The sequence below is a fragment of the Pseudomonas sp. 22082 genome (assembly GCF_052046055.1).
GTDB lineage: Bacteria > Pseudomonadota > Gammaproteobacteria > Pseudomonadales > Pseudomonadaceae > Aquipseudomonas > Aquipseudomonas pharyngis.
Genome location: NZ_JBQEQB010000022.1, coordinates 1 through 114,707, shown reverse-complemented (window position 1 = coordinate 114,707; position 114,707 = coordinate 1). Strand labels below are relative to the sequence as shown.

Sequence of the window (114,707 nt, the reverse complement as noted above, 5' to 3'; positions counted from 1 at the left end):
ACGATCAACGCCGGAGAAACCCTCGCGCTTGTAGGACCGTCCGGCGCGGGCAAGTCCACGGTGTATGACTTGCTGCTGCGTTTCTACGATCCCCGGGAAGGGCGGATCCTGATCGATGGCGTGCCGCTGACGAGCCTTGATCCGCTGGACTTGCGTCGCTGCTTCGCGCTGGTCTCGCAAACCCCGGCGCTGTTCTTCGGCAGCGTCGAAGAGAACATTCGCTACGGCTGCCCCACCGCCACGCTGGAGCAGGTGCGGGAAGCCGCGAAAATCGCCCACGCCCACGACTTCATCGAACAGATGCCCGACGGCTACCAGACCCATCTGGGCGACGGTGGCCTCGGTCTGTCAGGCGGACAACGCCAGCGCCTGGCCATTGCCCGGGCGTTGCTGGTCGACGCGCCGATCCTGCTGCTCGACGAAGCCACCAGCGCCCTTGACGCCCAAAGCGAACACCTGATCCAGCAAGCGCTGCCGAGCCTGATGCAAAACCGCACCACGCTGGTCATCGCCCACCGGTTGGCCACGGTGAAAAACGCCGACCGGATCGCGGTGATGGATCAGGGCAAACTGGTGGCGATCGGCACACATCAGGAGTTGATTGCCAGTAATCCGCTGTATGCGCGGTTGGCGGCGTTGCAGTTCAGTGATGGTCATCAAGCTTCGACCGACCCTGTAACCGACTAAGTAACCGACCCAGTAGAACGCCATAAAAAATGCCCGCATCTCTCGATGCGGGCATTTTTGTTTACGTCGATCTATCGGCGATACGCGCCCCGATCACTGATCGTCGAAATACCGCTCATGCCAGTCCACCAGCGGCTGTGGCGAGTTGAGTTTCTGGCCGTAGATCACCGAGTAGGACAGCACGTTCTGCACATACTGGCGGGTTTCGTCGAACGGGATACTTTCCACCCACACGTCGAAGCTCAGGTGGTCGGCGCCGCGCAGCCATTGGCGCACGCGGCCGGGGCCGGCGTTGTAGGCGGCGGAGGCGAGCACGCGGTTGCCGTTGAACTGGCTGTGCACCTGGCTCAGGTAAGCGGCGCCGAGCTGGATGTTTTTATCCGGATCGAGCACCTGCTGTGGCGAGGCCAATGGAATGCTGAACTTGCGCGCGGTTTCCTTGGCGGTGCCCGGCATCAGCTGCATCAGGCCGCTGGCGCCGACGCTGGAGCGGGCGTCGTCCATGAACGCACTTTCCTGGCGGGTGATGGCGAACACCCAGCTCGAATGCAGGCCGCGCACCTTGGCTTCGCGTACCAGAGTGTCGCGGTGAGCCATCGGGAACCGGATGTCCAGATCATCCCAGTACTGCGCCTGACTGATGGTGCGGATGGCCGGGAAATACCATTTCAGGTCGTAGGCCAGTTTCGCCTGAGCGACCATTTCGTCGCGGCTGAAATGCCGGCTGACGTGATACCACTCGCGGCGACCGTCGACGATCTGCCCACGGGCGTGGAACTCCAGTGCACGACGTACGCCAGGGGTGTTGCGCACTTTGTTGATCAGCGCCTGACTGAGCACCAGCGGCTTGTTGTTCAGCGAGTACGGCGATTGCGAGCGGTCAGCGGCGAGGAAACCGTAGAAATCACGTTCCCGCGACAGGTTCTTGTACAGCGTCTGCGCTTCCGGGTTCTGCGGTTGCGCCAGTTCCAGGCTGCGGGCCTGCCAGTAACGCCAGCGGTTGGTGGTGGCCAGATCCTGCGGCAGACGGCGGGTCAGTTGGTAGGCGTCATCCCAGCGCGCCAGACGCAACAACAGACGCAGGCGCCATTCGGACACAGTGTTGTCGCGCAGTTCCGGATCGTATTTGGTCATCACGTCCAGCGCGCGGCTGTCGAAGCGGCGGGCCAGCGTCAGGCCGATTTCCCGGGCGATCGCGACTTTTTCATCCCGGGAGAAATGCATGCTGCTGGCATAACCGTCGAGCAGGGCCATGGCCTTGTCCGGGTCCTGACGCGCGAGGCGGCGCAGGCCGAGGCTGACCACGTCCGACATCGGTTCATCGGCCGGCGTGAAGCGCGACGGCTGGTTGAGCAATTCCGGTTTCTGCGCCACGTCCACCAGCAGGCGGCCGCGCGGGGCGAGGGTGGTCAGGCCGTTGACCAGGCTGTTGGCCAGCGGATAGTTGCGGTGCTGGGCGGCGAGTTTGGCGCGTTCCCAGCGTTTCTGTTCGGTCAACTGACCTTCGGCGGCCCACATGCCGAACAGCGCATCGCAGGCGGCGGGCTGGGATTTACCGGTCAGCCACAGTTTCTCGGCGTTGGCGTAGCCCTCGGCCTTCTTGTTGTGGCTGATCTGGTACTGCGCGTTGAGGCAGTCCAGTTCGGTGAAATTCAGTTTGGGGTCGTAATACTTGACGAACGTCGCCCAGTCGCCGCGATCGGCCAGCCAGCGCAGCCAGCGCAGTTTCATCCAGTTGGCCTGGGGCAGGTCACCGTGTTCGGCGAGGAATTTTTCGATCTCCGCGTTGCTGGCGGTTTTCAGGCGGGCGGTCAGCTCGTCGTAAGCCAGGTATGGCTCCAGCGGATAATCAGCCAGAGCCTGGCTGTAACGGAAATACGGGCCGGTATCGCCCTTGGCCAGGGCGCGCTTGGCTTCATCGTAATACTGGCGTTGGGTGGACAGGTCCACCGCCTGGGCGGATTGAACGGCAGCGGCGGAAAGCAGCAAACATGAAAAAACACTGAAGAGGCGACTGCGCATGAGACATCCGGGCAGAGAAATCATGACAAGTGCCGGCCCAAAACCCGCACTGAATTGTCTGTAGCTTAGCCTTTTGCCAGCAGGCGGCGAAAGCTTTGCCGGCCTTGCAGCACAAGTTCGCAACAATTGTTGTGCAGAGTGCGTCAGCGTCGAAATTGCCGGCCTGCTCGGGCCCCGATTCAGGTAGAATGCGCGCCCGGTTTTTGGAGAAGCTCATGACCCTGCTCAAATTCAGCGATGTGTCCCTTGCATTCGGCGCGATGCCGTTGTTGGACAAGGTGTCCTGGCAGATCGCCCGTGGTGAGCGGGTGTGCATCATCGGCCGCAACGGCACTGGCAAATCCAGCATGATGAAACTGGTCAAGGGCGACCAGAAGCCTGATGACGGCTCGGTGTGGCGTGCCCCCGGTCTGAAAATCGGTGAATTGCCGCAGGAATTGCCGGTGGCCGACGAGCGGACTGTGTTCGACGTGGTCGCCGAAGGTCTCGACGGCGTTGGCGCCTTGCTCGCCGAATACCATCACCTGAGCCAGAACATCGTCACCGATGCCGATCTGGACAAGCTGATGCACGTCCAGCACGACCTCGAAGCCCGCGATGGCTGGCGCTTGCAGACCCTGGTCGACAGCACCCTGAGCCGCCTGCAACTGCCGGCCGACAAGACCCTCGCCGAACTGTCCGGCGGCTGGCGTCGTCGTGTGTTGCTGGCGCAGGCGCTGGTGTCCGAACCGGATCTGCTGCTGCTCGACGAACCGACCAACCACCTGGACATCGGTGCGATTGCCTGGCTTGAAGAAGCGCTGAAGGATTTCCAGGGCGCCGTGCTGTTCATCACGCACGACCGTTCTTTCCTGCAAAACCTTGCCACCCGCATCCTCGAACTGGATCGCGGTGGCCTGATCGACTGGAACGGCGACTACGCCAGTTTCCTCGTCCATAAAGAAGCCGCGCTGGCCGCCGAAGAAACCGCCAACGCGCTGTTCGACAAGCGTCTGGCCCAGGAAGAAGTGTGGATTCGCCAGGGCATCAAGGCTCGTCGTACCCGTAACGAAGGCCGCGTACGTGCGCTGAAAGCCCTGCGCGTGGAGCGCAGCGAGCGTCGCGAGCGCACCGGCAAGGCCAACATCCAGCTGGAAACAGCGGAGAAGTCCGGCAAGCAGGTAATGGTGCTGGATAACGTGAGCTTCGCGCATCCGGGCGGTCCGTTCCTGATCCGCGATTTTTCCATGGTGCTGCAACGCGGCGACCGGATCGGCCTGCTCGGCGCCAACGGTACCGGCAAGACTACCCTGCTGAAACTGATGCTCAGCGGTCTGCAACCGACCAGCGGCAAAGTGGAAGAGGGCACCAGGATCGACGTGGCCTACTTCGACCAGTTGCGCCATCAGCTGGATCTGGAAAAAACCGTGATCGACAACGTCGCCGAAGGTCGGGACTTCATCGATATCGACGGCCAGAGCCGCCACGTGCTCAGCTACCTCGGCGACTTCCTGTTCAGCCCGCAGCGTGCCCGCACGCCGGTGAAGGCGTTGTCCGGTGGCGAGCGTGCGCGTCTGCTGCTGGCCAAACTGTTCAGCAAGCCGGCGAACCTGCTGGTACTCGACGAACCGACCAACGACCTCGACGTGGAAACCCTCGAGCTGCTCGAAGAAGTGCTGCTGACCTTCAACGGCACCGTGCTGATGGTCAGCCACGACCGGGCATTCCTCGACAACGTGGTCACCAGCACCCTGGTCTTCGAAGGTGAAGGCAAGGTTCGCGAATACGTCGGCGGCTATCAGGACTGGATCCGTCAGGGCGGTTCGCCGCGTCTGCTGGGCGTGACGGAAAGCAAATCCGGCAAGGCTGACCTGAACTCGGCGGTGGTCACTGCTGAGCCGGCTCCGGTTGCCGCACCTGTTGCTGCGGCCCCGGCTGCGAAGAAGAAGCTGAGCTACAAGCTTCAACGCGAGCTGGAAGCCTTGCCGGGCGATATCGACGCCAAAGAGCAGCAGATTGCTGCTGTCGAGGCTGAAATGGCTGAGGCCGGTTTCTATCAGCGTCCGCCGGCCGAGACGGCCAAGGTCATTGCTTCTCTGGAGCAATTGCAGGCGGAGCTGGATGCCTTGGTCGAGCGCTGGGCCGAGCTCGACGCCTGATTGATTCCAGGCATGAAAAAGCCCGGCGTCCAGTGATGGGCGCCGGGCTTTTCAGCTTTTCATAAGTGACTGGTATCAGCGTTTGATCAGGTGCACCGCCAACACATCGCATGGTGCGCCGTGCAGCACGTCATTGGCGGTCGAGCCCAGCAACAATGCAAGACCATGCCGGCCGTGGCTGCCGACCACGATCAGGTCGCACTGCTGTTCCTTGGCAAAATGGTGGATTTCCTGACGTGGCTGGCCATAGGTCAGGTGGCAGTTGGCGCCTTCGAGCTCGGTGTACTTGTGCTTCAGGCGTTCGAGTCGTTCCTTGGCCTGGTCGAACTGCTGTTGTTGCAGTTGTGACAGATCCATCGGCACGTCACCGCCGAAGGCCATGGCCATCGGTTCAACGATATGCACCAGCGACAGCTTGGCGCCATTGCTTACCGACAGCTCTCGGGCGCGGTGGATCACAGGGTCGCACTCTTCGGTCAGATCTACGGCGACCAGGATATGGTGGTAGGGCATGAGGTGCTCCTCGTGAGGGATCAATATTGGTAAGTATGGCTGGTTTCAAGCGCATTGGTTCCAAAGTGACGCAATGGGCTCATCAGGATTCGGGAGTAGAGATATGACGGTCTGGCTGGTGGTGTCAATCCTGCTGGTGGTGTTGAGTCCGTTGGCATGGTTGCGTCCGTCCCGTGCTCAGAGTGGCCGGATAGCCCTGCGCACGGAGGCCCGGCGCATCGGGCTGGCCATGCAGCTGGCGCCTCAGGAATGGCCGCACTGGATGTCTCAGGAGCCGCCTAGCCCGTGTGCGCAATACCATCGGCCACGCCGTGGCAAACAGCCGGCGTGCTGGACGTATTGGCAGAAATCCCCGGGTGTTTGGGTGAATCAGTGGCAGGAAGTCTGTGACGATCCGCTGTTGCTGAATCATTTCGAAAAATTGCCGGGCAACGTTTTCAAGGTCGAGGCCGACAAGCAGATGATCGCCCTTTATTGGGGCGAGAAGGGGGATGCGTCGGTTTTGCTGGATATTGATGCCACGCTGAAAGCGCTGGCATGACTTGCGGATTTTTCGCGCTGCAACGGTGCGAAACGTCTGGCAGACGCGCAATAAAAAGCCCGACATGATTCATCGGGCGGGGTTGGCCAGGCAGGCCGGAAAGTCTTTTTGGCGTTGAATCGGGTGATCCGGTCAACAAACGTGCGCCTGTTTTCCTTCGTAGTCCAGCCAGCGTAGCCTGTTAAACAAGGCGTGCCGTGAATTAGGGCGACTTTTCTAACTATTAATCTTATGAATGCCCCCACATGCAAGCGTGTGTGGCCGGGCTGCGTCCTACAGAAATGACCGCAAAGTCGCATTTCAACCCGTATTTTGGGCGATTGACAATTGTCGGAAATTCCGTGAAGGTGGCGTACCCAAATCAAACGGGCGTATGAATTGAGCGTTTGTATTGCAGACTGCTCCTACAGAATCCCGACTATCGCGTTGGCGGGTGTGCCGGGTGGATGGGTGTCAGCATCGACGAAAAAGCGTCCTGCCGAGCCATTCGCCTGCGTCCGACGTGTACTGTTCAGCTTCCATATCGTGGAGATCAGTTGATGATTTACGAAGGTAAAGCCATCACGGTTAAAGCTCTTGAAAGTGGCATCGTCGAATTGAAATTCGACCTCAAGGGTGAGTCCGTCAACAAGTTCAACCGTCTTACCCTGAACGAACTGCGTCAGGCCGTAGACACCATCAAGGCAGATGCTTCGATCAAGGGCGTGATCGTCAGCAGTGGCAAGGACGTGTTCATCGTCGGCGCCGACATCACCGAATTTGTCGACAACTTCAAGCTGCCGGATGCCGAGCTGGTTGCTGGCAATCTCGAAGCCAACAAGATCTTCAGCGATTTCGAAGACCTCAACGTTCCGACCGTCGCCGCGATCAATGGCATCGCTTTGGGTGGGGGGCTGGAAATGTGCCTGGCAGCGGACTACCGCGTCATGTCGACCAAGGCCAAGATCGGTCTGCCGGAAGTCAAACTGGGCATCTACCCTGGCTTCGGCGGCACCGTGCGTCTGCCGCGCCTGATCGGTGCCGACAACGCCATCGAGTGGATTGCCGCCGGCAAGGAAAACCGTCCTGAAGACGCGCTGAAAGTCGGCGCCGTCGATGCCGTGGTTGCCCCTGAAAAACTGCAGGATGCTGCCCTTGAACTGATCAAGCGCGCCATTTCCGGCGAGTTCGACTACAAGGCCAAGCGTCAGCCTAAGCTGGAAAAGCTCAAGCTGAACGCCATTGAACAAATGATGGCTTTCGAAACCGCCAAAGGTTTTGTGGCTGGCCAGGCTGGCCCGAACTATCCGGCCCCGGTCGAAGCGATCAAGACCATCCAGAAAGCCGCGAATTTCGGTCGTGACAAGGCGCTGGAAGTCGAAGCGGCAGGTTTCGTGAAACTGGCCAAGACCTCTGCCGCGCAGAGCTTGATCGGTCTGTTCCTGAACGATCAGGAACTGAAGAAAAAGGCCAAGGCCTACGACGAAATCGCCAAGGACGTGAAGCAGGCCGCCGTACTGGGCGCTGGCATCATGGGTGGCGGTATCGCCTATCAGTCGGCTTCCAAAGGTACGCCGATCCTGATGAAGGACATCAACGAGCACGGCATCGAGCAAGGTCTGGCTGAAGCCGCCAAGCTGCTGGTCGGTCGCGTTGACAAGGGCCGCATGACCGCCGCGAAAATGGCTGAAGTGCTCAACGGCATTCGTCCTACGCTGTCTTACGGCGATTTCGGTCACGTTGACCTGGTCGTTGAAGCCGTGGTCGAGAACCCGAAGGTCAAGCAAGCCGTTCTGGCGGAAGTCGAAGACAAGGTCAAAGAGGACACCATCCTCGCGTCCAACACCTCGACCATTTCCATCAGCCTGCTGGCCAAGGCCCTCAAGCGTCCGGAAAACTTCGTCGGCATGCACTTCTTCAACCCGGTGCACATGATGCCGCTGGTGGAAGTAATCCGCGGCGAGAAATCCAGCGAGCAGGCCATCGCCACCACCGTTGCCTACGCCAAGAAAATGGGCAAGAACCCGATCGTCGTCAACGACTGCCCGGGCTTCCTGGTCAACCGCGTACTGTTCCCGTACTTCGGCGGTTTCGCCAAGCTGGTCAGCGCCGGTGTGGACTTCGTCCGTATCGACAAGATCATGGAAAAATTCGGCTGGCCGATGGGCCCAGCGTACCTGATGGACGTGGTCGGTATCGACACCGGTCACCACGGTCGTGACGTGATGGCCGAAGGCTTCCCGGATCGCATGAAGGACGACCGTCGTTCGGCCATCGACGTGCTTTACGAAGCCAAGCGTCTGGGCCAGAAGAACGGCAAGGGCTTCTATGCCTACGAGGCCGACAAGAAAGGCAAGCAGAAGAAAGTCGCCGATCCGTCGGTACTGGAAGTACTCAAGCCGATCGTTTACGAGCAGCGCGAAGTCACTGACGAAGACATCATCAACTGGATGATGATCCCGCTGTGCCTGGAAACCGTGCGTTGCCTGGAAGACGGCATCGTCGAAACCGCCGCCGAAGCCGACATGGGGCTGGTCTACGGTATTGGTTTCCCTCCATTCCGTGGCGGTGCGCTGCGCTACATCGACTCGATCGGTGTTGCCGAGTTCGTTGCCCTGGCCGACCAGTACGCTGATTTGGGCGCGCTGTACCACCCGACCGCGAAGCTGCGCGAAATGGCCAAGAACGGCCAGAGCTTCTTCGGTTAAGCGCCCCCAACTAGAGTGAGAGTGAACTTATGAGCTTGAATCCTAGAGACGTCGTGATTGTCGACTTCGGTCGTACTCCGATGGGCCGCTCCAAGGGCGGCATGCACCGCAACACCCGCGCCGAAGACATGTCGGCGCACCTGATCAGCAAATTGCTGGAACGCAACACCAAGGTCGATCCTGCCGAAGTCGAGGACGTGATCTGGGGCTGCGTCAACCAGACCCTGGAGCAGGGCTGGAACATCGCGCGCATGGCGTCGCTGATGACCCAGATCCCGCACACTTCGGCCGGCCAGACCGTCAGCCGTCTGTGCGGCTCGTCGATGAGCGCGCTGCACACCGCGGCGCAAGCGATCATGACCGGCAACGGTGACGTGTTCGTGGTTGGCGGCGTCGAGCATATGGGTCACGTGAGCATGATGCACGGTGTCGATCCGAACCCGCACATGTCCCTGTACGCGGCGAAAGCCTCGGGCATGATGGGCCTGACCGCTGAAATGCTGGGCAAAATGCACGGCATCACTCGCGAACAGCAGGACGCCTTTGGCGTGCGTTCCCACCAGTTGGCCCACAAGGCGACTGTGGAAGGCAAGTTCAAGGACGAAATCATCCCGATGCAGGGTTACGACGAGAACGGTTTCCTGAAAACCTTCGACTACGACGAAACCATTCGTCCGGAAACCACCCTGGAAAGTCTGGCGGCTCTGAAGCCGGCGTTCAATCCAAAGGGCGGCACCGTGACGGCCGGTACTTCGTCGCAGATCACCGATGGTGCTTCGTGCATGATCGTGATGTCGGCACAGCGCGCACAGGACCTGGGCATCCAGCCTATGGCGGTGATTCGCTCGATGGCGGTAGCGGGTGTGGACCCGGCCATCATGGGCTATGGTCCGGTACCGGCTACTCAGAAAGCACTGAAACGTGCTGGCCTGGGTATCAACGATATCGACTTCTTCGAGCTCAACGAAGCGTTCGCCGCACAGGCCCTGCCAGTGCTGAAAGACCTGAAAGTGCTCGACAAGATGAATGAGAAGGTTAACCTGCACGGCGGCGCGATCGCCCTGGGTCACCCGTTCGGTTGCTCCGGTGCCCGTATTTCCGGCACGTTGCTGAACGTGATGAAGCAGAATGGCGGCACCTTCGGGGTGGCCACCATGTGCATTGGCCTCGGCCAAGGCATCTCCACCGTCTTCGAACGCGTTTAAGCGTCTCGTCGATGGAAGCCGGGGCCAAGTGCCCCGGTTTTTGTTTTTGCGGATTTATTTTGTTTTTATTTTGAAAATATTTGAGTGAGGGCCAAAGCATGCCGATACAACCTGGGCTCTACCAACATTACAAAGGTCCGCAGTACCGCGTATTCAGTGTCGCGCGGCATTCCGAGACCGAAGAAGAAGTGGTCTTTTACCAAGCCCTGTATGGCGATTACGGCTTTTGGGTACGTCCCTTGAGCATGTTCCTGGAGTCCGTCGAGGTTGACGGCGAGCAGGTCCCACGCTTTGCTTTGGTGCAAGCCGAACCGAGCCTTTTTTCGAAGCCGTAAGGCGAGTGCGCGCAAAACCCTGCGCTTGACCTCACCTTGTAGCCACTATATATAGCGGTGCCGCGTCAGGCGCCAACCGCCTTTCACTTCTAGAATTCAGGAATTTTCTGATCCATGGGCAAATCGCTGGTCATTGTGGAATCCCCGGCTAAGGCCAAGACCATCAACAAGTATCTGGGCAACCAATACGTGGTGAAGTCGAGTATCGGCCATATCCGAGACCTGCCCACCAGCGGTTCGGCTAGCGCCAGCAAGGAGCCAGCCGCCAAGCGCGGCAAGGCTGCTGCGGGCGAAGCGCCAGCGCTGTCGCCGAAAGAGAAGGCGCGCAAGCAGCTGGTCTCGCGTATGGGAGTCGATCCTGAACACGGCTGGAAAGCCAAGTACGAGATCCTCCCGGGCAAGGAAAAGGTCATCGAAGAGCTGCGCCGGCTCGCCAAGGATGCTGACACCATCTATCTCGCAACCGACTTGGACCGCGAGGGGGAAGCCATTGCCTGGCACCTGCGCGAAGCCATCGGTGGTGACGACAGCCGCTACAAGCGCGTGGTGTTCAACGAAATCACCAAGAAGGCGATTCAGGAAGCCTTCTCGGAGCCGGGCGAACTCGACATCGATCGAGTGAACGCGCAGCAGGCCCGTCGTTTCCTCGACCGCGTCGTCGGCTACATGGTCTCGCCGCTGCTGTGGGCGAAGATCGCCCGTGGTCTGTCCGCCGGTCGCGTGCAATCGGTTGCCGTGAAACTGGTGGTCGAGCGTGAACGTGAAATCCGCGCGTTCAACCCGGAAGAGTACTGGGAAGTGCATGCCGATCTCGGCACCGCCAAAGGCTCGACCGTGCGTTTCGAAGTGGCTCGCGAGAAAGGCGAAGCCTTCAAGCCGCTGAACGAAGCCCAAGCGACGGCAGCGCTGGAGAAGCTCAAGTCCTCCAGCTACAGCATCGTCAAGCGTGAAGACAAGCCGACCAGCAGCAAGCCGTCGGCACCGTTCATCACCTCCACACTGCAACAGGCCGCGAGCAACCGCCTGGGCTTCGGTGTGAAGAAAACCATGATGATGGCCCAGCGTCTGTACGAAGCCGGCTACATCACTTATATGCGTACCGACTCGACCAACCTCTCGGCTGATGCCGTGGCGATGGCGCGCGATTACATCGAAACCGAGTTCGGCAAGAAATACCTGCCGGAGTCGCCGAATGTCTACAGCAGCAAGGAAGGCGCACAAGAGGCTCACGAAGCGATTCGTCCTTCCGACGCCAACACCACGCCAAGCAAGCTGGCCGGCATGGAGCGCGACGCTGAGCGCCTCTATGAGCTGATCTGGCGCCAGTTCCTGGCTTGCCAGATGCTGCCGGCGCAATACCTGTCGACCACCGTCAGCGTCGCTGCCGGCGACTTCGAGCTGCGCGCCAAGGGCCGCATCCTGAAGTTCGACGGTTACACCCGTGTGCTGCCGCAAATCACCAAGCCTGGCGACGATGACGTTCTGCCTGATATGGCGCAGGGCGACGTGATGAAGCTGATCAAGCTCGATCCGTCCCAGCACTTCACCAAGCCGCCGGCCCGTTATTCGGAAGCCAGCCTGGTGAAGGAAATGGAAAAGCGCGGCATCGGTCGTCCTTCGACCTACGCAGCGATCATCTCGACCATTCAGGATCGCGGCTACGTGACCCTGCACAACCGTCGTTTCTATTCGGAAAAGATGGGCGACATCGTTACCGAGCGTCTGTCGGAAAGCTTCTCGAATCTCATGGACTACGGCTTCACCGCCGGCATGGAAGAGAATCTCGATGACGTGGCCCAGGGTGAACGCGACTGGAAAAACGTGCTGGACGAGTTCTACGGCGACTTCAAGAAAAAACTCGAAGTGGCGGAGAATCCGGAAGCCGGCATGCGTGCCAACCAGCCGGTGATGACCGATATCCCGTGCACCACCTGCGGCCGTCCGATGCAGATTCGTACTGCCTCGACTGGTGTGTTCCTTGGTTGCTCGGGCTACAGCCTGCCGCCGAAAGAGCGCTGCAAGGCCACCGTCAACCTGGTGCCGGGCGACGAAATCGCGGCTGATGACGAAGGTGAGTCGGAATCCCTGGTATTGCGCGGCAAGCACCGCTGCCCGATCTGCAGCACGGCGATGGATGCCTACCTGCTCGACGAAAAGCGCAAGCTGCACATCTGCGGTAACAACCCGGATTGCGCCGGCTACGAAATCGAAGAAGGTAGCTACCGCATCAAGGGCTACGAGGGGCCGAGCCTGGAATGCGACAAGTGCGGCAGCGAGATGCAGCTCAAGACCGGCCGTTTCGGCAAGTTCTTCGGTTGCACCAACCCGACGTGCAAGAACACCCGCAAGCTGCTGAAAAGCGGTGATGCGGCGCCGCCGAAGATGGATCCGGTGAAGATGCCTGAGCTGAAATGCGAGAAGGTCAACGACACCTACATCCTGCGTGACGGAGCGTCCGGCCTGTTCCTGGCGGCCAGTCAGTTCCCGAAAAACCGCGAGACCCGTGCTCCGCTGGTGATCGAGATTCTGCCGCACAAGGACGAGATCGATCCGAAGTACCACTTCCTGTGCGAAGCGCCGCAGAAGGATCCGGATGGTCTGCCAGCCGTGATCCGCTACAGCCGCAAGACCAAAGAACAGTATGTTCAGACCGAAGTCGACGGCAAGCCGACTGGCTGGAAAGCGTTCTTTGACGGTGGCAAGTGGACGGTTGAGGACAAGCGTCCGGCGAAAGCCAAGGCGTGAGCTGACTCCGACCTTGCGATGGGCTGATGTTATCGGCCCAATACGACAAAAGGCCGCATGACAACCTTCGGGTTTTCATGCGGCCTTTTTGTTTAATGCTTGCGGTTGGATCGGCTGATCCATGACACTGTCCGGCCTGTGTGAAGCAATTATTTCGATGTGGAGAGTGCCGACATGGCCCACGAACTCTATACCCGTACCAATCAGAAGATCTATTTCGCGGGTTTGTCGCTGGAAGCGCTGGCCAGGGCCGAAGAGGGGCGGGCGATGAACTCGCTGGCGCTGATTCAGGCCGGGCGCGAATCCGCACTGTTTCATCTCTACGGTGCGTTGTTGGGGTTGTGTCATGAAATCGCCGGCTTCTACCGTCTGCCGCAAGCCAATACGTCGCGGGCGGAAACTCTGCTGACCCGCGAAGTGCTGGAGTCGATTGCCATTCCTGAGCTGGCAGAGATGATTGAGCTGGCGGGCAATCCGGAGACCTGGCTGTCTAAGTTACTGGCTGCGCATTCGGCGTTGTTTCAGCCGCCACGCGTGCCACACAAGCCGAAGGGCGATGTGACGCAGCCATTGATTCAGGCAGTGAATCTGGATGAAGAAGAGGTGGTTGAAGAGTTGAGCCGTGAAGAGCTCGAGAGCTGGCGGCAGAACCTCAAGGGGCTGGCGCTCCGTTTCCGTGAAGGCTTGAGCGAGTGCTGAGGGGCGTGGGTTGGCGGCGACGAGAGGCGTGCTGCTGGTCAAGATCCCGAGCGAAGCCTGAATGATGTCTATATAATCCCTGCCTTTCGTGGAGATCAGACCTATATGCCAACGTCCTTTCTAGAAATTGTCGAGCTACCAGACGGCCGAATCGAACTGCGCAGGGCCGAGGACGAGGGTTCTCTGGTGACTCTGGATTTCTCCGAGGATGCCAAGGCGTTTTTGCAGGGCCAGCACGTTGAAATTGCCAAAGCGATGTTGAGCGTTGGCGTGCAAATGGCGGGGCGTATGGTTGAAGGCGAATTCGATAAAGATGAGGGGCCGCGGGTTCTTCATTGATCCGCTGTCTGTCAGTCACTGCTCCAGACCGGCTTCTCTATCCTTGGAGAAGCCCTGCGCTTAACTTGGCGCACATTGTTGCTGAATCAACCCAAACGAATGTTCAGGCTTTGAGCGTCCCCGGTGCGGGCGGCGCTGATCAGCTGTTGCCGTGACCCTGCGCTTAGTGGGTTCAGCCACGTGACGACCGTGTGGCTGCGGCCCAGGCGTAGGGCTTCGCAGGCCAGTTGCTGAGCGCTTTGGGCGCCGCGTGGTTGCAGGAGCAGGATGCGTTCGCGATTCAATCCAGCGTCCCGCAGCCAGGTCTGAGTCAGGCTGGCAGGCGGTGCAATCAGGGTCAGCCAGCGTGCGTCCTGATCCTCGCTCAGTTCGCGAAGAATCGGTGCCAGCAGGCTCAGGCAGTTCCCGGTCGCGCCGCGTAGTGACAGCTCGCTGAACGCTTCAGGTTCGGTATTCCACGGACGCTCGACAACATCCTTGAGGATGGGGGCGAGTGGTTGCGCCAGAAATGCCTCGAACAACGGCAGTTGTGTTTGCTGAGGTGCGTGTGGGAACTGCATAAAGCCTCCTTTAGCGGCGGATGACGCCGACACTCAAGCCTTCGATAACCAGTTCCTGGTCTTTCAGGTTGACTTCGATAGGGGCGAACTCGGGGTTTTCGGCAATCAGCCAGACTTTGCTGCCGTCACGCTTGAAGCGTTTGACGGTGACTTCGTCGCCGATCCGGGCAACCACGATCTGACCGTTGCGTGCCTCGCGGGTGGTGTGAACCGCCAGCAAGTCGCCGTCGAAAATACCGATGTCCTTCATGCTCATGCCGTGGACGCGCAACAGGTAGTCGGCGCGCGGATGAAAGAAGGCCGGATTGATGTTGCAGGACTCCTCGATGTGTTGCTGAGCGAGAATCGGCGCGCCGGCAGCTACTCGACCGATGATCGGCAGCGTGGACTCGTCGACCTTGGCTTCAAAACCGGGAATGCGAATGCCGCGAGAAGCGCCGGGTGTCATCTCGATCGCGCCTTTGCGGGCAAGCGCCTTGAGATGTTCTTCGGCCGCGTTGGGCGATTTGAAACCCAGTTCCTGAGCGATTTCCGCACGGGTCGGCGGGTAACCGTTGTCTTCGAGGCAGCGTTTGATAAAGGCCAGAATCTCGGCTTGGCGTGGCGTCAGCTTAAGCATATTGATCGCTCTGTCTTTTTATACAGTGACTGGGATTATATACAGTGAAGCGGTCTTGGCAATCATCGTTTTTTGCCATGCCGCCGGACGGTCAGTGACGGCGCTGATTAATGTGGCGTCCTTGTTGTGGTTAAATAACTGACCGACCATTCCCAAAACGAACTGGCAGGCTTGACAAGGCATAGACTGAAACGTATGTTTCAAACAAGTGTTTGTCAGGCGGAGTAGCCATGGCCCAGTCGGAAACCGTTGAACGCATTCTTGATGCTGCAGAACAGCTGTTCGCGGAAAAAGGTTTCGCTGAAACCTCATTGCGTCTGATCACCAGCAAGGCAGGGGTCAACCTCGCTGCGGTGAACTATCACTTCGGCTCGAAGAAGGCGCTGATCCAGGCGGTTTTCTCGCGCTTCCTTGGTCCGTTCTGCATCAGCCTCGACAAAGAGCTGGAGCGCCGCCAGGCCAAACCAGAGAACAAGCCTTCGCTCGAAGAGTTGCTGGAAATCCTCGTCGAGCAAGCGTTGGTAGTACAGCCACGCAGCGGCAACGATCTGTCGATCTTCATGCGTTTGCTCGGTTTGGCCTTCAGTCAGAGCCAGGGCCACTTGCGCCGTTATCTGGAAGACATGTACGGCAAGGTATTCCGCCGCTACATGTTGCTGGTGAATGAAGCTGCGCCGCGTATTCCACCAATCGAACTGTTCTGGCGCGTGCACTTCATGCTCGGCGCTGCGGCGTTCAGCATGTCCGGGATCAAGGCCTTGCGTGCGATTGCCGAGACCGATTTCGGCGTCAACACCTCCATCGAGCAGGTGATGCGTCTGATGGTGCCGTTCCTGGCGGCCGGCATGCGTGCCGAAACCGGCGTCACGGACACGGCCATGGCCACAGCGCAGTTGCGTCCACGCAGCAAATCCGCGCCGGTACCTGCCAAGGTTTGACCGTTCATGGGTGGGCGCGACAGCTGACATCCGCTAAGCTAGCCGCCCATGTCGACTCTCGTTCTGAACCCGTTTCTCATCGAAATCACCGACCCGCCGGGCAATGTCCCTGGTGGTGATTTCGTGGGCGACGGGTTTTTCGTTTTCAAGGAATCTCTATGACTGCTGGCCTGCAAGGCTCGTTGATGGTGGACGTCGCCGGTACCTGGCTGACGGCCGAAGATCGCCAATTGTTGCGCCAGCCCGAAGTGGGCGGCCTGATCATCTTTGCCCGCAACATCGAGCATCCGCGCCAGGTGCGCGAACTGAGCGCGGCGATCCGTGCCATTCGTCCGGACTTGTTGCTGGCGGTGGATCAGGAAGGCGGTCGCGTCCAGCGTCTGCGTCAGGGCTTCGTCCGTTTGCCAGCCATGCGCGCCATCGCTGATAACCCGAACGCCGAGTATCTGGCCGAGCAATGCGGCTGGATCATGGCCACCGAAGTGCTGGCAGTCGGACTCGACCTGAGCTTCGCGCCGGTGCTGGATCTGGATTACCAGCGCAGCGCCGTGGTCGGCACCCGCTCGTTTGAAGGTGACCCGGAGCGCGCCGCACTGCTCGCAGGCGCTTTCATCAAAGGCATGAACAGCGCGGGCATGGCCGCCACCGGCAAGCATTTCCCTGGCCACGGCTGGGCGGAAGCCGACTCCCATGTCGCAATCCCCAACGACGAGCGCAGCCTCGAAGAGATCCGCGCCAACGACCTGGTGCCGTTCGCCAGACTCAGCAAGCAATTGGCCGCCGTCATGCCGGCCCACGTGATTTATCCGCAAGTCGACACACAACCTGCCGGTTTCTCCCGGCGCTGGTTGCAGGACATCCTGCGCGGCGAGTTGCAGTTCGACGGCGTGATCTTCAGCGACGACCTGTCGATGGCCGGCGCCCACGTGGTTGGCGACGCCGCCAGCCGTATCGAAGCGGCACTGAGTGCCGGTTGCGACATGGGCCTGGTGTGCAACGACCGCGCAGCTGCCGAGCTGGCCCTGAGTGCCGCGCAGCGCATGAAGGTCAAGCCGTCGCCGCGCATCGCACGCATGCGCGGTCAGGCATTCGCCAATACCGAATACCGTCAGGATCCGCGCTGGCTGACCGCCGTCGGCGCGCTCAAAGACGCTCAACTGATCGATTAAGGATTTTTTCGCTATGACGGTTTACGCAATCATTGGCGGCACTGGCCTGACCCAGCTGGAAGGCCTGAGCATTCGTCAGTCGCTGGCGGTGGATACGCCTTATGGCGCGCCATCGGCCGAGGTCCAGATTGGCGAGTACGCCGGTAAGGAAGTGCTGTTCCTCGCTCGTCACGGCCACCCGCATCGCTTCCCGCCGCACAAGGTCAACTACCGCGCCAACCTTTGGGCATTGAAGCAGGCAGGGGCTGAAGCAATCATTGCGGTCAACGCCGTGGGCGGGATTCATCCTGCAATGGGCACCGGACATTTCTGCGTGCCGCATCAGATCGTGGACTACACCAGCGGTCGCGAGCACACCTATTTCGCCGATGATCTGGAACATGTCACACACATCGACTTCAGCTTTCCCTACAGCGAACCGCTGCGTCAGCGACTGATTGCTGCATTGGCCGCGGAAGGGTGTGAATACAGCGATCAAGGCGTTTATGCCTGTACCCAGGGCCCGCGTCTGGAAACCGTGGCCGAGATCGTGCGACTGGAGCGTGACGGCTGCGACATCGTCGGCATGACCGGCATGCCGGAAGCGGCGCTGGCTCGCGAGCTGGATCTGGATTACGCGTGTCTGTCGCTGGTGGTAAACCCGGCGGCGGGCAAGACCACTGAAGTGATCACCATGGCCGAGATCGAGCAGGCGCTGCATGACGGGATGGGCAAGGTGAAATCGACGTTGGCGCGGGTGCTGAAGGGCTGAGTCTGGCTCAAAACCGAGTCGAGCCATTCGCGGGCAAGTCCGCTCCCACAGGTTAAGCGCTATCTCTGTGGGAGCGGGCTTGCCCGCGAATCGATCTGGTAGACGACAAAGACTTCAGCGCTTGTCGAATTTGTCCGGCAGCGGCGCAAACAGCGCCTCGATATCATCACTCTGCAATTTCCAGTCCCCGGCCTTGCGCCCATCCAGCACGCCGGCCGCCAGGTCGGATTTTTCCCGCTGCAAGTGTTGAATCTTCTCCTCGACCGTGCCCCGGGCAATCATCTTGTAGACGAACACCGGCTTCTCCTGGCCAATGCGATACGCGCGGTCGGTTGCCTGATTTTCGGTCGCCGGGTTCCACCACGGATCGTAGTGAATCACCGTGTCCGCTTCTGTCAGGTTTAGACCCACGCCGCCAGCCTTCAGGCTGATGAGAAAGATCTGACGCTTGCCGCTCTGGAATTCCTTCACCGGTGTACGCCGATCACGGGTCTGTCCCGTCAACAGCGCATAGGCGACATTGCGTTTTTTCAGCTCGTCCTCGATCAGTGACAGCATCGAAGTGAACTGCGAGAACAGCAGAATCCGCCGTCCTTCCTCAAACAACTCCTCGAGCATTTCCATCAGGCTGTCGAGCTTGCCTGATGTGCTGCCGCGAGCGGGCAGGGTGGCGTCGTTGACCAGGCGCAAATCGCAACAGACCTGACGCAGCTTGAGCAGCGCCTCGAGAATGATGATCTGACTGCGCGCCACGCCTTTACGGGTGATTTCGTCGCGAACCTTTTTATCCATGGCCAGGCGCATGGTTTCGTACACGTCGCGCTGCGCTTCGTTGAGCTCGACCCAATGAATGATTTCGGTTTTCGGCGGCAGCTCGGTCGCAACCTGCTCCTTGGTGCGGCGCAGCAGAAACGGTTTGATCCGACCGTTGAGGTGCTGAAGTCTGACTTCGCTCGCGCGTTTTTCAATCGGCACGCGGTAATCGGCGTTGAAGCTTTTGACGTCGCCGAGCCAGCCGGGCAGCAGGAAGTGAAACAGTGACCACAGTTCGCCCAGGTGGTTTTCCAGTGGTGTACCGCTCAGGCACAGGCGCTGACGCGCATTGAGTTCACGGGCAGCCTGTGCAGCTTTGCTGTTCGGGTTCTTGATGTACTGCGCTTCGTCCAGCACCAGTACGTGCAGCGGCTGCTTGGCCAGACGTTCGACATCCTTGGGCAGCAGCGCATAAGTGGTGAGGATCAGGTCGTAATCGGCCAGATGCTCGAAATGCTTTTTACGGCTGGCACCGTACAGCGCGACAACCTTGAGCTGTGGCGTGAAGTGCGCCGCTTCGTCGAGCCAGTTGGGAATCAGGCTGGTAGGCATTACCACCATGCTCGGGCGATCCAGGCGTCCGGCGTTCTTCTCGCTGAGAATGTGCGCCAATGTCTGTAGGGTTTTGCCCAAGCCCATGTCGTCCGCGAGAATCCCGCCGACCTCAAGTTGCCGCAGCGACTGCATCCAGCTCAAGCCTTCGAGCTGATAAGGACGCAGCGTCGCATTCAGCCCCTTCGGTGCTTTGGCGCTGTAATCGCGGATGTCGCGCAAGCGCTGGGCGAAGCTGCGAATCTGCTCGCCACCCTCCCAGAGCAGGGGAATGCCTTCCAGCGAATTCAGGCGCGTGGCGTCGGCCTTGCTCAGGCGCAGGGTGGTTTCGCCCGGCTCCTGAAGATAGAACTCGCCAAGGGTCGCCAGCACCGGTTTCAGGCGACCGAGGGGCAGGGCAACTTGCAACGGCCCGTGCTCGCTGTTGCGTTGCGGGATGTTCACCAGAATCAGTTCATCATCGCGACGGCGGGCGAGACGTTCCGGGTTGAGGATTTCCGTGTGCGAACGCATCAGGTTGAGCAGGATCGGCAGCAGGCTCAGGCGCTCACCGTTGACGATGATCCCGAGCTCCAGATCGAACCAGTCGCGTTCCGGCGTCTGCTCGACGGTGGCGTACCAGTCGTCCACGGCAGTCAGGTCGAAACCGAACTCATCATCGACCAGCAGCTCCCAGCCCTGGGTGCGCAGCTTCGGCAGATCGTTGAGGGTGAACGTCAGCCAGGCGCTGTCGTTGACCATCTCGTAGAGTTCTCCGGCGCTTTCCGGCAGGGCTTTGCTCTGCCGGGTGGCGATGCGGAAACCGAGAATTCGCAACTGCTCGCGGTAGCTTTGCTCGACGTCCGGATGGCGCTTGACCCGCAGGGTCTGCGCTTCCTGGCGAATCAGAATGTCGCTGTTCTTCTGGCCGCTGACGTATTCGTCGAGGTAACTGAAGGACAGCGCCGCGCGATGTTGGATATAACGCTGCATTTTGCCGTTACGCGGTTCGAATGCGCTGAACTCGACGCTGGCCAGCCACAAGCGCGGCACCGGTTGCACGTTGTCCACCAGCACTTGCGGCGGCGCTTTCGGGCTGCGGTTTTCCAGTACGGCCTGGAGTTTTTCCAGCAGTTCGGCGTCTTTGGCGGCGGCGGGGTATTCGAGGGTTTCCTGCACTTGCAGCAACACCGCCGCGCAATGTTTGCAGTTGCTGTGCACCGGGCAGGTGCAGGTGGCGTCGACCATCAGCAGCGTGCCTTTGGCCGACTCGCGCAGATGAATCGTCTGACGGTACACATTACCGCCAGAACCTTCGCAGCTGGCGGTAATGGTCGCGTCGCCGACCTGCACGAATCGCACCCGGTTTTCCAGGGCATAGCGGCGGCCACGCTCCAGGCTTTGTTCCTTGAACCGACTGACCCAGGAGGAGGCCAGCGGTTTACTCAGAGGCGGGGACATAAGGACTTCAGTCAGTCCGGAATGGCTTCAGGCGCTTCCCGAGGCGCGGGCGCCGTCAGTGAAGTGATCTTGATCAGCAGGGCCAGGTGGCCGTTATCGAGGTAGTTGAGTTGGCCATTTTTGGTATGGCTGTCCTGTTTCAGGCGCTCGCTGGCGGTGACCATGCCGTTGGCGTCGATCTGGTTGACCCAGAAGTCGGCGTTCACGTCGGTGAAGCGCCCGAGCTTCATTTCAATCGTGCCTTCGATCGGGAACTGGCCGAACTGCTCCTGACCTTCGCTGACCGCCACTTTGGCAGGCGTCTCGCCCAGCGTCTGCTGCCAGGCTTTGTGCATCAGCACGCTGTATTCGCCGCTTGCGGTGAGTTTGGTCACAACGTCGTTCAGCGCCGGCGTGCGTTTACTGTCATCGCTCAGCCGCTGGGCGCCCGCCGCCCAGTCTTCCGGTGCCGCGCGGCTGACAATCGCCGGGACGGCGTTCTGGCGTACCAGAATCATTTCGACCTGATACAGGTCATCGGCAAACGCCGTCGGTGCTACCAGAGTCAGTAGCAAGGTCAATGAGCGAAACAGGCGCATGCGGCGTCCTTCAAGCAGTTTTCGGGATGAGGCGCTCGAACAGCGCCTCCACAGTATTAAAGCGCTCTTCCGGGCGCTCCATCGGCACCTGGAACTTGAACATCGTGGCGCCTTCGAATTTGTAGCGTTTTGGCTGACTCTGGATCAGTTTGATCAGGGTCATCGGGTCGACCGGCGTCTGCGCCGCGAACTCGATGCGTCCGCCTTGCGGACCGCCATCGACTTTCTTGATGCCCAACTGTTCGGCCTGCAATTTCAGCGCCGTGATGCGTACCAGATTCTTGGTTGGCTCCGGCAGCAGACCAAAGCGGTCAATCATCTCGACCTGCAGATCCTTCAGACCTTCCTCGTCGGTGGCCGAAGCGATGCGTTTGTAAAGGATCAGGCGTGCGTGAACGTCCGGCAGGTAATCTTCCGGAATCAGCGCCGGCACCCGCAGGTTGACCTCCGGGCCACCGCCGAGCGGTTGATCGAGGTTCGGCTGTTCGCCCTTGCGGATCGACTTCACCGCGCGCTCGAGCATTTCCATGTACAGCGTGAATCCAACGGCCTGAATCTGCCCGCTCTGGCCGTCGCCCAGCAGTTCGCCGGCGCCACGGATTTCCAGGTCGTTGGTGGCCAGCACGAAGCCAGCGCCAAGATCCTGAGTATTGGCAATCGCCTCCAGACGTTTTTCCGCATCGCCGGTGATCTGCTGGCGCGGTGGGGTCAGCAGGTAGGCGTAAGCCTGGTGGTGGCTACGCCCAACGCGGCCGCGCAACTGGTGCAACTGCGCCAGACCGAACTTGTCGGCACGCTCGATGATGATGGTGTTGGCGCTCGGCACGTCGATGCCGGTCTCGATGATGGTCGAGGCGATCAGCACGTTGAAGCGCTTGTGGTAGAAGTCGCTCATCACCTGTTCGAGTTCGCGTTCGCGCATCTGCCCGTGGCCGATGCCGATTCGCGCTTCCGGCACCAGTTCGGCCAGTTCGGCGGCGCATTTCTCGATGGTTTTCACGTCGTTGTGCAGGTAATAGACCTGACCGCCACGCAGCAACTCACGCAGCAGGGCTTCTTTGACCGTGCTCTTGTTCTGCTCCATGACGAAGGTGCGCACCGACAGGCGTCGCGCCGGTGGTGTGGCGATGATCGACAGGTCGCGCATGCCCGACACCGCCATGTTCAGCGTGCGCGGAATCGGCGTGGCGGTCAGCGTAAGAATGTCGACTTCGCTGCGCAGGGCCTTGAGCTGCTCCTTCTGACGGACACCGAAACGGTGCTCTTCGTCGATGATCACCAGCCCGAGGTTTTTGATTTTGACGTCATCCTGCAGCAACTTGTGAGTGCCGATGACGATGTCGATATTGCCTTCGGCCAGTTGGGCCACCGCTGCGTTGACTTCCTTGGCCGACTTGAAGCGGCTCATCACTTCCACGGTCACCGGCCAGTCGGCGAAGCGGTCGCGGAAGCTGTTGTAGTGCTGCTGGGCGAGCAGGGTGGTCGGCACGAGGATCGCCACTTGCTTGCCGCCGTGCACGGCGATGAACGCGGCGCGCATGGCGACTTCGGTCTTGCCGAAACCCACATCGCCGCAGACCAGGCGATCCATCGGCTTCGGCGCGAGCATGTCTTCGCGCACGGCTTCGATGGTGGATTGCTGGTCCGGGGTTTCTTCGAACGGGAAACCGGCGCTGAACGTCGCGTAATCGGCCTTCGGATCGGCAAACGCATAACCTTCGCGGGCGGCGCGACGGGCGTAGATGTCGAGCAGTTCGGCAGCCACGTCGCGGACCTGTTCAGCGGCCTTGCGCTTGGCTTTCTGCCAGGTCTCGGAGCCGAGGCGGTGCAGCGGGGCCAGTGCGTCGTCGCTGCCGGTGTAACGGGCGATCAAATGCAGGTTGGCCACCGGCACGTAGAGCTTGGCGTTCTCGGCGTATTCGAGGGTCAGGAATTCGGCAGCCTGATTGTCGATTTCCAGAATCGTCAGGCCGAGATAACGACCGACACCATGGTCGATGTGCACCACCGGCGCGCCTTCGCGCAGCTCGGTGAGGTTCTTGATCACCGCATCGTTGTTGGCATCGGCGCGCTTTTCGCGACGGCGACGCTGCATCACGCGCTGGCCGAACAGCGGACTTTCCGCGACCAGTGCCAGCGCCGGGTCGTCCAGCATCAGGCCTTCGTCGAGCGGGGCAATGGTGATCGCCAGGCGATCCTTGCTTGCGACAAAGTCCGGCCAGCTGTCGACGGTTTTCGGCCGCAGCTTCAGGCGATCCAGCAACTCCAGCAGCACCTCGCGACGACCGGCGGATTCGGCGGTGAACAGCACGCGTCCGGGGAATTCATCGAGGAATGCCGAGAGTGCAGCAAGCGGCTGGGTAGCTTTGGCTTCGATCGCCAGATTCGGCAAGGCCTGCGCCGGGAAGCGCTCGCGGCCGGCACCGGTTTCCACGTCCTGCTGGCTGGCGACCACGCGCGGCCAGTTCTTCAGGCGAGCGAAGCAGTCTTCCACCGGCAGGAACAGTTCGGCCGGCGGCAATAAAGGACGCGAGGGATCGACGCGGCGTTCTTCATAACGATTGCGCACATCGTTCCAGAAGTTTTCCGCCGCCTGCTCGATGCCCGGCAGCGAGAACACTTGGGTATCTTGCGGCAGGTAATCGAACAGGGTCGAGGTTTCTTCGAAGAACAGTGGCAGGTAGTACTCGATACCGGCCGGCGTGATGCCGCTGCTCAGGTCCTGGAAGATCGGGCAGCGGCGGAAATCGACGTCGAAGCGCTCGCGAAAGCGCGCCTTGAAGCGGGTGACCGCCTCTTTTTGCAGCGGGAATTCCTTGGCCGGCAGCAGCTTGACCGAATCGACTTTGTCGATGGAGCGCTGATTTTCCGGATCGAAGGTGCGCAGGGTTTCGATTTCGTCGTCGAACAAGTCGATGCGATAGGGCAGTTTGCTGCCCATCGGGAACAGGTCGATCAGTGCACCGCGGACCGTGAACTCACCGTGCTCGTAGACGGTGTCGACGTAGCGATAGCCGCTGGCTTCGAGCCGCGAGCGCATCTGCTCGACATCGAGTTTCTGCCCGACATCCAGCACCAGGCTGCTGCCGAGCAGGAATTTAGTCGGCGCCAGACGATGCAGGGCGGTGGTGATCGGCACCACCAGCACGCCATGTTCCAGCTCCGGCAGCCTATAAAGGCTGGCGATGCGCTGAGAAATGATGTCCTGGTGCGGCGAAAACAGATCGTAGGGCAGGGTTTCCCAGTCCGGGAAATGCAGCACCGGCAAATCCGGGGCGAAGAAACTCAGCTCCTGTTCCAGCCGTTCGGCACTCTGGCTGTCGGCGGTCAAAAGCAGCGTGAAGCGCTTGGCAGCGCTGGCAGCCTCGGCAATCGCCAGGCTCAGGGCGGCACCGGGGAGGTTGCCCCAGTGCTGTTTACCTGCCGCAGCAGGGAGAAGCGGTAGACGCAGAACAGGCACGGAAGGTTGAGCTCCAGGCGTTGCGACAAAGTCGGTAATTGTAGCGGCGTCCGGTGCCGCCTGTCAGTTGCAGGATGCGTCTATCTGCACCGTTTGGGAAAAATGTAGTGGTAACCATAAAAACCAGCGCTTTTTTTACGGTTATGTAGTGCCAAAAGTCGGTGGTGTTACGGAGGGTTACAGACATCGTCTAACAGTCGTCGAAAAACTGACTGCGCTGGAAGCCCCGGTTTTACTGGGCTGGCGGAGAGCGTTATTTTTTTGGACGGGTTTTTGTTACCGATTGCGCGACAGGCGCGCATTGCTACAAGAGGTTCTCGGCGGCATAATGTAGCCCCTTTTTTCTGCCCCTACATGTGGAAGGTTACCGTGACTCAGAAGCCCGACCAGTGTCTTGGTGAATGGATCGACCGTGAAGCACTCGCAGAAGCGATGATTCCGCTTATCGGTCAGCTCTACCGCAACAACAACGTGGTGAGCTCGATCTATGGCCGCAGCCTGATCAACCAGTCTGTCATCGCGATTCTCAAAGCTCACCGCTTTGCTCGCCACCGCTCTGCCGACGACAGCGAACTCTCCGTCCACGAAACATTCCCACTGCTCAAGGCCATGAGCGAGCTCAAGCTCGGCGCGGCCTCGGTAGATCTGGGCAAGCTGGCGTACAAATTCCGTAACGAAGGCAACGGCCGCACCGCCGAGCAGTTCGTGCGTGAAGAAATGGCTGACGTGGTTGGCCAGCAAAACGCTTCGGCCCGCAAAGGCACCGACGTTGTGCTGTACGGCTTCGGTCGTATCGGCCGTCTGCTGGCGCGTATCCTGATCGAGAAAACCGGTGGCGGCGACGGCCTGCGTCTGCGTGCCATCGTGGTGCGCAAGGGCGCCGAAAACGACCTGACCAAACGCGCCAGCCTGCTGCGTCGCGATTCGGTACACGGTTCGTTCAACGGCACCATCACCATCGACGAAGAAAACAACACCATCACCGCCAACGGCAACCTGATCCAGGTTATCTACGCGAAGAACCCTACCGAAGTGGACTACACCCAGTACGGCATCAAAGATGCGCTGCTGGTGGACAACACCGGTGTATGGCGTGATGCCGATGGCCTGGGCCAGCACCTGGCGTGCCCGGGTATCGACCGCGTTGTTCTGACCGCACCTGGCAAGGGCAAGCTGAAGAACATCGTTCACGGTATCAACCACAACGAAATCACGGCTGACGACAAGATCGTGTCCGCCGCTTCCTGCACCACCAACGCCATTGTGCCGGTGCTGAAAGCCGTGAATGACAAGTTCGGCATCATCAACGGTCACGTCGAAACCGTTCACTCGTACACCAACGACCAGAACCTGATCGACAACTTCCACAAAGGCGATCGCCGTGGCCGTAGCGCCGCGCTGAACATGGTGATCACCGAGACCGGTGCTGCCACCGCTGCTGCCAAGGCCCTGCCTGAGCTGGCCGGCAAGCTGACCGGTAACGCGATCCGCGTTCCGACGCCGAACGTGTCCATGGCCATTCTCAACCTGAACCTTGAGAAAGCCGCCTCCCGTGAAGAGATGAACGAGTACCTGCGCTACATGGCGCTGCACTCCGATCTGCACAAGCAAATCGACTTCGTCAATTCGCAGGAAGTGGTTTCGACCGACTTCGTTGGCTCGCGCCACGCCGGTGTGGTCGACGCTGAAGCGACCATCGTTCAGGACAACCGCGTTGTTCTGTACGTCTGGTACGACAACGAGTTCGGCTACAGCTGCCAGGTGGTTCGCGTGATGGAGGACATGGCCGGTGTAAACCCGCCAGCGTTCCCGCGCTAAGCCTTAGCTGCAATTGAAAACGCCCCGACTCTGGTCGGGGCGTTTTTGTTTGCGCGCGATTTGCCTTAGCGGGGGATGGCGGCTTGGGCCGTGCGCAGTTCGTGCCTGTTGCCACGGAATAGCACCAGCGTGGCGATCAGGCCCAATACGGCTGCGCCACTGAGCCAGATCCCCGGCGCCGCCTTGTTGTCCAGCACATGAATCAGATAAGTGCAGGCCGCCGGGGTAAAGCCACCGAAGGTCGCGGTCGCCAGGCTGTAGGCCAGCGAGAAACCGGTCGTACGAACTTCTACCGGCATGATTTCGGTGAGTGCCACCACCATTGCCCCGTTGTACGAGCCGTACAGGAAGGACAGCCACAGCTCGACGATCAGCAAATGGCTGAAGCTCGGGTTCGCCACCAGCCACGACAGCGCCGGATAAGCGGTCAGGATCGCCAGAATCGTCGCCGCCAGCAGTAGGGGTTTACGCCCAACCTTGTCAGACACCGCGCCCATCACCGGCAGCCAGAAGAAGTTCGACAGACCGATGCACACGGTCACCAGCAACGCATCGAAGTCCGACAGGTGCAGTTCCGCCTTGCCGAACGTCGGTGTGTAGGCCGTGATCAGGTAGAACGACACCGTGGTCATGACCACCAACGCCATGCCGGCGATGACGATGCCAAAGTTCTGACCGATCGAACGGATGATTTCCTGCAGGGTAGGGCGATGTTTGCGCGCCTGGAACTCCGGAGTTTCCTCCAGCGAGCGGCGGATGACGAAAATCACCGGGACGATCATGCAGCCGATCAGGAACGGCACGCGCCAGCCCCAGTCGCCCATCTGTTCCGGGCTCAGCCAGTGGTTGAGGCCGACCCCGAGCAGGCCGGCGAATACCACCGCCGCCTGCTGGCTGGCGGACTGCCAACTGACGAAAAAGCCCTTGCGGCCCGGTGTGGCGATTTCCGCCAGATACACCGACACACCGCCCAATTCGACGCCGGCCGAGAAACCTTGCAGCAATCGCCCGAACAGCACGATCAGCGGTGCAGCGACGCCCAGGGTGGCGTAGCCCGGCACGCAGGCAATCAGCACGGTGCCGGCCGCCATCATGGCCAGCGTGATGATCAGGCCTTGGCGCCGGCCGTGTCGGTCGATGTAGGCACCGAGAAAAATCGCCCCCAACGGACGCATCAGGAAGCCGGCGCCGAAAGTGGCCAAGGAAAGCATGAGGGACGCGAAGGCGCTGTCGGTAGGGAAGAAGGTCTTGGCAATGGCCGTGGCATAGAAGCCGTAGACCATAAAGTCGAACATCTCGAGAAAGTTGCCGCTGACAACGCGAAAAATCGCCTTGCCTTTGCCGGTCGTGGAAGACATGGGTAGGTACTCGCTCTAAATCTTGTAAGAAAGCGTTGCGCTCGTAGCCCATAATGGCCGGCGCGGTTTTGCGGGGAGATGAAGAATTGTTAACTGGACGCTGGGTGATTCTCGTGCTGCTGACCGGGTTTTTGTCCGGCTGCGGCAACGGTGATTCCCTGGAGACTTTCGGCGGCCCGACGATGGGCAGCACCTATTCGATCAAGTACGTGCGCCACGCCAATCTGCCTGCGCCGCAGGAGGTGCGTGTCGAAGTGGAAAAAATCCTCGCGGACGTCGACCGGCAGATGTCGACTTACCGTGCGGACTCCGACATCTCGCGCTTCAATGCATTGCCGGCTGATCGCTGTCAGGTCATGCCCGCGCCGGTCCTTGAATTGATCCGCGTGGGCGAGCAGCTGTCGCAACAAAGCGAAGGCTCCTACGACCTCACCGTAGAACCGCTGATGAATTTGTGGGGTTTCGGCCCGCAAGGCCGTGAAGAAAAAGTCCCGGATGTGGCGGCGCTGGCCGAAGTGCGGCAGCGCGTCGGTCATCAGCACCTGCGCATCGACGGTGACCGGTTGTGCAAGGACGCGGCGGTCGAGGTGGATTTCAACAGCATCGCCGCCGGTTACGCGGTCGACACCATTGCCGCGCGGCTCCAGGCTCTGGGCATACATGATTACCTTGCCGAAGCCACCGGCGAGCTCAAGGCATCCGGCAAGAAGCCCGACGGTTCGCCATGGCGCATCGCACTGGAAGAACCGCGCGACGATCAGCAGCTTGCAGAGCGCGTCATCAATGTCGATGGCTACGGCCTCTCCACGTCCGGCGACTACCGCAACTTTTTTCAGCAGGATGGCCGGCGTTATTCCCACACCTTCGATGCCCGGACCGGTGCGCCGGTCCTGCATGACTTGGCGTCGGTCACGGTAATTCATCCTTCAGCGCTGATGGCCGATGGACTATCGACGCTGTTGCTGATTCTCGGCCCTGAAAGGGCCTGGGACTATGCCGAAAAACACGACATTGGTGCATTCTTTGTGATTCGTGCCGATAAAGGTTTCGTCACACGCACCAGTCACGCGTTCGAACGGCTCAGTGGCGCAAAAGTTGACTGAGAACAGTACGAAAGCTGGCGTTGTAGTGCATGCAAAAGTAGCCTACGACGCGACCAAGGGTTAATGTGCGCGGCGTTGACGCTTCTATAGACTGTGTCCGGGTTTTCTACTGGCCCCCAATTGTTCCTTCGCGCCGTCGTTCGGCGTGATTTAGCCGCCGGTGCTGCTGGCATCGCGGCCTGTTCTGAGGAGTACGCATGGCTGTCTACAACTACGACGTGGTGGTGCTGGGTTCCGGCCCGGCGGGAGAAGGCGCGGCAATGAACGCCGCCAAAGCAGGGCGCAAGGTGGCGATGGTCGACAGCCGTCGCCAGGTCGGCGGCAACTGCACCCACCTGGGCACCATCCCGTCCAAGGCCCTGCGTCACTCGGTGCGGCAGATCATGCAGTTCAACACCAACCCGATGTTCCGTGCGATCGGCGAGCCGCGCTGGTTCTCCTTCCCGGACGTGTTGAAAAGCGCCGAGAAAGTCATTTCCAAACAAGTCGCTTCGCGTACCGGCTACTACGCCCGTAACCGCGTCGACGTGTTCTTCGGTACCGGCAGCTTCGCCGACGAGCAAACCATCGAAGTGGTCTGCGCCAACGGCGTGGTCGAGAAACTGGTGGCCAAGCACATCATCATCGCCACCGGTTCGCGTCCTTATCGCCCGGCGGACATCGATTTCCACCACCCGCGTATCTACGATAGCGACACCATCCTCAGCCTCGGCCACACCCCGCGCAAACTGATCGTTTACGGCGCCGGCGTGATCGGTTGCGAATACGCCTCGATCTTCAGCGGTCTGGGCGTGCTGGTCGAGCTGGTGGACAACCGTGGTCAGTTGTTGAGCTTCCTCGACTCGGAAATCTCCCAGGCGTTGAGCTACCACTTCAGCAACAACAACATCACCGTGCGTCACAACGAAGAGTATGACCGCGTCGAAGGCGTGGACAACGGCGTGATCCTGCACCTGAAGTCCGGCAAGAAGATCAAGGCCGACGCCTTGCTCTGGTGCAACGGCCGTACCGGTAACACCGACCAGTTGGGTCTGGAAAACATCGGGGTCAAGGTCAACAGCCGTGGCCAGATCGAAGTCGACGAGAACTACCGCACCTGCGTGCAGAATATCTATGGCGCCGGTGACGTGATCGGCTGGCCGAGCCTGGCCAGTGCCGCCCACGACCAGGGCCGTTCCGCCGCTGGCAGCATCGTCGACAATGGCAGCTGGCGTTTCGTGAATGACGTGCCGACCGGCATCTACACCATTCCGGAGATCAGCTCGATCGGCAAGAACGAGCAGGAGCTGACCCAGGCCAAAGTGCCGTACGAAGTGGGCAAGGCGTTCTTCAAGAGCATGGCGCGGGCACAGATCGCCGGCGAGCCGCAAGGCATGCTGAAGATCCTGTTCCACCGTGAAACCCTCGAAGTGCTGGGCGTTCACTGCTTCGGTTATCAGGCGTCGGAGATCGTGCACATCGGTCAGGCGATCATGAACCAGCCGGGCGAGCTGAATACCCTGAAGTACTTCGTCAACACGACGTTCAACTACCCGACCATGGCCGAAGCCTATCGGGTAGCGGCGTACGACGGCCTCAACCGGCTTTTTTGACGGGCTCCGGCCGGTGGCCTGAGCCGGCCGGGGAGACCGATTTCAGCCATTCCCGAGGGTGGCAGTGGCCAAACCGGGAAAGTCTGTAATCAGGCTGTCAACGCCGAAGTCGGCGAGTCTGCGCATCAGCGCAGGCTCGTTGACGGTCCACACCGACACATGCAGCCCCTGACGCTGCGCCTTTTGCAGGCGTTCCGGCGTACACAGCGTCCAGTTCAACGCCAGAATCTCGCAACCGTAACTCTGTGCGACCTTCAACGGGTCGAGCCAGGCGTATTCGGCCACCAGGCCGCGCGATACGTCGGGCACCAGATCCAGTGCAGCCTTCAACACTTCCCGCGAACTCGAGGTGATTGTCACCTTGTCGAGCAGCCCGTGTCTGACTGCCATTTCGCGGATCGCCAGCACGGTGGTCGCGGCGCGGGTGCGAGAAGCGCTTTTGACTTCCAGCTGCCAGTGCTCGAAATCACACTTTTCGAACAGTTCTTCCAGCGTTGGAATCGGGCATGGCTTGATCCAGCCCGGACCGCCCTTGCGCGCGTCGTAGGTCACCAGCTCGGCGGCGGTGTGCTCGACCACCTTGCCGCGCCGGTCGGTGGTGCGCTTGAGGGTCGGGTCGTGGATGACCATCAGCTCGCCGTCCTTGGACAGGTGCAGGTCCAGCTCGCAACGGCGAACGCCGTGCTTGAGACATTCCTGAAAACTGCTCAGGGTGTTTTCCGGTGCTTCGCCCTTGGCGCCGCGGTGGCCGTAGATAAGGGTCACGGTTCTTCCTTAATTTAGATGCCTGATTCGTTCTGTTCGCGGGCCAGACGTCGTTCCTGGGCCTGCTTCTGCAAGATATAGCGGGCGAGCAACTGGCGCTGGGCATCGGTCAAGTGTTCGAACTCGGTGCCGACGTCGTAGCCGTCGCCCTTGCGGTCGCAATGGGTCACGCGGGCGCGCAGCAGCAGGCCAAGCGCCTGGGGCATCAGAACCAGTTTCACCGACAGGTGCGCGCCGGTGGCGATCGGGGTAGGGTGCTGAAAGTCGATGCCGCCCTCGGAGATGATCACCGGTTGCGGCTCGCCGATATGGCCGAGCACGGTCAGGGCGACCACCTGGCTGAGCAGGTCGATGCGTTTGTTCTGGGATTTCAGGAACGCCGCGATGGCGCGGTCGCGTTCGCTGATCTGGCGCAGCAGGTGCTGCGACTCGAATTCGCTCAGGTGCAATTCGCTGAGCAGGTTGAACAGTGGAGAAGCATCCTGCAACACTTCCTGGCCTGCGGCTTCGGGAGCGGACAGGGGCCGAATTTCCAGTGCGATCGTGTCCTCGATACGGTAGTATTCGCGGCGATCTTCTTCATCTAATGTCGACATGGCGAACCCATGGTAGCGGCGGTGGTCTGAGTGTAAAGCTGGTTATCGACCCCCGCCACAAGGACGTTCCTTTTCCCTCCGAACAAGCCCCGACATGTTCAGACCTCTCTTCGTATTTATCGGCACGCGTTATACCCGTGCAAAGCGTCGCAATCATTTTGTGTCATTCATTTCCCTGACTTCGATGATCGGGCTCGCCCTTGGCGTGGTCGTGATGATCGTGGTGCTGTCGGTAATGAACGGCTTCGATCATGAGATGCGCACCCGCGTGCTGGGCATGGTGCCCCACGCGACCATCGAGTCCGGTGAAGCCATCAACGACTGGCCGAGCCTGGCTGCCAAGGTCAAGCAGAACCCGCAGGTGGCGGCCGTTGCGCCGTTCACCCAGATGCAGGGGTTGCTGACCAACAACGGCCAGGTGTCCAAAGTGTTGCTCAATGCCATTGATCCGGCGCTGGAGCGCAACGTTTCGATCATCGACAACTTCATGAAGCAGGGCAAACTCGACGATTTGACGCCGGGCAGCTTCGGCATCGTGATTGGCGACAAGGCCGCGACCAAGCTCGGCGTGGGCATCGGTGACAAGATCACCTTCGTCGCGCCGGAGGTCAGTGTGACCCCGGCCGGGATGTTCCCGCGCATGAAGCGCTTCACCGTGGTCGGCATCTTCCATGTCGGCGCCGGTGAACTGGACGGCTATCTGGGCGTGACCAACCTGCAGGATCTGGCGAAGATGCATCGCTGGAAGCCTGATCAGGTGCAGGGCCTGCGCCTGAAGTTCGACGATCTGTTCCAGGCCCCGCGTGAGGCGTGGAACATCGCCCAGCGCCTCGGCGAAGACCGTTACTACGCCCGCGACTGGACCCGTACCCACGGCAACCTGTATCAGGCGATCCGCATGGAAAAAGCCATGATCGGCCTGCTGTTGCTGCTGATCGTCGCGGTGGCGGCTTTCAACATCATTTCCACGCTGGTGATGGTGGTGAATGACAAGAAGGGCGATATCGCCATTCTGCGCACACTGGGCGCCACGCCGGGCACGATCATGCGCACGTTCATGGTGCAGGGCACGGTGATCGGCGTGGTCGGCACGGCCATCGGCGCCGTGGTCGGGATCTTCGCCGCGCTCAACGTCAGCGCCGCGATTTCCGCCCTCGAAGGCGTGATCGGACACAAATTCCTCAACGCCGACGTGTATTTCATCGATTACCTGCCGTCGCAGGTGCAGAGCCAGGACGTGGTCATGGTCTGCGCCGCTGCGTTGGTCCTGAGTTTCCTCGCCACCCTGTATCCAGCCTGGCGTGCCGCGCGCACCCAGCCGGCGGAGGCGCTACGTTATGAGTGAGTCGGGCATGAGTGAAAAAGCAATCTTGAGCTGCCGCAACCTGGGCAAATCCTACGAGGAAGGCCCGGAGTCGGTGGAAGTGCTGGCCAACCTGCAACTGGAACTGCATCCGGGCGAGCGGGTGGCGATCGTCGGCAAATCCGGTTCGGGCAAAAGTACCTTGCTCAACCTGCTGGGCGGTCTCGACACGCCAACCAAGGGCGGTGTCTGGCTCGACGGTGAAGAGCTGTCGGCGCTGAGCGAAAAGAAGCGTGGCCTGCTGCGTAACCGCGCCCTCGGGTTCGTGTACCAGTTCCACCACCTGCTGCCGGAATTCACCGCGCTGGAAAACGTCTGCATGCCGCTGCTGATCGGCAAGACCGCGATCCCGGAAGCACGTCAGCGTGCCACGGCGTTGCTGGAACGGGTCGGCCTGGGTCATCGCCTGGAGCACAAACCGGCAGAGCTGTCCGGTGGCGAACGCCAGCGCGTGGCCATCGCCCGGGCGCTGGTGAACAATCCAGGGCTGGTGATGCTCGACGAGCCGACCGGCAACCTCGACTCCCACACCGCTGAAGGCATTCAGGATCTGATGCTGGAACTCAGCACTTCGATGCGCACGGCGTTTCTGGTGGTGACTCACGACATGAACCTGGCTCGCCAGATGGACCGCGTCCTGCAACTGCAGGAAGGTTGCCTGACCCCCATCTGACGGCTTGAAACCCGATGTCTGAAAAAGCGTCGGGTCTTTTATTTTTATACGGTGCCCCAGCGAATGTTCAGACCGTTATCGATCTTTATCGGCACGCGCTATACCCGCGCCAAGCGCCGCAATCGCTTTGTTTCGTTCATTTCGATGACCTCGATGATCGGCCTCGCCCTCGGCGTGCTGGCAATGATCGTGGTGTTGTCGGTGATGAACGGCTTCCAGCGCGAAATGAGCTCGCGCATTCTTGGCATGGTGCCCCACGCGACCATCGTCGGCGTCAAGCCGATCGACGACTGGCAGCCAGTGGCCGCCGCCGCGATGAAGAACCCGCAAGTGACGGCCGCCGTGCCGTTCACCGAGATGGAAGGCATGCTGTCCTACAAGGGCATGATGCAGCCGATCCAGATCAGCGGCGTCGACCCGGCTCAGGAAGGCAAGGTGTCGATCGTTGCCCAGCACATTGTTCAGGGTCGTCTCGATGCCTTGAAACCGGGTGAGTTCGGCGTAGTGCTGGGCGAAATCACCGCTCGGCGTTTTCGCCTCAACGTCGGCGACAAGATCACCCTGATCGTGCCGGAAGTCAGCACTGCACCGGGCGGCATCACCCCGCGCATGCAGCGCCTGAACGTGGTCGGCGTGTTCAAGGTTGGCGCCGAACTCGACGGTTCCATGGGCCTGATCCACGTCTCCGACGCCGCGACCATGCAGCACTGGGAGCCGAATCAGGTGCAGAGCGTGCGTCTGGCGGTGAAGGATCTGTACGCTGCGCCGAAGGTTTCATCGGACATTGCCAGCGGCCTCGGCACCGACTTCAAGGCTGACGACTGGACCCACACCCAGGGCAGTCTGTTCAGCGCGATGAAGATGGAAAAAACCATGATCGGCCTGTTGCTGCTGATGATCGTCGCGGTGGCGGCGTTCAACATCATCGCGACCCTGATCATGGTGGTGAACGACAAAGGCGCGGACATCGCGATCCTGCGCACCATCGGCGCCACGCCACGGCAGATCATGGCGATCTTCATGGTGCAGGGCACGGTGATCGGCATCGTCGGCACCATCATTGGTGGCGTGCTGGGTGTGATTGCGGCGCTGAACGTCAGTGAGATGGTGGGCTGGGTCGAGCGGGTGACCGGGCAGCACATCTTCAGTTCGGACGTGTATTTCGTCAGCAACCTGCCATCGGAATTGCAGGGCGGCGACGTGCTGCTGATCTGCTCGGCGGGCTTCATCCTCAGCTTCCTGGCCACGGTTTACCCGGCCTGGCGAGCGGCAAAGATCGAACCGGCGCACGCGTTGCGCTATTCGTAAGTTCCCCCATTGAGGCCGGCATTGCCGGCCTCAGTCGCTTTTCGGCAACTCAATCACAAACCGCGTCCAGCCCTGAGCCGATTCGCAATGAATCTGCCCGCCATGAGCCCGGATGATCGACTGAGTAATCGCCAGCCCCAATCCCGCATGCTCGCTGCTGCCTTCCTGGCGCGCCGGATCCGCCCGGTAGAACCGGTCAAACAAACGCGGCAACAAGTCCGCAGAAATCCCTTCGCCACTGTTCTCCACGGTCACCCTCAAGGATTTCGCCTGCTCGGTGACCCGAATGCGCACCTCGCCGTTTGCAGGGGTAAAGCGCAACGCGTTATCCAGCAGATTCGATAGCGCCCGGCGCAACATCGCGCGATCCCCCTCGAGCTGCCCCGCACCGTCACGGCTCAGGATGACCTGAGCGTCTTCGGCCAGCGGCGCAAAAAACTCCAGCAACGCATCGGCTTCTTCAGCCAGCTCCAGCGGTTCACGCTTGGGCACCAGCAAACCGTGGTCAGCCTTGGCCAGATAAAGCATGTCGTTGACCAACTGCGCCATCCACTGCAGCTCTTCGAGGTTGCTGTGCAGTGCCTCGCGATAGTCTTCGAGAGGGCGAGGGCGGGTCAGGGTGACCTGGGTGTGGGTCAGCAGATTGGAAAGTGGTGTGCGTAGCTCATGGGCGATGTCGGCGGAGAACGCTGAAAGCCGCTGAAAAGAATCGTCGAGGCGTCCGAGCATGGCGTTGAAGCTGTGGGCCAATTCCGCGAGCTCTGCAGGCATCCGCGCTTCCGGCAGTCGGGCATTCAGCGATTGCGCCGAAATCCCACGGGCCACGGCACTCATGCGCCGTAACGGGCGAAGACCGCTGCGGGCAGCCCAGGCGCCGAGCAGCGCGGTGGCCAGCGCGGAGAGGCCGACAGTTAGCCAGATCAGATGCTGCATGCGTTGCAGGAAGTGCTGGTGGTGGGTGATGTCCAGCAGCAAGGTCAATTGCGGGGAATCGGATTTTCCCGGTTCAAGCGCGGCGTTGAGCAGGCGATAGTCGGTGCCGTTGTCGCTGATGGTGGCCAGGCCGGGCTGTTGCGGCAGGTTTGCGGGGGTATGCAACGAGCGCCCAAACCAGCGCTGGCCCTCAGGGCCGCTGACGCGCAACGTGATATCGCCCTGCTGGCTCAACTCGTCGGTGATGTGCGCTGCGTCGCTACCACTCAGCAGTGTCTGACGCACGCTGAGCAGTTTTCCTTCGAGCAGTTGCTGGTCGAGCTCGATGAAGTGGCCCTCGCTGGCCCGATTGAAAACGACCCCGGCGACCAGCGAAACCACGGCGGTACAGCCTGCAAACAACAGTGCCAGCCGGCCGCTCAAGGACAGTCTGCGCATCAGTCGGCACGCTCTTCAAGGACGTAACCCATGCCGCGAACGGTGTGAATCAGCTTGTTGGGGAAGTCGTCGTCGATCTTCAGGCGCAGTCGGCGAATCGCTACTTCGATGACGTTGGTGTCGCTGTCGAAGTTCATGTCCCAGACCTGTGAAGCGATCAGCGATTTGGGCAGCACTTCGCCCTGGCGGCGCAGGAGCATTTCCAGCAGGGCGAACTCCTTGGCGGTGAGGTCGATGCGTTGACCGCTGCGTTCGACCCGGCGGCGAATCAGGTCCAGGCTCAGATCGGCCAGGCGCAGGCTGGTTTCCTGGGGCGTGGAACTGCCGCGACGCAACAGGCTGCGCACCCGCGCGAGCAGTTCGGAGAAGGCGAACGGTTTGACCAGATAATCGTCGGCGCCCAGTTCGAGACCATGCACACGGTCTTCAACGGTGTCCTTTGCGGTCAAAAACAGGATCGGCGTTTCCAGACCGGCGCTGCGCACCGCTTGCAGGATTTGCCAGCCATTGCGTCCGGGCAGCATCACGTCGAGGATCAGCAGCGCATAGTCGCCACTCAACGCCAATTGCTGGCCGGTGGTGCCGTCGGCCACCAGTTCGGTGTTGAAACCGGCCTCGGTCAGGCCCTGGCGCAGGTACTGGCCGGTTTTGGGTTGGTCTTCGACGATCAGCAGTTTCATGGGCGACTCGGGTAGCGGGAACGAGGACGTTATACCGTGGGCAAACGCGGTGAGCGCCAACCTGACAAAGTTGTAATCTGCCTGTCAGGTCGCTGCCAGCGCAGGCGGGCTAGAGTTTCCCACAGGCTGAACCTTGATTTGTTGGAGTACGACTATGTTTTTGCGCAACCGTCTGGCCCTTGCCGCGTGTCTGCTGGCGCTCAATTCGCCGCTGTGGGCAGCGCCGGCGCACACCTATGACTTCGGCCAGCCGGCCCCGGCGGCCAAGGCCAGCCGCAGCATTGAAGTGGTGATGGGCGACATGAGCTTCGATCCGAAAGCGATCGAGATCAAGGCCGGTGAGACCGTTCGTTTTGTGCTGGTGAATAAAGGCCGGTTGCTGCATGAATTCAACCTTGGCGACGCGGCGATGCATGCAAAACATCAGCAGGAAATGTTGCAGATGCAGCAAAGCGGCATGCTGACGCCGACCGGCATGAAGGAAATGTCCCACGACATGGCGGGCATGGATCACGGCTCGATGGGGCATGGCATGAAGCATGACGACCCCAACAGCGTGCTGGTGGAGCCGGGCAAGACCGCCGAGTTGACCTGGACCTTCAGCAAAGCCGTGAATCTGGAGTTTGCCTGTAACATTCCCGGGCATTACCAGGCCGGAATGGTCGGCAAACTGACTGTCAGTCAGTAAGCACTCAAAGGCGGGAGCAAAGGCTGGTAGAATCCGCTGATTCTTCAGTCAGGTTTCCGCCATGCATCCCGCAGCCGAACATTCGCCGCTGGGCAAATCCAGCGAATACATCGCCACGTACACGCCATCCCTGCTGTTCCCGATTCCGCGCACTGCGAAATGGGCCGAGCTGGGCCTGACCGCCGAAACCCTGCCGTACAAAGGCGTGGATTTCTGGAACTGCTTCGAACTGTCGTGGCTGCTGCCGTCGGGCAAACCGGTGGTGGCGATCGGTGAATTCAGCATTCCGGCGGATTCGCCGAACATCATCGAATCCAAGTCGTTCAAGCTGTACCTGAACTCGCTGAACCAGACGCCGTTCGCCGATATCGCGAGCCTGGAAGCGACGCTGGTCAAGGACTTGTCTGCCGCTGCCGGCAAACCGGTGGGCGTGCGGGTCCGCAGCCTGAAAGACGTCGAAGCCGAAGGCGTTGTCGCGCTGCCGGGCGTGTGCATCGACGATCTGGACATCAGCGTCAGCAACTACGAACACCCGCGTCCTGAACTGCTGCGCTGCGACGATTCGCGCGTAGTGGAGGAGAGCGTGCACAGTCATCTGCTCAAATCGAACTGCCCGGTGACCAGTCAGCCGGACTGGGGCAGCGTGGTGGTGGAATACCGTGGCGCGGCGCTGGATCACGCCAGCCTGCTGGAATACATCGTCAGCTTCCGTCAGCACTCGGACTTCCACGAGCAGTGCGTGGAGCGGATCTTCCTCGACCTGCAGCGCCTGCTGAAACCGGAAAAACTCACGGTGTTTGCGCGTTATGTGCGCCGGGGCGGGCTGGACATCAACCCGTACCGCAGCACTGAAAGCGTGCAACTGCCGAACCACCGTCTGGTTCGTCAGTAACCCGTATCGCAGACATGAAAAAGCCCTGCCAGTGATGGCAGGGCTTTTTTGCATTCGCGGGGTCTCAGATGCCCATGCTGACCAGGGAATTCATGATGTTGCGCAGTGTGCCGGCGATGGTGGGGTGATCAACTTCAAAGCGCTCAACGGCCAGGTTCACGCCATCGGCAATGTTGGAGTCCTTGGTTTTGGTTTCCAGTTCAAGTTCCAGTTCGATCTGTTCCATCAGGGCATGTAGATCAGCGCGCTCGGCTTCGGTCAGCGGAGGATTTTGATCCAGTTGCTCGCGCAGGGCAGTGAGCTGTTTTTGCAGTTCTTGAGCGGGCATGGTTGTTTCCTTTTATCGAGAGGCACTGGCATAGACCGCAGCCGCGCGCCAAAGGTCTATGGCTCTCCTTAAGACTAATCCACTCTTGTCCAACCTGCATGATCCCGGTCAGGGCTTTTCGCCTTTGAGACGACGCAGGCTGATGTCCGCGAGGCAAGTGTCGAGCTCGCCCAGATGATCGATCACCGAGTGCACGCCCAGGCTGAACAGTTGCACGGTCGCCTTGCCGCGCAGTTGTTCGCGCTCCTTCTGGCTCAGGGCCTGCCATTCACTCGGCGCCAGGCCGCACAGTGAACCGCAGGACGCCAGGCCAATGGTCCACAACCCGGCATTGAGGCCCGATTGCAGCAGGCGCGGTTCGCCGCTGACCAGTACGCAACCGTCGAGGCGATCGACGTTCAATCCCATCAACGCTTGCCAGCAGGCGTTGGGCGCCGGCCAAGGATTGATTGTTGCCGAATATTGCGATGGTTTGATCCAGTCTGGCAGCGCCGATGCCAGTACCTGAGTGCTCGCGATGGACAACTCATCCAGCCAGGCGCAGGGAATTTGCTGGCGCTGCAGGCTGCGCAGGCTGTCGAGGGCGCCGGGTGTGACGTCGGCGTGTTCCGGGCCGACGCTGGTTTGATGACGGGCGCGGGCGCCGAAGTCCACCAGACAGCCGCTGAGTCCGAACAGCACGGCGGTCAGCGTCGGTGCCGCGAGGGGCAAGGCTTCGGCTCGAGGCATGGAAAACGTCCCTGAAATAGCGATCAGGCTAGGCAATGTCGGTGACAATTGCATGACAGGCCAATGACGAAGCGTCCTACAGTGGGTTTCACCGGGGGAACTGCCTAAAGCGCCGTTTCCGTCTTATACTGACGCACTAATCGCCGCGGCCCAGGTGCTGCGTCCGTACTATCCAAGGAGTTTTCTATGCGCTGGAGCCATCCTCTTGCTCAGCTTTGTGTATGTGCCAGCGTAATGCTGGTGCCGTTCGCCGCTCAGGCCGCAACGGAAGAAGATCCTTGGGAAAGCGTCAACCGTCCGATTTTCCAGTTCAACGATTTCGTTGATACCTATGCGCTGAAGCCTCTGGCGCAGGGCTATGAATTTGTTACTCCGCAATTCCTGGAAGACGGCATCCACAACATGTTCCGCAACGTCGGTGATGTCACCAACCTGGCGAACAACATTCTTCAGGCCAAACCGGCTGCGGCTGGCGTCGACACCGCGCGCCTGATCTTCAACACCACGTTCGGCCTGCTCGGTTTCTTCGACGTCGGCACCAAAATGGGCCTGAACCGCAGTGACGAAGACTTCGGCCAGACCCTCGGCTACTGGGGCGTGGGTAGCGGTCCTTACGTGATGCTGCCGCTGATGGGCCCGAGCACCCTGCGCGATGCACCGTCCAAATACGTCGACAGCTTCACCGGCCCGTACCGCTACATCAACGATGTGCCGGTGCGTAACTCGATTTTCGGCCTGAACATCGTCGACACCCGTGCCAGCCTGTTGTCCAGCGAGAAGCTGATCAGCGGCGACAAGTACACTTTCATCCGCAACGCCTACCTGCAGAACCGCGAGTTCAAGGTCAAGGACGGGCAGGTTGAAGACGATTTCTGATCTCGATTGATCGGTATGAAAGGGCGACCGCGAGGTCGCCTTTTTTGTGGGCGCGTCCAATGATCGGGTTACGGTACAAGCCGTTCTTATAACTGCGAGTGATTTGACAAACAAAGTCTCCAAGCGACCATCGGCGCATGCTTGAAACGCTCGAAGGATGGGAGTACCGTCTGCGCCTTAGAAGGGCACCTCTGGTGCAACCGTGTGCGGCGCGAATGCTCCGAAGCGGTGCAGCAGAGAGGCTAGAAAGCGAATCCAGTAGTCTGCGCCGGGCCGTTGCCCCGCCTGCTACGCCAACCTAATTCTGGCGCCGTTTGCCCACATGCCAAAAACCAGTGCCACGCTGCTGATAATCGATGATGACGAAGTAGTGCGCGCGAGCCTCGCGGCCTATTTGGAAGACAGTGGTTTCAGCGTCTTGCAGGCCAGTAACGGCCAGCAGGGTCTTCAGGTATTCGAGCAAGACACGCCCGACTTGGTCATCTGCGATCTGCGCATGCCGCAGATGGGCGGTCTCGAACTCATCCGTCAGGTCACTGAGCGGTCGCCGCAGACACCGGTGATCGTGGTCTCGGGCGCCGGCGTGATGAACGACGCGGTCGAGGCCCTGCGCCTGGGCGCGGCGGATTACCTGATCAAGCCTCTCGAAGATCTGGCCGTGCTCGAGCACTCCGTGCGCCGGGCCCTGGATCGTGCGCGTCTGCTGCTGGAAAACCAGCGCTACCGCGAGAAACTGGAAAAGGCCAACCGCGAACTCGAAGCCAGCCTGAACCTGCTCCAGGAAGACCAGAACGCCGGTCGCCAGGTGCAGATGAACATGCTGCCGGAAAGTCCGTGGGCCATCGACGAATTCAGGTTTGCGCACCAGATCATCCCGTCGCTGTACTTGTCGGGTGATTTTGTCGACTACTTCCGGGTCGACGAGCGCCGGGTGGCGTTCTACCTGGCGGACGTGTCCGGTCATGGCGCCTCTTCGGCGTTCGTCACCGTGCTGTTGAAGTTCATGACCACGCGCCTGCTGTTCGAATCCAAGCGCAACGGCACGCTGCCGGAATTCAAGCCTTCGGAAGTCCTCGGTCATATCAACCGGGGGCTGATCAGTTGTAAGCTGGGTAAACACGTCACAATGGTCGGTGGAGTCATCGACGAGGAGACCGGTTTGTTGACCTATAGCATCGGCGGCCATCTGCCGTTGCCTGTGTTGTACACGCCTGACAGTGTTCGCTACCTCGAGGGGCGCGGTCTGCCGGTGGGGCTTTTCAACGAAGCTACCTACGAAGACCACGTGCTCGAGCTGCCACCGACGTTCAGCCTGACGCTGATGTCTGATGGCATTCTGGATCTTTTGCCAGAGCCCACACTCAAAGAGAAAGAAGCCGCTTTACCGCAAAAGGTGAAGTCGGCGGGCGGCAGCCTGGATGGTCTGCGGCAGGTTTTTGGATTGGCCACGCTAGGGGAGATGCCGGATGATATCGCCCTGTTGGTGTTGAGCAGGAATCTTTGATGAGTACCGGTAGAATCCAGTTCGCCGAGCAGGACGGCACCTTCGTCCTGAAGTTCGTCGGTGAAGTTCGCCTGACCCTGTGTTCGGCGTTGGATGCGACTATTGAAAAAATCTTCACCGCGCTGAATTTCAACGCGATCGTGATCGATTTGACCGAAACCCGCAGCATCGACAGCACCACCCTGGGCCTGCTGGCCAAGCTGTCGATCCTGTCGCGGCAGAAGGTCGGCCTGCTGCCGACCGTGGTCACCACCCACGAGGACATCACCCGTCTGCTGCAGTCGATGGGTTTCGAGCAGGTGTTCAATATCGTCAATCATCCCGTGCCGTGCCCGGAATGCCTTGATGACCTGCCGGATCAGGACCAGTCGGAAGAGGTGGTGCGGATCAAGGTGCTCGAAGCGCACAAGATCCTCATGGGCCTGAACGACTCCAACCGCGAAGCCTTCCATGACCTGGTGAATGCCCTCGAACGGCACTGATCAGCCAGACCGCAAGGCACAAAAAAGGGCGAACCTGTGAGGGTTCGCCCTTTTTGCGTTTGCGCTCGGCCGATTACAGCTTGGCTTGCAGCAGCGCCTCGAGTTTTTCCTGGTCACGGGCAAACTGACGGATGCCTTCGGCCAGTTTCTCGGTGGCCATCGCGTCTTCGTTGGACAACCAGCGGAATTGCGCTTCGTTGAGGCTTAGACGCGCCTCGCCAGCGTGGCCCGGAGCGAGTTTGCGTTCCAGCTTGCCGGTGTCGGCTGCCAGTTTCTCGATCAGGTCCGGGCTGATGGTCAGGCGGTCGCAGCCGGCCAGTTGCTCGATCTGACTCAGATTGCGGAAGCTCGCGCCCATGACCACGGTCTTGTAGTCATTGGCCTTGTAGTAGTTGTAGATGCGCGTCACGGACTGCACGCCCGGATCGTCGGCACCGGTGTAGTCGTTGCCGTTGGCCTTCTTGTACCAGTCGTAGATGCGGCCCACGAACGGCGAGATCAGAAAGACGCCGGCATCGGCGCAGGCAGCGGCCTGAGCGAAGGAGAACAGCAGGGTCAGGTTGGTCTGGATGCCTTCCTTTTCCAGGATCTCGGCGGCGCGGATGCCTTCCCAGGTCGAGGCGATCTTGATCAGCACGCGGTCACGGCCGATGCCGGCCTTGTCGTACAGCTCGATCAGGCGGTGGGCACGTTTGAGCACTGCGTCCTTGTCGAACGACAGGCGCGCATCCACTTCAGTGGAAATGCGGCCCGGGATCACTTTGAGGATTTCCTGACCGACCGCGACGCCGAAACGGTCGCTGGCCAGGCCGACATCGCCCTTGCAGTCGCCGACGCTGGCGTTCAGCAGTTCGGCGTAAGCCGGGATGGCCGCTGCCTTGAGCAGCAGGGAAGGGTTGGTGGTGGCGTCGACCGGTTTGACCCGGGCAATCGCTTCGAAGTCGCCGGTGTCGGCCACGACGGTGGTGAACTGTTTGAGTTGTTCCAGCTTGGAAGTCATGAGCGTGCTCTGTCCTATGGGTCTGGTGACATTACCCGAGCACCGACAGCCACTCAAGGGCATGTCGGCGTATCGAGCGCCCCGGCGGCAACAACCTGAAAACGGCTGTTTGAAAGGCGGGGCGCGTATCGATCAATACGATGCCAAAAAGAACCACAGGTTCAAAGCAACTGACCCGCTGTACGGCTTAATCGGCATTCAAATGCGTCGAGACCGCCGTCTGTGCCGGTTTCGGCTGGCCGTCGGAGGTCAGCAGGCCGAAATTCTTCTCCCGGTCGTTGCTGCCCGACTCGCTGTTCTTCCATTCGTAAATCGACGTCAGTGGAATGTTGAGTTTTTTAACATCGGCGATGAACGCAGAGATTTTAGTGGCTTGCCCTTCCGGCCCGCCGTTGGAGGCGAGCGCCGAGACGCCCCATTCACTGATAACGCCCGGCAGACGGAAGTTTTGCTGGATGAAGGTCTGCGCGTTACTGATCTGCGTCGCGGTCATGCCGTAGGGGTGATAGGAAATGGCGTCCAGGCACTCAGGATAAGTGCCGAGGATGCTGTTGAGGGCCACGGTCGAGGCGGAGCCGGCCGTTGGCGGACGGGCAAAACCGAAGCCCACCAGAGGCGTCGATTGCGGTTTGCCCTGCAGCGTCTTGCACATGGCCGTCATGAACGGCACGAAGGTGTTCTTGAAGTCTCCAGTGGGCCAGTAGGTGTCGAGGTCCGGCTCATTCCAGATTTCGATCCCCACCAGTTGCGCGCTCCAGGCTTGCTCAAGCCCGCTCACCGCGTTGGCAAAGGCTTCACCGGCGGTGGTCAGGTCACCGGTCAAGGGTTTGGTGGCGCGAACGGTCATCAAGACCGGCAACCCGGCGGACCGCGCCGTCGCAAACGCATCGCTGATCTGTTTCTGGTAGGCCTTGCCGCCGAGGCTGTCGCTCCAGACGCCGAAGCGCACAAAGCTGAATCCGGCCGCTTTGATCTGCTCGGCGTCCGCCGGGGTGAAGTTCTGGATCTTGACCTGAACGCCAATGGTTCGGGTGGGCAATGACGGGAACAGCGTACTGGCGTGAACCTGCGCGGTGGCACTGAGCGTCAACAGGGCGGCGGCACCCAGATGTTTGAGATGTGCTGATTTCATGTCGGCTCTCCTGATGAGAATGACATCTAGCGAAGGGTTATCTCGTTACACAGGTTTCGAGGGCAATAAGGATGCTAAGTGCACGAATGTTATTTTTTGTCGGAAAACTTTCGCCTGAAAATCACAGTTATTTTTAGTCCGGTAATTCTGGTTGGGGGACTTTTAGAGACCGTGTTACTTAATGCATCGGTATTAAGGGTGAATCTATTTCCGAGTGAAGGAAGGTCTTGCGGGTTCATTCGAATTTGCAAGGCATGTTGGCCGATTGACATTACACGGGAAAGTAAACCTTGTTCAAAAAGATTCTTGTCGTTTGCGTAGGCAATATCTGCCGAAGTCCGACAGCGGAACTTCTGTTGCGCAATGCACTGACACCCTCGGCGATCAGCGTGACCTCCGCAGGCCTGTCTGCACGGGTCGGCGAAGGCATGGAGTCGACCGCGCGCCAAGTGCTGGAAGACCGCGGACACAGTGCCGAAGGGTTCAAGGCGCGGCAACTGACAGCGGACATCGTCAATGAATCAGACCTGATTCTGGTGATGGAAAAACAACATGTTAATCAAGTACTGAAGATTGCCTCTCACGCCAGGGGCAAAGTGTTTCTGCTGGGCAAGTGGCAGAGCGAACGAGAAATACAGGACCCGTATCGTCAGGGGCAAGCCGCTTTTATTCATGCCCATGCATTGATTGAAGATGCTGTTAGCTCATGGGCGCAACGCCTGGCGCGTTGATGAATATTCTTCAGTTCAGTGAATGGTAAGAAAGACTTATGCAGTTACCGTCAGTAATAGGCACCCGCGACAATGATCAAGACAGTATTGATCTTCTCGGCATCTTCGGCAGCCTGATCGATCAGAAATGGTTGATCGGTGCGTTCACCGGCGCGTTCATGATGACCGGTGTGGCCTATGCGATTTTGGCCACGCCGGTGTATCTGGCCAACGCGCTGGTGCAGGTCGAACCGAAAAAGAACGACATGCTCGGTTTTTCCGACCTCAACAGCATGCTCGGCGGGCAATCGCCGTCGGTGACCGAAATCGGCATCATCAAATCCCGCGCGGTAATCGGCAAAACGGTCGACGATCTGCGCCTGGACATCGACGTCACCCCCAACACCTTCCCGCTGATCGGCGGCTTTCTTTCCCGGCGCTATCGCGGTGAGACCGAACTCAGCGTCGCGCCGCCGCGTTTCGGCCTGAGCAGCTACGCCTGGGGCGGTGAACGCCTGGAGTTTGCGAAGCTCAATCTGCCCAAGGAACTGCTGGGCAAGAAACTCACCCTGATTGCCGGCGAACAACATCGCTTTCAGCTGTTGGACGACAACGACAACCTGCTGGTCGAAGGCGTGGCGGGCGAAGCCTTCGCGCAGGACGGCGTAGAAGGGCAGGTCGCGCAACTGTTGGCCAATCCCGGGACCCGTTTCGAAGTGGTGCGCAACCCACGAATCGTGACCATCCAGGGTTATCAGGACGCGCTGGACATCTCCGAGCAAGGCAAGGAGTCCGGCATCATCCGTCTGGCCCTGGCCAGCAGCGACGCCGCCGAAGCGGTGAAGATCCTCAACAAGATCGCCGCGCTGTACGTCGATCAGAACGTGCGCCGCACCTCCGCCGAAGCGGCGCAAAGCCTGGCCTTCCTGCAAAGCCAGTTGCCGCAGGTCAAGCGTGATCTGGCCAAGGCCAGCGATGCGCTCAACGCCTACCAGACCCACGGCAAGACCGTGAACATCTCCATGGAAACCCAATCGGTGCTCGGCCAGTCCGTGGCCCTCGAAACGCGGATTTCCGAGCTGAAACTGCAACAGGCGGAGATGGATCGCAAGTTCACCAAACAGCACCCGGCCTACCGCGCGCTGATGACCCAGATTGGCGAATTGACCCAGCAACAGCGCTCGCTGGAAGGCAAGGTTCAGGACCTGCCAGCCACGCAGCAGGAACTGCTCAACCTGACCCGCGATGTCGAAGTCGCCTCGCAGATCTACACCCAGTTGCTGAACAAATCCCAGGAGCTGGACATCGTTCGCGCGGGCGCTGTGGGTAACGTGCGTCTGGTGGATACGGCGGATGTCGACCTGACCAGCCCGGTCAAACCGAAAAAAGCCCTGATCGTGTTGATCGCCACCTTCCTCGGCGCCTTCGTCGGCGTGGCGCTGGTGCTGTTGCGCAAATCCCTGAGCAAGGGCCTGGAAGGGCCGGAAGGCATCGAGCAGCTCGGCTTGCCGGTCTACGCGTCGATTCCCTACAGCGCTCTGCAACAGGAAGAGGACAGCAAAAAAGTCCGGGCCAAAGTCGCGGCGGACACGCCGGCGTATCTGCTGGCCCTGCGCAACCCGACGGACCTGTCTATCGAATCGATCCGCAGCCTGCGCACCTGCCTGCACTTCGCCGCACTGGATTCGACCAACAACCGCATCATGATTTCCGGCCCGAGCCCGCAGGTCGGCAAGACCTTCGTCTCTTCCAACCTCGCAGCGGTCATGGCGCAAAGCGGACAGCGCGTGGTGCTGATCGACGCCGACATGCGCAAGGGGCATCTGCACAAGACGCTGAACACGCCGATCACCAACGGCTTGTCCGATCTGCTGGTCAAGCGCTGCACCCTCGAACAGGCGATCAACAAGGTTGAAGTCGACAACCTGCACTTCATCAGCCGTGGCCAAGTCCCGCCCAACCCTTCCGAACTGTTGATGCACGCCAATTTCCGCGACCTGCTGGCGCAACTCAGCGAGCGCTATGACGTGGTGATCATCGACACGCCACCGCTGCTGGCGGTGACCGATGCGGCGATTGTCGGTCGCGAAGCCGGCATCAGCCTGATCGTCGCCCGGTTCGGGGTGAACCCGGCCAAGGAAATCGAGATGACGATCCGGCGTTTCGCCCAGAACGGTATCGAGTTGAAAGGCGCGGTGTTCAACGGCGTCGAGAAGCGCGCGGCCAGCTATTACGGCAACGGCAGCTATTACAACTACGAATACGCGTCCGACCAGTCCTGAAATTCAGCGACGGTTCTTACAGGCATGAAAGTGGGTGAGTTGTGAAAAAAATACTGCACGTGGCGGAAACGATCAAAGGTGGGGTGGCGACGGTCATCCGCACAATTTCGGCGGCTCCCGAAGACGGGCGCTATGAGCTGGTGTATCTGGTCCCGCTCGACCAGAAGAAAGAGCTGCACGGCATCGATCCACAGCAGATCCGCACCTTCGCCCGAAGCGGGCGGAACGTGCCGTCGCTGCTGCGTTTTGCCTGGCAACTGGCGCGGGTCCTGCTCAAGGAAAAACCCGACGTGGTGCATTTGCACAGCACCTTTTCCGGGGTGATCGGCCGTTGCGTGTGCGTGCTCCTACGGCCGTGGCGCAAGCCGAAAATCGTCTACTGCCCGCATGCGTTTTCGTTCCTGATGGAAAGCTCGCCGATCAAGCAGAAAGTCTATGCGGGGATCGAACGGGTGCTGCAGAAGGTCACGGACACGATCATCTGCGTCAGCCAGTTCGAGCTGGACAAGGCCGCGAAGTTTGGCATCGAGCGCAAGCGCATGACGCTGATCTACAACGGCATCGATCACAAGCATGAAGAACGCAAGGCCAACGATCCGGCACCGATTCATCTGCTGTTCGTCGGTCGCCTCGACTACCAGAAAGGCTTCGACGTATTGCTCAAGGCTTACAGCGAAGCAAAGCGCAGCGACCTGAAACTGACGGTGGTGGGCAGTGCAGTGAACGAGGACGTGGTCGAATGTCCGCCGCTGGACGGGGTGGAATACCTGCCCTGGGTGACCCCAACCGAAGTGCACGCGCTGTATCAGAAAGCCGATGCGCTGATCGTGCCGAGCCGCTGGGAAGGCTTTGCCATGGTGCCGCTGGAAGGCATGGCGCTGGGCCTGCCGGTGATTGCCAGCGACTGCACGTCGTTGCCCGAACTGGTCACCCATGGTGTGTCCGGTTACGTGTTCCCTGCCGGTGATCACCAGGCGCTGGCCGATCGCCTGAAGAAAATCCAGAAGCCTGCGTTGTCGGCCCTCGGCATCGAAGGTCGGCGCATCGTCCGCGAGCGTTTCAGCGCCGCGTTGATGATCCGCCAGACCTACGACGTGTATTCCGCTCCCTCTTATTAAGTAGAACTCCGCTCATGAACGTAACGATTTTGCATGGCTACAGTGCCTCCAACTCCGGTGATGGTCTGCTGGTCGATCTGGCCATTGCGCTGGTGCAGCGCAACTTTGGCGAAGACACCGCGATCAGTGTGGTGGCTTCCGACCCGGACTCTTTCAAGTACCTGCCGCACCCGCGCTTCGATGCGCCAGTCATGGCGGCCAAGGGCCTGGGCCGGGTCAAGCAGGCGGTGTTCCTCAATCAGTCCTACGCGGGGCTGGCGGATCTGTTGAAGAAAACCGATCTGATCGTCGGCGTCGGCGGCGGCTACATGCGTTCGAAGAGCGCCTTCGAGCACATCAAGCTGAAACTCGGCCACGCCAAGCAGCTGGAAACCGCGATCCTCAGCAAAGTGCCGTCGGTGTACCTGCCGCAAAGCATCGGGCCGTTCCACGGCGACAGCGACAAGATCGTCGGCCACTACGCCAGCGCCGACGCGGTGTTCGTACGCGATAACCGCTCCTCGGCATTGTTCGATGCCTGTGAAAATGTCTACCGCGCACCGGACCTCGCAGTGCAGGCCCTGGCCGGCAAGATCCTTCAGCAACCCAAGTTCACCCGCTGCGCTTCGACGCCGGCCACGGTGTGCGTGGTGCTGCGCAAACCGCCGGCGTGGAGCAAGGAAAAGAAGCTGGACTACGTGGCCAACCTGAAAGTGCTGCTGCAGCGCTTGAAGAACAAAAGCAAAGTGGTCTGTGCGGTGCAAAGCGCCGTGCGTGGTAACGATGACGGCGCGTTCTATCGCGAACTGGGCATCACCGAGGACCTGTTGCCGTTGAAGGCGACACTGGCCAAATACCAACCGGACCTGGTGATTTCCGTACGCCTGCACGGCGCGATCGAATCGCTGCTCTCGGGTGTCCCGGCGTATCACATCAGCTACGAGCGCAAAGGCTTTGGCGCCTATCAGGACATGGGCGTCGAGGACTGGGTCATCAACGGCGGCGACATCAATGTCGACACCATCATCGACACGGTTTACGCACCGGACGCCCTGTCGAATTTCGGCAAACGCCTGACCGACACCTGCCGCGAGATCGAGGCGAAAACCGTGGCCATGGACGACATCATCAAGGGCGTCATTCGATGATATTCCGGCTGTTGCTGCGCGGCGGAGCACTGGGCGCGAAGTTCTTGCTGGTGCTCGCCATCACCCATTACCTCGGTTACGAGGCGCTGGGTTTTTACGGCGTGGTGGTCGCGGCGTCGTTGATCGCATCGAAGTTCTACAGCGTCGGTTTCAGTTCCGAGATCAACCGGCTGATCAGTGTGGGCGGCAGTTCGCGCCGGGTCGTGGACAAGGTGCTGCTGCTGTACCTGGCCGTGGGCCTGGCGTTGTCGGTGCTGACGGTGGTGATTTATTCACTGTTCCAGTCGGTGGAAGCGACCACCGCGCTGATCGCCTGCGTGACGCTGGTGCTGCTCACCGAACACCTGTCGTTCGAGGTCAACTCGTTCGTGTTTTCCGCGCAGAAAGCTACACCGGGTGCCTTGCTGTTTTTCATCAAAAGCGGCCTCTGGGCACTGTTGGCCGTAGGTGGAATGATGCTCGGCTGGGTCTCTGGCATTGCCAGCGTACTGTGGCTGTGGGTCATCGCCAACGTGTCGGTGATCGTAGCCGGTTACCTCATAGTGGTGAGCGCTCACCGCGGGCGTGAGGAAGGGGAACTGGCGACGTCGACCGTGTGGAAGGCAGGTTTGCCGTTTTACCTGGGCACGGGTCTGGTTGCGCTCAGTCAATGTGTCGAGCGCTTTCTGATCGTCGACCTCGAACCTTACGCCAGTCTCGGTAAGTATGTGTACGCCTGGTCGGCGGCCAATACGTTGCAGGCGTTGTCCTACGCGGTGGTGGCAGTGGTCGGTATCCCGGTGCTCGCCAAGCGTTTTCAGGGTGATCAGCAAGCGTTCACGGTCAGGCACTTGTTTATCAACAAATGGGTCATGCGTTCGCTGCTCGTGTCAGCCTCAGTGGCGGCAGGGATTTATCTGTTCTTCAACATCGTTCTCGATTACGTCGCGACATCGGTGCCACGCCCGGACAATGGAGTCCTCGGTGTGCTGATCTTTTCCTTCGCTCTGCGCGCCATTGGCGACATCGTCTGGGGCGGCTTGATCGCGTCGAAAAACAGTCGGGTGTCCCTTGCCAGTGCGGCCATTTGCCTGCTGGTGTCGGTGCCGGTCAGTTACGTGTTGATCAAGCATTATTCGATTTACGGAGCGGCTTGGGGCAGTGTCTTCGGGATCACCGTGCAGCTCGCCGTGATCGCGCTGCTGACCCGTGCCACGCGGGCGAAAAAGGCTGTCGTGTCATGGGCCTGAAACTGCCGTGCATCGAGTTTCGTGGTCGCCGTCTCGATTCCTCGCTGTCGTTCCTGATCCTGTTCACCGGGCTGTTTCTGTCGGTGGCGATGCCGCTGCTGGTGCCGCGCGATCCGGGCCCGGACGCGATGACCCTGTGGTCGTCCTATGCCCGGGCCGACAATTGTAATTTCTGGAACCCGTTCTCGCCGGATCGCTCGTCCTACGAGTGTTCGGCATTCCTGCTGCGGCCCACCGGGATCAACCTGACCAACGCCTGGGCCTACGGGATGTTCTGCAACTTTTTCCTCACGGCCATTCCTGTGGTGGTGTTCCGGCGCATGCCGCTGACCATCTTCGGCACCCTGTGCCTGTGGGGCATCGTGCGTTCGTTTTTCCTGGAAAACCTGACCAAGGAAATCATCGTGTCGGTGGCGGTGCTGAGCATTCTGTTCAGCTCGCTGACGCGCAAATATCGCGGCGGTTTTTTCCTCTCGGCGGTGATCTACGGCGTGCTGATCCGGCCCTACTGGATTTTGTTTTCGCTGTCCTGGGTCGGCGTCTGCGTGATGAAGAAATACGTCTCGCGCACCACCTTCTTCCTGATGCTGTTCCTGTTCTATCTCGCAGTTGCAATGGCGATCCAATTGGCGCTGGGCTTTCCGGTGTCGTCGATTCGTGCCAGCAACAACGAACTGCGCACGGCGGGCGAGGAGGGGTCCAAATCGCTGATCGTCTCGTGGCTCAGCGGCAGCGACTTCGTCTCGCAGGCCCTGGACTCGATGATCATTTTCTTCCGCTTGTCGTTCCCCGTAGAGCTGATTCTGCTGTCCGGGCCGGGTCAGGTGATCTTCGTCGCGTTGATGATCATGACCGCGCTGCTGCTGTTCAAAGTCATCACCTCGACCGATTACAAGGGCGCACCGATCCAGACCAAACCCAAGGAACTGATCGCGATTCCGCTGGCGTTTCTGCTGGTTCAAGGCTTGTTCGAGCCGGACTTCGGTTCGTTCGCCCGGCACTTTTCGATGGTGGTACCGGTGCTGTTCGTGGGCCTGGGGTTGATGTTGCGGGCGAACAAACCGATGAAGGTTGAATCAAGAATTCTGAATTGAGGCGGGTGCTTTATGTCGAGCAAGAAAAAGTCCCTGGAGATCGAAACCCTGCGTGGCCTGGCGTGCCTGTTGCTGGTGCTCTATCACGTGATCGGGCCGTTGGGCGGTGGTTTGAAAATCGACATCGGCTCGCCGTTCCGGGTGATCGCCGATTCGATGGTGTACGTGCGCATGCCGCTGTTCACCTTCATCTCCGGCTACATCTATTCCCTCTACAAGATTCGCGGCAATGACTTTTCCGCGTTCTTCAGCGGCAAGGTGCGGCGCCTGATCGTGCCGCTGTTTTGCGTGGGGGTGCCGTTCTCGGTATTGCAGGCGGTGGGGCCGGGCGTGAACAAGGACGTCAGCGTGATGGATGCGCTGTTGTCGTTCTACGTGCCGATCAACCACTTCTGGTTTCTGCAGGCGGTGTTCATCATTTTCATGTTCGTCGGCCTGTTGGAGTGGCGCGGTTTGTTGCGTACACCGACGCGCCTGTACCTGTTGTTCGCCTTCGCGGCGGCGGTTTTCCTGTTGCCGCCGTTTCCCGTGGACGCGTTCGGCATCAACGGGGCGATTTATCTGCTGCCGTTCTTCGTGGCGGGCATGATCGGCCAGGAGAAGGTCAGCGAGCTGAAGCAGACGTTCAAGGTGATCGGCCCGCTGGTGTTTGTGCTGATCTCGCTGACGCTGCTGTACGTGGCGGCGGTGGATCGCGAGCTGATTGTCGACCGCCGCAGCCTGATCGGCCTGACCGTGGGCTGCGTATCCTGCATCGCGTTACTGTCGAGTGACATGCGCTCGAAGACGCTGACCTGGCTTGGCGGTTACTCCTACGCGATTTTCCTCTTTCACGTATTGTTCGCCGCTACGTCGCGTTCGATCCTCGGCCGCCTGGGTGTGAAAGACGAAAGCGTGCTGGTGTTCTGCGGTTTGACGTGTGGCTTGCTCGGGCCTGTGGTGTTGTCGATGATTTTCAGCCGGTTCAACTTCACCTCCGTGCTGTTTCTCGGCGAACGTGCCGCGACGAAAAAGAAACCGGCGGCGACCATTGCCCCGGTGGCGCAGACCCGATGAAGGAAGCGATTCATGCTGGCTGTTGATGATGTGCCGCCGGTGGCGGCGTCGGTGGTGCAGGTCGGCGACGCTCGCGAGCGGTTTGGCCAGTGGCGTGAAGGCAAGGCCGGCAAGGTGTTGTCGATCTCGGTGATCGGTGACAGCTACAGCGCGGGGCAGGATTTCTACCTGAACAAACTGGTGCAGCGCGTGGCCGGAGAGGTCGGGTTTGCCGGGCCGGGGTATGTCGGGTTCAACCACGGCGCAGCGCTGGGCGGCACGCATTTCAAGTACACCCGCAGCAGCGAAAAATACTTCGGCGGCGACTGGCAGGTCTCCGGCCTCGGCCAGGCCAGCCCCGACAGCCGCACGGTGACCGGCCACCCCGGCGCCTGGCTGCAAGTCGAGGCCAGCCCGACGCCTGCCATCAACACCGCAGTCACTCAGGCGAAACTGCTCTACCTCGGCAACGGCGAGTCCAGTGAGTTGCGTTATCGCTGGTCACCCTCCGCCGACTGGCAGCCGTTGAAACTCGCGGGCGAGGGCGTACAGGAAGTCCCGCTGCCCGGTACGTCGGCCGCGACCGATTGGGCCTTCAGGCTGGAAGTGGTGAAAGGCGCACCGACCCTGTTCGGTCTGTGGCTGAGCAACGATCAGAACGGGGTTCGGGTCTCGAAACTGGCGGCGTCCGGTGCGGCGTCCGCTGATTTCTACCACGACGATGCCCGCTGGCAGGCGCAGTGGAAAGCCGTGGTTTCGAAGATCCCCGCAGACATTTACCTGATCATGCTCGGTGGCAACGATCAGGGTTTTGGCGTGAAGCCCGAGCAGTATCTGCATAACGTTCAGGGGCTGGTCGGCATGCTCCGCGAGATTCAACCGGCGGCGAGCATCAACCTGATCCTGCGTCAGGACACCACTCGCTCCAGCGCCTATCCGATGTCGGCTTATGCGCAGGTCATCGAGCCCTGGGCCCGTGAGCAGCGTCTGGGTTATGCCAATCTGCAATGTGCGTTCGGCACCGACGTCAAACGCTACGCAGCGGCCATGATCGGGCCGGACAAGATTCATCCGGTGCCGGCCACGGGCGGGTGGGTGATTGCCGATTACTTCTATCGTTGGGTCGTGGGCGGACAGCAAAAAGTCTCGCCACAGGATAGCTGTGACGAGACTTCGAAGTAGCCGTCAGTTGTCGAACAGATCCAGATGGCTCAGCAGCTCTGCGGTTTTCTGCGGCATCAACTGCGTCACGCAGCGGGTTTCCACATTGACGATGATCGCCGGGTCGTTGCAGCAGATCCGCACCCGAAAACGCCAGTCGCTGAAGATCATCTTCAGGCCGTCGCGGTCATCGACCTCCAGCGCCTGTTCGCCGTAGATCCGTTTCAGGTGGGCGAGCAGGGGATAGGGATCGCGCATCGCTCGACGTATGTCCCCGGACGAGGGAAACACGCCGAGGCGGTCGACCAGCAGCAGGGTGCCCAGCCACGGGCCATTGGCGCTGGGCAATGGCTGATGGCGGGATAACCAGCTCATCACCCCGAGGTTGTCCACCTCACGTTCAATCTCTGCGGAATGTTGTGCAATGTTCATGGTTGCCTCGTTGGATGTGCGTGCTGCGATGAATCAGTGGGGGCCGCTCAGCGGCCCTTCAGGTAGACGTTGTCGTAGCAGAAGTTGGTCGCCTGCAGGTAACCCTCGGCGTCGCCGCAGTCAAAGCGCAGGCCCTTGAATTTGTAGGCCAGCACGCAGCCGTTCTGCGCCTGTTTCATCAGGGCGTCGGTGATCTGGATTTCGCCGCCCTTGCCCGGCTCGGTGTCGGCGATCAGGTCGAAGATGTCGGGCGTGAGGATGTAGCGGCCGATGATCGCCAGGTTCGACGGTGCGTCCTGCGGGGCCGGTTTTTCCACCATGTGGTTGACCCGGTAGATGCCGTCGGAAATCGCCTCGCCGGCGATCACGCCGTACTTGTGGGTCTGGTCGCGCGGGACTTCCTGGATGGCGACGATCGAGCAGCGGAATTTCTTGTACAGCTCGATCATCTGCGTGAGCACGCCGTCGCCTTCGAGGTTCAGGCACAGGTCGTCCGCGAGAACCACAGCGAAGGGTTCGTCACCGATCAACGGGCGGCCGCTGAGAATCGCGTGGCCGAGGCCTTTCATTTCCACCTGACGGGTGTAGGAGAACGTGCAGGTGTCGATCAGCTCGCGAGTACCGGCCAGGAACTTCTCTTTCTCGGTGCCACGAATCTGGTGTTCGAGTTCGTAGCTGATGTCGAAGTGGTCTTCCAGTGCGCGCTTGCCCCGTCCGGTGACGATGGCCATGTGTTGCAGGCCGGCGTCCCGTGCTTCTTCTACGGCGTATTCGATCAACGGCTTGTTGACGATCGGCAGCATTTCCTTGGGCATGGCTTTGGTGGCCGGCAAGAAACGCGTGCCATAACCGGCAGCGGGGAACAAACATTTACGGATCATAAAAGTTTCCTGGTCATTCATGGCGCACTGCCATCGTTTATTGCAATAACGAAGGTTGCAAGTTATTGAAGCTGTACTTTAATACCTGACTCGGGAGATGAGTGGCAAATAGCAATGAGTGTAAAACACGACAATGTTATGAGATGTCGGTTTGACAGTTATTGGTTATTTTTAGTCGGCATCCGTTGATAGTGATGAATGCGCGGGAGTGCTAATAAGTACCAGGCAATACAGTTTGGCTTGTAAAAATATTTATAGCCAGTGATTGAACTGTTTTTGTTTCTGGTTGTTGTCGCGCTGTTTGTGTGAATCAAGACACACATTAAACAAACAGCGCTTGACACGCGAGTTGGCACTTTTCCCACTTATGGACCGCGCTATGAAGATTCTGGTAACGGGGGGCGCCGGCTATATCGGCTCGCACACCACACTTGCACTACTTGAAGCAGGTTATGAAGTTGTAGTTCTGGATAATCTTTGCAACAGCAGCGACGCCGCCTTGCACGCGGTGGAAGCCATTTGCGGCAAAAGTGCGCTGATGATTCGCGGGGATGTTTGTGACCGGGCCTTGCTGGACCGGATTTTCCAGCAGCACGCTATCGACGCCGTACTGCATTTCGCCGGGCTCAAGGCTGTCGGCGAGAGCGTGCGCAAGCCGCTCCAATACTACGAAACCAATGTCAGCGGCAGCATCACGCTGTGCCAGGCAATGGCAGCGGCGGGGGTGTTCCGGCTGGTGTTCAGCTCGTCCGCCACGGTCTACGGCGAGCCGGCGCAGATGCCGATCCGCGAGGATTTCCCGACCGGCACTCCGACCAATCCCTACGGCCAGTCCAAGCTGATCGTCGAGAACGTGCTGCGCGACCTGTGCCAGTCCGAACCGCGCTGGAGCATCGCGCTGCTGCGCTACTTCAACCCGATCGGCGCGCATCACAGCGGGCAGATGGGCGAAGACCCCAACGGCATTCCGAACAATCTGGTGCCTTACATCAGCCAGGTGGCGGTCGGCAGCCTCAAGGAATTGTCGATCTTCGGCGACGATTACCCGACGGTCGACGGCACCGGCGTGCGTGATTACATCCACGTCGTCGATCTGGCGGACGGGCACCTGAAAGCCCTGCAAACCATCGCCGACCGCACTGGCATTCATACCTGGAACCTCGGCACCGGCGACGGCTACAGCGTGTTGCAGGTGCTGCGCGCCTTCGAGCAGGCCTGCGGGCAGCCGGTGCCTTACCGGGTGATGCCACGGCGTTCCGGGGACATTGCCGAGAGCTGGGCCGACGCCTCCAAGGCCGCCAAGGAACTCGGCTGGAAAGCCACACGCAACTTGCAGGACATGGTCACCGACACCTGGCGCTGGCAATCGAATCATCCCCGGGGTTATCAGGGATGATGGCGTTTTAGTGCAATGTTAGTTTCAGTCAGGTTGTTAGATATCGTCGGGAAATTAGACTGGCAATGCCTTTTGCAAGTCCGTAGATATAAACCTGCCGTTCGACTTTTATCAGTTGCGTAAGACTGTGAAAGAACAACGGATCTTGTTCGCGCTTTTTGCGACTTGAACTCTACCACCTCTAACCAACACCCGATGTTCAGGTGCGATGTTAGAAAGGAGTTGATATGAAGAAAGTGATGGCGATCGCCCTGTTGACGATGTTGAGCAACTGGGCCTCCGCAGCTGAAGCGCCGCTTACAGCAGTGACCAATGTATCTGGCAGTGTCGCGGCTTCTACAGCGCCTGCTGCCAGTACTGCCATGGTCGCCAGTGCTGTAGCGGCGTCCAACAGTGGTGGAAGTGCCAACGGCGGTACAACGGGTACCACCGGTACCACGGGTACAACCGGCACGCACAACTAACTGAAGTATCTGTTGGTGCAGTACAGGGTCGCCCGACGAAAGTCGGGTGACTTTGTTTTTGGATTCGCCCTTGAATAGCGTAGTGCCATTATGACCCGTCGTTTTTCTCTTTTATTGTTGGCAAGTATCGCTTTGCAAGGTTGCATGTTCTCCCCCGGCCAGTACCTGAGCACCAGTAGCATCACGCGCCAGGGCGCCAGCGAAAGCAGCCGGGTCGAGCTCATTCCGATCACCCCCAAGCTCATCGCCATGAACCGCGCCACGTACAAGCGTGAGTCGGTGCCGGCGGAGTTGTTGGCGACCCCGGCCGAATACCGCATCGGCAGCAACGATGTGCTGTACATCACGGTCTGGGATCACCCCGAGCTGACCGCCCCTTCGGGTGCGCAACAGCAGATCGACGCCAACGGCCGTCTGGTGCGCTCCGACGGCACCTTGTATTACCCGTACATCAAGGAAGTCCAGGCCGCCGGCAAAACCATCCAGCAACTGCGTTCGGACATCGAGCAACGTCTCTCGGCGTTCATTGCCGAGCCGCAAGTGGATGTCGCGGTGCTGCGTTTCGCCAGCCAGAAAGTCGTGGTCTCGGGCGCCGTCACCAAGGCCGGCCCCCAGGCGATTTCGACCAACCCGCTGAGCGTGGTCGAGGCCCTCGGTTCGGCCGGTGTCGATACCAACAATGCCGACTTGTCGGGGCTGATGCTGACGCGCAACGGGCGGGTCTATCCGCTCAATCTCGATGCGCTGAATCAGCAGGATTCCGAATTGCAGAACGTCTACCTCAAGGGAGGCGATCAGCTGTATTTGCCGTACAACGACAACAAGCGCATCTACGTGATGGGCGAGGTCAACCAGCCCCGTGCGCTGAGCTTCAAGACCGCCACCATGAACCTGTCCGACGTGCTCGGCTCGGTCGGCGGTTTGAGCCAGACCACCTCCAACGGCAACGCCGTGTATGTGATTCGCGGGGTGGAAAACCTCGACGTGGAGCCGGCGAAAATCTATCAGCTGGAAGCCGAATCGCCGACCGCCATGGCGCTCGCCTCGCACTTCGAAGTGCGGCCTCAGGACGTGGTCTACGTCGGGCCTGCCAACGTGACTCGCTGGAATCGCCTGATCAGCCAGTTGGTGCCGTCGGCATCGATTGTCGGGACCGGGGCTTCCGCTGCGAAGAACTGGAGCGAATACAGTAACAACAGCAAATAAGGCCGCCGACTGTGAAAACGTTGAAAGTGGGCGTGTGCCTGATGGCGGCCGTTTTGCTCAGTGGCTGCAATCCGCTGATGAGCGCTTCGTTGAACAACCTCAAGTCCACCGTCATCGGGCCGGATGAACTGGACGTGTCGGCGGAGCAGGTCGCGGGGGTCAAGTATCCCCAGCTCAAACTGACCACGCCGTCCGGGTCCGGGGTGCTGGCGCTGGTGCGCGAGCGCGAGGACCTGCAGTTCTGGGTCGCCTCCGGCAAGCAGGTGCTGCTGATGCGCGACGGCCTGGCCATGCGCACTGTGGGCCTGGGCGTGGAGGGTGATCTGGACGGCACGCGCCTGTCCGATGACTCGCCGTTCAAACAGGGCCTGCATCGCATCACCGACGGCTACACCAGCCGCCGCTGGATCGACCTCTACAAGGGCCAGGAAGTCGGGATCATCGTCAACAGCCGCTTCTCCCGAAAATCCCTGGAAACCCTCGACATTCTCGACAAGGAATACTCCGTGCTGCGCGTCGATGAGCAGATTGACGCGCCGGCCATCGGCCTGCGCGCGACCAACCGTTACTGGGTCGATCCGGTGGACGGTTTCATTGTGCAAAGTGAACAGCAACTGACCTCGCAGTTGCGGGTCAGGATCGTGCAGCTGACCCCTGACCGCAGGCATGTCCCGTGAAGCGGCTAAGAGCGCTCTCGGCGTGCCTGATGTTGCTTGCCGGTGCCAGCGAGGCCGCGGTCATCGTCAGCGGTGATGTCGCCAACCCGGGCCCGATCGAATTGCCGGCGGGCGGACGTTTGCGCGATGTGATCGGCGAGGCCGTGCCGAATGCCGAAGGCTACTGGCTGGCGGGTGTGCTGTTGCGTCAATCGTTGCTGGAGGAACAGACGCGGCTGAAGGTCGGCGTGCTGTTCGATCTGGATGTGCTGCAGCGCATGGCCATGTTGTTCGACAAGCCGAGTCGTGCGGCGCTGGCACAACGACTGGCCGAGCAGGTCCGGCAGATGCCGGTGACCGGGCGGCAGATCGCCGATCTCGATCCGGTGGCGGTGGAAGTCGGTTTCGCCCGCAACATCCGTCTCGACGATGGCGATCAACTGATCTACCCGAAACGGGTCGACGAAGTCGAAGTGTTGGGCGCGGTCGCCGAGCCGTGCCGTTTGCCTTACCAGCCGTTGCAGGAGGCCCGCGAATACCTGCAGGGCTGCACGTTGCTGGAGGCCGACGCCGATGCCGATTACCTGTGGCTGATCCAGCCCAACGGCGAATCGCGGCGGGTCGGCATCGCCCACTGGAACCGCGAGAGCGGACAGATGCCGGTGGCCGGCAGCAAGATTCTGGTGCCGGTGAAAAACGATGATCTGGATCCGCCTGTCCCTGAACTGAATCAGCAGTTGGCCGAATTGATTGCCACGCAGTTGGCTGAGGTGGTTCGTTGAATTTGCGTTTTGCAGCTGTGTTGTTATTGCCGTGTGGTCTGGTGCATGCCGAGCCTCGGATTACCCAGAATGACTTCGGCGGCGTCGGTCTGTTGCAGACCCCGACCGCGCGCATGTCGCCCGCTGGTGAGTTGAGCGTCAACGCCAACCGCACCGAACCGTACAGCCGATACAGCGTTTCGTTGCAGCCGCTCGACTGGCTGGAAGGTTCGTTTCGCTACACCGCCATCACCAACCGTCCGTACGGTTCCGAAGCGCTGAGCGGCAGCCAGAGCTATAAGGACAAGGCGGTCGACGCCAAGGTCCGGCTGTGGCAGGAAAGCCACTGGGCGCCGGAAGTGGCGCTGGGCTTTCGAGACATCGGCGGTACCGGTTTGTTTGCCAGTGAATTCTTCGTGGCCAACAAGCGCTATGACAACTTTGATTTCAGTGCCGGCATCGCCTGGGGTTACATCGGTAATCGCGGCGATGTCGACAACCCGTTGGGTTCGATCAGTGACCGCTTCAACACCCGCCCTGACCTGGAAGGCACCGGTGACGTCAACGCCGGCTCGTACTTTCGCGGCAAGCCGTCGTTTTTCGGCGGCGTGAGTTACCAGACGCCCTGGGACCGCCTCAGCCTGAAACTCGAATACGAAGGCAACGACTACAAGCACGAGCCCAAGGACAACATCATCAAGCAGGACTCGCCGATCAACCTTGGCGCGGTGTTCAAGGTGACCGATTCCGTCGATGTGAGTGCGGCCTGGGAGCGCGGCAACACGGCGATGTTCGGCATCACGTTCCACACCAATTTCGTCAGCCGCAAGGCCCCGGCCAAGACCTTCGACCCACCGGCCGAACCGCTGCCGGCGAAGGCGCCGACCGCGACCATGGAAGAGGTCAACTGGGCCGACGTATCCCGGCGCTTGCAGCAGAACGCCGGCTACAAGGTCGAGCGCATCACCCAGCGCGATTCCGAACTGATCGTGTACGGCGAGCAGCAGCGCTATTTCCATTCGCCCAAGGCCGTCGGCCGCGCGAGCCGGATTCTCGACAACAGCGTCAACGACGACATCGACTGGTTTACCGTGGTCAACAAGCGCTACGACCTGCCGCTGGAAGAAACCAGCGTGCCCCGGCAGACCTTCCGCGAAGTGATCAACAACGAAGAGCCGCTGGAATCGCTGCACCGCACCACCGAGATCAACCCGGCAATGCCGCGCAACGAGAAAACCCTCTACACCGAAGCGCCGCAGCACTTCAATTACGGCGTCGGCCTGGGCTTCAAACAGAACGTCGGCGGCCCCGATGGTTTGCTCTATCAGTTCACGGCGGATCTGGATGCCGAGTACCGCTTCAACCGCAACACCTGGTGGAACGGTCTGCTGAGTCAGAACCTGATCAACAACTTCGACAAGTTCACCTACGACGCCCCCAGCGGCTTGCCGCGCGTGCGCACCGACTTGCGTCAGTACCTGACCACGTCGGACACCACCATGCCGCTGTTCCAGGTCAGCCACGCCGAGCAACTGGACAAGGATTTGTACGGCATGGTCTACGGCGGTTATCTGGAATCGATGTTCGCCGGGGTCGGGGGCGAGGTGCTGTTTCGTCCGACCGGCAAGCGCTGGTCGATCGGTGCGGACCTGAACTACGTGCGTCAGCGTGAGTTCGACCAGGGTTTCGGCCTGCAGGATTACTCGGTCTGGACTGGCCACATCACCGGCTACACCGACCTGCCATTCGACACGCTGGCCGCAGTCAGCGTCGGGCGTTACCTGGCGGGCGACTTTGGCGGCACGGTGGACATCTCCCGCGAGTTCTTCAACGGCGTGCGCTTTGGCGCCTGGGCGACCATCACCACCGCCGGCAGCGCCGAGTATGGCGAGGGTAGTTTCGACAAGGGGCTGTACCTGTCGATCCCGTTCGACGAAATGATGAGCATGTCGACCATGCGCCGCGCCAACCTGGTGTGGGCACCGCTGACCCGTGACGGCGGCGCGCGGCTCAACCGCAGCTTCCAACTGCACTCCATGACCGACAGCCGTGAAGGGGACATGTTCTACCGCAACTTCGGGAAGATTACCGAGTAGGTTCGGGAGAGCGGGGGAGTTAAAGCGGGAGCCTGATGGCTCCCGTTTTTGTTTGTGGTGAAGGGGGATCTTGATGCAGCCGTGATTGCTGTGGGAGTCGGTGTGTTCCAGGTTCATACCTGATGGTGAATGATCCGGCGCCTTCGNTTCGAGGAGTGGCGAAGATTACGGCATCACCTAAAAACCTGTGGGAGCGGGCTTGCCCGCGAAGGCGTCCGCTCAGCCGACATCAAAACATCAGACTCTCCTCGGCCGCAGAGCCCTCCGCCAACCCCCAAATCCCGCCCACAAAAAAGGGGACTTTCGTCCCCTTGCGGTGTTGCCTTCTCAAGCGCTGCGTCTCAGTAAATATCCTTCGACAACAGGGTGAACGGCGTCTTCACCAGAATTTTCAGATCCAGCCACAGCGACCAGTTATTGATGTACTTCAGGTCGATCTCAACACGTTTTTCCATCTTGTCGAGGGTGTCTGTCTCACCCCGGCAACCGCTGATCTGCGCCAGGCCAGTGATACCCGGTTTGATTCGGTGGCGGGCCATGTAGGCGAGGATCTTGCCCGAGTAGTAGTTGTTGTGCGCCACGGCGTGCGGACGTGGGCCGACCAGTGCCATGTGCCCTTGCAGCACGTTGAACAGTTGCGGCAGCTCATCCAGCGAAGTGCGACGGATGAAGCGACCGACCGCGGTAATGCGCGAATCGTTGCGGCTGGCCTGCTTGACGTCACGGTCATCGTGAACGCGCATCGAGCGGAATTTCCAGACCTTGATCACCTTGCCGTTCCAGCCATGGCGATCCTGCTTGAAAAACACCGGGCCCGGCGAGTTGAGTTTCACCGCCAGGGCCACGGCCAGCAGCACCGGGCTCAACAGGATGATCGCCAGCAGGGCGACGGCTTTCTCCACCAGACTCTTGCTCAGCGCAGCGGTCGGGCGGCTGGTCAGCGGGCTTTCGTTGAGGTAGATCGCCGGCAGACCGTCCACGACTTTCACCGAGTGGTTGAGCAGCGTCAGGCTGTTCAGGTCCGGCACCCAGACCACGTCAACGTTGGCATCCAGCAAGTCCACATACATGGCTTCGATCTTGGCGGCTTCCGACAGCGGCAGCGTGATGTACAGGCGGCGGATATCGTGGTTCTGGATCAGCTCTAGCAGTTCGTCCTGAGCGCCGACAACGCGCGGGGCGTCCGCTTCCAGCGACGGGGTATCGCCGTTGCTGACGAGGCCGACCAGCGGCAGGTTTTCATGCTGGCTCAACTTCTTCGCCAGACCCAACGCCAGGTCGCCGGTGCCGACGATCAGGGTCTTGTGTTCGCTTTTGCGCGACCGCTGGTAGAACTTCGAGAACGCATGCAGCGGTGCGTACAACAGCGCCTGACCGAGGAAACCGTACACCGCCCACTCAAGGATGACCTGGCGGGAGAACAGCGCATCGGCCTTGCAGATGAACGCGATGAACGCCAGCCCGGCCATGGTCATGAACCAGCCCATGAACAGTCGACCCAGCCCGGTCAGGTAATTGTCTCGCTTTCGATACGCGCCGCTGAAGGTATAAGCCGGCACCGAGGCCAGTACCGCCAGGATCGTGCACATCCGATAGTAGAACTCGACGGTGCCCGTGTGCTGTTCGGCCAGTATGAACAACAGGGAAACAATGAAACTCTGTGCCAGCGCCCATTGGCCCCAAAAGGTCAGTCCCTTGAGGCCGGTGTTTCGATTGATACGAAGAGAAAGATCCATACGATATCCCCAAAAGACGTCCGTTCAGGTTTCGACAGTAGAAAACCGAGTTGTTAAGCAGACTTGTTATTGTTGTTTGAGTCAGTGTCCTGAGGTAACAACGCCGGAATGCGGAACTGTCGTCAGTCAATAGACTAAGTTATTGCCGGGGATGCTGTCTGACGAGTTCTAACAAGATGGCACAGTGCCAACTTATTTAAATTTCCAATATGCAAACGTTAGAAAAGGTCAAAAGGCAGGGGATGAATAATCAATATTGTGTTTGCTATCGTAGGTGGGGTCAGGAGGCGGGTATAACCAGGGAGGGGTGAAACCAAACAGAGTGCTTTTTTATTTTTGTAATCGCACTTGTATCTGTTTGTCTTGTAGTGGGGGATGTTGTTTAGGCAACAACTTCCTGGATCAGGCAATAACCGCGATTGCGCACGGCACGAAACAATCGTTCACCGTTGCTGGCGTTCTTGAATTTGTCTTGAAGACGGCTCAGGCACATTTCCAGTCCCCGGTATTGCTCCGGCTCGCGGCCGATGCTGAGGATCAGATCGTCGCGACTGACAACGCGATCTTCATGGTGCAGCATCTTGCGGACCAGTGCGGTTTCAAGCCCGGTGAGACTGATTTCGACGCCTTCTTTCGTCAATGCACCCTGATCATTGTCCAGATGCCAGGCTTGGGTGCAGGGCGCGTCGGGTTCGATCGTTCGGGAAGTATCAGCGGGGTTTTCGGACATGGCCGTGGAATTGTGGAATGAATGCGCCGATTGTGCTGCCAGCCATTCCGATTCGAGGGTGGCCAATATGCGCTGGGTATCATGTTCGATGCTACGTGCGACATGCTTCCTTGTGCCGCGTGGGTAAGTGAACTCCATCAGCATCGGAGTGGAAGAGGGCGAAGCAACACCTTCAATAAACATTTGTGCCTGAGACGTGCCAAACGAATTGAAACGCTCACTGGAGAGAATGCTCTCGAGTTCGCGTTGCGACGCTGAGCTGTTAGTCACGACAACAAAGTATTTTCTTGGGAGGGTCGTGCTGGTTTCCATGTCTCTCTCCTAAAGTACACACCAAATTTGGCGAAAAAATAATGGCAGGCGAGCAATGTTTTCCTCGGAATTAATCGATCAGGCAGGGTCTGGGCCCAAAGATGGCCTCGATAAGTTCCACTCGGTCTGCGTTAGAGTAATGGTTTATTGTTATGTTTAAGTGTTGCAGCGCTCATGCAATTGACAGCTTTTTATTAGATATGTGACGCGGTTAAAACTATGAGAAAGCGGATGTTTGAAGCGTTGCATCAGACGTTCCCTCGTATGCTGCAAAAGAGTGTTTCCCTGAATCAAGGGGTTGAGATCAACCCCCTCATCAGACGATAGCCATACCCGCGAATGCTCTGTATGGCGTTCGTACCGTACACGTCCTTGATTTTCCCACGCAAGCGGCTGATGGATTTTTCCAGCGCCCGAGGGTCGTAGAATTGGGTGTTCAGCCCCATGATGCTGGCGATTTCATCATGGCTGAGAATGTGATTGCCGGTCTGCGCAAAGGCTTGCAGGATCTTCATTTCGGCAAAGGAGATATCCAGTTTCTTGCTGGTGTCCGAGAGGCAGATGCGGGTGGGGTCCAGCACCAGGCTGATATCCCGCTGCCATTCTTCGCTGTCGAAGAACTCACCCAGCAGTTCCGCGCTTTCATCGGACAAGGTATTGAGTTTGATACAGAAGTCGGCACCGGCCAGAAAGTACTTGATCTTGTTGTGGGCGCCGCGACCTGTGATCACTGCACAAATAATCGGCTTCAAGTTGTCGTTGCGCAGGTTTTCCACCAGCGCAAGGTTATCTTCGAGTGCCTGAGGGCTGTCGATGATAATGAAGATCGCCCGATACAGGCCGTGATATTCGTTGTGCTGATATGAACTAATGTAGGCGTCGGCTTCAACAGCCATACCGCTCTGCACATGCTTCGCGATTAGCGCGCTAAAGTGTTCAGCCACGCCACGGGTACGACCCAGGGTGAGAACACCTGGTTCGTCGCTTGTGCGGCGCGGGCTTCTAGTCGCTAAGTTACCTGTGAGCATCATGCATTGACTCGAAAAGGTGCTGACATCGGGATGTTAAAGCACCGGTTCTCATCTGTGACTGACAATTGGTAACATTTGGACGAATTTTAGACGTGGCTCCCGAGTTTTCTAACAATAATTAAGCGATTCAAGCTTTTAGTTGATTTTTTCGGGGCTGTGAACTAACGAAATTGAGGTCGTTAGATGGTGGCAATATGGAATGGTGCCACTATTTTGTAATTATCGCGACCTGTTTTTATGTCCCTTGGCCATCACTCAACTGCATACGTATCAGAGCAGTGTGAGGTGGGTCACATTTTATGGGGAGGCCTGTGTTTTGGCTATAACGTCGACAAGTTCACACACGGACGTTTATTAACATGCCTTGAGTGTGGCTTTTGATAAGACATATTCTCCGTCCCCGAGTCGGGCAATGGGTGTACATCTGCCAATTGTTTTACTTCAGATACTCAATGCCTGAATGCATTTAACAGGGCGCCCGCAAAGAGCGCTCTGACGGAGGATTAATGGATTTACTGACCTTGTTCAAGGTGCTGATTCTTGGGGCGGTAGAAGGCCTGACCGAGTTCCTGCCCATTTCCAGTACGGGCCACCAGATTATCGTTGCCGACTTGCTGGAATTCGGCGGTGAACGCGCCATGGCGTTCAACATCATCATTCAACTGGGCGCCATTCTGGCCGTGGTCTGGGAGTTTCGCCCGAAGATCTTCGAGATCGTCAAAGGCCTGCCGACCCAAAGCAATGCCCAGCGTTTTACCCGCAATCTGCTGATCGCCTTTTTCCCGGCGGTCATTCTCGGCGTGTTATTCGCCGACACGATTCATGAATACCTGTTCAACCCGATCACCGTTGCCGTCGCATTGGTCGTGGGCGGCATCGTGATGTTGTGGGCCGAGCAGCGGGATCATGTAGTGAGTGTCGACCATGTGGACGACATGAAGTGGGCCGACGCGCTGAAGATCGGTTGCGTACAGTGCCTCGCGATGATTCCGGGCACGTCGCGCTCCGGTTCCACCATCATCGGCGGTCTGCTGTTCGGCCTGTCACGCAAAGCCGCCACGGAGTTCTCGTTCTTCCTGGCGATGCCGACCATGGTCGGTGCCGCGGTGTATTCCGGCTACAAATACCGCGAACTGTTCCAGAGCAGCGACCTGCCGGTCTTCGCCCTGGGCTTCGTCGTAGCGTTCATCTTCGCGATGATCGCTGTCCGCGGCCTGCTGAAGTTCATTGCAAACCACAGCTACGCCACCTTCGCCTGGTACCGCATTGCCTTCGGCTTGCTGATCCTTGCCACCTGGCAGTTCGGCTGGGTTAACTGGACGGCTGCGGCGGCAAGCTGATTACTGGCTGCTGATCAGTGCAGCGATGGCGAGGTCGCTTAACTCGGTATCGGGCGATTCATGACGAAACCGCTGCAAGGCTGACGTGAAATACGCAGCCTTCAGCATTCCGTCACTGGCTAGATAAAGCCGCGCGTCTTCCAGCTCCTCGGCGGAGTAAACGCGTTTATGGCTGTCGGTGGTTTCTTGCGAGGCTGTAAAAGGCGTGAGCAGCAGGGAAGCAAGCGAGAAACCAGACAACTTGGTCACCTCCCATGGCGTATCGGTGTTACCCAGACACAGCCCGTCGCAGTGGGCCTGGGCATTAGACGTGGCGCAACACAAGGCAAGGAGGGTGCAACGCTTGAAACCAGAGAAATTCAATGCGGGCATAAACAAAAGACATCCTGTCAGTACATCAAAAGAATTACATCAGCGGGCAACAGTCATTCGTTGCCCGCATATTCAAAGCATCGATCAACGACCCGCCAGCAACTCCGCCGCCTGATCCAGCAACGCCAGCGGATCCTTGGCCTTGTGGATATCCACCGACAACAACTGACGAAACTTGCGCGCCCCCGGGAACCCGGTGCCCAGGCCCAGCACATGCCGGGTGATGTGATGCATCGCACCGCCGGCCAGCAAATGCTCGGCTATATAAGGCCGCAACTGCGCCAGCGCCTCGGCCCGGCTGATCACCGGCGAGCTGCTGCCGAACAGCTGCTGATCCACCTCGGCCAGCAGATAAGGATTGTGATACGCCTCGCGCCCCAGCATCACGCCGTCAAAGGTCTGCAAATGCTCATGGCAGGCCTCCATCGTCTTGATCCCGCCGTTCAGAATGAACTCCAGCTCCGGAAAATCCGCCTTCAACCGCGCCGCCACGTCATAACGCAACGGCGGAATGTCCCGGTTCTCCTTCGGCGACAACCCCTCCAGAATCGCAATCCGCGCATGCACCGTAAAACTCGTGCACCCGGCATCCCGCACCGTCCCGACGAAATCGCACAGCTCCTCATAACTGTCCCGCCCATTGATCCCGATCCGATGCTTCACCGTCACCGGAATCGACACCGCATCACGCATCGCCTTCACACAATCCGCCACCAACTGCGGATGCCCCATCAGGCACGCCCCGATCATATTGTTCTGCACCCGATCACTCGGGCAGCCAACGTTCAGATTCACCTCGTCGTAACCGTGCTCCTGCGCCATACGAGCGCAAGCGGCCAGGTCCAGCGGAACGCTGCCGCCCAACTGCAACGCCAGCGGATGCTCGGCTTCGTTGTGGCGGAGGAAACGTTCGTGATCGCCGTTGAGCAGAGCGCCGGTGGTGACCATCTCGGTGTAGAGCAGGGCGTTTTTCGACAGGATGCGTAGGAAGTACCGGCAATGACGGTCAGTCCAATCCATCATCGGCGCGACGGAGAAACGGCGGGAGAGTGGGGCGGGTGTGGCGGTGATTGGGGGCATTGGGGGTACGGAATCGGTGTGGCTGGGAGGTGGAGGAGTTTATCAGGAATGGGGAGGAGGGGCTTGCCGGGACATTCGAGGGGGGGCCGACCGGCGCCGCGCTTGGGAGTGGACGGCTATTAGAAATCAACCCCCATTTCGTAAAGCCTAAACACTTAGGTGCAATGCCAATTTGGATGTCGTAAAAAAAGGGACGGACGTTTAAGCTTTAGGGTGATAAATGAGTCCGTCCCAAATATTTATTGGGCATTAAAGGTTTAGGTAGTAGTAGACATAATTTCCAAATACACCTGCGGCAATGGCAAGTGCGTAAGATGCAATGTTTTTTATGGTAGACGATTTTTTGGTTTTTTCACATTCGGCTTTTTTGTCCTTGTCTCTTTTTGTGATTAATATGAAAGATGGCGTCTCTTTCATGAAGATGAAAAGTGTAAGTGCTGCTAGGCCTATGCCCGTAAGGAATGATATGGCCCGGTACCACGCTTTAACTGCATGTAGCTGGTTGTTTGGGTCTAGTAGTTTTATTGTTAGATTGAGCTTCTGGTCAATGGAAAGAGCTTCGATGGAACTGTTTTCAGGTACGATGCTCAAAAATATTTGAGCGGTCTCTTTTTCTCTTATTAGTTGTTCGACATAGTCTGGAGTGAATATTCCTGCCGCAAGCATTCCTAAAGCAAAAAAAATAACAGAATAACCGATGGCTTTCGAAAGCCAATTACCTTCTTCAAAGATTGTATCAATTTCCCGTGTGAGTAGGGAGGCGATATCGTCACCCCAGGTTCTTTCTGTATGTGCAACGGTGAATCTCGCGATTCCCGTTGAATCTGTTGCTGTTCTGGTAATAACTGAGGTGCCAGTAGTCAGAACTACGGCGTTGTCCGTAATGAGCTGTAACGAGATTTCTTGCTTTTCAGGTGCAGGCTTGTTTGGGAAGTTAACTAGGTATGTCCAGGTAAGCTCTATACTTTTAGTTAGAACAATTGTTGCCTCATTAAAATTCAAGAATCCATTGATTGTAGTGATCTTGCGCTCCGGGCCGGTGTCATATCGTAACGTCGCTGAGAAGTCTACTAGAGCGCAGGATGCTTGTTGTTTTATACGTTGGTCTAATAGGTGGTGAAGGTGAATTAACCACTCGTGAGATGCTTCAAATGTTCCGCTTTTTGTTCCAGTGATTTTTTCAGGTTGGCCTAGTAAATTTGTTATAAAGTCGCCGAAATCTTTTTTCTTTATAGGTACTTGTACATACTGTTCGTCAGAGTTGCTGTCGGAAATTTTTACATTGAAGTTGTTGTCTGGCATTAAGCTTTCTCCCCTTGCTTAAAAGTGCTCTATTGCCATAGTCAGCCGACGGCTATAGCGGTGTCGAATGCAATTTGGATTGCTTAGTTTTAAGATTAATGTTAAGTGGGTGGTGTTTTTTTGTTTTGGTTTTTTAGTCAAGTCATTTGGCTCCATTTTTTAAGGTTAGTTTGGCATTGTTTGCTTTTTGCCATTGGTGAAAATATAAGTGTCAGGCACCCATTCAAATTTCATTTTTTCTGTATCGGAAGCAGCCAACTTCTTGTCGGCGGCCTGAAACTGGTTGTAATCCATTGTCCCGCTATAGATGTACGTTTGACCTGGGTCAATTTGGATGTCGTTGGTGAGGCCAATTCTTTTTATAGGGTCGCCGAACATGTCGCTGAGTACTACTGTTCCCTTTACGCCAGATAGGGCCTCAGTTGTATTGTTGTGTAGAGCAATTTCAATTGAAAAATATTCACTGTATTGCTTGTTTTTATAGTCGGCGGGATTCAGTTTAAGTTTGAGAAGGGACGCTGTAAGCGTTCCGTTCATTTCTTTCAGTGCCACAAGCTGTTGCTGTTTTACTTGCTCGGCCAGGGCTTTTTGTTTTTCCGCTTCGGCAGCTTTGGCTTCGATCCAGGCCTGTTGTGTTTTCAGAGCATCACCCAGTGTTGAGTCTGCAACAACTTTGCTACCGCCAAATGTGCTGGCCACCACTTGCCGGGCAGCATAGCCACCAAACAGTTTTCTATCGTTTTCATCGAGTTTGCCGACAGCTTCCATTAGCCCTTTGTCCTCTGACCATTTACTGATATCGGCAGGCAGTTTGGTTTGCTTTGGGTCAGAACAACCGGCGAGCAGCAAGCATGCAAGAAAAGTTGCGATGGTTTTTCCCTTCATGTATCAGTCCTTAAGATAATTATGTTTTTACTTGGTTGTGTGTTTGTTTACGAGTATAGCTCAAGAAAAAAAGGGTGATGCAATCGTTCCAGTTGCGACGCTTTGTTATTAGCTTATGTTTTGATACTGCTTTTCTATTTCTGTCCAGATGTATTCGTATCTGCTCTTCAGCCATGTCACCAATAAGGCGTTGGCTTTTCTTTTGAACCAGCTGTTCTCTTTTGCTCCCAGCATTTTTTCAATGTCATCTTCCAATTCCTTCCTGTTGAAACAAAGCCATATAGTCGGAAGCGTGCTTTCAAGATTGGAATGGCAAATCGGAGCAACCTCCTCAAAGAGTATGCGCTTCACTTCATCTCGATCGAATTCTCTTGTCCTTCGTGCAATCGCAGCATAGTCGACTTCGATATCAACAAAGGCATCCGACAACGCCCAGCGCACATCCGCTCTTTGTTGCTTTGTCATAGAACTTCCCATTTGGAAAATTCCTCCAGTTCTTCATCAAAGGTGTCGGCTACTGCGCTGCCAGCAATTCCTCCCACAATACTTCCCGCCAGAACGATTGCCACAGCGCAAGCTAGGGCGCCAGGGCCGCAAAATGCAGAGACGCCCAAGCCAGCCAACCCCCCGCCCGCAGCACCCCCGCCGATAATAATGCCTTGCCGGGCCGTTTCCTTGACTTTGTTGTCTGCGTTCATGATTTCATATACGGCGAAAGTCGCAGTGACCAATAGGCCGACCTTTCCCATTATTCTTAATTTTTGAGTTCCTTTGCTTACCGGTGCGTTGTCACGGCCCGCTGATTCCAGAATCTCGTAATAGACTTTGCTCTTTTGTTCTGGGGTCAGTTTGTTGTATTCGACGTTTGCCGTTTTCAGTGCGTACTTGTCCAGTGTGTCCTGTAACGTCGGAGGTAATCGTTTCTTCCGTTCGGCGAAGGCCACACCTTGTGCCGAGGTAAATTTTCGATGCTCGACCAAGATTCTATTTCGCATTTCCTGGCAAAATGCTGCTCCTTCTTGGGCACTTAGCCTTCCTGCGGCGACTTCGGCTTTGGTTTCCACTGACATGCGCTTAATGTTGCTCATGTAGTTGGTGCGTACTTTTGCATCTGATATGGCATCTAAAGAGAATCTTGTGGCAGCCCCCTCCATACCCGCAATCGCCATGTCCAATGGAGAATTTTCAAGCTCGTGTGCTTTTTGAACAACGTAGCTTCCCGTTACGAGCAATGGCTCAGTCATGAAACAATCCTTATTTCAATGATGCATTGAATAACGTGTCGAAAATTGAGTCGGTCGGTGGTTCTTCTTGAGTGCCGAACTCTAGCTTTTGGCAGACTTTTCCACGGATGTTGAGAAATTTCACAGTGTTGGTGATATCGAAATTTCCGAATTGGGTAGAACCATCTTCGAAGTGAGCAACGCAGCTCATGCCTAGGTAAGACTCAGAACCGGGGATGGTGAAGCTGATCCATCCAGGATGAATGATCATCGGCGTCGGCGGCGTAAACGGCGCAGGCGTATGTGAGTCGCCGATGATCACCGTTCCCGATCCTCCGATCACAACGTCTCCATGTGAACCCACTGTGCCGACCAGCGCGGCATTTTTGCCGTTGATGAATACGGTGCTGGATACGGCGGAGGCCAGTGCGCTGCCGCAGGTGCAGGTGTCGTCTTTTCGGGCGGCGGCAAGTCCGTCGAAGAATACGTCGGGGGATCCGGAGGCAATGGCTTTGGGGCCGTGTCCGGGGATGGGGCAACTGGTGGGATCGGTGATGCGTGCAGCGGGCTTTGCCATGTTTGACTCCCTGTCAACGGATTAGCTGGCACCGACTGTATCAGAGTTGCTTTGGTAGTTGCCTGACGGCGACGTGCGCGGTGTTGGTTATCCATCTAAACAGCAAAATTTGAGTGTGTTTAAACGAAGCTCTCTGACACTACTTCGGCCCTACGCATCCTTGCGTCACCCCCTACACCTAAGACAGAATCCGCCGGCTTGTGCCTCTAGCACGGGGGTTCTATCGTTCCTGGGTCACTGAAAATCAGTGATCGGGTTTGGTAGCCCGGATTCCGTCAGAAGCACAAGACTACTGTCTTGCGGAGGCTTTCAGTGCCTTCGTTTTATGGTGGTCATGCGCAGGGCATCTTCGGATGCGCCGGGGTTCCTGACGGCCGGTCTACCAACCTGCGTATGGCCTCCACCCTAGTTTGGTAGCGAAGGTGGCGGCTCCTAACCTCTATCCGTCGGGAGTTACTCCATGTTCAAACCAACACCCAACCCACCAGAAACCGATCCAGTCTCCCCCTACAAATTCCCCGATTCACGAACCCTGAACGAAGCCGCCGAACGCGCCCTCGATCACTATCTCACCCCACAGCAACGGATCATGGGCAGCCACACCCAACATGACCCGATGTACTTCGCCAACCCGGCCTACGACACCGAATCCCTGCTCGCCAACGCCAGCGAATCCTTGGGATCCGCCTCCGAAATGCTCAACAACTTCGCGGCCACCCTGGAACCCGCCCACCGCAAAACCGCCATCGGCATTGCGCAGTTGGTGATGTTGGGGTCTTTGGCGGTGAATCAGGCGCTGGATAACGTCGAGCCGAAGTAGGTTCGGGCAACCCTCTGCGGTAGAGGGTTGATCGTTAGACGTGGGTTCAACCTGAACCCACGCTGAAACCCCCACAAGTTTCATCTTCCCGCCATCCACGCAGGCCTACGATCCATCCACAAGATCCCGATCCCACCCGAGCGCCACACACCATGAACAATCCACTCAAAGCGCTGTTGATCGTCGCCACTGTCTCGGTTTTAAGCGCCTGTTCCGGCTCCGGTGGCCTGACCACCACCAGTTGTTTCTCCAGCGACTGTCAGTCGCCGGAGGCGCGTAACGTGAATACGTTGAAGTTCGGCGGGAGCAATATCGGTAACAGTTTCAACCAGTACAGCTCCGGCCTGATGCATGACGACTGAGGGTCACTGAGCCGCGGGCACGGCGATCCATTCGCTCAGGACTTTCTGGTATTTGCCGGTGACTTTGCTCAGGTGCAGCCACTGGTCGACGTAGAGTTTCCAGCTGATGTTGTCGCGCGGCAGCAGGTAGGCTTTTTCGCCGTATTGCATGAACTGGCTCGGGTTGACGGCGCACAGGCCGGGTTTGAGTTTCTGCTGGTAGAGGGCTTCGGAGGCGTCGGTGATCATCACGTCGGCCTTGTTGTCGAGCAGTTGCTCGAAGATGGTCACGTTGTCGTGCAACGCCAGTTGCGCCTTGGGCAGGAAGGCGTGGACGAAGGCTTCGTTGGTGCCGCCGGCGGGTTCGACCAGGCGCACGTTCGGCTGGTTGATCTGGTCGATGGTCTGGTATTTGGACTGGTCGGCGCAGCGCACCAGCGGGATCTTGCCGTCGACGTCGAGGGTGTTGCTGAAGAAGGCTTTTTTCTGGCGTTCGAGGGTCACCGAGATGCCGCCGACGCCGATGTCGCATTTGCCGGCCTGCATGTCCGGCATCAGGGTTTTCCAGGTGGTCTGCACCCATTCGACCTTTACCCCGAGGCTGTCGGCCAGGGATTGCGCCATGGCGATGTCGATGCCTTCGAATCCGCCGTCCGGGCGTTTGAAGGTGTAGGGCTTGTAGTCGCCGGTGGTGCAGACGCGCAACTGGCCTTGTTGCTGAATGGTGTCGAGGTGCGAGGCCGGTTCTTGTGCCTGGGCGCCGCCGGCCATGGCCAGCAGGCCGCAGAAGATCATCGTGCTTTTTGGAATTGTCATTGTGATCGGGCTTGTGCAGTGGAGGTGCGGGCCAGTGTAGTGAATGGGTTTGCCGGGTGTCACCCCGGTTCCGGGCTCAACGTGCCCAGCCACGCCACCAGTCCCACGATCAGAAGCGCAATCATCAGCTCCAGTGCCACGCTGCGGCGCAAGGCGTTGGCCGCCATTTGATGCTGGCCGGCGCGCAACGATTGCTCAAGCAAAGGCCCGAGGTGGAAGCGGTTCAACGCGGCCAACACCAACATTCCCCCGAACAACACAACCTTTATCGCCAGCAGAATACCGTAGGTGCCGAGCAGGACTTCGCCCAGTGTCGGGCCGACGATGAACAGGTAATTCGCCACGCCGGTGATCGAGAGGATGAGCACAATTGCCGCGCCGACGCCTTCGAAGCGTTTGACGGAATCCGCCAGCGAACGAATGCGCGCTTCGCTGCACAGTGCGTCGAGCCGCGACATCAAGATCAACGCGAGCATCGCGCCCAGCCACGCACCCGCCGCGAGCAGGTGCAGGATGTCGCTGAGCAGATGCCACGCGTTATCCATCGCCCCGTGTCCGCTCCAGGCCAGGGAGGCGAGGGCGACGGCGCCGGCCATCGATGCCAGCCGCAATCCCGGCCAGAGCATCACGACGATCAGCGCAATCATCCGCAGCGCCCACGCCAGCCCGACGTCGGTTTCCAGCACCATCATTTGCAGGTGCGGCCACAGCGCCGCGAATTGCGTTTCGCCACTCATGGCGCGGGTCATCAGCACCAGTCCCGCCACTGACAGCAGCGCCCCAATCAACGCCATCCCGCGCAGCAGCGGCCGAAACCGCAGCACCGCGTCAACGCTGTACAGCCCGAACAACGCGAGCCCGAACAACAGCAGCAAATCCACATACAGCGCCAGACGCAGGAGGATGTTGATCAGTTCAGCCATCGCTCATTGCACTTTGAATGTGACGTTGCCGGTGATCGGGTGCGTGTCCGATGACACCGCGCGCCATTCGACCTTGTACGTGCCGGCCGGCAAGGGCGTGAGCGGGGTGACGAGCATGGTTTTCGGGTCGCTGCCGGCGCTGACTTTGGCCTTCATCGGCATCGGCGAGTGGGCCATGCCGGGCATTTCGGTCATCACCAGTTTGGCGCCGGAGAATTGGGTCAACAGATCCTCCGAAAAGCGCAGTTCGATCTTGCCGGGCGCCGCGCCGTCGGCACCTTCGGCCGGGGTCGACGACAGCAGTTTCGGATGGGCCTGGGCCAGGGTACTCAGGAGCAAACCGCTGGCGAGGACGAGGGAGATTTTCAGTGTGCGCATGCAAGACCTCGGTGTTGTTTTTTGATGGAATTCAGAACCACAGCCGCACGCCGAGGACGAGTCGGGCTTCGCTGCGATCCTCGCTTTCTTCCCGTGCGTAATCGGCGGTTTGGCCGTAGGTGCGGTTCCAGGTCACGCCGATGTAGGGCGCAAATTCGCGGCGGATCTCATAGCGCAGACGCAGCCCGGCTTCGGTGTTCGAAAGGCCCGAGCCGATCCCGCGTTGCGGGTCGTTTTTGCCGTAGACGTTGAGTTCGGCGGTGGGCTGCAGGATCAGGCGATTGGTCAGCAGGATGTCGTAGTCGCCCTCCAGCCGCACCGCGCTCTGGCCGTTTTCGCCGAGGAACGCCGTGGCTTCGGCTTCGAAGTTGTACAGCGCCATGCCTTGCAGACCGAACGCGGCCCAGGTTTGTGGGGCGCCGGGTTTGAAGTCCTGGCGCACGCCGCTGACCACGTCCCACCACGGCGAAATCGCGTGGCCCCACAGCGCCTGGATTTCCGCGTCTTCGGTCTTGCCGTTGCTGCGTTCGCCTTCGGAGCGCAGCCACAGTCGATCGATGTCGCCGCCGATCCAGCCGGACAAATCCCAGGCCAGGGTGCTGGCGTCGTCGGCGTCCTGCCATTCGAGTTTGTCGGCGAGGAAGTACGTGTTGATGGCGCTGTCGTGCACTTGATGTCCGGCGTGGCTGGTGAACACGGCGGCGCGGTCGGCGTCGGTCAGTGCCGGGATCGGCGTGCGGCTTTCGGTCGGCGCGGCGGGCTGCATCATGCCGTCGTCCATGCTTTGCAGATCGCCCATCCGGCTGTGATCCATGCCCTGCATGTCGCTGGCGGCGAAGGCCGGAGCCATCGACAGGAGCGACAACGAAAACGCGGCAAATCGAGTCATGGTCGGCGTCCTCATTCTTCCACCCGCACTTCGCGGAACATGCCCATTTCCATGTGGTACAGGAGATGGCAGTGATAGGCCCAACGGCCGAGCGCATCGGCGGTGACGCGGTAAGTGCGACGGGTGCCGGGCGGCATGTCGATGGTGTGTTTGCGCACCTGGAAATTGCCGTTTTCGTCTTCCAGATCGCTCCACATGCCGTGCAGGTGAATGGGGTGAGTCATCATCGTGTCGTTGACCAGTACCAGGCGGATTCGCTCGCCGTACTTCAACAGCAGCGGCTCGGCGTCGGAGAACTTGATGCCGTTGAACGACCAGGCGAATTTCTCCATGTGGCCGGTGAGGTGCAGCTCGAGGGTGCGGCTCGGGTCGCGGCCGTCCGGGTCTTCGAAAGGGCTGCGCAGGTCGGCGTAGGTCAGCACGCGGCGACCGTTGTTGCGCAGGCCGAGTCCGGGGTCGTCGAGTTTCGCGGCGGTGGTCATGGCTTGCATGTCCACCAGCGGGTTGTCCTTTTCGCTGTCGGGGTGCGACTGCATCGGGCCCATGTTCATGCTCGAGTGATCCATGCCGCTCATGTCCATCGAACCATGATCCATGCCGCCCATACCCATGTCGTCCATGGTCACCAGCGGTCGCGGATCCAGCGCCGGCACCGGGGCCGACAATCCGGCGCGCGCTGCAAGGGTGCCTCGGGCATAACCGGTGCGGTCCATGGCCTGGGCGAACAGGGTGTAGGCGTCGGCGGCGGGTTCGACGATCACGTCATAGGTTTCCGCCACGGCGATGCGCAATTCGTCGACGCTGACCGGTTTGACGTGCAAGCCATCGGCGGCGACCACGGTCATTTTCAAGCCGGGGATACGCACGTCGAAGTAGGTCATGGCCGAGCCGTTGATCAGCCGCAGACGCAGCTTCTCACCGGGGTGAAACAGGCCGGTCCAGTTGTTATCCGGGGCGTGGCCGTTCATCAGGAAGGTGTACGTGGCGCCGCTGACGTCGGCGATATCGGTGGGGTTCATCTTCATCTGCGCCCACATCGTGCGATCGGCGACGGTGGCGTCCCAGCCTTTTTCGCCGACGTCATGGATGAAGTCGCCGACGGTGCGCTTGTGGAAGTTGTAGTAGTCGGACTGTTTTTTCAGGGTCTTCATCAGGCTGGCCGGGTCTTCGTCGGTCCAGTCACTGAGCATCACCACGTAGTCGCGGTCGTACTGGAATGGTTCCGGTTCCCGCGCATCGATCACCAGCGGCCCGTAGACCCCGGCCTGTTCCTGCAGGCCGGAATGGCTGTGATACCAGTAGGTGCCGTGCTGGCGAACCTTGAACTGATAGACGTACACGCCACCCGGCTCGATGCCCTTGAAACTCAGGCCGGGCACGCCGTCCATGTTGGCCGGCAGCAGAATGCCGTGCCAGTGGATCGACGTGCTGTCCTTGAGCCGGTTGCGCACCCGCAGCGTCACCGTATCGCCCTCGCGCCAGCGCAGCAGCGGGCCGGGCAGGCTGCCATTGATGGTCATCGCGGTGCGGGGCTGGCCGGTGAAGTTGACCGGTGTTTCGCCGATGAACAGCTCGAAGTCGGTGCCGCTTAACTCGTTGACCTGGCCGGGGCTGTTCAAGGCCCAGACCGGCGTGCGCCACAGGCCGAGGCCGCCGAGCAGGCCGCTGGCAGCGAGGCCTTTGACGAAGGTGCGTCTTGAGGTGGTGGAAGGCATGCGCTGGAAGTCCCCGTTTGACCAATGACGGGGAGGCTAACCAGCGGCAGCTTTCAGTTGGCTGAGGCGCGGATTACAGTTGCGTCAGGTTCAACCTACAGACCGAGCCCTTCCTGGACTACCAGCAGCAGGTTGTTTTCCGTCAACGCAATCGCATCCAGCTGTTGCCCGGTTTCGAGCGTCTGCAACCACCAATGGCTTTCACCGTGCTCATCGACCGTGCGCAGCAGCGATGCTTCGCGCCCCGGCAGGACGATTTGCACGCGCCCTGCGCCGTCTTCGGTGAAGCGGGCGATGGGGTCGAACGTCAGGCTGTGGTGGTTGGCTTCGATGATCAACTGGTCGATGGCGTAGTCGTGGGTCTCGCCATCCGATGAAGATTCGCAAACATGCGTAGGATTGCGCCGAATCTTCAGTCCTACTTCGGTGACCGGTTGCAACCAGCCCTCGATACGGTGATACAAGGCGTAGACCTGAGCCGGCCAGCAATCGATTTCCAATTCGGCGCAGGTGATTTCGTCAGCATGGGTGTGCCGGGTTTGTTTGAGTTTCGCGGCGAGTTCGTCTGCTTTACTCATGTCGGTTCCCTGTGGTGATTTCAACATCATCGTAGTCCTTTCAAAGTAATGCAGGTTTTGCCCTGCGTCATGCGTCTGCAACACAAGCGTGACTCAATCAGCCCCTGACCACGTGACGGTCAGACCAAAGAAACCACGGACGCACGCGTCCCAAGGAACGGGAACATGAAAAAGCTTTTTACAATTATGGCGCTGATTGCGCTGACGGTCGGTAGCATCGGCCTGAGTTCGGCACGCCAGTCGTCCGCCAGCAAGGCGGAATCGGTGGCGGGGGTATTCGATTACTACCTGCTGACGTTGTCCTGGTCGCCGACCTTTTGCCTGACCCACAAGGATGACCCGCAATGCACCGGCAAGGGTTACGGTTTTGTCCTGCATGGCCTGTGGCCGCAATACGCCAAGGGCGGCTGGCCGCAATCCTGCCCACCGCTGACCAACCTGTCGGCCGCTGAAACGGCCAAAGGCCTGACGCTGTTCCCGACCAAAAAACTGCTCGATCACGAATGGAGCAAACACGGCACCTGCAGCGGCCTCGGCGCGATGGGCTATCTGGACGAAGCGGACAAGGCCGTGGCGGCGGTGAACATCCCGCAAGAGTTGCAACCGTTCAGTAGCTCTTATTACTTCGAAGCGCAGGAAATTGCCGACCTGTTCCGCAGGAGCAATCCGGGCATCCCGTCAGACGGTATCGCCGTCATCTGCAACGGCCCGGAACTCTCGGAAGTGCGCGTGTGCATGGGCAAGGACCTGCAATTCGGCGCCTGCGGCAAGGGCGTGAAAACCCAGTGCCGGGCGGGGGATATTCGAGTACCGCCATCGCGTTGACCGGAGCGGTTACCGGTCATAAAAAACAGGCGCCTTTTTAGGCGCCTGTTTTTTTTGCAATCGGGTTTGATCAATGGAAGGACTTTGTTCATGCTGCGCGCCCCACGGATGATGACGCGATACTGCAAGGAGCTTTTTCATGAGCGGAAAACCCGCTGCCCGAGTGACCGACCCGACGGCTTGCCCATTGCCGGGGCATGGCACCAACCCGATTGTCAGCGGTTCGCCGAATGTGAATTTCGACGGGCTGCCCGCTGCACGAATGACCGACAAGTCGGCGTGCGGCAGTCCGATTACCGGTGGCGTTGCCTCGACGGTTTTTATCAATGGCCTGAACGCCGCAACCCTGGACAGCACCGGTGGTCACGGGAATGTGGTGGTGGGCGGCTCCGGGACCGTCATCATCGGCGATACCGTGGTGAACGCTCCCTTCAGCGGCCTGCTGCCAATGCCGGTGCACTTCACCGACAAGTTGCAGTTGGTGAACGACACGACCGGCGAACCGATGCCGAATCATCCGTACATGATTCAGCGCGCGGACGGTCGGATGGAGCACGGCATGTCTGACGCCGCCGGTTTTACCCACACGATCAGTTCGCATCTTCCGGAAACCATCAAACTGTTTCTGGAGGAATGAGGCATGGGTGCGGAAACGGTTACGTGCGAGAAAGGCAACAATTACAAGCTGCACAAGGAACATACGCTGACGGACAAGAAGGATGTCAGTGTGAAGGCTGTTCCGGTGGAGAGTACCAAGGCGATTGTTTTTTTTATCGGCGGGGCGGGTGACAAGGAGAGCTATTACTTTTCCGGCCCCTTTGAAAACGTTAACCAAGCTAAATCTGGCTTTGATGATCGAAACGGTAAGCTGGAAAAAGAGGGCAAGTATAAATCCGAGTGGCTTGGGTACAACGAGGTTCGGGGGAAGAAGGATATTCAGAAATATGTTCTGAACCTGATTCCTTATAAATCCTGCCCTATCTATATAGTGGGCCATAGTTTGGGTGGATGGAACGGAGCCCACTTGACCCGTGTCATGTCTGAGTGGGGATACAGGATCAATATGTTGGTAACGCTGGATCCTGTGGGGGAGGGCACTCTGGTGTGGCTGGGATCTGATATATACGGAGAGAAACCGACGCCGGTGGCCGATTATTGGATCAATATCAAAGCCACACCCTCGAGGCCCGATCAGTCCGATTCGGTAGCCGACTTTGGAGAGAAGTGGCAAGTGGTCAGTGGACCCAATGTCAATGTGAATATGGATACGAACCACGCCAATGCCCCAGCGATGTTCACCAGGCCCATCGCTCAGGGAAAGTCAGCCAGTGACCTTATGTTTGAAGCTATCAACAAGGACGTTTGCTGATATGAAAAACGCTCTTTTACTTCTACTGATTACCTTGTGTTCAGCCTGCGCTAAAAACCATACGGTCCAGCCTGCAAATCTCAATTTTCTGGCGATAGAGAGAAAGCCCAACGGCCTGTATTACGAAATTTACTACGGCTCTGATGTAAATCTTTTGGATCTGTTTGGGAGAGGAATGAGGGAAGGCGCCGCTTCGACAACTCTGAAATGTGCGCTGGGTGACGATCAGGACTTCTCTATCACTAACCGCTTCAGGTATTCGGCGTACGGACTGATTGATGTAGATGAGGCCAACAAGGCAGGTGGGAAATACAACTACGTGACGAGTGCAACTTTAAGGCAGACCGTAAATAACGGTTCAACTCAGGAATTTCTTTCAACTCAGGAGTTGAATGGCCTGTTGTCCGGAAAGCTCCAGGTCCCCTGCAAAGTCGTCATTACCGCTTGGGGCTACAAACCCTACTACTCAAACACCATGAACCTCCCGGTCGCAGACCTGCTGCGCGAAGTCAACAAGCCCTGAGCTCAGCGCCCATCGGGGGGATCAAGCAAATCCCCCCGCATCCACCCCCAATTCCCCCCGCAAAAACTCCACCAGCCCCCGCTGCAATCCACTCAACACCCCCTCGCGACTGACCAGCGCCAGTTCCGTCGGTGGCAACAGCGGCAAGTCCGTACACACCCGATGTTCCGGCAACACCGCCGAAGCCGGCAGCACCGAAACCCCGAGCCCGGAGGCGACCGCCGCTTGAATGCCGGTCAAGCTGTGGCTGCCGAAGGCCACCCGCCAGGGGCGTTGCGCCACGTCGAGCAGGCGGATCGCCCGTTGTCGGTACAGGCAGCCCTGGGGAAACAGCGCCAGCGGTAACACGCCACTGGATGAGTCGAACTCAGCACCCTTGACCCAAACCAGTCGTTCCGGCCAAGTCGCCCAGGCCGGGCCGCTGTCGGGTTCGCGTTTGATCAGGGCGATGTCGATTTCGCCGCTGTCGAGGCGTTGGCGCAGGTCGAGGCTCATGCCGCTGACGGTCTCCAGCCGTGCTTGCGGGTGGCTGCGGGTGAAGCCGGCGAGGATCAGCGCCATGCGTCGGGCGTCGAAGTCTTCCGGCATGCCGATGCGCAGGATTTCCAGATCCAGATCGCTGGCCAGGGCTTCGCTGGCCTCGGCCGACAAGGCCAGCAGGCGGCGGGCGTAGTGGATCAGCAGTTCGCCGTGCTCGGTGACGCTGACGTTCAACCCGGTGCGGTCGCGCAACAACAGGGCGTGGCCGACCAGGTCTTCGAGTTTGCGCACCTGTTGGCTGACCGTGGATTGGGTGCGGTGGACGCGTTCGGCGGCGCGCGTGAAGCTGCCTTCATCGACCACGCAGACGAAGGTTTTCAGCAGTTCCAGATCCAGCATGGCGGCGGTCTCGATATTTGTTTGGCAACTGACGGTCGGCAATTTATTTAATTTCACACTATCACCCCGGGTTCATAAGCTGAAGCCCTCACTTTCAGAGGAATGCCCCCATGACGTTGATCAACACACCGCGCCCGCAATGGCTGACCTTCGATTGCTACGGCACCTTGATTCAATGGGACGAAGGCCTGCGCGCCGTGGCCGAGCGGATCCTCAGCGAGAAGGGCGAGCACCGGGTCGACGCCGGGCGCCTGATCGAGGTCTACGACCGCCACGAACATCGCCTGGAACAGACACCGCCGCATCGCTCGTTCCGCGAGCTGAGCACTCTCGGCCTGCAACTGGCCCTGGAAGAACTGGGCCTGGCGAGTGCCAGCGAAGACAGTCAGCGCCTGGCCGCTGCGATCCCGCAGATGCCGCCGTTTCCCGAAGTCGTCGAGACCCTCGCGCAGCTCAAGGCCAAGGGTTTCAAGCTGTGCATCGTCTCCAACACCGATGACGACATCATCGCGGGCAACGTCGCTCAACTCGGTGGCCACATCGACCGGGTGATCACCGCGCAACAGGCCGGTGCCTACAAACCGGCGCCGCGGCTGTTCGACTACGCTCATGAGCAATTGGGCGTCAGCCGCGATCAGGTGGTGCATATCTGCGCCAGCCCGATGCTTGATCACACGGCGGCCCGCGATATGCATTTTCATTGCGTCTGGATCGATCGCGGCACCGGTCGTCAGTTGCTGCCGGACTATCGGCCCGACGCGATCCTCAACACGCTGGACGAAGTGCTGCCGCTGTTCGCGTCCCTTGGCTGGTAAGAAACCACGCCCGTCATCAAGGAGTTTCGCCATGGCCCATACCCTGTCCGGCAGCGCCCGAGCTGCGCGTTGCGGTTCGTTGAACCTCGACAGTGAAGCCATCCTCACCGCCCGCCACGAGCTGGCGGCGTGCTTTCAACTGGCGGCGCTGCACGGGCTGGAGGAGGGGATCTGCAATCATTTTTCGGCGATGTTGCCGGGGCACGATGACCTGTTTCTGGTCAATCCGTACGGCTATGCGTTTTCCGAAGTGACGGCGCATAACCTGCTGGTCTGCGACTTCGCCGGCAACGTGGTGGACGGCGAGGGTCAGCCGGAAGCGACTGCTTTCTATATTCACGCGCGCCTGCACCAGTGGCTGCCTCGGGTGAAGGTCGCGTTCCATACGCACATGCCGAACGCGACAGCGTTGTGCCTGCTGGAGGGGCCGCCGCTGTTGTGGCTGAGTCAGACCGCGCTGAAGTTCTACGGGCGCACGGCGGTGGACGAGCATTACAACGGGCTGGCGCTGGATGAGCGTGAAGGCGACCGGATTGCCGAGGTGATGGGCGAGGCCGACATTCTGTTCCTGAAGAACCACGGAGTGATTGTCGCGGCGCCGACCATCGCCGAAGCCTGGGACGATCTGTATTACCTGGAGCGTGCCGCGCAGGTGCAACTGCTGGCGATGGCCACGCAACGGGAGTTGAAACCGGTGCCGCACGCGGTTGCGCAACGGGCTTACGAGCAGATGCGCGAGGGCGATCCGGAAAGTGCGCGGGCGCATCTGCACAGTGCAATGCGGCGGTTGGCGAGTCGGGGGTAAAAGCGAGGAAAACGGGCAGGCAAAAATAATTCGCGTCGCAGGTCATCCAATTGCCCTGCGCGCCGATAGCAAAAGGGTCGGGATTGTCTCGGTGGCACTTGGTTGCCCCACACAACCCGTTGGGCTACGCTCACAAAAACAAGGGTTTCGGGCTTTTGCCCCTGTCGTACCTGCCCAGGACACGCTTTTGCCTATCCCCATTCACGATCCGCACCAGGCCCCCGGCGGCACCCTCAAGCGTTTGCCCCTGCGCAAGGCGGCGGTGTTGTTCATCGTGGCTGTGTGTCTGAGCCTGTCCGGCCTGTTGTATTTGCAGATCGAACAGTCGCGGCGCCAGGATCTGGCCAACGCGCAGGTGTCGTCGGCCAACCTGACCCGGGCCATGGCGCAGCAGGCTGAAGACACTTTTCTGGCAGCGGATCTGGTGCTGACCAGCCTGGTCGACTGGGTTCAGGACGATGGCTATGGCGCGGAGCAGAAGCCGCGTTTGCAGAAAACCCTCGCGCGGCGGGTGCAGCAACTGGAGCAGTTGCACGGCATGTTCCTGTTCGACCGCGAAGGGCAGTGGGTGATTACCTCGTTCGCGGATCTGCCGCGCGGCCATGGCGTGGCCGATCGCGAGTACTTCAAGTTTCACCAGCAGAACGTCTCGGCCGTGGCGCACATCGGCCCGGCGATCCGCAGCCGTGAGAACGGCGAGTGGATCATCCCGATCTCGAAACGGGTCAACGACCACGCCGGCAATTTTCAGGGCGTATTGCTGGCCGGGATCAAGATGTCCTACTTCGACCGGTTCTTCAAAAGCTTCAGCCTGGACGACAACGGCACCATGTTCCTCGGCCTGACCGACGGCACCTTGCTCGCCCGGCGGCCTTTCGACGAGAGCCTGATCGGCACCTCGCTGGCCAAGGGCGAGATCTACCAGAAGTTGCTGCCCAATGCAGCCGCCGGCACCGCGATGATCGATTCGGTGGTCGACGGTGTCACCCGTCTTTATGGTTACCGGCAGCTGGAAAGCTACCCGTTGGTGGTCGCGGCGTCTTCGTCCCGGGACACGATCCTCCAGGGCTGGTATGACCGGGCGTTCCAGTCCAGCGTCATCGTGGCGCTGGTGATGCTCGGCGTGGGGCTGTTCGGCTGGGTGTTCATTCATCAGGTGCGCGATGGTGAGCGGATCGAGAAAAACCTGCGCAAGGCCCAGCGGACGCTGGAGCAGATCGCCACCCATGACAGCCTGACCGGGCTGGCCAACCGGCGTCTGTTCGAGCGCTCGCTGGAGGTGGAGTTTGCCCGGGGCGCGCGGCAGTCGAGCCCGGTGAGCCTGATCATGCTCGATATCGATTTCTTCAAAAGCTACAACGATGCCTACGGCCACGTGGCCGGCGACCATTGCCTGACGCAGGTCGCGCAGGTGGTGAAGAACTGCTGCCAGCGCAAATCCGATCTGGCGGTGCGCTATGGCGGGGAAGAGTTCGCGGTGTTGCTGCCGGACACCGACATCAACGGCGCGCTGGCGATTGCCGGGCAGATCCGCCGCAGCGTCATGGACAAACACATCACCCACAGCGGCTCGCCCACCGGTTATCTGACGGTGAGCCTGGGCTGCTACTCGTTTATTCCACTGGGCAACGACAGCCCTGAGCTGTTCATCCAGCGCGCCGATGCGGCGCTGTATCAGGCCAAAAACGCCGGCCGCAATCGCGCGGCCGTGTTGTCGATGGACGTCAGTTTCGGCGAATTGCTACGTTCGGATCGCTGACAAAAAACGATAGGGTTCAGACACAGGCCATGGCGTTCACCACGGCCTGCTCTTGTTCGTTCAGCCGCCAGTGCCACCGCCGGCACCGCCCGTGCCGCCACCGGCCGAACCAGTGCCACCTCCTGCTCCCGAGCCTGAACCGCTGGCACCGCCGTTGGTGCCGGTGCCGCCCCCCGCGCCGCTGCCGCCGGACGGCGAGCCCGGCGTATTGTCCGGTGGCATGGGCGAGCCATTGGTGGAGCCGGATTTGGTGCCCGTGGCATCGGCGCCGTCGTTGGCGGCGAATGTCGCGGCTGAGCCTGTGGCCAGCAGGCCGATCAACAACAGCGAGGTGAGTTTGCGCGTCATCATGGTCTGTCTCCGGAAAGGGGATTACCTGATATTGGTCAAACGCGCCGAACCCTTGGTGCCGGCCGGATGACGAGCGGTCAGAAGTCCACGGTGGCCGACACCTTCAGCGTGCGCGGTGTGCCCTGGGTCAGGTAACCGCCGTTGGCCGAGGCCCAGTAAGCTTCGTTGGCGACGTTCTCCAGATTGGCGCGCAGGGTGATCTGCTTTTCATCCAGTTTGAAGGCGTAGCGCGAGCCGAGATCGAAGCGGTTCCACGCCGGAATGCTTTGAGTATTCGCCGCGTTCAGGTACTGGCCGCCGGTGCGCAGCATGCGCGCGCTGAGTGCGGCACCTTCGAGACCCGGAATGTCCCAGTCAGCGCCGAGGTTGAACTGGAAGCGCGGCACCCCAACGGCGCGATTGCCGTCATTCACGCCGTTGCTGCTGCCTTCCAGTTCAGTTTTCATCACGGTTGCGCCGCTGAGCAGGCGCAGGCCGTCGAGCGGTTCGCCATAGACGTTGAGTTCCACGCCTTTGTTGGTCTGCTGGCCGTCGACCCGGAAGATCCCGTCCTGGGTGTAGCTCGACGGTTGCTCGATGCGATAGACGCCGAGGTTGGCGCCGTAGCTGCCCATGTCCAGCCGCACGCCGGCCTCGATCTGTTTGCTGCGCACCGGGGCGAAGGTTTCGTCGCGGTTGATCGCGGTGGTCGGCGGCGTCGGGCCCTTGGCCAGGCCTTCGATGCGGTTGGCATAGAACGACACATGCTCCCACGGCTTGATCACCAGGCCGTAGACCGGGGTGGTGATCGACTCTTCATAACTGGAGGTGCGGGCGCCGGTGGCGGTGCTCCAGCCATCGACTTTCAGTGCCTGGCGACGCACGCCGAGGGTCAGCAGGATGCGGTCATCGATGAAGCCGAGGGTGTCGGAAATCGCCTCGCTGCGCAGGGTGTTCTTGCCGGTGATGCGCGGGTCATTGATGTCGCTGGCGAACGAGGTGGGCGCCGGGCGCGGCTTGTCGGTGACGTTGTACAGGTTGGTGCTGTAGCGTCCGGCGGTGCCGATGGTTTCGAACGCCGAGCGCTGCTCGCCCCAGATGCCCGCCCAGCCGAGGTTCAACTGGTGCGTGACGGGGCCGGTGTCGAAACGGCCGTTGAGCCCGGCCATGGCGCTCTGGTTGTCCTCGTCGTGGGGCGAATAGAGCATGCCGCCACGGGCGCTGCCGTTGAGGTCGGTGACGGTCAGCGACGAGTAAACCCCGTTCTCGCGAGTGTGCTTGGCGCCGCCGGAGACGTAGGCCGTCCAGTTGTCGTTCAGGTCATATTCGGCGCGGGCCATGCCGAAGGTGTCTTCGAGTTGCGAATAGCTCCAGCTCTGGGCATAGCTGGCGTTGGCGTGCGGCACCTTGGGGGCTTTGGTCAGGCTCGAATCGACATAGACCACCGAGCGGCCCTGGTTGATGACCTGCTTCTGATAGCCGAAATCGGTCGAGACCCGCAGGCGATCGCCGCGATAGTCCAGGCCGACGCTGAACAGCGACGAGCGCTGGTCTTCGTCATCGACGGCGGTGTCGCCTTCGCGCTGCATCAGGTTGATCCGCGCGCCGAAGCGGTTGTCCTCGCCAAAGCGCTGGCCCAGATCCAGATGGCCGCCGACCCGACCGTCGGCGCTGTAATCGAGGGTGACACTGCGGGTCGGCGTGTCCATCGCACGTTTGGGTTGCAGGTTGATCCCGCCACCGATGCCGCTGCCGCTCGGGGTCACGCCGTTGACGAATGCATTCGGGCCCTTGAACAGTTCGACCCGGTCCAGCGCTTCGACGGCAATGATCTGCCGGGGCAGCACGCCATAGAGGCCGTTATAGGAAATGTCATCGGAGGCCAGCGGCAGGCCGCGGATCATGAACATCTGCGAGAAGTTGCCGAAGCCATTGGACTGGCGCACCGAAGCATCGTTGAGTAACACATCGCCGACGGTCTGGGCCTGTTGGTCGGCCATGGTCTTGGCGGTGTAGCTGGTGACGCTGAAGGGCAGGTCGTTGACCTCCTGGTTGCCGAGCATGCCGATCTGCGCGCGGCGCGCGACCTGTTCGCCGCCGTAGGTATCACCGCTGTCGTCGCGCAGGGCGCTGACGTTGGTGGCGCCCAGTTCCAGCGCGCCTTCCGCCGCGACTTTCGGAGCCACGGTGTAACCGTTGTGGCCAGTGCTGATCAGCTCGAAACCGCTGCCTTCCAGCAACCGCGCAAAACCGCTCTGCGCGGTGTAACTGCCTTGCAGGCCCGGGCTCTGGCGATTGCCCAGTTGCGCCGGGTCGAACGACAGCGGCACGCCGACGCTGACCGCAAATTGCGCCAGCACATGGCTGAGCAGGCCGGGGCCGATGTTGACGCTGCGGCTGGCGCTTTCACTGACGCTGTCGGCGGCGTGGGCGGCGCTCGGCAGCAGCGCGCTGAAGGCCAGGGCCAGGCTCAGGTTCAGGGCCTTGAGCGCAAACGTGGCGGGACGGGGCGATGGCATTGCGGTCATTCGGTGTTCCTGTCGGGGGCGTGGAATCGGAAGGTCTATCCACTCACCGGACGAGTCGCGAAAAGGTATCAGCGAACATTGAAAATATTTTCCGAGGGCTCAGACACGCGGTTCCACCGACAGCCAATAGCGGGTCAGGCTGTTGATGTTCAGCGGCAACGTGTCGCTGAGCAGACGCAGGCTGGCGTCGGTGTCGCGCAGGGAAAACGCCCCGGACACGCGCATCGCCGCGACGTCCGGATGACAGCGCAGCACGCCCCGGCGATAGCGGCTCAGCTCGCCGAGCAATTCGTCCAGGCGCATGTTGCTGGCCAGCAGCATGCCTTTGTCCCAGGCCAGGGAGGCGGTGTCGAAGGTTTCGGCGCTGTCGAAGCTGTTGAGCTTGAAGCGCTGGCGCTCGCCCGCCTGAAGAATCGCACTCTGCTTGAGCAGTTGCGGGGTGATCTGAACCTGGCCTTCGAGTACCGACACCTGGCTGCGCGAACCTTCGGTGCGCACGCAGAATCGCGTGCCCAGTGCGCGGGCCACACCTTGCGGGGTTTCGACAATGAACGGACGGGCGCTGGCATCTGCGGCGGTGTTGATCAGCACTTCGCCGTTGAGCAGCAGGACGCGACGCTCCACCGGGCTGAAAGCGATGTCCACCGCGCTGTCGGTGTTGAGCACCAGTTGGGTGCCGTCCGGCAATTGCAGGTTCTTTTGTTCGCCGACGGCGGTGCGCTGGTCGGCGGTCCATTGCTGCCACGGCACATGCTGCGAAGCGATGCCCAGCGGTCCGGCCATCAACAGCAAGCCGAGGCGGGTGAGGGTCTGGCGACGGCTCAGGCCTTCCTTGCGGGAGGCGCGTTTCAAGGTCTGGAGCGCGACGTTGGCCGGCACGCTGCGCAAGTCCCCCAGCAACGCTTCGGCCCGTTGCCAGGCAATGGCGTGCTCGGCGCTGCGGGTGCGCCATTGGGCGATGGCCTGGTGGTCGGACGGGGTCGCGGTGCCGGAATGCAGTTGCACCAGCCAGTCGGCGGCTTCGCCGAGAATCTGCGGATTGATCATCGACGAATTCATCAGGCGACACTCAGGCAGGCAATGAACGCGGCACGCATGTGCCGTTTGACGGTGATCAGCGAAACATTCAGGCGCGTGGCGATCTGCGCGTAGGTCAGGCCTTCGATCTGCGACAGCAGGAAGGTCTCGCGGGTTTGCTCGGGCAGTTCGCGCAGCAGCGCTTCGATGCGCCACAGGGTTTCCAGAATCAGGTAGCGGGTTTCCGGCGACGGCACTTCGGCGGCGGGCAGGTGCGCGATGGTTTCCAGGTACGCGCGCTCCAGGTCCTGACGCCGCCAGCGATCGATCATCAGGCCTTTGGCGATGTGCGTCAGCAGTGCCCGGGGCTCGTTGCCCAGCGGCTTGATCACCTGCCGGGTGAGCAGGCGCAAAAAGGTATCGTGCGCCAGATCGGCCGCCTCGCAGCGGTTGCCCAACTTGCGCTGCAGCCAGCCCTGCAGCCACCCGTGGTGTTCGCTGTAGAGCGTCTGGACTTGCTGATTCAACGGCTGATCGAGGGACGACATGGAGGGCAGGTACTCGTTTCGGGCGTCCGTTGCCAGAGATGCAATCGAGAGTGCGATTAGGGTGCAATTAAGAATTGATCGCATTCTAGTGGCGCGCAACGAGTGATGGCAATTGTCCTTTCACACTTTCTTTTCTGACACCCGCGCAGTGGCCTACCCATCTTCCGGGAGATTGGCTATTTGCCGGTCCGGACGCCGGGACTAACGTAGCCCCACATTCACTTGCCCCGGAGAGTCGCCATGAAACCTCGTATCGATTTCTACACCGCGTCCCCAGATGCCCTGAAAGCGATGATCGCCCTGGAAACCGCCGTCTCGAAATTGCCGCTGGAAAAAAACCTGATCGAACTGGTCAAGCTGCGCGCTTCGCAGATCAATGGCTGTGCGTTCTGCATCGACATGCACACCGCCGACGCGATCAAGGGCGGCGAAACCCCGCGCCGGTTGTTCGCCGTGACCGCCTGGCGTGAAGCGCCGTTTTTCACCGAACGTGAACGCGCCGCGCTGCTGTGGACCGAAACCCTGACCCAACTGAGCCTGACCCACGCCCCGGACGAAGACTACGAAGTGGTCGCTGCGCAGTTCTCGCCCCAGGAAATGGTCGACCTGACGGTCGCGATCAGCACCATCAACAGCTGGAACCGTCTGGCCGTGGGCTTCCGTAAAACCCCACAGGCCTGATCGATCAATGTGCATCGGCACTCGGCGCGGCCGGTGGTTGCACCTTGCGCATCAAGGGCACCATCGCCGTGGCGATGCCGAAGCACACCATGATCATCAGGAACGTGTCGCCGTAGGTTTGCGTCTGCGCTTCACGGTAGGTCAGCAGCCACAGCTGACGCAGGCTGGCAGTGAGGCCGACATCGCCGCTCTGACCCAGTGCGGCAAAGTTGCCGCCGACCTGGGTCAGCCACTGATTCACTGCTTCGTTGCTGCTGTTCAGATGCTCCGCCAACCGGGTGAAGTGCAGGTTGGTGCGGTCGTTGAGAATGGTCGCGCACGCCGCAATTCCGATTGCACCGCCCAGATTGCGCATCAGGTTGAACAGGCCCGACGCATGCTTGAGCCGCGCCGGTGCCAGGCCACCCAACGTCAACGTTACTGCCGGCGGCACCGCCAGTTGCTGGGCGATTCCGCGCAGGGCTTGTGGCAGCAGCAATTCTCCGGCGCCCCAGTCATGGGTGATCGGACTGAATTCCCACATCGACAAGGCGAACAACGCCAGGCCCGCCATCATGATCCAGCGCAGATCGATGCGATTGGCCAGAAAGGCGTACAGCGGAGTCGCCATGATCTGGAACACCCCGGTGGAGAAAACCGCCAGACCAATGTCCAGCGCGCCGTACCCGCGCACCCGGCCGAGAAACAGCGGCGTCAGGTAAATCGTCGCGAACAGGCCGATCCCGGTGACAAAGGAAAAGAAGCAGCCAAGGGCGAAGTTGCGATCCTTGAGGGCGCGCAGGTCGACGATCGGATTGGCCACGTGCAGCGTGCGGCCGATGAAGGCCAGCCCCGCGAGGCCACTGATCCATGCGGTGGTCAGGATGGTCTGGTCGCTGAACCAGTTCCAGCGCGGGCCTTCCTCGAGGGTGTATTCCAGGCAGCCGAGAAACAGCGCCAGAAACACCATGCTCAAATAGTCCGCGCCCTTGAGCAGCGACAGTTCCGGCTGGTCGATCTTCACCAGCATCGGCACCGCCACGGCGACGAAAATCCCCGGCACCAGATTGATGTAGAACAGCCAGTGCCAGGAGGAAATGTCGGTGATCCAGCCGCCGATCACTGGGCCTAATGTTGGCGCCAGCGAAGCCACGGCGCCGATGGTGGCAGCGGCGATTACCCGCTGTTTGCCGGTGAAGAAAAAGAACGCGGTGGTAAACACCAGCGGAATCATCGACCCACCGAGAAACCCTTGCAGCGCGCGAAAGGCGATCATGCTCTGGATGTTCCAGGCGATGCCGCAGAGCAGGCTGGCGAGGGTGAAGCCGACCGCCGAGGCGCAGAACAGCCAGCGCGTGGAGAACACTCGCGACAGCCAGCCCGACAGCGGAATCACGATGATCTCGGCGATCAGGTAACTGGTCTGCACCCATGCCGTTTCATCGGTGCCGGCGGACAACCCGCCGCCGATATCGCGCAGCGAGGCCGAGACGATCTGGATGTCCAGCAGCGCGATGAACATGCCGATGCACATCGTGGCGAAGGCAAACACTTTGGTCGCCGTCGCCATCTCGGCGGCATTGAATGGCTGCGCGGAGGCGGTGAGGGCGGTGCTCATGGCGCGCTGGCCACGGCGTTGGTTTCAGGTTGGGCGCGGGTGTCGACTTCAGCGGTCACCGACAGGCCCGGACGCAGGTGGCCGAGCACGCCGTCGGCCGGGTCGAGCAGGATCCGCACCGGTACACGCTGGACGATTTTGGTGAAGTTGCCGGTGGCGTTTTCCGGCGGCAGCACACTGAACTGCGAACCGGTGGCCGGGGCGAGGCTGTCGAGGCGACCGTGGAATTCCTGGCCGGACAATACGTCGGCGCGGATGCTCACGCGCTGGCCAGGTTTCATCCGCGCCAGTTGGTCTTCCTTGAAGTTCGCATCGACCCACAGGCCGCTGGCCGGCACCACCGACAACTGCTGCGAACCGGCCTGCGCATAAGCGCCGACTCGCGCGCGGCGGTTGCCGATCACGCCGTCGACCGGGGCGCGCAGTTCGGTGTAGCCGAGGTTGAGTTGCGCCAGATCACGTTCGGCCCGGGCTTGCTGGAGGGCGGCGCGAGCCTGTTGTTTCTGGGTTTCGATCACGGTGAGTTGGCGTTGCGCGGCCAGCAGTTCGGCCTGGGCTTTGGCGCTCAAGGCTTGCGCGGTCTTGAAGGTGGCGTCGGCCCGTTGCGCGCTTTCCACCGAGACTGCGTTGGTGGTCACCAGACGTTTGTAGCGCGCGTTGTCATCCCGCGAACGAGCGGTTTCAGCGCTGGCGGCATCAATGCCGGCGCGGGCCTGACCGATCACCGCTTGCTGCAGTTGTTCGGTGGCATCGAGGTTAGCCAGCAGCGCTTCCTCAGCGGCGACCGCGCCTTCGGCCTTGGCCAGATTGGCGCGGTAGTCGCGGGCATCGAGGCGGATCAGCACGTCGCCGGCCTTCACCTTCTGGTTGTCGCTGACCAGCACTTCCTCGATGTAACCGGCGACTTTCGGTCCGATCACCGTGACGTCGCCGCCGATGTAGGCATCGTCGGTCTCCTCGAGAAATCGCCCCGTGCCCCACCAATGCACGGCATACAGGCCGGCGAACACCAGCGCGGCCAAACCCGCAGTGGGCAACAGCAGGCGTTTGAGCAGAGGAGGTTTGGGGGCGCTGACCGGAACGGCGAGATCGGGTTCTACGGTGGGCATGCTGGTCATGGCGTAATACCTGAAGAAGCGGAATGGCTATTACGACCGTAATATGACGCGAGTAATATTTTGTGGCAATTGATTTTTATCGCCGGTCGTCAGTTGCTTACTTGAGCCAGGCGCCGGGTGTGCTGCCGGTCATGGATTTGAAGAACGCAATGAATGCGCTGTCGCTGGCGAAGCCCAGTTCAAACGCGCAGTAGCCGAGGTTGCGCCCAGTGGCGAGCAATTCCATGGCGCGCATCAGCCGCCACTGTTGGCGCCATTGCTGATAGCTCATGCCGGTTTCGCGCTGGAAGATCCGGCCGATGGTGCGGCTGCTGGCGCCGATTTGTTGCTCCAGCACTTGCAGTTCTGGTGGCAGCTGCTCGGGGCGTGCAAGCAGGGGGGCGAGACGCTTGTCTTGCGGCAGAGGCAGGAGCATCGGTTGCTGCGCCGCGTCACGGATTTCACTCAGACACAGCCCTAGCAGATGGGCGAATTTGCCTTGTTGCCAATCGGTGGCGAAATCGGCAATCGCCATCGGTTCCAGCACCGCGCGCAGCAACGGGCTGACCTCAATCACGCAAACCTGTTGCGGCAGCTCACAGCACAACTCGGGCGTCAGGTAGAGGGAGCGGTAATCGACGCTTTGCTGCATCACCGCCCGATGCGTGACGCCACCGGGAATCCACGCCGCCCGCGACGGCGGCAGCAGGCACAACTGCTGCGCCAGCGTGATGCGCGTGCAGCCCTGTCGGGTGTAGAGCAGTTGCCCGCGCTGATGCCGATGCAGGCCGGAGTCGTGATCGCCGAGGGTAGAGGCGATGCCGATCACCGGCGCCGGGAAGCGATCAGGGTCAAAACGATCGTGGGCTTCGAGCCAGGCCATGGGTTGTCCGATTTCAACGATAAATTGTCAGGATTCGGATAATACGGCAGTCACGACTTTTTAAACTCCTCGGCGTTTTTGTTGAGGAGTCATGGTGATGAACCCTGGAAAGTTGTTGATGTTGGCGATTGCACTGCTGATGTTCCCGCAGATCGCCCAGACCTTGTTCAGCCCGGCGCTGGGGGATATAGGCCGGGCATTCAGCGTCGGTCCGCAAGCGGCAGGGCAAACCCTGTCGGTGTACTTCCTGGCTTTTGCGTTGGGTGTGGTGACGTGGGGACGAGTGTGCGACCGGATCGGCCGCCGGCCCTCGATGCTCACCGGTCTGGCGATTTATGTTTTTGCCTGCGTGCTTGGTTTGAGCGTTCGCAGTTTCAACGGTTTGTTGATGGCCCAGGCGCTGGCGGCATTCGGCGCTGCGATTGGCTCGGTGGTGACCCAGACACTGTTGCGCGATCGTTTTCGCGGGAGCGAACTGGCCCAGGTCTTTTCTCTGGTGGGTATGGCGCTCGCGGCCAGCCCGGCCATCGGACTGTTCAGCGGCGCGAGGCTGGTTCAGGGCTTTGGTTATCGCGGCGTGCTTGCTGCGTTGTTGCTACTGGCGTCGGCCTTGTTGCTCTGGAGTTGGCGCGTCTTGCCGGAAACCCGTCCACCACAACTGACCCCCGTCGGTCTGTTCGCAACCATGGGCGATATGCTGCGCGATCCCGGCATCTGGCGTTCGGCTTTGTGGATCGCAACGTTCAACGTTGCGTTGTTCAGCTATTACAGCCTCGGACCGTTTCTGTTCGAGCGGCTTGGACTGAGCAGTTCAGCGTTCGGCTACAGCGGCGTGATGCTCGCGTTGGCCTCAGGGTTTGGAGCATGGTTCAACAAACGCTTGCTGCAAATCGGTTGCAGTCCGCTGCAGTTGATTCGCCTTGCGGCCGTCACCGGTTTGCTCGGTGGCTTCGGCGTGTGGCTGTTGCAGGCGTACGTCTGGTTCGTGCTGCCGATGCTGCTGGTGGTACTGGCGTTCGGCATGGCGATTCCGAACATTCTGGGAGCAGCCTTGAGCAATTACACGGATCGTTTGGGTACCGCCGGCGCCTTGCTGGGACTGTTTTACTACCTGTTGATCGGCGGAGGATTGATGTTGGCAGCCTGGTCTCAGGCTCTCGGGGAAACCCTGATGATCTGCAACTTGCTGGCGTTATCGCTGGCGATCCGCGCTAAAAGGGCATTTGTTTAAGAAATGTAAGCAGCGTAGGAAGCGTCTTGCATTTGTGTAGGAAGGCTCTGACTATCACCGCAATTGATGGGGTGGCATTACGCCAGTTGATTGCAAGGATGTTGAGTGCCGTATTCGCTTTGCGCTGTTTCTCGTAGTCGTTCCCTGCCGCGCCCGCTGTTGTCGGCCTTGTTGTTGAGTGCGTGTGCGCCCGGCGTTCTCGCCGCCGAAGCGCCAGCCCCTGGCCAGGAAGTGCTGCGCCAGCAACAACTGCAACAACGTGACCTGCAACAACTGCAACTCGAACAGCGCAAGCGGCAACTGGAGCGCGGCGCGTTCGGCCCGACGCCTGCTACCCCGGCCATTCCTGAATCGATCAAACCCGACGAACGCTGCTGGCCCTTGAGCGGCACGCGCATCGGCGGCGTCACGCTGATCGATAAAGACAAACTCAACGCCCGGATCAAACCGTTGCTGGCGCCGTGCATGGGCGTCGGCCAGATCAACCATTTGCTGGCGACCATCACCGCGCTGTACGTGGAGAAGGGCTACATCGCCAGTCGGCCGTACCTGAGCGGTGCGCCGGCGGCGGGGCAGTCGCTGAATATCCTGATCGACGAAGGCTACATCGAGTCCATCGAACTGGCGGATCAAAGCCTGCCGGTTTCCCTCGGTGGCGCGTTCCCCGGAATGCTCGGCAAGCCGCTGAACCTGCGGGATCTGGAGCAGGGGCTGGATCAGTTGAACCGTCTGCGCTCGCTCGACCTGACCGCCGACATCGCCCCCGGCAGCCAGCCCGGTGCGTCAAAAATCATCTTGCGTTCACGTACTTCCGGGCAGTCACGCTGGGCCCTCGGTGCCGGTTTCGACAAACTCGGCAGTGCCAGCACCGGTCGTGACCGTGACACCCTGAGCCTGACCCTCGACAGCCCGCTCGAACTCAACGATCTGCTGAGCCTCAGCGCCAGCGACACCCTCAATCAGGGCGACCGCTACAGCCGCAACGCCAGCCTCTATTACGCGATTCCCTACGGTTACTGGACGTTCAGCACCTTCGCCAGCCACGCCGAATACCGCGCGCCGTTCAAGCTCAGCACGGCGACCCTGCACAGCACCGGCATCACCGATCAGCTCAGCCTGCGCGCCGACCGGGTGTTGTGGCGCGACCAGAGCCATCAGCTCAGTGCCAACCTGCAACTGGCGCACAAGGACGTCGACAGCTATCTGGAAAACGTCCGCCTCGGCATTCAGAGCCCGACCCTGACCGTGGCCGAAGCGGGGCTCAATCTGTTCTGGCTCGACCGCGCGGTGTGGAATCTCGACGTCAACTACGCCCAGGGTTTAAGCGGGTTCGGCGCCGACGACGATGCCGATCACCAGGTCAAAAACCTGCCCAAGGCGCAGTTTCGCAAGTACCGCGCCGGCCTCAGCCAGTGGCGCAACGGCCAGCTCGGCGCGCAGGCCTGGCAATGGCAGAGCCAGCTCAATTTGCAGTACAGCCCGGATCCATTGCCGGCCATCGAACAACTGCTCGGCACCGATGATTCCGCCGTGCGCGGTTATCGGGTCAGCAGCGCGTCCGGCGCCAGCGGCGCGATCTGGCGCAACACCTTGCGCCTGCCGCTGCGCAGCGATCTGCCGGTGCAGCTCACCCCGCGCGTCGGCCTCGACCACGGCTGGATCAAGGCCGATCACGGCGCTCCGGTTCAACGTCTGAGCGGCGCCAGCGTCGGCCTCAACCTGGGCTGGAAAAACCTGCAAGTGGATGTCGATTACCAACGCAGCCTCAACACCCCGACCGGCCTGCACCGCGAGCCCGAAACCTGGCTGATGCGGGTCGGATTACAGATATGAACGTCAGTGAACAACAGCCATCGGACCTGAGCGCGACAGCCGTGGCCTTCAACTCAACGCGCAACGTGATGCCGCACTACATGGAGAGTTTTTTATGCCAATGAACACCTTTGCGTTTCATCTTTCCCCACGGGGCAAACTGCGCTGGGCGATTGCCAGCCTGTTTCTGGTCGCTCACCTGCCGGGCGCCATGGCCGGCGGTGTGGTGGTTGCGCCCGGCCCCGGCGGCACCGCGCAACTGCACACCCAGGGCGGCGTCCCGATCGTCAACATCGTCGCGCCCAACGGCTCAGGCCTGTCGCATAACCAGTTCCTCGACTACAACGTCGACCGTCAGGGACTGGTGCTGAACAACGCCCTTCAGGCCGGGCAATCGCAGCTCGCCGGGCAACTGGCGGCCAACCCGCAATTGCAGGGCCAGGCCGCGAGCGTGATCCTCAACGAAGTGATCAGCCGCAACCCGTCGGCCATCAACGGCGCCCAGGAAATCTTCGGTCGCGCCGCCGACTACGTGCTCGCCAACCCGAACGGCATTTCGGTGAACGGCGGCAGTTTCATCAACACGCCGAACGCCAATCTGCTGGTCGGCCGTCCCGAGCTGAACGACGGCAAGCTGCAAGCGCTGAGCACCCGCGACGCCACCGGTCAGCTGCAGATCCAGAGTGGCGGGCTGCGCAACGGTGAAGGCTCGATCAACCTGATCGCGCCGCGCATCGACAGCCAGGGCGCAATCAGCGCTCGCGATCAACTGAACCTCACCGTCGGGCGCAATCAGGTCGACTACGCCAGCGGCCAGGTGAAAGCCGTGGACCCGGCGGGCAACACCACCGATCAGCGGATCGACGCCAGCCTGTTCGGCGCGATGCAGGCCGGGCGCATCAACATCGTCAGCACCGCTGAAGGCGCAGGCGTGAAAGTGGGCGCGGTGCAAGTCGCCGGACGTGACGGCGTGCAGATTCGTTCGGCGGGCGACTTGAGCGTCAGTGGTCAGGCGATTCCCGACAGCCTCGACGTGACCCGCGCCGGCATTCGCAGCAGCCAGGGCGACGTCGGCCTGCACAGCGGCAAGGACCTGACGCTGGCCGCCACCGATGTCAGCGGTCGCGACGTGAAGGTCGAGGCCAAACGCAACCTGACCCTGACCACCGTCGAAAGCCGCAAGCTCCAGGAGCAGCGCGAGAACTGGAACAACAGCACCATCGGCATCACCTGGGAAACCTACGAACGCACCAGGACCGACAGTGATTCGCGCCAGCACGGCAGCCAGATCGTCGCCAGCCGCGACGCGCAACTCTCGTCCGGCAAAGACACCGAACTGAAAGCCGCCAAGGTCGAAGCGAAGAACAACCTCAGCGTGCAAAGCGGCGGCGATCTGCGCCTGACCGCCGCCACTGAAAGCCACACCCGGACTGATCAGGGCAAGCACCGCAAACACCTGTGGAAAGCCGATTGGGACAGCAGCAGCGAAGAGCAGCGCAGCGTCACCAGCCAGTTGAAGGCCGGCAACATCGCCCTGCAGACCGCTGCACTGTTGCGCGCAGAAGGCGCCGAGCTGAACAGCGCCGGCGATCTGCGACTGGCCGGCAAACAAGTGGAAATCACCACCGCGACCCGCACCCATCGCAGCAGCGACAATCGCTACTCCGGTGATCTGGTCGGCGGCGGTTTCTTCGGCAAGACCGGCGACGCCGACAAGGGCCAGACCCAGCATCAGGGCAGTAAGATCAACGCGGCCGGCAAACTGGTGGTCAAGGCTGACGACGTGCGCATCAGCGCCAGCCAGGTGCGCGGCGGCCAGGATGCCAGCGTGATCAGCGACAACGGTTCGCTGACCATCGACGGTGTGCAGGACACCTCGCACAGCAACAACCACGACAAGGACAGCAAGTTCTTCGGCATCACCAAGGACGAGTCCCGGCAGAACAGCAAGGACAGCACCACGGTGCGCAGCGAGCTCGCTTCCGACAGCAACCTCAAGCTCAAGAGCGCCAAGGACATCGAAGTCGCCGGTTCCACGGTCAAGGCTGGCGGCGCGCTGGTGGCCGATGCTGCGGGCGATGTAAATGTGCATTCGACGCAGAACACCCACGACAGCAGCAAGAGCACGCAGACTCGTGGTTTCGACGCCTACGCCAAGGAGCAGACGGCGGAGCAATATCGCGCCGGCGTGCATTACGCAGACAAGGCGCAAACCGTCACCGCCAACGACGTCACGCAGCAGGGTTCCAGCCTCAGCGGCGGCAGCGTGCAAGTGAACGCGGGCGGCGATCTGACGCTGAAGGGCGCCGAGGTGAAATCCACCGCCGGCGACACCACCCTGAGCGGCAAGAACGTCTCGCTGCTGGCCGAGCAGGACAGCCACAGCACCTCGACCGAAACCCGCAGCACCGGCGGCGGTTTCTACTACACCGGCGGCCTCGACCGCGCGGGCAGCGGTGTGGATTTCTCGCACAGCACTTCGCAGGACTCCACCGGCAAAACCATTGCGCAAACCACCGGCGTGCAGAGCAGCGGCAGCCTGAACATCAACGCTGACAAACTCGCCACCGAAGGCGCGCAACTGAAGTCCGGCAACGGTCTGAACGTCGCTGCCAACGAAGTCGACAACCGTGCTGCGAGCAACACCGAACGCAGCACCCACAGCGAGAGCAACTGGTCGGCGGACATCGGCGCCAACGTCGAGTACAAAGACATCGCCCGGCCGATTGCCGGCGCGGTGAAAGACGTGCTCGACGGCAAGGTGCCGGACAAGGACGCACTGGCCAATCTCGGTCAGCCGAACGTCGGGATCGACGTGGCAGTCGGTCATGCCGGCGCCGATAAAACCGAGCAGGGCAGCAACGCCGTAGTCAGCCGGTTCGACGGCCAGACCGTGGACGTGAAGGTCGGCGGCACGCTGCACGATCAGGGCACCCAGTACAACGCCAGCGCCGGCAAAGTGAACATCAGCGCCGACAAGCTGGTGGCCGATGCCGCTAGCAACACCCGCAGCAGCACCGAAAAAACGGTGGATGCCAAGGTCGATGTGCGCGTCTACACCAAGACCGGTGAAGACGTGAACGTGGCCGGCAGCGGCGCGGGTGGTAGCAGCCAGTCGAGCAAGGACAGTTCCACGGCGGTGGTTGGCGGTTACGCTGGCAATCAGGGTGTGAACATCCATGTCGGCAGCGATGCCCGGTTCGAAGGCAGTCGTTTCGATGGCGGCCAGGGCGGTGTCAGCGTCAAGACCGGCGGGGATCTGGCACTCAATCAGGCCAACGACCGTCAGAGCAGCGACAGCTCCAGCCTGCGCGGCAATGGCTCGCTGACTGTCGGCACCTTGCCGGGCACCGACGGTACCAACGTCGATCTCGGCGCCGGGTTCCAGCTCGATCACAAAGGCAACCAGACGACCGACAGCCAGGCGCACGTCGCCAGCCTCAGCGGCAACGGCCCGGTGCAATTGAGCAGCGGCGGCAATCAGGTGCAGCAAGGCACGAAGATCGACAGCGCTGGTGCTATCGACCTCAAAGCTGACGGCAAGCTCGACCTGCAAGCGGCCACGGATTCGCACGTCGCCACCGGCAGCAATCTCGGCGGCGGCCTGAAGGCCGGCGGCAGCAAGACCAGCAGCGAGAAGAGCCACGATCAGGGCGGCAACCTCAGCGGCAATTTCAACCTCGGTCGGGTCAACGAGAACACCCAGACCCTCAACGGTGGCCAGCTCAACAGCCAGAACGGCATAGCGTTGAGCGGCGATTCGGTGCACCTGCAAGGCACTCAGGTCAGCGCGCCAAACGTCAGCATCGACGCGCAGAAGGGCGGTTTCGTTCAGGAGTCCGCGCAGTCCACCGACGACCGCAACAACTGGAATGTTGCGTTGAACGCCGGTGGCAATCTGAGCAAAAGCACACCGACCGCCGCCGATGAAAAAGTCAGCAGCGATCACGGCTTCAATGCCGGGGCCAAGGTCGGCGTGGATTACCTGCAAGGCACCACCCGGCAGAACAGCCAGATCAAGGCTGACACGGTGGTGGTGAACAGCGCCGGTGATGCGAGCCTGAACGGTGCGCGGATCGATGCGCGCAACGTCAGCGGCAACGTGGCGGGTGATCTCTCGGTTGAGAGCCGTCAGGACTCCAACACTCACGCCAAGGTTGATGTGGATCTGAGCCTGACCGCCAAGAAGACCCCGGCCGACGACAAGGGCAAACTGGCTGGCACCGACTACAAGCCAACGCTGAAAGTGGACGGGGAATACGCGCACAAGGACAGCGTCAAGCAGGCTTCCGGCATTAGCGGTGGTCAGGGTGTAAACCTCACCGTCGACGGTGCCACGCAGCTGACCGGCGCGCGGATTTCCGCCACCGAAGGCAAGGTCGATCTGGGTGGTTCGAAGGTCAGCAGCAGCGACCTGAGCAACCGCGACTACGGTGTGAAAGCCAGCCTGGATCTGCCGCACAAAACCGAAGAAAACGCACCGAAGGTGTCCCTTGAAAACGGCAATCTGAAAGTTGGTCCGGTGACCGTCAGCGGTCATTTCGACAGTCAGTCACTTCAAGCGGGTATTGACGAAAAAGGCTGAGCCGCCATGCATCAAGGGCTGTTCAGCCAGAGTGGCTTGGCAGCCTGGGGGGATGGAAACTGCACCGCGACTATCGCGGTGCTTTTCATTAGAGCCATGGACGGTGAATACCAGGGGGCTTGGTACGCGGGTGGTTCTGCCCACGCAAGGCAGGGACTGCCGCGAATTAGAGCGCCGAAGGGATAGGGAAAACAGCTTCGTCGGCACACCCGAGGAATCCATTGCTTCGTCTTAATAGGAAGCATTACTATTCACGCCCCTTTCTTCAGCACGCCGCAATGACCCCCATGCTGCCCCGCAGACCCGGCTTTCTCGAGCATTACGAAGAGTTGATCGGCACCTGGACCCGTCGCCTGCGCAATCGCTCGCAGGCCGAGGATCTGGCGCACGACACCTTTGTGCGGGTGCTCGAATCCGATTCGTCGGCGGTGCAGCAACCCCGGGCGTATCTGCACCAGACCGCGCGCAACATCGCGGTGGACGGCTATCGGCGTGAGGACCGGCGGGGCGCCATGGAGTCGGAGGCGATCGATCTCAGTGAGGCGCCGACCGGCGACCCGGAGCATTACATGCATGCGATCCAGCTGGCCGACTCTATCGAACGCGCGCTCACGGAGCTTCCGGTCAACTGCCGACGGATTTTCGTCTGGCAGAAGATCGAAGGCCTGACCCAGGCGGAAATCGCCGAACGCCTGGGCCTGTCCAAGAACATGGTGGAAAAGTATATGATCCGCACCCTGCGGCATCTGCGTGATCGCCTGGACGGGGCGCAATCATGAGCCGTGGCGTCTTTTCATCCCCAGCCAAACAGGACATTCCATGATGGATACTCGTGATTGCGCGTGCGGGCAAACAACGGTGCGCGATGACGCGGCACGCTGGTTTGTGCGTTTGCAGGAGCCGGCCGTCAGCGTCGACGAACAGCAGCGTTTCGACGCGTGGCTGGAGGAACATCCGCAGCACCGTGACGAATTCCAGTTGCTGCAAGGCTTGTGGACGGCGGCGGATCTGCTGCCAGCGCCACGGCTCAAGGCCCTGTGCGAAACCCCGCCGGCGCGGCGCGAACGCCGTCCGTTGTTGCGTTACGCCGTGGCGGCCAGCGTGGTCGCGGTGGCGCTCGGGCTCGGCCTGTTCAGCGGCTTGAATCACCCAACGGGTTACAGCGCCGAATTCGCCACCGCGCTCGGCGAGCGCAAGCATGTGGCGTTGCCGGACGGCTCGGTGATCGACCTCAACAGCCGCAGCCGCTTGCAGGTGCGTTTCGAAAAGGATCGGCGGCTCATCGAGCTGACCGAAGGCGAAGCGATGTTCAGCGTCGAGCACGACACGTCCCGTCCGTTCGTGGTCCAGGCCGGCAGCGGCAAGGTCACGGTCACTGGCACCCGCTTCGATGTGCGACGTGACGTGACGCAGACCCGGGTCGCGGTGGAGCAGGGCACGGTCAAGGTGCAGGGGCGTGATGCGGCCGAGGCCGATTTCATCAGCCTGACTGCCGGCCTCGGCACGCGGATCGATGCTCAAGGCAAAGTGGCGCCGGCGTATGCGGTCAATCCGGTGGAACTGACCGCCTGGCGCAGCGGCAAACTGGTGTTCAACAACGCCAGCCTCAGCGAAGTCGCCGAGGAAGTGTCGCGTTATCGCGACAAGCCGCTGAAGGTCTCTAACCCCGCCGTGGCCAATTTGCGCCTGACCAGCGTGTTCAAATCCGACAACACCGATGCCTTGCTCAAGGCCTTGCCGAACATCCTTCCGGTGGCCGTGCGCACCCTTGCCGACGGCAGCCAGGAAATAATTTCAAAATAAAATTCAGGTTTTTTTCGAGTTCGTCGTCTTCCTGTTCAACTGCAACTGGTTTGCATTAACAGCCGCACACTCTTGCGATCCACAGGACTCCGTTCGACGTGAAAAACTCCACCGCCAAAAACAATAAATCCCCTTGGTTGCCGCTGGCGCTCGCGCTGGCGGTCAACGCCGCCATGCCGATGGCTTTCGCCGCCGAAGCCATTCACATCCGCGCCCAGCCGCTGGGTCAGGCCCTGAGCGAACTGGGCCAGCAAACGTCGTTGCAGGTGTTTTTCAGCCCGGACCTGGTCGCCGGCAAACAGGCGCCGGCGGTGGATGGCAATCTTTCTCCGGAGCAGGCCCTGCGCCAATTGCTGCAAGGCAGCGGTCTGGATTATCAGATCAATGAAGGCTCGGTGACTTTGTCACCGGCCCCGACTTCCGCTGCCAGCGGCCCGCTGGAACTGGGCGTGACCGACATCAAGGTGGTCGGCGACTGGCTCGGCGACGCCGACGCCGCCGTGGTGCAGAACCACCCCGGCGCGCGCACGGTGATTCGCCGTGAAGCGATGGTCGAGCAGGGCGCGATGAACGTCGGCGACGTGCTGCGCCGTGTGCCGGGTGTGCAGGTGCAGGAAGCCAACGGCACCGGCGGCAGCGATATTTCGTTGAACGTCGGCGTGCGGGGTTTGACGTCGCGCCTGTCGCCACGCTCGACCGTATTGATAGACGGCGTGCCGGCCGCGTTTGCCCCGTATGGCCAGCCACAACTGTCGATGGCGCCGATTTCTTCCGGCAACCTCGACAGCATCGACGTGGTCCGTGGTGCCGGCTCCGTGCGTTACGGACCGCAGAATGTCGGCGGCGTGATCAACTTCGTGACCCGCGCGATCCCGGAAAAAACCACCGGTGAAATCGGCACCACCCTGGAAACCTCCCAGCACGGTGGCTGGAAACACATCGATACCGCGTTTCTCGGCGGCACTGCCGACAACGGCATCGGCATGGCGCTGTTGTACTCGGGCGTCAACGGCAACGGTTACCGCGAGCGCAACAACGGCAACGACATCGACGACGTGATCCTCAAGACCCACTGGGCGCCGACCGATCAGGACGATTTCAGCCTCAACTTCCACTACTACGACGCCAGCGCCGACATGCCCGGCGGCCTGACGCAGAAACAGTACGACGACAAACCGTTCCAGTCCGACCGCGACTACGACGGCTTCAGCGGTCGCCGCAAGGACGTGTCGTTCAAGTGGATCCGGCAGATCGACGAGCGCACCCAGGCGGAAGTGCTGACCTACTATTCCGACAGTTTTCGCGGCAGCACCATCGCCGCCCGCGATCAGAAAACCCTCAGCTCGTTCCCGCGTTCCTACTACACGCTGGGCATCGAGCCGCGTGTTTCGCGAGTGTTCGACGTCGGCCCGACCACTCAGGAAGTCAGCGTCGGTTACCGTTATCTGAAAGAGGCGATGCACGAGCAATCGAGCCGTCTGGCGCTGGTCAACAATGTGCCGGTGGTCACCAAGACCTCCGACGGTCATGTGTTCCAGGACCGCACCGGCGGCACCGAGGCCAACTCGGTTTACATCGACAACAAGATCGATGTCGGCAACTGGACCGTGACCCCGGGCATTCGCTTCGAGCACATCAGCACTGACTGGCATGATCGCGCTGTGCTCGACACCGCCGGCAAACGCGTGCCGGAGAAAAACCGCAGCATCGAAAGCAACGAGCCGCTGCCGGCCCTGAGCGTGATGTATCACCTGTCCGATGCGTGGAAGCTGTTCGCCAACTACGAGACGTCGTTCGGCAGCCTTCAGTACTTCCAGCTCGGTCAGGGCGGCTCGGGTGACCAGACCGCCAATGGCCTGGAACCGGAGAAAGCCAAGACCTACGAAATCGGCACGCGCTACAACGATGACGTGTGGGGCGGTGAAGTGACGCTGTTCTACATCGACTTCGATGACGAACTGCAATACATCAGCAACGACGTGGGCTGGACCAACCTCGGCGCGACCAAGCACCAGGGGATCGAAGCGTCGGTGCATTACGACATGGCTGCGCTCGATCCACGCCTCGACGGCCTGACCGCCAACGCCGGTTTCACTTACACCCGCGCGACCTATGAAGGCGAGATCCCGGGCTTCAAGGGTCGTGACCTGCCGTTCTACTCGCGTCAGGTGGCCACCGTCGGCCTGCGTTACGACATCAACCGCTGGACCTACAACATCGACGGTTTTGCCCAGTCCAAACAGCGCTCGCCGGGCACCGGCGTGAATGCTGATGGCAGCTTCAATGGCAATTACATCACCGAAGGCACGGCGGACGGGCAGTACGGCGACATTCCGGGTTACGTGACCTGGAACGTGCGCGGCGGCTATGACTTCGGTTCGCAGCTGTCGAACCTGAAGCTCGGCGCCGGGGTGAAAAACATCTTCGACAAGCAGTACTTCACCCGCTCCAGCGACAACAACTCGGGGATCTACGTGGGTACGCCACGGACGTTCTTCGTGCAGGCCAGCGTCGGTTTCTGATAGACCGAGGTGGCTTCATCGCGGGCAAGTCGAATCGTCGAACCGCAGCTCCCACAGGGATCGTTTGTATCTTGTGGGAGCGGGTTCGCTTCGGGGGCGTTCAGATGATGTTTTTCAGACTTTGAGCGCTTTGCCGCCAATCGCCACCGCCACCAGCAACGTCGCCATCAACCCGAAGGCAAAACTCAGGCTGCTGGCGTGGGCGACAAAGCCGATCACCGCCGGCCCCGCCAGAATCCCCGCATACCCCAGCGTAGTGATTGCCGGCACGGCGATGCTTTCCGGCATCACCGTCTGCTTGCCCACCGCCGTGTACAGCACCGGCACGATGTTCGAACACCCGGCGCCGACCAGCGCATAACCCAGCAGCGCGGCTTGCCAGCTCGGGGCAAAGGTCGCCAGAAACAATCCCGCCGCTGCCAGCAGACCGCCAAACAGAATGATCCGGGTTGCGCCCAGTGCGCGGACGATCCGGTCACCGGTCAAACGACCGGCCGTCATGGCCAGTGCGAACGCTGCGTAACCCAGCCCCGCATAGGCGGTGTCGATCCCGCGTTCCTGGGCCAGAAACACCGCGCTCCAGTCCAGCGCCGCGCCTTCGGTGAGGAATACGATGAAGCACATGCCGCCGATGAACAGCACGATCCCGTGGGGCACCGCGAACGCCGGCCCCGAGCTTTCACTGCCGTAAGGCAGCATGTGCGGCACGGCCTTGAACAGCGCCGCGATCAGCACTACAACCACCACCAGCATCGCCGCCAGTGGCGACAGCCCGAGACCGAGCAGGGCGCTCACGCCCGCCGCGCCGACAATCCCGCCGAGGCTGAACAGGCCGTGGAACCCGGACATCATGTTCTTGCCGCTGGCCCGCTCGACGATCACCGCTTGCAGGTTCACCGTCGAATCCACCGTGCCCAGTCCGGCACCGAACATGAACAGCGTGGCGATCAATGCCGGAATCGACGACACCGTCGCCAGCAACGGCAATGCTGCACAGATCAGCAGCGTGCCGCCGGTAGCCACCTTGCGGCAGCCAAACCGCGTGGCCAGAATCCCCGCCAGCGGCATCGCCAGAATCGAGCCGACGCCCAGGCACAGCAACAACAAACCCAACGTGCCTTCATCGAGCCCGGCCCGCGCCTTGGCGTAGGGCACCAACGGCGCCCACGCGGCGATGCCGAGCCCGGCAATGAAGAAGGCGATGCGCGTGGACATCTGTTGCAGACGTCCGGGGGCGAGGGGCGGCGGGGTGTTGATGGCAGTCATGAAGCGTCCTTGGTCTTGCGGTCAATGGCGTGATGCAGGGCAACATCGTTGCACATCAGTCCATGGGCCGCGACCTTGAGTTCCCGATTCGGCTGATCGGTGACAGCGTTTCACTGCTCGCGGATGCTTCGCGTCAACTTCAAAAAGCGCGGGACAACCGCTTCGGGCGGTGGCACCAGGTCTTTCAGGCCGTCGGTGCCTTTCTGGAAAGTGAACATCTGCGCTGCGATCAGCGGGCTCGCGAGACCGCCGACATGGGCGATGGCGAACCAGGCGCGATCCTGTTCGGTGGTTTCCGGGCGAGGATCCAGACGCCAGCCTTCGAGGGTGGTCATGCGATCGCCGATGTAGAACCTCTCCATGAGCTTCGACTTTTTCCAGATATCGGCGTCGTAGCCGGGGCGGTAGTCGGTGTCGTAGGTGCCGTCGGTGGGTTTGGCGTGGTTGCCGAGTGAGGCGTTGATCAGGCTCATGATGACGTTGGGCGTGCTGGTGAAGCGCAGGCTGTTCTTGACGTTGAAACCGGTTTTGCCGTCGTCATGGATAAAGCCGTAAGGCATACAGACGCCGGGGCCTTCGGGTACTTCATAGAGGTCGCGGGCTTCGAAGCGGGCGGCGAGATCCTTGATCCTTTGCGCGGAGTTCTCGGCGGGTTTGTTCATGTTGAAGTAGAACACCCGGTTGTTGCGCCAGAGCAGGAATTCGTAGGGCGTTTCTTTGCTGCCCAGGACATAGGAGTCGGGGATGCCTAGATCGTGTTCGTAATTTTTTACTTTGGGTATTTGCTCTTCCAGTTTTTTTATTCGTTCCTCCTGCTTTTTCACCTCGTCATGGGAATAGTTCATCTCCTTGATCGATACCAAAAGGTCCTTGTTGGTTTCAAGCTTGTCCTCGAGGCGCTTTTTGTAGAGTTCGGTTTCGTGAACGATGGCGTTGCGTTGTCTTTCAAAATTTTCACGTGTCGTGGCATCGCTGACTCTGATGGTGAGTTCGTCGAAGTCATAACTAACGTAGTCGCCCACCGCATGCACATTCTTGGAAAATACGTGTCCTCCTGCACCTTTCATGTTGCTACGTTCGATAGCAAACGTTGCCCACTCGAATGCTTCCGGTGACTCGAATCTGGTACGTCCCAGACATTCGTGCAGGGCAGGCTCAGCAAGGGCTGATTGGGTGCCCAGCAACAAGCCGGCGAAGGTGGCGATGATTCGTGTCATGAACTGTGCTCATTTCGATTGGACGTTTCGCTCACACTTGCGATGTGTACGTCGCTCTTTCTGTCTTCGTTGTGAGCGATGATCGTCAGGTTCAATCCTGAGTCATTGTTCTCACCTTTCGTCCAGCCGATTGGTAGGGCAGTAATGAATCCCTTGATGCCCATGGGAGCGGAATAGGTTTTCACCCCAGCCCATGTCTTGCTCTCCCAAAATCCCTCTTCATGTGGCAAACAATCTGCCAGTTTTCCACCACGTTTATGATCATCTGGGGAGCGATATGTCCACGTTGGCCAGATTGATGCTGGCATGTCCCCGGCAGGTTCAGACGCTGTCGTTGGATCAACAAGTATTTGCACCTGACTGATGTTCTGAGGAATGAAGTTGAATGACTGCTCGTAAGCTTCCGAATTATTCTTCGCGCGCTTCTGAATATCTCGCCAAGTTTTTTCTGCAGCCGGCTGATCGAGAACTTCGTCCGAAACAGTAAAGTGAGCCACAGGGCCATTTTGCTTCGCCTGACTCATTCCGAAGTGCTTCTTCCACAAATCCTTGCGCAATTTATTGATTATCTTCCCTACCTTCTGGTTGTGCTTGCCGTCCAGCTTGGCTTCAGTCGATTCGCTATCGCGCACAATGACTGCCAGCTCAGAGTCACGTGTCCCGCATTGACTGCGGTCATTGATATTGGCGCTGCCGAGAATCGCCACCCGATCATCCGCAATCAACAACTTGCTGTGCACGTAGATCTGTTCAGTGACCACGCGGTCGCCAAGCGTATCCCAAGTGCGCAGGTTGAGCAGGGTCAAATATTTTGACCAGTCCTGCTGTACGTAAACGGGATCTCCATTCGTATCCACCCGCTCAATAATCTTCCCGGCCTCTTCCTTGCTCGCCCCGCGATCCATCATGTCCTTTATCGCCATGTGCCGTTGAATGCGTTTGACCAGACTCTGTTCGCCAAACACCAGACTTTGCATGGTCAGGTGAACCTGGTGCATGAGGTTCAGCACGTTCAGCGCACCTTCCGGATGCACTGGCAAAATCAGGTACACGTGAAAAGGACGGTTTTCGGCAATCGCCCGACCGATGCGGTCGGCCAGCGCCTTGCCAATGGTGTTGGTGAGCTTCTGTTCTTTCCCCAGTTTCTGCGTCAGCCAGCCCTGTGGGTTGGTCTGCCAGATCGTGAGGAAACTTTTGAGAAAGGTGCGGGCCTCTTCGCCGGGTTCCTTGCTGATGGCGTTGACTTCTTTCCAGTCGATCTGGGTGAAGTCCTGGTCCTCCATCGCTTCACGCAGTTTGATCCGGGCGACGAAATTCTCGTTCAAGGTAGACGGGTCGCGCAGGCTGGCCATCGGGCCGGACAGTGGCCGACCTTCTGCCAGTTCGCCCTCGTCACCGAAGTCGGTCTGGAAGAACTGATTCTCGATGTAGATGAAGTGCTGGGCACTGGAAATGGTCTGCAGCATGGCGCGCAGGCAGTTGTCCTGGACGCCGCCCACGTTGAAACCCTCGGGCAGCGGCAGGTTGACCCTGGCCATGTCTCGACCCTTGGCTTCCTGAGTGGTCATCGCGGCTGAAGCGCTGCGCAACACTTGCACGCTGACTCCGCCTTGCGCTGTCTGCGGTGGCGTCGGCAGGGTCGGGGCCTGATCGATCCAGACCGGTTTGGGCATGGGCAGCTTCAGGTTGATCTGATTGTTGAGATCCAGGTGATGGGGCAGGCCGGCGTCCCTGACCAGCGTGTTGACCCACTCCATCAGGGCGACGATGACGGTGGTTTTTTCCAGGCTCTTGATCTCGGCGATGTAAGCCTGTTGGCCGTTCCAGCGGTCGATGAAATTGCGCGACAGGTCGTACACCGATGGCCCCTCGATGCGGCTGTGAACGTCTTGCCACGGCATGCGCGGCTGGTCCTTGTCCAGCCGGCTGTAATCTGCCGAAGCCAGTGGCTGCGGTTGGTGTTTGAGATATTCAAAGGGCTCCCGGTGATTGGCCACGCGGTCTTGCAGCAATGCGTAAAAGTGCCCGAGCAATGAAGTGGTCAATTGGCCGATGTTGTTCAGCCAACCCATTTTCTCTGCGGGCATCGCGTCGTAACCCTTGTCGCAGAACATCGCGACAAGGCGGCCGAGATCGGTCGAGTTCGTCCAGTTGTTGATCAGCTCGTAACTCTTCAGACGCAGCGAAGCCTGCAAATTGCCGGCGCTGGTTTCGACTTCGCGAATCCACACTTGAGCCTGACCCCTGAGCGGTTCGGCAAGCGGCAGGCGCGTCCAGTTGTGTTTGATCAGCGCGGTGATATTGCGGATGGCCGCGTCGGTCAGATACTCCCTGGGCCTGGCCAAAGGATCGATGGAGGACACGGACTCCTTCAGGCTTTTGCCGGCCTTCATTGCCCGGTCCAGAACGGGCAGGGGGGGACTTGCGAAGAAGTTCTGAATCGCCGCGACGGCGTTGATCACGCTGGCGCGACGGGGCAACGCCAGTTTGATGTTGGTGTTTTCTGTGCCGATGGTCGTTTCGGCCAGCGGTTTGGACAGGTCGAACAGCGTGCCCAACAGCAGGCCGGCTCGACTGACGTGCTTGTTCATGTCCATCCAGCCCAGGTGCGGAATCCCAGGGTTATACGCATCGTTACCCTGGCGGTCGACGGCGCTGAGGCTGAAGTTGTTGTCATCCCGACGACCGTAGGCCAGGTCGATACCGCCGACATAGCCGATCTTGTTGTCGATCACCACGCACTTTTGGTGATGGGAAAATGTCGAGCCCAGGCCCTTCATGTCGCTTTGCTGGATGGCCGGGGTGCAGAAGGCGCGCGGCACTTTCAGCCCGGCGTTGAGCTGGAAAACCGCCAGCATGGTTTCGAAGTCATGGGTGCCGACGCTTGCCGCCGGGCTCAGCCACGGCATGACAAACACTTTCAGTGTCGGGTGCGCCTGGAGGGCGTTGTACAAGCACTCCCACAAGGTCTGCTTGCCGTCCAGGGTCACATCGTAGTTGACCTGCCAGCCCGTGATGAAAATCGAGGTTTCGGCCTTGGCGATTTTCTTGGCCAGATCCTTGTAGTAATCCTCGCCAGTGGTGAAAAAACGTACCTGGTTGCCACTGCGCTTGGGCGCAAAGGCGGACTTGTCCTGAATGAAAAAGTCCGGCGCATTCACGGCGGGCAGGGCTTTACCGGCGGCCGTGTTGATCTGGCTGACTTCCTTGTGGCGAACGCCGTTGTAGGGGGTAGCGGAATCCGTCATGGTCATTCGTCCGTGCTGTGCAGGCGGCTGTACAAGTCGCCGTCGGTGAGCAAGTCCTGCTTGCTGCGTTCGTTGCTGGCGGCGTTGATGGTGCGGTGGTGAGTGCTGTCATGGAAGTCAAGGGCAGCCAAGGCGAAGCGCTCCTTGTCCGCATCCGCCGGTTCGTCATGCAGGGCCACTGGCACGCGTTGCCCTGGATAGCACAGCCACAACGGGCCGGCTTCGGCATAGGCTTTGGAGAGTTTCAGGCGTTGTGGTTCGTCGATATTGACGCGTCCGTTGTCGTCGGTCTGACCTTCGAGCAACGGCTCATCCACGCCGTCCTGGACGATCTGCCACAGGGTATGGGCCAGCGGGAAACCTTCATCGCCGGGCACATCGGTCAGGGTAATGTCGAAGAAGTATTCCCGTGGCTCGGGCTTGGTCGGCAATACGCCCGGTTGCGCGGGCGCCATGAGATTGCCGGCCTTGGCCGACGGTGCTGGGATCGGCAACAGCGGCTTCAGGATCGCAATCCCGGAACCCGTTCCCGCCGAGCCACCTGCGTTGATCTTCACCACCGGCCCGACCACCGTGATGCCACCGCCATCGAGTTTGATGAAGCTGCCGCCCGCCTGGAGAGTCAGTTCGCTGCCGGCCTCGATGACCATTTTGTCCCCGGCCTTGAGGTGGATTTCCTTGCCAGCGCTGGTCAACTGAGCGGTGCCGAGTTTGATGTGCTGGTCCTGGTTAACGGTCAGGTGATCGCTGGCTTTCACTTCCACTTTGCGATCGGAAATCGTAGTGCGGTGTTCTTCAGCCTTGAGCTCGGTGTAACTGTTCTTAACCACGGTGTCATGACGTTCATTGCCGACCCGAATCTTCTGATCGTGCTCAACGTTTTCATCCCAATCCCGCTGGGCGTGGATGAAGATTTGTTCGGCGCCTTTTTTGTCTTCGATGCGCAGTTCGTTGTAGCCACCGCCGCCCGGGGAGCTGAGGGTTTTGAAGACGCTGCGGGTTTTGTTCGCCGGCAGGGCGTACGGCACCGGGTTTTCCTTGTGGTACAGGCAGCCGGTGACGAGGGGTTGGTCGGGGTCGCCTTCGAGGAAGGTGACGAGGACTTCCATGCCGATGCGCGGGATGGAGATGGCGCCATAGCGGTCGCCGGCCCAGGAGCTGGAGACGCGCAGCCAGCAGCTGGTTTTGTCGTCGGCCAGGCCTTCGCGGTCCCAGTGGAATTGCACCTTGATGCGGCCGTATTGGTCGCAGTGAATTTCTTCGCCTTTGGGGCCGGTGACCATGGCGGTCTGGCTGCCGAGCACGCGGGGTTTCGGGTGCTCCAGCGCGGGGCGGTAGAACACGTCCCACGGGGTGGCGAGGAAGCGGTTGCGATAGCCCTGGTGGAAGTCGTCCTTGTTGTCGGTGGTGTCGCTGGTGACCGACTCTTCGAGGACTTGCGGCTGTTTGCCTTCGTGGAAGATTTCGGTGAGCAGCCACAGGTCGTTCCACTCGCTGCGCGGGTGGTCGGACATTTCCATGAAGTGGCCGCTGACGAGTTTGGTCTGGTCACCGCGACCTTCGGCCTGGCGGTAGTCGGCACGGTGGCGTTCGAGGGCGCGCTGGCTGAGGAACTTGCCGCG

The 114,707-nt window shown here is 60.0% G+C and carries 100 protein-coding genes (1 of these 100 running past the window's edge); 54 read left to right on the top strand and 46 right to left on the bottom strand.

Annotated features, from left to right (window positions below; translation table 11 throughout):
• A protein-coding gene (locus ACTJK9_RS23435) for an ABC transporter transmembrane domain-containing protein (RefSeq protein WP_178076495.1) crosses the window boundary here: on the top strand, positions 1-687 show its 3' portion. The gene continues 1,107 nt to the left of window position 1, outside the view; the window shows 687 of its 1,794 coding nt (coding positions 1,108-1,794); the start codon falls outside the window, past its left edge; its stop codon occupies positions 685-687.
• Between the two features lie 93 nt (positions 688-780).
• Here ACTJK9_RS23435 and ACTJK9_RS23430 read toward each other — a convergent pair whose 3' ends face one another.
• On the bottom strand, positions 781-2,709 hold the full coding sequence (locus ACTJK9_RS23430; RefSeq protein WP_085613115.1) for a transglycosylase SLT domain-containing protein: 1,929 nt from the start codon (positions 2,707-2,709) through the stop codon (positions 781-783).
• Positions 2,710-2,924: 215 nt separating this feature from the next.
• Here ACTJK9_RS23430 and ACTJK9_RS23425 point away from each other — a divergent pair, with 215 nt between their 5' ends.
• A complete protein-coding gene (locus ACTJK9_RS23425) occupies positions 2,925-4,847 on the top strand; it encodes an ATP-binding cassette domain-containing protein (RefSeq protein WP_064381114.1) in 1,923 nt (640 codons plus the stop codon).
• 75 nt (positions 4,848-4,922) lie between these two features.
• Here ACTJK9_RS23425 and ACTJK9_RS23420 read toward each other — a convergent pair whose 3' ends face one another.
• On the bottom strand, positions 4,923-5,360 hold the full coding sequence (locus tag ACTJK9_RS23420; protein ID WP_440816602.1) for a universal stress protein: 438 nt from the start codon (positions 5,358-5,360) through the stop codon (positions 4,923-4,925).
• Between the two features lie 103 nt (positions 5,361-5,463).
• On the opposite strand from ACTJK9_RS23420, the gene ACTJK9_RS23415 reads away from it, so the two are divergent.
• The 7 genes from ACTJK9_RS23415 (at position 5,464) to ACTJK9_RS23385 (ending at position 13,911) form a co-directional block, all read left to right on the top strand.
• Positions 5,464-5,901 (top strand): hypothetical protein, encoded by a 438-nt coding sequence (locus ACTJK9_RS23415; RefSeq protein WP_085613116.1) that lies wholly within the window; start codon positions 5,464-5,466, stop codon positions 5,899-5,901.
• A 539-nt stretch (positions 5,902-6,440) separates the two neighbouring features.
• Positions 6,441-8,588 carry a fatty acid oxidation complex subunit alpha FadB gene (fadB, locus tag ACTJK9_RS23410; protein ID WP_074689251.1) on the top strand — a complete coding sequence of 716 codons (2,148 nt, stop codon included), beginning with the start codon at positions 6,441-6,443 and terminating at the stop codon, positions 8,586-8,588.
• Between the two features lie 29 nt (positions 8,589-8,617).
• Positions 8,618-9,793 carry an acetyl-CoA C-acyltransferase FadA gene (gene fadA, locus ACTJK9_RS23405; RefSeq protein ID WP_085613118.1) on the top strand — a complete coding sequence of 392 codons (1,176 nt, stop codon included), beginning with the start codon at positions 8,618-8,620 and terminating at the stop codon, positions 9,791-9,793.
• Positions 9,794-9,891: 98 nt separating this feature from the next.
• Positions 9,892-10,128, top strand: coding sequence for a DUF1653 domain-containing protein (locus ACTJK9_RS23400; protein WP_007953059.1), 237 nt, complete (start codon positions 9,892-9,894; stop codon positions 10,126-10,128).
• 114 nt (positions 10,129-10,242) lie between these two features.
• The gene (topA, locus tag ACTJK9_RS23395; protein ID WP_085613119.1) at positions 10,243-12,873 is read left to right on the top strand and encodes a type I DNA topoisomerase; all 2,631 of its coding nucleotides are present in this window, start codon (positions 10,243-10,245) and stop codon (positions 12,871-12,873) included.
• Positions 12,874-13,047: 174 nt separating this feature from the next.
• On the top strand, positions 13,048-13,572 hold the full coding sequence (locus ACTJK9_RS23390; protein WP_085613120.1) for a DUF6586 family protein: 525 nt from the start codon (positions 13,048-13,050) through the stop codon (positions 13,570-13,572).
• 105 nt (positions 13,573-13,677) lie between these two features.
• On the top strand, positions 13,678-13,911 hold the full coding sequence (locus ACTJK9_RS23385; RefSeq protein WP_007953047.1) for a hypothetical protein: 234 nt from the start codon (positions 13,678-13,680) through the stop codon (positions 13,909-13,911).
• A gap of 86 nt (positions 13,912-13,997) precedes the next feature.
• Here the strand turns inward: ACTJK9_RS23385 and sulA are convergent, their stop codons facing one another.
• Both sulA and lexA read right to left on the bottom strand, forming a co-directional pair.
• Positions 13,998-14,471, bottom strand: a complete 474-nt coding sequence (gene sulA, locus ACTJK9_RS23380; protein ID WP_085613121.1) for an SOS-induced cell division inhibitor SulA — start codon at positions 14,469-14,471, stop codon at positions 13,998-14,000.
• A gap of 10 nt (positions 14,472-14,481) precedes the next feature.
• Complete coding sequence (lexA, locus tag ACTJK9_RS23375) at positions 14,482-15,090, bottom strand: transcriptional repressor LexA (protein WP_007953044.1); 609 nt, start codon at positions 15,088-15,090, stop codon at positions 14,482-14,484.
• Positions 15,091-15,320: 230 nt separating this feature from the next.
• Between lexA and psrA the strand changes: the two genes are divergently transcribed.
• The 3 genes from psrA (at position 15,321) to ACTJK9_RS23360 (ending at position 17,948) form a co-directional block, all read left to right on the top strand.
• On the top strand, positions 15,321-16,028 hold the full coding sequence (gene psrA, locus ACTJK9_RS23370; RefSeq protein ID WP_085613122.1) for a transcriptional regulator PsrA: 708 nt from the start codon (positions 15,321-15,323) through the stop codon (positions 16,026-16,028).
• Positions 16,029-16,198: 170 nt separating this feature from the next.
• Positions 16,199-17,197 (top strand): beta-N-acetylhexosaminidase, encoded by a 999-nt coding sequence (gene nagZ, locus ACTJK9_RS23365; RefSeq protein WP_172829541.1) that lies wholly within the window; start codon positions 16,199-16,201, stop codon positions 17,195-17,197.
• 13 nt (positions 17,198-17,210) lie between these two features.
• Complete coding sequence (locus tag ACTJK9_RS23360; protein WP_064598112.1) at positions 17,211-17,948, top strand: S-methyl-5'-thioinosine phosphorylase; 738 nt, start codon at positions 17,211-17,213, stop codon at positions 17,946-17,948.
• 114 nt (positions 17,949-18,062) lie between these two features.
• Here the strand turns inward: ACTJK9_RS23360 and ACTJK9_RS23355 are convergent, their stop codons facing one another.
• From ACTJK9_RS23355 to mfd, 3 genes are read right to left on the bottom strand one after another with little or no spacing between them, the layout of a single operon-like run.
• Complete coding sequence (locus tag ACTJK9_RS23355) at positions 18,063-20,753, bottom strand: DEAD/DEAH box helicase (RefSeq protein WP_221397812.1); 2,691 nt, start codon at positions 20,751-20,753, stop codon at positions 18,063-18,065.
• A gap of 11 nt (positions 20,754-20,764) precedes the next feature.
• Complete coding sequence (locus tag ACTJK9_RS23350; RefSeq protein ID WP_221397811.1) at positions 20,765-21,331, bottom strand: CsiV family protein; 567 nt, start codon at positions 21,329-21,331, stop codon at positions 20,765-20,767.
• Positions 21,332-21,341: 10 nt separating this feature from the next.
• Positions 21,342-24,791: a transcription-repair coupling factor gene (gene mfd, locus ACTJK9_RS23345; RefSeq protein ID WP_007953027.1), complete on the bottom strand. Its 3,450-nt coding sequence runs from the start codon at positions 24,789-24,791 to the stop codon at positions 21,342-21,344.
• A 354-nt stretch (positions 24,792-25,145) separates the two neighbouring features.
• On the opposite strand from mfd, the gene ACTJK9_RS23340 reads away from it, so the two are divergent.
• Positions 25,146-26,609: a glyceraldehyde-3-phosphate dehydrogenase gene (locus ACTJK9_RS23340; protein ID WP_039772791.1), complete on the top strand. Its 1,464-nt coding sequence runs from the start codon at positions 25,146-25,148 to the stop codon at positions 26,607-26,609.
• 65 nt (positions 26,610-26,674) lie between these two features.
• On the opposite strand, the gene ACTJK9_RS23335 is transcribed toward ACTJK9_RS23340, so the two are convergent.
• The gene (locus ACTJK9_RS23335) at positions 26,675-27,967 is read right to left on the bottom strand and encodes an MFS transporter (protein WP_039772790.1); all 1,293 of its coding nucleotides are present in this window, start codon (positions 27,965-27,967) and stop codon (positions 26,675-26,677) included.
• A 53-nt stretch (positions 27,968-28,020) separates the two neighbouring features.
• On the opposite strand from ACTJK9_RS23335, the gene ACTJK9_RS23330 reads away from it, so the two are divergent.
• Positions 28,021-29,070 carry an FAD:protein FMN transferase gene (locus ACTJK9_RS23330; RefSeq protein ID WP_256575419.1) on the top strand — a complete coding sequence of 350 codons (1,050 nt, stop codon included), beginning with the start codon at positions 28,021-28,023 and terminating at the stop codon, positions 29,068-29,070.
• A gap of 197 nt (positions 29,071-29,267) precedes the next feature.
• Positions 29,268-30,662: a Si-specific NAD(P)(+) transhydrogenase gene (gene sthA, locus ACTJK9_RS23325; protein ID WP_007953019.1), complete on the top strand. Its 1,395-nt coding sequence runs from the start codon at positions 29,268-29,270 to the stop codon at positions 30,660-30,662.
• Between the two features lie 42 nt (positions 30,663-30,704).
• On the opposite strand, the gene ACTJK9_RS23320 is transcribed toward sthA, so the two are convergent.
• Both ACTJK9_RS23320 and ACTJK9_RS23315 read right to left on the bottom strand, forming a co-directional pair.
• Positions 30,705-31,427, bottom strand: a complete 723-nt coding sequence (locus ACTJK9_RS23320; RefSeq protein ID WP_064381085.1) for a glycerophosphodiester phosphodiesterase — start codon at positions 31,425-31,427, stop codon at positions 30,705-30,707.
• A gap of 14 nt (positions 31,428-31,441) precedes the next feature.
• A complete protein-coding gene (locus tag ACTJK9_RS23315) occupies positions 31,442-32,023 on the bottom strand; it encodes a PilZ domain-containing protein (protein WP_039772787.1) in 582 nt (193 codons plus the stop codon).
• A gap of 94 nt (positions 32,024-32,117) precedes the next feature.
• Between ACTJK9_RS23315 and ACTJK9_RS23310 the strand changes: the two genes are divergently transcribed.
• The 3 genes from ACTJK9_RS23310 to ACTJK9_RS23300 all read left to right on the top strand — a co-directional run bounded on the left by ACTJK9_RS23310 (position 32,118) and on the right by ACTJK9_RS23300 (position 35,367).
• Positions 32,118-33,368 (top strand): lipoprotein-releasing ABC transporter permease subunit, encoded by a 1,251-nt coding sequence (locus ACTJK9_RS23310; protein WP_011335182.1) that lies wholly within the window; start codon positions 32,118-32,120, stop codon positions 33,366-33,368.
• A 7-nt stretch (positions 33,369-33,375) separates the two neighbouring features.
• The gene (lolD, locus tag ACTJK9_RS23305; protein ID WP_162831788.1) at positions 33,376-34,059 is read left to right on the top strand and encodes a lipoprotein-releasing ABC transporter ATP-binding protein LolD; all 684 of its coding nucleotides are present in this window, start codon (positions 33,376-33,378) and stop codon (positions 34,057-34,059) included.
• A gap of 63 nt (positions 34,060-34,122) precedes the next feature.
• Positions 34,123-35,367: a lipoprotein-releasing ABC transporter permease subunit gene (locus tag ACTJK9_RS23300; RefSeq protein WP_440816592.1), complete on the top strand. Its 1,245-nt coding sequence runs from the start codon at positions 34,123-34,125 to the stop codon at positions 35,365-35,367.
• 30 nt (positions 35,368-35,397) lie between these two features.
• Here the strand turns inward: ACTJK9_RS23300 and ACTJK9_RS23295 are convergent, their stop codons facing one another.
• Both ACTJK9_RS23295 and ACTJK9_RS23290 read right to left on the bottom strand, forming a co-directional pair.
• Complete coding sequence (locus tag ACTJK9_RS23295; RefSeq protein WP_085613129.1) at positions 35,398-36,738, bottom strand: heavy metal sensor histidine kinase; 1,341 nt, start codon at positions 36,736-36,738, stop codon at positions 35,398-35,400.
• The gene (locus ACTJK9_RS23290) at positions 36,738-37,418 is read right to left on the bottom strand and encodes a heavy metal response regulator transcription factor (protein WP_011335179.1); all 681 of its coding nucleotides are present in this window, start codon (positions 37,416-37,418) and stop codon (positions 36,738-36,740) included. The genes ACTJK9_RS23295 and ACTJK9_RS23290 overlap by 1 nt, the downstream gene beginning before the upstream one ends.
• 154 nt (positions 37,419-37,572) lie before the next feature.
• On the opposite strand from ACTJK9_RS23290, the gene copI reads away from it, so the two are divergent.
• Positions 37,573-38,106, top strand: coding sequence for a copper-resistant cuproprotein CopI (gene copI / locus ACTJK9_RS23285; RefSeq protein WP_085613130.1), 534 nt, complete (start codon positions 37,573-37,575; stop codon positions 38,104-38,106).
• Between the two features lie 61 nt (positions 38,107-38,167).
• Complete coding sequence (gene queF, locus ACTJK9_RS23280; RefSeq protein WP_085608218.1) at positions 38,168-38,998, top strand: NADPH-dependent 7-cyano-7-deazaguanine reductase QueF; 831 nt, start codon at positions 38,168-38,170, stop codon at positions 38,996-38,998.
• A 64-nt stretch (positions 38,999-39,062) separates the two neighbouring features.
• Here queF and ACTJK9_RS23275 read toward each other — a convergent pair whose 3' ends face one another.
• Both ACTJK9_RS23275 and ACTJK9_RS23270 read right to left on the bottom strand, forming a co-directional pair.
• Positions 39,063-39,326 (bottom strand): DUF4404 family protein, encoded by a 264-nt coding sequence (locus tag ACTJK9_RS23275; RefSeq protein WP_440816587.1) that lies wholly within the window; start codon positions 39,324-39,326, stop codon positions 39,063-39,065.
• 108 nt (positions 39,327-39,434) lie between these two features.
• Positions 39,435-40,055: an HAD family phosphatase gene (locus tag ACTJK9_RS23270; protein ID WP_440816585.1), complete on the bottom strand. Its 621-nt coding sequence runs from the start codon at positions 40,053-40,055 to the stop codon at positions 39,435-39,437.
• A 186-nt stretch (positions 40,056-40,241) separates the two neighbouring features.
• Between ACTJK9_RS23270 and ACTJK9_RS23265 the strand changes: the two genes are divergently transcribed.
• The 3 genes from ACTJK9_RS23265 to rssC all read left to right on the top strand — a co-directional run bounded on the left by ACTJK9_RS23265 (position 40,242) and on the right by rssC (position 42,917).
• On the top strand, positions 40,242-40,931 hold the full coding sequence (locus ACTJK9_RS23265) for an MlaA family lipoprotein (protein WP_011335174.1): 690 nt from the start codon (positions 40,242-40,244) through the stop codon (positions 40,929-40,931).
• A 322-nt stretch (positions 40,932-41,253) separates the two neighbouring features.
• Complete coding sequence (gene rssB, locus ACTJK9_RS23260) at positions 41,254-42,435, top strand: two-component system response regulator RssB (RefSeq protein ID WP_041475374.1); 1,182 nt, start codon at positions 41,254-41,256, stop codon at positions 42,433-42,435.
• On the top strand, positions 42,435-42,917 hold the full coding sequence (gene rssC, locus ACTJK9_RS23255) for an anti-sigma factor antagonist RssC (RefSeq protein ID WP_003226553.1): 483 nt from the start codon (positions 42,435-42,437) through the stop codon (positions 42,915-42,917). Before rssB ends, rssC begins: the two co-directional genes overlap by 1 nt.
• 73 nt (positions 42,918-42,990) lie before the next feature.
• Here rssC and tal read toward each other — a convergent pair whose 3' ends face one another.
• Both tal and ACTJK9_RS23245 read right to left on the bottom strand, forming a co-directional pair.
• Complete coding sequence (tal, locus tag ACTJK9_RS23250) at positions 42,991-43,917, bottom strand: transaldolase (protein ID WP_440816582.1); 927 nt, start codon at positions 43,915-43,917, stop codon at positions 42,991-42,993.
• A gap of 187 nt (positions 43,918-44,104) precedes the next feature.
• Positions 44,105-45,049: a glycosyl hydrolase family 5 gene (locus tag ACTJK9_RS23245; RefSeq protein WP_085613132.1), complete on the bottom strand. Its 945-nt coding sequence runs from the start codon at positions 45,047-45,049 to the stop codon at positions 44,105-44,107.
• Positions 45,050-45,339: 290 nt separating this feature from the next.
• Here ACTJK9_RS23245 and ACTJK9_RS23240 point away from each other — a divergent pair, with 290 nt between their 5' ends.
• The 8 genes from ACTJK9_RS23240 to ACTJK9_RS23205 are packed head-to-tail and all read left to right on the top strand — an operon-like array spanning position 45,340 to position 54,826.
• Positions 45,340-45,780, top strand: a complete 441-nt coding sequence (locus ACTJK9_RS23240; protein ID WP_039772775.1) for a low molecular weight protein-tyrosine-phosphatase — start codon at positions 45,340-45,342, stop codon at positions 45,778-45,780.
• 38 nt (positions 45,781-45,818) lie between these two features.
• Positions 45,819-48,041 (top strand): polysaccharide biosynthesis tyrosine autokinase, encoded by a 2,223-nt coding sequence (locus ACTJK9_RS23235; RefSeq protein WP_074689229.1) that lies wholly within the window; start codon positions 45,819-45,821, stop codon positions 48,039-48,041.
• 41 nt (positions 48,042-48,082) lie between these two features.
• A complete protein-coding gene (locus ACTJK9_RS23230) occupies positions 48,083-49,159 on the top strand; it encodes a glycosyltransferase (protein ID WP_064598090.1) in 1,077 nt (358 codons plus the stop codon).
• 14 nt (positions 49,160-49,173) lie between these two features.
• The gene (locus ACTJK9_RS23225; RefSeq protein ID WP_085613134.1) at positions 49,174-50,286 is read left to right on the top strand and encodes a polysaccharide pyruvyl transferase family protein; all 1,113 of its coding nucleotides are present in this window, start codon (positions 49,174-49,176) and stop codon (positions 50,284-50,286) included.
• Entirely contained in the window at positions 50,283-51,515 is a 1,233-nt protein-coding gene (locus ACTJK9_RS23220; RefSeq protein WP_221397807.1) for a polysaccharide biosynthesis C-terminal domain-containing protein, read from the top strand. Before ACTJK9_RS23225 ends, ACTJK9_RS23220 begins: the two co-directional genes overlap by 4 nt.
• Positions 51,506-52,609 (top strand): hypothetical protein, encoded by a 1,104-nt coding sequence (locus ACTJK9_RS23215; RefSeq protein WP_440816577.1) that lies wholly within the window; start codon positions 51,506-51,508, stop codon positions 52,607-52,609. Before ACTJK9_RS23220 ends, ACTJK9_RS23215 begins: the two co-directional genes overlap by 10 nt.
• A 12-nt stretch (positions 52,610-52,621) precedes the next feature.
• Positions 52,622-53,665: an acyltransferase family protein gene (locus tag ACTJK9_RS23210; RefSeq protein ID WP_085649287.1), complete on the top strand. Its 1,044-nt coding sequence runs from the start codon at positions 52,622-52,624 to the stop codon at positions 53,663-53,665.
• A 12-nt stretch (positions 53,666-53,677) separates the two neighbouring features.
• Positions 53,678-54,826: a GDSL-type esterase/lipase family protein gene (locus ACTJK9_RS23205; protein ID WP_440816575.1), complete on the top strand. Its 1,149-nt coding sequence runs from the start codon at positions 53,678-53,680 to the stop codon at positions 54,824-54,826.
• A gap of 3 nt (positions 54,827-54,829) precedes the next feature.
• Here the strand turns inward: ACTJK9_RS23205 and ACTJK9_RS23200 are convergent, their stop codons facing one another.
• Together ACTJK9_RS23200 and galU are read right to left on the bottom strand one after the other, a co-directional pair.
• The gene (locus ACTJK9_RS23200; RefSeq protein WP_085649285.1) at positions 54,830-55,237 is read right to left on the bottom strand and encodes a mannose-1-phosphate guanylyltransferase; all 408 of its coding nucleotides are present in this window, start codon (positions 55,235-55,237) and stop codon (positions 54,830-54,832) included.
• 47 nt (positions 55,238-55,284) lie between these two features.
• Positions 55,285-56,118, bottom strand: coding sequence for a UTP--glucose-1-phosphate uridylyltransferase GalU (galU, locus tag ACTJK9_RS23195; protein ID WP_134827553.1), 834 nt, complete (start codon positions 56,116-56,118; stop codon positions 55,285-55,287).
• 379 nt (positions 56,119-56,497) lie between these two features.
• On the opposite strand from galU, the gene galE reads away from it, so the two are divergent.
• From galE to ACTJK9_RS23165, 6 genes are all read left to right on the top strand, one after another.
• A complete protein-coding gene (galE, locus tag ACTJK9_RS23190) occupies positions 56,498-57,514 on the top strand; it encodes a UDP-glucose 4-epimerase GalE (RefSeq protein ID WP_085613140.1) in 1,017 nt (338 codons plus the stop codon).
• 227 nt (positions 57,515-57,741) lie between these two features.
• On the top strand, positions 57,742-57,978 hold the full coding sequence (locus ACTJK9_RS23185) for a hypothetical protein (RefSeq protein WP_003226528.1): 237 nt from the start codon (positions 57,742-57,744) through the stop codon (positions 57,976-57,978).
• A 90-nt stretch (positions 57,979-58,068) separates the two neighbouring features.
• Positions 58,069-59,184, top strand: a complete 1,116-nt coding sequence (locus tag ACTJK9_RS23180) for a polysaccharide biosynthesis/export family protein (RefSeq protein WP_172829496.1) — start codon at positions 58,069-58,071, stop codon at positions 59,182-59,184.
• Positions 59,185-59,195: 11 nt separating this feature from the next.
• Entirely contained in the window at positions 59,196-59,861 is a 666-nt protein-coding gene (locus ACTJK9_RS23175) for a YjbF family lipoprotein (RefSeq protein ID WP_440816569.1), read from the top strand.
• On the top strand, positions 59,858-60,622 hold the full coding sequence (locus tag ACTJK9_RS23170; protein ID WP_041475371.1) for a capsule biosynthesis GfcC family protein: 765 nt from the start codon (positions 59,858-59,860) through the stop codon (positions 60,620-60,622). Before ACTJK9_RS23175 ends, ACTJK9_RS23170 begins: the two co-directional genes overlap by 4 nt.
• Positions 60,619-62,697: a YjbH domain-containing protein gene (locus tag ACTJK9_RS23165; protein ID WP_221397802.1), complete on the top strand. Its 2,079-nt coding sequence runs from the start codon at positions 60,619-60,621 to the stop codon at positions 62,695-62,697. The genes ACTJK9_RS23170 and ACTJK9_RS23165 overlap by 4 nt, the downstream gene beginning before the upstream one ends.
• Positions 62,698-63,038: 341 nt before the next feature.
• On the opposite strand, the gene ACTJK9_RS23160 is transcribed toward ACTJK9_RS23165, so the two are convergent.
• The 3 genes from ACTJK9_RS23160 to ACTJK9_RS23150 form a co-directional block, all read right to left on the bottom strand.
• Positions 63,039-64,433, bottom strand: coding sequence for an undecaprenyl-phosphate glucose phosphotransferase (locus ACTJK9_RS23160; protein ID WP_440816565.1), 1,395 nt, complete (start codon positions 64,431-64,433; stop codon positions 63,039-63,041).
• A 382-nt stretch (positions 64,434-64,815) separates the two neighbouring features.
• Entirely contained in the window at positions 64,816-65,475 is a 660-nt protein-coding gene (locus tag ACTJK9_RS23155; protein ID WP_440816562.1) for a winged helix-turn-helix domain-containing protein, read from the bottom strand.
• Positions 65,476-65,765: 290 nt separating this feature from the next.
• Complete coding sequence (locus ACTJK9_RS23150; protein ID WP_440816559.1) at positions 65,766-66,506, bottom strand: winged helix-turn-helix domain-containing protein; 741 nt, start codon at positions 66,504-66,506, stop codon at positions 65,766-65,768.
• Positions 66,507-67,012: 506 nt separating this feature from the next.
• Here ACTJK9_RS23150 and ACTJK9_RS23145 point away from each other — a divergent pair.
• Positions 67,013-67,846: an undecaprenyl-diphosphate phosphatase gene (locus tag ACTJK9_RS23145; RefSeq protein WP_103386753.1), complete on the top strand. Its 834-nt coding sequence runs from the start codon at positions 67,013-67,015 to the stop codon at positions 67,844-67,846.
• On the opposite strand, the gene ACTJK9_RS23140 is transcribed toward ACTJK9_RS23145, so the two are convergent.
• The 7 genes from ACTJK9_RS23140 to ACTJK9_RS23110 form a co-directional block, all read right to left on the bottom strand.
• Entirely contained in the window at positions 67,847-68,218 is a 372-nt protein-coding gene (locus ACTJK9_RS23140) for a DUF2388 domain-containing protein (protein ID WP_440816556.1), read from the bottom strand.
• 84 nt (positions 68,219-68,302) lie between these two features.
• A complete protein-coding gene (dusA, locus tag ACTJK9_RS23135) occupies positions 68,303-69,298 on the bottom strand; it encodes a tRNA dihydrouridine(20/20a) synthase DusA (RefSeq protein WP_440816554.1) in 996 nt (331 codons plus the stop codon).
• 249 nt (positions 69,299-69,547) lie between these two features.
• A complete protein-coding gene (locus ACTJK9_RS23130) occupies positions 69,548-70,600 on the bottom strand; it encodes a hypothetical protein (RefSeq protein WP_440816551.1) in 1,053 nt (350 codons plus the stop codon).
• Between the two features lie 165 nt (positions 70,601-70,765).
• A complete protein-coding gene (locus tag ACTJK9_RS23125) occupies positions 70,766-71,485 on the bottom strand; it encodes a hypothetical protein (RefSeq protein ID WP_011335150.1) in 720 nt (239 codons plus the stop codon).
• A gap of 108 nt (positions 71,486-71,593) precedes the next feature.
• Entirely contained in the window at positions 71,594-71,950 is a 357-nt protein-coding gene (locus ACTJK9_RS23120) for a DUF7079 family protein (protein WP_440816548.1), read from the bottom strand.
• The gene (locus ACTJK9_RS23115) at positions 71,947-72,729 is read right to left on the bottom strand and encodes a hypothetical protein (protein ID WP_440816546.1); all 783 of its coding nucleotides are present in this window, start codon (positions 72,727-72,729) and stop codon (positions 71,947-71,949) included. The genes ACTJK9_RS23120 and ACTJK9_RS23115 overlap by 4 nt, the downstream gene beginning before the upstream one ends.
• Positions 72,730-72,739: 10 nt before the next feature.
• Positions 72,740-73,285 carry a PAAR domain-containing protein gene (locus ACTJK9_RS23110; RefSeq protein ID WP_085648163.1) on the bottom strand — a complete coding sequence of 182 codons (546 nt, stop codon included), beginning with the start codon at positions 73,283-73,285 and terminating at the stop codon, positions 72,740-72,742.
• 460 nt (positions 73,286-73,745) lie between these two features.
• On the opposite strand from ACTJK9_RS23110, the gene ACTJK9_RS23105 reads away from it, so the two are divergent.
• Complete coding sequence (locus tag ACTJK9_RS23105) at positions 73,746-74,105, top strand: DUF6124 family protein (protein WP_007955862.1); 360 nt, start codon at positions 73,746-73,748, stop codon at positions 74,103-74,105.
• Between the two features lie 152 nt (positions 74,106-74,257).
• Positions 74,258-74,467 carry a hypothetical protein gene (locus tag ACTJK9_RS23100; protein WP_064380963.1) on the top strand — a complete coding sequence of 70 codons (210 nt, stop codon included), beginning with the start codon at positions 74,258-74,260 and terminating at the stop codon, positions 74,465-74,467.
• A 3-nt stretch (positions 74,468-74,470) separates the two neighbouring features.
• Here ACTJK9_RS23100 and ACTJK9_RS23095 read toward each other — a convergent pair whose 3' ends face one another.
• The 6 genes from ACTJK9_RS23095 to ACTJK9_RS23070 form a co-directional block, all read right to left on the bottom strand.
• On the bottom strand, positions 74,471-75,262 hold the full coding sequence (locus ACTJK9_RS23095; RefSeq protein WP_440816542.1) for a transporter substrate-binding domain-containing protein: 792 nt from the start codon (positions 75,260-75,262) through the stop codon (positions 74,471-74,473).
• Positions 75,263-75,321: 59 nt separating this feature from the next.
• A complete protein-coding gene (gene copD / locus ACTJK9_RS23090) occupies positions 75,322-76,185 on the bottom strand; it encodes a copper homeostasis membrane protein CopD (RefSeq protein ID WP_440816540.1) in 864 nt (287 codons plus the stop codon).
• Positions 76,186-76,188: 3 nt separating this feature from the next.
• Complete coding sequence (gene copC / locus ACTJK9_RS23085) at positions 76,189-76,563, bottom strand: copper homeostasis periplasmic binding protein CopC (protein ID WP_440816537.1); 375 nt, start codon at positions 76,561-76,563, stop codon at positions 76,189-76,191.
• A gap of 31 nt (positions 76,564-76,594) precedes the next feature.
• Positions 76,595-77,452, bottom strand: coding sequence for a copper resistance protein B (locus tag ACTJK9_RS23080; RefSeq protein ID WP_440816534.1), 858 nt, complete (start codon positions 77,450-77,452; stop codon positions 76,595-76,597).
• A gap of 11 nt (positions 77,453-77,463) precedes the next feature.
• A complete protein-coding gene (locus ACTJK9_RS23075) occupies positions 77,464-79,167 on the bottom strand; it encodes a copper resistance system multicopper oxidase (protein ID WP_440816531.1) in 1,704 nt (567 codons plus the stop codon).
• Between the two features lie 95 nt (positions 79,168-79,262).
• Positions 79,263-79,745: a hypothetical protein gene (locus tag ACTJK9_RS23070; protein WP_064598036.1), complete on the bottom strand. Its 483-nt coding sequence runs from the start codon at positions 79,743-79,745 to the stop codon at positions 79,263-79,265.
• A 165-nt stretch (positions 79,746-79,910) separates the two neighbouring features.
• On the opposite strand from ACTJK9_RS23070, the gene ACTJK9_RS23065 reads away from it, so the two are divergent.
• The 4 genes from ACTJK9_RS23065 to ACTJK9_RS23050 all read left to right on the top strand — a co-directional run bounded on the left by ACTJK9_RS23065 (position 79,911) and on the right by ACTJK9_RS23050 (position 82,462).
• Entirely contained in the window at positions 79,911-80,570 is a 660-nt protein-coding gene (locus tag ACTJK9_RS23065) for a ribonuclease T2 (protein ID WP_440816528.1), read from the top strand.
• Positions 80,571-80,709: 139 nt separating this feature from the next.
• Positions 80,710-81,207 (top strand): PAAR domain-containing protein, encoded by a 498-nt coding sequence (locus ACTJK9_RS23060; protein WP_085613156.1) that lies wholly within the window; start codon positions 80,710-80,712, stop codon positions 81,205-81,207.
• 3 nt (positions 81,208-81,210) lie between these two features.
• Positions 81,211-81,939 carry an alpha/beta hydrolase gene (locus ACTJK9_RS23055; RefSeq protein ID WP_085613157.1) on the top strand — a complete coding sequence of 243 codons (729 nt, stop codon included), beginning with the start codon at positions 81,211-81,213 and terminating at the stop codon, positions 81,937-81,939.
• Between the two features lies 1 nt (position 81,940).
• Positions 81,941-82,462, top strand: coding sequence for a hypothetical protein (locus ACTJK9_RS23050; RefSeq protein WP_085613158.1), 522 nt, complete (start codon positions 81,941-81,943; stop codon positions 82,460-82,462).
• A 21-nt stretch (positions 82,463-82,483) separates the two neighbouring features.
• Here ACTJK9_RS23050 and ACTJK9_RS23045 read toward each other — a convergent pair whose 3' ends face one another.
• Positions 82,484-83,341: a LysR substrate-binding domain-containing protein gene (locus ACTJK9_RS23045; RefSeq protein ID WP_440816523.1), complete on the bottom strand. Its 858-nt coding sequence runs from the start codon at positions 83,339-83,341 to the stop codon at positions 82,484-82,486.
• A 110-nt stretch (positions 83,342-83,451) separates the two neighbouring features.
• On the opposite strand from ACTJK9_RS23045, the gene ACTJK9_RS23040 reads away from it, so the two are divergent.
• From ACTJK9_RS23040 to ACTJK9_RS23030, 3 genes are all read left to right on the top strand, one after another.
• Positions 83,452-84,156, top strand: a complete 705-nt coding sequence (locus ACTJK9_RS23040) for a haloacid dehalogenase type II (RefSeq protein WP_440816521.1) — start codon at positions 83,452-83,454, stop codon at positions 84,154-84,156.
• Between the two features lie 31 nt (positions 84,157-84,187).
• Positions 84,188-84,961, top strand: coding sequence for an aldolase (locus ACTJK9_RS23035; protein WP_440816518.1), 774 nt, complete (start codon positions 84,188-84,190; stop codon positions 84,959-84,961).
• 187 nt (positions 84,962-85,148) lie between these two features.
• Complete coding sequence (locus ACTJK9_RS23030; protein WP_440816516.1) at positions 85,149-86,720, top strand: sensor domain-containing diguanylate cyclase; 1,572 nt, start codon at positions 85,149-85,151, stop codon at positions 86,718-86,720.
• A gap of 60 nt (positions 86,721-86,780) precedes the next feature.
• Here ACTJK9_RS23030 and ACTJK9_RS23025 read toward each other — a convergent pair whose 3' ends face one another.
• The 4 genes from ACTJK9_RS23025 to ACTJK9_RS23010 all read right to left on the bottom strand — a co-directional run bounded on the left by ACTJK9_RS23025 (position 86,781) and on the right by ACTJK9_RS23010 (position 91,143).
• On the bottom strand, positions 86,781-87,071 hold the full coding sequence (locus ACTJK9_RS23025; RefSeq protein WP_039770290.1) for a hypothetical protein: 291 nt from the start codon (positions 87,069-87,071) through the stop codon (positions 86,781-86,783).
• A 77-nt stretch (positions 87,072-87,148) separates the two neighbouring features.
• Entirely contained in the window at positions 87,149-89,578 is a 2,430-nt protein-coding gene (locus ACTJK9_RS23020) for a TonB-dependent siderophore receptor (RefSeq protein WP_440816513.1), read from the bottom strand.
• Positions 89,579-89,677: 99 nt separating this feature from the next.
• Positions 89,678-90,637, bottom strand: coding sequence for a FecR domain-containing protein (locus tag ACTJK9_RS23015; RefSeq protein ID WP_440816511.1), 960 nt, complete (start codon positions 90,635-90,637; stop codon positions 89,678-89,680).
• On the bottom strand, positions 90,637-91,143 hold the full coding sequence (locus ACTJK9_RS23010) for a sigma-70 family RNA polymerase sigma factor (protein ID WP_085613166.1): 507 nt from the start codon (positions 91,141-91,143) through the stop codon (positions 90,637-90,639). The genes ACTJK9_RS23015 and ACTJK9_RS23010 overlap by 1 nt, the downstream gene beginning before the upstream one ends.
• A 240-nt stretch (positions 91,144-91,383) precedes the next feature.
• On the opposite strand from ACTJK9_RS23010, the gene ACTJK9_RS23005 reads away from it, so the two are divergent.
• A complete protein-coding gene (locus ACTJK9_RS23005; RefSeq protein ID WP_064598013.1) occupies positions 91,384-91,824 on the top strand; it encodes a carboxymuconolactone decarboxylase family protein in 441 nt (146 codons plus the stop codon).
• Between the two features lie 4 nt (positions 91,825-91,828).
• Here the strand turns inward: ACTJK9_RS23005 and ACTJK9_RS23000 are convergent, their stop codons facing one another.
• From ACTJK9_RS23000 to ACTJK9_RS22990, 3 genes are all read right to left on the bottom strand, one after another.
• Positions 91,829-93,421: a DHA2 family efflux MFS transporter permease subunit gene (locus ACTJK9_RS23000; protein WP_440816507.1), complete on the bottom strand. Its 1,593-nt coding sequence runs from the start codon at positions 93,419-93,421 to the stop codon at positions 91,829-91,831.
• Complete coding sequence (locus tag ACTJK9_RS22995) at positions 93,418-94,539, bottom strand: HlyD family secretion protein (protein WP_085748561.1); 1,122 nt, start codon at positions 94,537-94,539, stop codon at positions 93,418-93,420. Before ACTJK9_RS22995 ends, ACTJK9_RS23000 begins: the two co-directional genes overlap by 4 nt.
• Before the next feature lie 97 nt (positions 94,540-94,636).
• A complete protein-coding gene (locus ACTJK9_RS22990) occupies positions 94,637-95,401 on the bottom strand; it encodes an AraC family transcriptional regulator (RefSeq protein WP_440816503.1) in 765 nt (254 codons plus the stop codon).
• Positions 95,402-95,498: 97 nt separating this feature from the next.
• Here ACTJK9_RS22990 and ACTJK9_RS22985 point away from each other — a divergent pair, with 97 nt between their 5' ends.
• From ACTJK9_RS22985 to ACTJK9_RS22960, 6 genes are all read left to right on the top strand, one after another.
• Positions 95,499-96,632 (top strand): MFS transporter, encoded by a 1,134-nt coding sequence (locus tag ACTJK9_RS22985; protein ID WP_440816501.1) that lies wholly within the window; start codon positions 95,499-95,501, stop codon positions 96,630-96,632.
• Positions 96,633-96,737: 105 nt separating this feature from the next.
• Positions 96,738-98,465, top strand: a complete 1,728-nt coding sequence (locus ACTJK9_RS22980) for a ShlB/FhaC/HecB family hemolysin secretion/activation protein (RefSeq protein ID WP_440816498.1) — start codon at positions 96,738-96,740, stop codon at positions 98,463-98,465.
• A gap of 94 nt (positions 98,466-98,559) precedes the next feature.
• Complete coding sequence (locus ACTJK9_RS22975) at positions 98,560-103,029, top strand: hemagglutinin repeat-containing protein (RefSeq protein ID WP_440816495.1); 4,470 nt, start codon at positions 98,560-98,562, stop codon at positions 103,027-103,029.
• A gap of 278 nt (positions 103,030-103,307) precedes the next feature.
• A complete protein-coding gene (locus tag ACTJK9_RS22970) occupies positions 103,308-103,808 on the top strand; it encodes a sigma-70 family RNA polymerase sigma factor (RefSeq protein ID WP_064598003.1) in 501 nt (166 codons plus the stop codon).
• A 40-nt stretch (positions 103,809-103,848) separates the two neighbouring features.
• Positions 103,849-104,832 carry a FecR family protein gene (locus ACTJK9_RS22965; protein WP_221397743.1) on the top strand — a complete coding sequence of 328 codons (984 nt, stop codon included), beginning with the start codon at positions 103,849-103,851 and terminating at the stop codon, positions 104,830-104,832.
• 98 nt (positions 104,833-104,930) lie between these two features.
• Entirely contained in the window at positions 104,931-107,354 is a 2,424-nt protein-coding gene (locus tag ACTJK9_RS22960; protein WP_440816491.1) for a TonB-dependent siderophore receptor, read from the top strand.
• A gap of 114 nt (positions 107,355-107,468) precedes the next feature.
• On the opposite strand, the gene ACTJK9_RS22955 is transcribed toward ACTJK9_RS22960, so the two are convergent.
• The 4 genes from ACTJK9_RS22955 to tssI all read right to left on the bottom strand — a co-directional run.
• Complete coding sequence (locus ACTJK9_RS22955) at positions 107,469-108,620, bottom strand: MFS transporter (RefSeq protein ID WP_440816488.1); 1,152 nt, start codon at positions 108,618-108,620, stop codon at positions 107,469-107,471.
• Between the two features lie 110 nt (positions 108,621-108,730).
• A complete protein-coding gene (locus ACTJK9_RS22950) occupies positions 108,731-109,837 on the bottom strand; it encodes a hypothetical protein (RefSeq protein ID WP_440816485.1) in 1,107 nt (368 codons plus the stop codon).
• Positions 109,834-112,827 carry a phospholipase D-like domain-containing protein gene (locus ACTJK9_RS22945; protein WP_440816482.1) on the bottom strand — a complete coding sequence of 998 codons (2,994 nt, stop codon included), beginning with the start codon at positions 112,825-112,827 and terminating at the stop codon, positions 109,834-109,836. The genes ACTJK9_RS22950 and ACTJK9_RS22945 overlap by 4 nt, the downstream gene beginning before the upstream one ends.
• 260 nt (positions 112,828-113,087) lie before the next feature.
• Positions 113,088-114,707, bottom strand: a 1,620-nt coding sequence (gene tssI, locus ACTJK9_RS22940) for a type VI secretion system tip protein TssI/VgrG (protein WP_440816480.1), incomplete at its 5' end; no start/stop codon positions are given.

Excerpts from the sequence above, each read along its gene's own strand:
- ACTJK9_RS23430 (WP_085613115.1), bottom strand. The coding sequence starts at position 2,709 with ATGCGCAGTCGCCTCTTCAGTGTTTTTTCATGTTTGCTGCTTTCCGCC.
- ACTJK9_RS23425 (WP_064381114.1), top strand. The coding sequence starts at position 2,925 with ATGACCCTGCTCAAATTCAGCGATGTGTCCCTTGCATTCGGCGCGATG.
- ACTJK9_RS23420 (WP_440816602.1), bottom strand. The coding sequence starts at position 5,360 with ATGCCCTACCACCATATCCTGGTCGCCGTAGATCTGACCGAAGAGTGC.
- ACTJK9_RS23415 (WP_085613116.1), top strand. The coding sequence starts at position 5,464 with ATGACGGTCTGGCTGGTGGTGTCAATCCTGCTGGTGGTGTTGAGTCCG.
- fadB (WP_074689251.1), top strand. The coding sequence starts at position 6,441 with ATGATTTACGAAGGTAAAGCCATCACGGTTAAAGCTCTTGAAAGTGGC.
- fadA (WP_085613118.1), top strand. The coding sequence starts at position 8,618 with ATGAGCTTGAATCCTAGAGACGTCGTGATTGTCGACTTCGGTCGTACT.
- ACTJK9_RS23400 (WP_007953059.1), top strand. The coding sequence starts at position 9,892 with ATGCCGATACAACCTGGGCTCTACCAACATTACAAAGGTCCGCAGTAC.
- topA (WP_085613119.1), top strand. The coding sequence starts at position 10,243 with ATGGGCAAATCGCTGGTCATTGTGGAATCCCCGGCTAAGGCCAAGACC.
- ACTJK9_RS23390 (WP_085613120.1), top strand. The coding sequence starts at position 13,048 with ATGGCCCACGAACTCTATACCCGTACCAATCAGAAGATCTATTTCGCG.
- ACTJK9_RS23385 (WP_007953047.1), top strand. The coding sequence starts at position 13,678 with ATGCCAACGTCCTTTCTAGAAATTGTCGAGCTACCAGACGGCCGAATC.
- sulA (WP_085613121.1), bottom strand. The coding sequence starts at position 14,471 with ATGCAGTTCCCACACGCACCTCAGCAAACACAACTGCCGTTGTTCGAG.
- lexA (WP_007953044.1), bottom strand. The coding sequence starts at position 15,090 with ATGCTTAAGCTGACGCCACGCCAAGCCGAGATTCTGGCCTTTATCAAA.
- psrA (WP_085613122.1), top strand. The coding sequence starts at position 15,321 with ATGGCCCAGTCGGAAACCGTTGAACGCATTCTTGATGCTGCAGAACAG.
- ACTJK9_RS23360 (WP_064598112.1), top strand. The coding sequence starts at position 17,211 with ATGACGGTTTACGCAATCATTGGCGGCACTGGCCTGACCCAGCTGGAA.
- ACTJK9_RS23355 (WP_221397812.1), bottom strand. The coding sequence starts at position 20,753 with ATGTCCCCGCCTCTGAGTAAACCGCTGGCCTCCTCCTGGGTCAGTCGG.
- ACTJK9_RS23350 (WP_221397811.1), bottom strand. The coding sequence starts at position 21,331 with ATGCGCCTGTTTCGCTCATTGACCTTGCTACTGACTCTGGTAGCACCG.
- ACTJK9_RS23340 (WP_039772791.1), top strand. The coding sequence starts at position 25,146 with ATGTGGAAGGTTACCGTGACTCAGAAGCCCGACCAGTGTCTTGGTGAA.
- ACTJK9_RS23335 (WP_039772790.1), bottom strand. The coding sequence starts at position 27,967 with ATGTCTTCCACGACCGGCAAAGGCAAGGCGATTTTTCGCGTTGTCAGC.
- ACTJK9_RS23330 (WP_256575419.1), top strand. The coding sequence starts at position 28,021 with ATGGCCGGCGCGGTTTTGCGGGGAGATGAAGAATTGTTAACTGGACGC.
- sthA (WP_007953019.1), top strand. The coding sequence starts at position 29,268 with ATGGCTGTCTACAACTACGACGTGGTGGTGCTGGGTTCCGGCCCGGCG.
- ACTJK9_RS23315 (WP_039772787.1), bottom strand. The coding sequence starts at position 32,023 with ATGTCGACATTAGATGAAGAAGATCGCCGCGAATACTACCGTATCGAG.
- ACTJK9_RS23310 (WP_011335182.1), top strand. The coding sequence starts at position 32,118 with ATGTTCAGACCTCTCTTCGTATTTATCGGCACGCGTTATACCCGTGCA.
- lolD (WP_162831788.1), top strand. The coding sequence starts at position 33,376 with ATGAGTGAAAAAGCAATCTTGAGCTGCCGCAACCTGGGCAAATCCTAC.
- ACTJK9_RS23300 (WP_440816592.1), top strand. The coding sequence starts at position 34,123 with ATGTTCAGACCGTTATCGATCTTTATCGGCACGCGCTATACCCGCGCC.
- ACTJK9_RS23295 (WP_085613129.1), bottom strand. The coding sequence starts at position 36,738 with ATGCGCAGACTGTCCTTGAGCGGCCGGCTGGCACTGTTGTTTGCAGGC.
- ACTJK9_RS23290 (WP_011335179.1), bottom strand. The coding sequence starts at position 37,418 with ATGAAACTGCTGATCGTCGAAGACCAACCCAAAACCGGCCAGTACCTG.
- copI (WP_085613130.1), top strand. The coding sequence starts at position 37,573 with ATGTTTTTGCGCAACCGTCTGGCCCTTGCCGCGTGTCTGCTGGCGCTC.
- queF (WP_085608218.1), top strand. The coding sequence starts at position 38,168 with ATGCATCCCGCAGCCGAACATTCGCCGCTGGGCAAATCCAGCGAATAC.
- ACTJK9_RS23275 (WP_440816587.1), bottom strand. The coding sequence starts at position 39,326 with ATGCCCGCTCAAGAACTGCAAAAACAGCTCACTGCCCTGCGCGAGCAA.
- ACTJK9_RS23270 (WP_440816585.1), bottom strand. The coding sequence starts at position 40,055 with ATGCCTCGAGCCGAAGCCTTGCCCCTCGCGGCACCGACGCTGACCGCC.
- ACTJK9_RS23265 (WP_011335174.1), top strand. The coding sequence starts at position 40,242 with ATGCGCTGGAGCCATCCTCTTGCTCAGCTTTGTGTATGTGCCAGCGTA.
- rssB (WP_041475374.1), top strand. The coding sequence starts at position 41,254 with ATGCCAAAAACCAGTGCCACGCTGCTGATAATCGATGATGACGAAGTA.
- rssC (WP_003226553.1), top strand. The coding sequence starts at position 42,435 with ATGAGTACCGGTAGAATCCAGTTCGCCGAGCAGGACGGCACCTTCGTC.
- tal (WP_440816582.1), bottom strand. The coding sequence starts at position 43,917 with ATGACTTCCAAGCTGGAACAACTCAAACAGTTCACCACCGTCGTGGCC.
- ACTJK9_RS23245 (WP_085613132.1), bottom strand. The coding sequence starts at position 45,049 with ATGAAATCAGCACATCTCAAACATCTGGGTGCCGCCGCCCTGTTGACG.
- ACTJK9_RS23235 (WP_074689229.1), top strand. The coding sequence starts at position 45,819 with ATGCAGTTACCGTCAGTAATAGGCACCCGCGACAATGATCAAGACAGT.
- ACTJK9_RS23225 (WP_085613134.1), top strand. The coding sequence starts at position 49,174 with ATGAACGTAACGATTTTGCATGGCTACAGTGCCTCCAACTCCGGTGAT.
- ACTJK9_RS23220 (WP_221397807.1), top strand. The coding sequence starts at position 50,283 with ATGATATTCCGGCTGTTGCTGCGCGGCGGAGCACTGGGCGCGAAGTTC.
- ACTJK9_RS23215 (WP_440816577.1), top strand. The coding sequence starts at position 51,506 with ATGGGCCTGAAACTGCCGTGCATCGAGTTTCGTGGTCGCCGTCTCGAT.
- ACTJK9_RS23210 (WP_085649287.1), top strand. The coding sequence starts at position 52,622 with ATGTCGAGCAAGAAAAAGTCCCTGGAGATCGAAACCCTGCGTGGCCTG.
- ACTJK9_RS23205 (WP_440816575.1), top strand. The coding sequence starts at position 53,678 with ATGCTGGCTGTTGATGATGTGCCGCCGGTGGCGGCGTCGGTGGTGCAG.
- ACTJK9_RS23200 (WP_085649285.1), bottom strand. The coding sequence starts at position 55,237 with ATGAACATTGCACAACATTCCGCAGAGATTGAACGTGAGGTGGACAAC.
- galU (WP_134827553.1), bottom strand. The coding sequence starts at position 56,118 with ATGATCCGTAAATGTTTGTTCCCCGCTGCCGGTTATGGCACGCGTTTC.
- galE (WP_085613140.1), top strand. The coding sequence starts at position 56,498 with ATGAAGATTCTGGTAACGGGGGGCGCCGGCTATATCGGCTCGCACACC.
- ACTJK9_RS23185 (WP_003226528.1), top strand. The coding sequence starts at position 57,742 with ATGAAGAAAGTGATGGCGATCGCCCTGTTGACGATGTTGAGCAACTGG.
- ACTJK9_RS23180 (WP_172829496.1), top strand. The coding sequence starts at position 58,069 with ATGACCCGTCGTTTTTCTCTTTTATTGTTGGCAAGTATCGCTTTGCAA.
- ACTJK9_RS23160 (WP_440816565.1), bottom strand. The coding sequence starts at position 64,433 with ATGGATCTTTCTCTTCGTATCAATCGAAACACCGGCCTCAAGGGACTG.
- ACTJK9_RS23155 (WP_440816562.1), bottom strand. The coding sequence starts at position 65,475 with ATGGAAACCAGCACGACCCTCCCAAGAAAATACTTTGTTGTCGTGACT.
- ACTJK9_RS23150 (WP_440816559.1), bottom strand. The coding sequence starts at position 66,506 with ATGATGCTCACAGGTAACTTAGCGACTAGAAGCCCGCGCCGCACAAGC.
- ACTJK9_RS23145 (WP_103386753.1), top strand. The coding sequence starts at position 67,013 with ATGGATTTACTGACCTTGTTCAAGGTGCTGATTCTTGGGGCGGTAGAA.
- ACTJK9_RS23140 (WP_440816556.1), bottom strand. The coding sequence starts at position 68,218 with ATGCCCGCATTGAATTTCTCTGGTTTCAAGCGTTGCACCCTCCTTGCC.
- dusA (WP_440816554.1), bottom strand. The coding sequence starts at position 69,298 with ATGCCCCCAATCACCGCCACACCCGCCCCACTCTCCCGCCGTTTCTCC.
- ACTJK9_RS23130 (WP_440816551.1), bottom strand. The coding sequence starts at position 70,600 with ATGCCAGACAACAACTTCAATGTAAAAATTTCCGACAGCAACTCTGAC.
- ACTJK9_RS23125 (WP_011335150.1), bottom strand. The coding sequence starts at position 71,485 with ATGAAGGGAAAAACCATCGCAACTTTTCTTGCATGCTTGCTGCTCGCC.
- ACTJK9_RS23120 (WP_440816548.1), bottom strand. The coding sequence starts at position 71,950 with ATGACAAAGCAACAAAGAGCGGATGTGCGCTGGGCGTTGTCGGATGCC.
- ACTJK9_RS23115 (WP_440816546.1), bottom strand. The coding sequence starts at position 72,729 with ATGACTGAGCCATTGCTCGTAACGGGAAGCTACGTTGTTCAAAAAGCA.
- ACTJK9_RS23110 (WP_085648163.1), bottom strand. The coding sequence starts at position 73,285 with ATGGCAAAGCCCGCTGCACGCATCACCGATCCCACCAGTTGCCCCATC.
- ACTJK9_RS23105 (WP_007955862.1), top strand. The coding sequence starts at position 73,746 with ATGTTCAAACCAACACCCAACCCACCAGAAACCGATCCAGTCTCCCCC.
- ACTJK9_RS23100 (WP_064380963.1), top strand. The coding sequence starts at position 74,258 with ATGAACAATCCACTCAAAGCGCTGTTGATCGTCGCCACTGTCTCGGTT.
- ACTJK9_RS23095 (WP_440816542.1), bottom strand. The coding sequence starts at position 75,262 with ATGACAATTCCAAAAAGCACGATGATCTTCTGCGGCCTGCTGGCCATG.
- copD (WP_440816540.1), bottom strand. The coding sequence starts at position 76,185 with ATGGCTGAACTGATCAACATCCTCCTGCGTCTGGCGCTGTATGTGGAT.
- copC (WP_440816537.1), bottom strand. The coding sequence starts at position 76,563 with ATGCGCACACTGAAAATCTCCCTCGTCCTCGCCAGCGGTTTGCTCCTG.
- ACTJK9_RS23080 (WP_440816534.1), bottom strand. The coding sequence starts at position 77,452 with ATGACTCGATTTGCCGCGTTTTCGTTGTCGCTCCTGTCGATGGCTCCG.
- ACTJK9_RS23075 (WP_440816531.1), bottom strand. The coding sequence starts at position 79,167 with ATGCCTTCCACCACCTCAAGACGCACCTTCGTCAAAGGCCTCGCTGCC.
- ACTJK9_RS23070 (WP_064598036.1), bottom strand. The coding sequence starts at position 79,745 with ATGAGTAAAGCAGACGAACTCGCCGCGAAACTCAAACAAACCCGGCAC.
- ACTJK9_RS23065 (WP_440816528.1), top strand. The coding sequence starts at position 79,911 with ATGAAAAAGCTTTTTACAATTATGGCGCTGATTGCGCTGACGGTCGGT.
- ACTJK9_RS23060 (WP_085613156.1), top strand. The coding sequence starts at position 80,710 with ATGAGCGGAAAACCCGCTGCCCGAGTGACCGACCCGACGGCTTGCCCA.
- ACTJK9_RS23055 (WP_085613157.1), top strand. The coding sequence starts at position 81,211 with ATGGGTGCGGAAACGGTTACGTGCGAGAAAGGCAACAATTACAAGCTG.
- ACTJK9_RS23050 (WP_085613158.1), top strand. The coding sequence starts at position 81,941 with ATGAAAAACGCTCTTTTACTTCTACTGATTACCTTGTGTTCAGCCTGC.
- ACTJK9_RS23045 (WP_440816523.1), bottom strand. The coding sequence starts at position 83,341 with ATGCTGGATCTGGAACTGCTGAAAACCTTCGTCTGCGTGGTCGATGAA.
- ACTJK9_RS23040 (WP_440816521.1), top strand. The coding sequence starts at position 83,452 with ATGACGTTGATCAACACACCGCGCCCGCAATGGCTGACCTTCGATTGC.
- ACTJK9_RS23035 (WP_440816518.1), top strand. The coding sequence starts at position 84,188 with ATGGCCCATACCCTGTCCGGCAGCGCCCGAGCTGCGCGTTGCGGTTCG.
- ACTJK9_RS23025 (WP_039770290.1), bottom strand. The coding sequence starts at position 87,071 with ATGATGACGCGCAAACTCACCTCGCTGTTGTTGATCGGCCTGCTGGCC.
- ACTJK9_RS23020 (WP_440816513.1), bottom strand. The coding sequence starts at position 89,578 with ATGACCGCAATGCCATCGCCCCGTCCCGCCACGTTTGCGCTCAAGGCC.
- ACTJK9_RS23015 (WP_440816511.1), bottom strand. The coding sequence starts at position 90,637 with ATGAATTCGTCGATGATCAATCCGCAGATTCTCGGCGAAGCCGCCGAC.
- ACTJK9_RS23010 (WP_085613166.1), bottom strand. The coding sequence starts at position 91,143 with ATGTCGTCCCTCGATCAGCCGTTGAATCAGCAAGTCCAGACGCTCTAC.
- ACTJK9_RS23005 (WP_064598013.1), top strand. The coding sequence starts at position 91,384 with ATGAAACCTCGTATCGATTTCTACACCGCGTCCCCAGATGCCCTGAAA.
- ACTJK9_RS23000 (WP_440816507.1), bottom strand. The coding sequence starts at position 93,421 with ATGAGCACCGCCCTCACCGCCTCCGCGCAGCCATTCAATGCCGCCGAG.
- ACTJK9_RS22995 (WP_085748561.1), bottom strand. The coding sequence starts at position 94,539 with ATGACCAGCATGCCCACCGTAGAACCCGATCTCGCCGTTCCGGTCAGC.
- ACTJK9_RS22990 (WP_440816503.1), bottom strand. The coding sequence starts at position 95,401 with ATGGCCTGGCTCGAAGCCCACGATCGTTTTGACCCTGATCGCTTCCCG.
- ACTJK9_RS22985 (WP_440816501.1), top strand. The coding sequence starts at position 95,499 with ATGAACCCTGGAAAGTTGTTGATGTTGGCGATTGCACTGCTGATGTTC.
- ACTJK9_RS22975 (WP_440816495.1), top strand. The coding sequence starts at position 98,560 with ATGCCAATGAACACCTTTGCGTTTCATCTTTCCCCACGGGGCAAACTG.
- ACTJK9_RS22970 (WP_064598003.1), top strand. The coding sequence starts at position 103,308 with ATGACCCCCATGCTGCCCCGCAGACCCGGCTTTCTCGAGCATTACGAA.
- ACTJK9_RS22965 (WP_221397743.1), top strand. The coding sequence starts at position 103,849 with ATGATGGATACTCGTGATTGCGCGTGCGGGCAAACAACGGTGCGCGAT.
- ACTJK9_RS22955 (WP_440816488.1), bottom strand. The coding sequence starts at position 108,620 with ATGACTGCCATCAACACCCCGCCGCCCCTCGCCCCCGGACGTCTGCAA.
- ACTJK9_RS22950 (WP_440816485.1), bottom strand. The coding sequence starts at position 109,837 with ATGACACGAATCATCGCCACCTTCGCCGGCTTGTTGCTGGGCACCCAA.